The sequence below is a fragment of the Quyinboa ferrireducens genome, from assembly GCF_042436675.1.
Taxonomy (GTDB): domain Bacteria; phylum Bacteroidota; class Bacteroidia; order Bacteroidales; family UBA5342; genus JBHJHP01.
In genome coordinates this window covers 1-115,343 of sequence record NZ_JBHMVA010000001.1, presented here as the reverse complement: position 1 = coordinate 115,343, position 115,343 = coordinate 1, and the positions used below count along the sequence as shown (strand labels likewise).

Below are 115,343 nucleotides of genomic sequence, written 5' to 3'. Positions count from 1 at the left end.
ATAAATAATCCCGAAACAAGCGTAAAACCGATATTATTTTCTTCTTTTCGTTGAACATCGTTTAAGAATATTCCAATGACTTTCTGCGGATGTTTGACAAACCGTTCAAGCAATAGTTTGTCGATAAACATTTTACCCATCCTATCTTTTGAAGTCGTTTTGATGGAAACAACGACTTCCTTTTCATCCAGAGATTGCGATGTTGACTTAACTTCATTATACGGGGAAATAACAAGATCGTTTTCACATTTATATGTTTTAGTTCCTTCATCTGTCTCGTAAGGTATTTGCAAAACGATTTTACTATTTGATATTCCAATTTCAGTAAAAATTACACGTATTAATTCTTCAAATCTGTTTCCGACATGCTTCCTGGCACTATTTGGATTTACCAGTAAATCAAGTCCTGCTCCAATAGATTGTTGAATGGTATAAACTACTTTATCAATAGTAAGTTTTTCTTCATCAGTTACGTCTTCTTTGTTCTTTATTTTCAGAAGTACATTATTTAATAGTTCAACAGAATTGCTAAATGTTTCAGGTTCAGTAATAAAAAGTCTGCGGTTAATTGGTCTGACATATTTTAGGTTTCCTGCCTGATTTGAACATAGAATCAGATAATCTCCTTTCTCTTCACTATTGCTGATTACATTAGGAAAATAGTTCAGCACACGCAATGAAATTTCTTTAAATTCTTTGATGCTGTTTTTAGGTTTTTGTAAATCTTTATCTAATGGAAGCATTAATTTCAAGGTTTTGATGATGTATAAAAGTACAAAAAAATGTGAGATTTCAAATTGTACAAAAGCTGTCTCGTTGACATAGATAATTGCATGAATTTTTTTATATCTATAGATATAAGGTATAGGTTCTGTGATAAAACTTTGAATTGCATTTGGTTTATAAGAACTGAAATCCTTTAATTTGCAAAAATTTTAAAAGGTTGAATCTGATTATGGTTGAAAATTTAGTGATCGTTGAGTCCCCTGCTAAAGCAAAAACGATAGAAAAGTTTTTGGGTAAAGATTTCGTTGTGAAGTCCAGTTTCGGTCACATCCGTGATCTGAAGAAGAGGGATTTGAGTATCGATCTGGAAAATAATTATCAACCTCATTATACTATTCCAACGGACAAGAAAAAAATTGTTACGGAATTAAAGAAGATGGCAGCCGATGCAAAAACGGTTTGGCTTGCATCGGATGAGGACCGTGAGGGAGAAGCAATTGCCTGGCATTTGGCCGAGGCCTTAAACCTCGATAAAGAAAAAACAAAACGCATTGTTTTTCATGAGATAACTAAGGATGCCATTCTTAATGCCATACAGACGCCTCGTAAAATAGACCAGCATCTGGTAAATGCGCAGCAGGCACGCCGTGTACTTGACCGCATTGTGGGATTTGAAATTTCGCCAATCCTGTGGAGAAAGGTAAAGCCATCTTTATCTGCCGGAAGGGTACAGTCTGTAGCTGTTAAATTAATTGTGGAACGTGAACGTGAAGTAGAAGCGTTTGAACCTCAATCGTCATTCCGGGTCATTTCTGAATTTCTGGTTCCCAATGGAAATGGAGATAACACCTTATTAAAAGCAGAATTATCCAAAAGGTTTAAAACAGCCGAAGAGACTGCAACATTTTTACAGGGCTGTGCCGGGGCAAGCTTTGTAATTGAAGATATTTCTAAGAGGCCGACCAAAAAATCACCTGCTCCGCCATTTACAACTTCTACTTTGCAGCAGGAGGCCAGCAGGAAGCTGGGATATTCTGTTTCGCAAACTATGACCATTGCCCAGCGTTTATACGAATCGGGTCACATTACATATATGCGTACCGACTCTGTTAATTTATCAAGTCTGGCGATCAATACGTCGAAAAGTGAGATTATTGAACAGTTTGGTTCCGAATATTCCAGGGTAAGAAAATTTTCAACGCAATCAAAAGGAGCTCAGGAAGCGCACGAAGCTATTCGTCCTACCTATGTGAACCAACACGAAATAAGCGGTTCGGCGCAGGAGCAGCGTCTGTATGAACTAATATGGAAGCGCACCGTGGCCTCACAGATGAGTGATGCACAGTTGGAAAAAACAACCATAAAAATAGGTGTAAGCAGCCACGAAGAATATTTTACGGCTACTGGTGAAATCATTAAGTTCGATGGTTTTCTTAAGCTGTATATTGAGTCGTTTGATGATGAAGAAAACGGATCGGAAGAAAACGGATTATTACCGGCAGTGCAAGTTGATCAGAAGCTTGACCTGAGTCAGATTGTTGCAACAGAAAGGTTCACTCAGAAACCGCCGCGGTATACCGAGGCAAGTCTGGTTCGTAAATTGGAGGAATTGGGCATTGGGCGTCCTTCTACCTATGCGCCAACTATTTCTACCATTCAGAACCGGGAATATGTGGTGAAAGAGAGCCGCGAAGGAGATACAAGGGAATACGCAGAGCTGGTTCTGAAAAATGGCGCTGTAAAAGAAACAACCAAAAAGGAAAATTACGGATACGAAAAGTCAAAGCTTTTCCCGACAGATATAGGTATGGTGGTGAACGATTTTCTGGATGAGAATTTCACCGACATCATGAATTACAACTTTACCGCTGAGGTTGAGAAGGAATTTGATGTGATTGCGGAGGGGAAACTGGACTGGACAAAAGCCATTGATGAATTTTACAAGGATTTTCATCCAACCGTGGAAAAAAGCAAGGAACGTTCTGAAACCAAAGTTGGTGAACGTATTCTGGGTACCGATCCGAAAACGGGACGGCAGGTTTCTGTAAAGATAGGCCGTTTTGGCCCTATGGTTCAGGTTGGAACAGCCGAGGAAGAGGAAAAGCCGCAGTTTGCAAGTCTGTTGAAAGGTCAGAGTATCAATTCTATTTCTTTAGAGGAGGCGCTGGAACTCTTTAAACTGCCGCGCGAAGTTGGTGAGTTCGAAGGTGGAAAAGTGGTGATTGGTGTTGGTCGGTTTGGCCCTTATGTACGCCATGCAAGCAAATTCGTATCGCTTGGGAAAGAGGATGATCCGCTTTCCATTACGTTGGAACGTTCCATAGAGCTTATTGAGGCCAAACGTGAACAGGAAAAAAACAGTTTGATTAAAACTTTCGATGAGGAACCTGATCTTCAGATTCTGAAAGGCCGTTTTGGTCCGTATATTAAATACAAAAAGAAAAACTTCAAAATACCCAGAGGAACCGATCCTGAGGCATTAACATTGGAAAAATGCATGGAACTGACCAAGGATTCCGGTTCAAAAGGGAAAAAGACAGCTGGCAAAACCACCAAAAAAACAGCCGCAAAGAAGTCAACAAAGTCATCTAAAAAGTAAATCTGATGATCCGGTTTTCGAAAAAGATTCTGAGCAACGGACTTAAAGTTGTTCACCACTTTGATGCGTGTTCGCCGATGGTGGCTGTTAATCTTTTATACAATGTTGGGGCAAAGGATGAGTCTCCTGAACGTACCGGATTTGCACATTTGTTTGAACACCTTATGTTTGGCGGAACACCTGAGGTTCCGGTTTACGATGAACCGGTCCAGCAAGCAGGAGGAGAGAACAATGCATGGACCAGCAACGATTTTACGAATTATTACCTGACATTGCCAAAGCAAAATGCAGAGGTCGGATTCTGGTTGGAATCAGACAGGATGAGGGGGCTGGCATTTTCGTCCAGGAGTCTCGACATACAGCGCCAGGTCGTAATAGAGGAGTTTAAACAGCGTTACCTTAATCAACCGTATGGCGATGTAACCTTGTATTCAAGGCCGCTGGCTTACAAAGTGCACCCTTATCAGTGGCCAACTATCGGTAAAACTATTGAACATATTCGTGATGCCAGTATTGATGAAGTAAAAGCATTTTTTTATTCGCATTATGCGCCAAACAATGCCGTGCTGTCAATAGCCGGAGATATTAAGGCTGAGCGTGCGTTTAGGATGGCCGAAACATGGTTCGGGGATATTGAACGTCGCGATGTAATGCCGCGCATGTTACCGGTTGAACCACGGCAAACGGAACGTCGTGAGCTGACATTGAAACGGGATGTGCCTTTGAATGCTTTGTTCATGGCATTTCATATGTGTAGCAGAACCGACAGGGATTATCATGCTACCGACTTGATTTCAGATATCTTATCCAATGGAAATTCATCGCGTCTTTACGAGCGTCTGGTAAAAAACGATCCGGTTTTTGTGGATCTGAATGCATATATCGGTGGCGATATAGAACCCGGATTGTTTTATGTAACCGGGAAAGTAAATCCTAAATATACCATAAAGGAAGCCGAGAAGAGGGTTCGCTGGGAACTGGATACGATTGTGAATGAGCCTGTTCATGAAACAGAATTGCAAAAAGTAAAAAACAAAGTTGAATCTTCGCATGTGTTCGAGGAATCGCACTATTTGAATAAAGCCATGAACCTGGCGTTGTTTGAGACGCTTGGCGATGCCGGAATGATTAATAACGAATCCGATAAATACCGGAATGTAACCATCAACGATATTCAAAGAGTAAGCCGTGAGTTGTTCCGTGAAGAGAATACATCCGTACTTTATTATCTTTCAGAATCGTTAGACGCATGAACATCAGCAAAAAAATACCGTTGATTTTACCGGCAGAACCTTTCCGGCCTGATGCCCCTCATATTTATGAAATGAGCAACGGAATAAAGCTGTACGCATTTTCACGGGGAGATCAGGAAATTGTAAAGATCGATGTGGTGTTCGAAGCAGGCACCGTTCATCAGCCATTGCCTTTGGTTTCTTTGCTGACCGGAACGTTGCTTAAAGAAGGTTCGCGTTCATTTAACAGCGGCCATATTGCTTATCAGCTGGATTTTCACGGTGCTTTTCTGGAGTTTACCAACGGATTTCATCATAGTACACTTTCTCTGTATGCATTAACCAAACATTTGCCGAAGCTGATGCCTTTGCTGGCTTCAATTGTGCATGAACCTTCATTTCCGGAAAAGGAATTTGAGGTGACGCTTGAAAACAGAAAGCAGGAATTTCTTGTAAACCAGGGAAAAGTGAAGCTTTTGGCTGCCAAAGCATTCAGTAAAAGACTTTGGGGCGAGAATCATCCCTATGCACAGCAAGCCGAAGAAGAAGATTTTGATAAGGTTAATACCGCCCATCTTCAGAATTTTTATAATTCTCACTATTCTTCCAACAAATGCACTCTGTTTGTTTCAGGAAAAGTGGATGATAATGTGATCAGCATTATTGACAAGTATTTATGTGTGGGTTGGAACGGATCAACACCTTTAAACGGATCAACTGAATATGTAGCAGAACCGGAAAAGCCGGGCGTAAGGTATGTACCTAAAGATGGCGTTCAGTCAGCTATAAAGGCTGGTCGTCACATTATGGATAAGGGCGACAGGGATTTTCCCGCATTTCAGTTGTTGTGTGGTGTATTGGGAGGATATTTCGGAAGCCGGCTGATGCGGAATATCCGTGAGGATAAAGGTTACACCTACGGCATTGGTTCGTATGTAGTGAATCAGCCTTTAGGGTCCTACATGGGAATTTCTACAGAAACGGCCAACGAATACCGCGATAAGGTACTGGAAGAGATCAGGAAGGAGATGATATTGCTACGGAATGAACCGGTTCCGGTCGATGAACTTCAGATGGTTAAAAATTATCTGAGCGGTGAAATCATGCGCAGCTTTGACGGACCGTTTGCCATTACCGATGTTTACCGGTCGTTGTGGGAAAATGGATTAAATTTTGACTTTATTGAAACCTATCTTGAAACCATGGATGCAACAAATTCTGATTCCCTTCAGGCGCTGGCTCAAACATGGCTGAACCCTGATGATCTGATTATTGCGGTAGCCGGCAGTCAAAAGTAGTTTTCCAATTTTTTCATGTGTAATAAATTTCTGTAAGATTGAGCTTTACTTCCATTATTTATATTGCAGAAGTTTGCTAAATCATCTATTTTTGCAACAGGTTTAAAATTAACCTGGATAAAATCATTCAATCAATTAAAACCGCATTTATGAATCCACAAGCCAAAGAATTAAACGACATTATTCAGGCAAAGAGCCCTGTCGTTTTCGACTTGTTATCGGAAAAAGGGAAAAATATTTTCTTCCCTAAGAAAGGAATCCTGGGGCAGACTGCTGAAGCCAAGGGAACTAAGATTAATGCAACAATTGGTGCTGCCATCGAGGACGATAACAGTCCGATGCGTCTTCCATCCATCGAAAAGAACATTAATCTTGATCCTTCATTGGTTTTTCCCTATGCTCCAAGTTTTGGTCGTCCTGATATCCGAAAGAAATGGAAGGAGATGATTTATGACAAAAATCCGGGTCTAAAGGGAAAAAATATCAGCCTTCCGGTTGTAACCAATGCACTGACTCATGGGATAAGCATGATGGGTTACATGTTTGTAAATGACGGTGATGAGATAATTGTTCCGGATTTATTCTGGGGTAATTATAATCTGATCCTGACCAATGCATACGGTGCAAAGCTGGTTAAATTTAATACTTTTAAAGATAACGGATTTGATGTTGAAGCTTTGAAAGAGCAGCTGCTGTCAGGTGGAGACAAGAAGATCGTTATTCTGAACTTTCCGAATAACCCGACCGGTTATACACCAACATTTGCCGAAATGAAGGCCATTGTTGCTGCCGTAAGCGAAGCTGCAGAAGCCGGTAAGAAAATCGTGGCTGTTATGGATGATGCTTATTTCGGACTGGTTTATGAGGATGGTGTGGCAACAGAATCAATATTTTCTGAGCTTGCTGATATGCACGAAAATGTGCTGGCAGTTAAAGTAGATGGCCCGACAAAGGAAGATTATGTATGGGGATTTCGTGTAGGATTTATCTCTTATGGGTTCAAAGGAGCTGATGATGCCATTTATAATGCTTTGGAATCAAAAACTGCCGGAGCTGTGAGGGGTAACATTTCCAATGCCGCAAATATTTCACAGTCGTTATTGCTGCATGCGTTTGAATCTCCGGATTATCAGACCGAGAAAGATCGCAAATATGACATCATGAAAGCGCGTTACGATGCAGTAAAAGAAGCGTTAAATGAAGAAAAGTATAAGACATATTTTAGTGCCCTGCCTTTCAATTCCGGTTATTTTATGTGCGTAAAGTTGCGCGAAGGAATGGAAGCTGATAAAGTAAGGCAGATTCTGATTGAAAAATACAGCATTGGTCTGATTGCTCTGGGCGATATTTTACGTATCGCATTTTCTGCTGTTGCGGCAAGCGATATCAAAACCATGTTCGAGGGAATTTACAACGCCTGTCTTGATGCAGATGCTTAAACAGATAAGATATAGCCAATTAGAACCCGCAGCGTGTGTTGTGGGTTTTTTTGTGCGTAACTTTTAAATGTAATACCACATAAAAGCAACTTTAATTATTGGCTGAATAGTACAGGATTGTTATATTTGAGAGGAATTCTAAAGTGCAGATTATGCTTTGGACCAATTATCATTGTCATACGCAGTATTGTGATGGAAGAGCGGATGCAAAGGAGTTTGTGAAAGCTGCCGTAAGGTCAGATTTCACAAAACTTGGATTTTCATCACATTCTCCTGTGCCTTATCATTCGGATTGGAATATGAGAGCGTCCGATATACCTCTTTATATCAATGAGGTTTTGACACTCAGAGAAAAATACTGTCATAAGATAGAGATCTTACTGGGAATGGAGGTGGATTATATTCCCGGAATGTTTGGTCCGCAAAGTAAGCTTATAAAGGCTTTACCAACTGATTACCTGATAGCTTCTGTTCATTATCTCGATTATCTTCCTGACGGAACACCATGGTCTGTTGATGGTCCGGTAGAATGGTTCGATCTTGGTATCAAAACGATTTTTAACGGAGATATCCGGAAATTCGCCAGGCGGTACACGGAAGTTTCCTGTGAGATGATGGAGCATAATGGTTTCGATATCGTTGGTCATATAGACAAAATGTATCAGCATGGATCAAGATATCACGATGTGAATGAGTCTTGGTATAAAGATTTGGTAGGACAGCTATTGGATGTTGCCAGTCAAAAGGATGTGATTGTTGAAATTAATACTAAATCTTACCGGAAACTGGGATTCTTCTATCCGCACCAGTCATTCTTTAAATTATTGGCAGATAAGAATATACGGGTCACAATAAACAGTGATACGCATGAACCGGAAAACATGAGCCTTGCATTTAATGAAGCCGCTGAGGCCCTGACTGAGGCCGGAGTAACCAGTGTGGTAGAATTTATTAACGGACAGTGGCAGGATTGTAAATTGACAAAAAAGGGAGTGTTGGTATGATGCTGATAGGAATAATTGTGTTAACCGCTCTTGTATCTGCCCAGGGATTCAGGGATAATGTGTTGTTGAATAAACTGTCTTTTAATCCGCATAAAATTAATTATCACAGGGAATATTACAGGGTGTTCAGCCATGGTTTAGTTCATGCAGACTGGATGCATTTGGGTGTAAATATGTTTGTGTTGTACATGTTTGCAAATTCACTGGAACATCAGTTAAGTATCAATTCACATCTGTTGAACGGTACATTTTTATTTACTCTGTTATACGTTACAGCGCTTCCGGTTTCTTCAGCGGTTTCCTATAAAAAACATAAGGACAATCCATATTATACGGCTATTGGGGCATCAGGGGCTGTATCGGCAGTTGTGTTTGCCAATATTTTTTATGATCCGTGGAACCTGTTGTATTTTTTTGGAATCATTCCGATTCCTGGAATTATTTTCGGTGCGGGCTACCTTTACTATTCATATTACATGAGCAGAAAAAACATTGATAATGTGGGGCATGATGCGCATTTTTGGGGTGCGGTGTATGGATTTATATTTCCGGTATTAATACATCCGGTGAGCATTTTTGATTTTATTTCGAAATTGAACCCCTTTTAAAAAGGACAATGAGGAAGGCGATATTTATTGACAGGGACGGAACAATAAACAGCGATGCAGGCCATTACTATATCTACAAACCAGAGGATTTTAAACTGAATCCTGGTGTTGGAGAAGGCCTGAAATTGCTTCAGGATGTCGGATTTTTAATTATAGTGATCACAAATCAGGGTGGTGTGGCTAAAGGTGAATATACCATTTCTGATGTGGAAAAGGTACATCTTGAAATGCGTAACCAGCTTAAGAAGTTTGGTATTTCACTAACCGAAATTTATTATTGTCCGCATCACAGCGATATACAACGTTGCCTGTGTCGTAAACCAGGGAACCTGAATATTGAAAAGGCTATTTCGCGTTTTCGGATCGACAGGGCACAATCGTACATGATAGGTGACAGTGAGCGTGACATGCAGGCGGGACAGAAATCGAAATTACGCTGCATAAAAATATCCACAAATGCTGATCTGCTTCCGGTGTGCCAGGAAATTTTAGATGAACACAGGGCATGATAAGACACATATGTTTTAACGGTGATTTATATCCAGCCAAAGAATTTACGGTTGGTATAAAAAACCGTGCATTCCGTTATGGTGATGGATTGTTTGAAACCATGCGCAGCCGTGGCACGACCATCCCGTTTTTTGATTACCATTACGAACGCTTGTTTCGCGGAATGGATGTTATGCGGATGGTTCCGGGGATAGTTAGTAGTTCATTATTGAGAGAGTCGGCAGAAAGGCTGATAAAAGCAGATAAGCTTTTTAACGGGAACAGCATTCGTATTTCCGTATTCAGAAAAGAAGGTGGTAAATATGCTCCACTTACGAACGAAGTTGATTTTCTGATTGAAGTTGATTCGGTAGCAGATAACAAATTTACACTGAACGATAAAGGTTTATTTGTGGATACTTACGAGGAGCATTTCAAATCTTCGTCAGAACTTGGAAATTTTAAAAACAGCAGTGCGGTCTTGCTTGTTCTTGCCGGCATTAATATGCAGCGGCGAAAGTTAGATGACATATTGATTCTAAATGAAAACAATGTGCTGGTGGAGGCTTTGTCTTCGAATGTATTTATTTACAAGGCGAATAAATTGATTACGCCTTCGTTAAAAACAGGTTGCGTGGATGGCGTAATGCGCCGTGTAATCCTGGAAATAGCATCGGAACAAAATATCGAGTTGAAGGAAAGCAACAGCCTTGTGCCTGAAGATTTGCTAACCTCGGACGAAGTATTTATCTCCAATGCCATGCGCGGCATAAACTGGGTGGTTGCTTATAAAACCAAACGATATCTGTATAAGATGAGCCGGTTTCTGATGGCAGAGATCAATAAAAAGGCAGGGTTATAAAAAATTAGGATCCCAAAATGAAACCCTGATTTTGATTCAAATTTTATCGCATTATTTTAAAGGTACATAAACAATGGTTTCCCATTTGTCCTGATCCGGTTCCATCATCGGATCAGTGGTGTAGATTTCGAATGCCTGTTTTGAGTTATCTGCCTTCATTTTGTTATAACGGATGTAACTAAAGGCCGCAGACCAGGCGTTGCCTGTATTTTCATATTTCCCAAGGTGCTGCACTTTCAGTGCTTTTCCTGCAGGAAGCATCCCCGAAACAATGCCATCCATTTCAGTTATCTCGCCCTGAACAGGAATCGCTGCAATAATATTTACCAGGCCACCATCCATCCCAAAGTCGTTGTAAATGCTGAGAGGATGTCCTGCAACTTCCAGCTTTGGATGCTGATTAATCACATCGGCCAACCGGATATAGGCATTATTCATAAATGTATCCAGGGCTTCAAATTCAAGTTCTCCTTCAATGCCTATATAATTCTGCTGATCCACATTTTCTACCCCCAGAACGTTCACTTCAGAACTTACTTTCCCTGTTTCCAGTTTTTCCTTCAGCATGCTCAGGCCTCTTTCATAATCCATCCCTATCATTGGCTCCATCTGCTTAGCCATAAATTTAAAAAGGAATGGCATCTTCCCTTTCATGCCCCAGGTGATCTCAGCTTCTGTTGAATCACCCTTGAATGTCCAGTATACATCTGAATTTGACGGGAACGGTTCTTTAAAATACAATCCTTCTTCTATAAGTTCGTTAGGTATCAGTTTCGTTGTGGTCATTTCGCCTGATCCTGTGAGTTTCCCTTTCCATGAATAACCATGATTCAGTGTTCCCGGCTCGCCGGTATAGTTCATTTCTGCATCTTTCTCCATGATCAGCCATGGCGACCAGTCTTTCCAGTTTTTATAATCTGCAATAAATGTATAGGCTTTTGATACAGGAACATCAACTTTAACGGTCCGTTTCACATGGTACGAACCATCTATAACCGCCAGCCAAATAACCACTCCGGCTATGATTATGGCGAGAATAAGCAAAATTTTTTTAATCATAATTACTAAGGTTATATCTTTGTTACTACAATAAAAACAAAAAAACGGTTAAGTTGTTGGGATACAAAGGGAAATAAAATTTACTAAATTCCGTTTTTGGTTAAACAGACTCTATGAACTACAGAAATCTACATCCTTCTGAGATAGAAATACTTGAAGGCCATGATTGCCAGTGTGAAGATTGGGATCTTGTCATGGTAAAAGATGGTTTTGATCCGAACCGGATTAAAAAAACACAATTTTCGGGTAAAATAAAAATAGGTGTACTGGAAAAAGATCATCTGTTCTCCAGTGGTATCAGGAGACCTTCGTCCGTTTCAGGTGCATTTTTACATAATTGTATCATAGGTGATAATGTTTATATCCATAAGATCAGGAATCATATTGCCAATTACAACATCGGCGATGAAACGGTGATTGAAAATGTAGATATCATAGAGGTTACGGAGAAGTCCTCATTTGGAAACGGTGTTCAGGCTAAAGTGTTGAATGAAACTGGTGGACGCGAGGTTCCTGTGTTTGACTACCTCTCTGCTCATTTGGCCTATATAATTGCACTTTACCGTTATCGCCCGAAACTCATTGAGCGGTTGTATCAGATGATAGATGAGTACGCAGAATCGGTAACTTCGGACATGGGCACCATTGGAAAATCGGCCAGTATCAGAAACTGTCAGTTTTTAAGGAACGTGCGGATTGGAGACAGTGCTGTGATTGAGGGCGTAAGTTTTATAAAAAATGCCAGTATTAACAGTAACGAACACGATCCTGTGTTTCTCGGTTGTGGAATAAAGATTGAGGACAGCATTGTGTCGTCAGGATCAAAAATTGCCGAGTCGGTGATCCTGGAAAGTTGCTTTGTAGGGCAGGGATGTAAAATGGGGAAACATTATTCGGCAGAGAATTCACTGTTTTTCTCCAATTTTGAAGGCTATCATGGTGAAGCCTGCTCCATCTTCGCTGCACCATTTACGGTGACACACCATAAATCAACCTTATTAATTGCAGGATACTTCTCGTTTTGTAATGCAGGTAGTGGCTCAAACCAGAGTAACCATATGTACAAGCTGGGGCCTATTCATCAGGGCATTATGGAGCGGGGTGCAAAAACAACCAGTGATTCATATCTGCTTTGGCCAGCTAAAGTAGGGCCGTTTACACTGGTTATGGGAAGGCATTATAAAAATTCCGATACCAGTGATCTTCCTTTTTCTTACATGATAGAAAATAAGGATGAGAGCGTTCTGGTTCCGGCTATTAACCTGAAAAGTGTTGGTACTATTCGGGATGCACAAAAATGGCCCCGGAGGGACCGACGTCAGGATCCGGTTAAGCTTGATTATATCAATTTCAACCTGTTGAGTCCGTTTACCATTCGTAAGATGATTGCAGGCCGTGTGATTCTGAAACATTTATTTGAAATTTCAGGCGAGCGGGCAGAACAATATACTTTTCACAATGTGGTTATAGAAAAAAAATCATTGTTGCGTGGAATTGAATTGTACCAGATAGGGATCAATAAATTTCTGGGAAACTCTATTATCAAAAGGCTTGAGAATCTGCAATTCGATTCCGATGAAGAAATCTGTAAGCGTTTAAAACCGGATGAAGAACTTGGTAAAGGCGAATGGATTGATCTGGCCGGACTAATAGCACCACAGGAAGCCATAAATGATCTTTTGGACCGGATTGAAAACGGTGCAATTAAGAGTTTGAAAGAGGTCAATAAAACCTTTAAATTCCTGCATAAGAAATATTACGATATCGAATGGACCTGGGCAATGGATATTCTGGAACAGGAGGAGAAAAAGAGTTACGATAAATTTACAGCGAAGGATGTGGTACGAATTGTGGAACGCTGGAAAGATAGTGTGATAGGTTTGGATAAAATGTTGTACGAGGATGCCCGGAAAGAATTTACCCTATCCAAGCAAACCGGGTTTGGTGCCGACGGGGATGACTTTAACAGAAAGATAGATTTTGAACAGGTTCGGGGCGATTTTGAACAACACGAAGCAGTTGCCGCCATTAAAGAACATATGGTAAAAAAGGAAGCACTGGGCAACGAGTTGATAGGTCGCTTAAAACATCTGGTTAACTGATTACAAAAGGCCGAGTTCAACCATCCTGACTATCTGCTCCGTTTGAAGATCTTCACCCTTTGCGTCGTATTCGGCTTTAAGGTTCGCGCCAAAAATACGTGCAATACCCTGCCAGAAGAATGCAGAGAACCCACCTCTGTATAATTTTACAAGTTCGAAAGAATTTTGCTGACATTCACGGTCAACAAGCTTAATCAACAGTCTGCCTTGTGAAAAGGTGAGTTTTCTTAAGGGTTGCTCAAACTCTGAAAACAGATCTTTCTCCACACTTTTAAGATACTCTTTCCTGGCCTTTTCACCTTTAATGTTCTGCAGGGAATCGTTAACATTGTCCAGGATATTTGCTGCCTGTTTAGCGTAAGGTAAAGTAATCCTGACATCCCTGATCAAACGGTTATATAATCTGCGCTGCCTGTTGTTTTTGAAAACCGGACGCGGGTAAACATCAATCTGTGGTAGAATTTTCATGTAAATGGTGTCTTTCTGTGGAACAGTAGCAGGCGGAATATCGGCCATTGCAGTAGCTTTGCTCTCGGAAAATGCCGGGAACAGACCAGATACAATGAAAAGAAATATGACTATGTATTTGCTCATATCATAACAAAGTTAAGCAAAGACCATGCAATTTATTACTTAAACGAATAAATCTCACTGGTGGTTATAAATTTAAACAGTTTAACACATATAAAAAAATATATATGATTAGGGAGATGTAATGATTATTTTGTAATTATGCACTGGATTTAAAATAAAGGGATGAAGAAATTTAGTGCAAGAGTATTGGTTTTTATTCTGTTCGTTCTTATTGTTACGCTGGCGCTTGTGGGTTTACAGGAGATCCTTTCTCTAAATTATTCATCTGTAATGCTGCCTCAGCTTGCCCCTGTACTGGCATTTTTACTTTTATCCTTAATATTTCGCGACATCCGTTTTACGTTGAATTTCAAGGCAGATCCATGGAACATCTATAAAATGGTGCTCGCTTTTATTTTACCTTTTTTGATCCTGTTTAAGGTATACCTGATCGGCAATATGATGCATTTCCCAATGATTATTACCCAACACCGGTTTAGTGCACTTTGGCCGGTACTTCCGGGAATGATTCTTGGAGCTGTTGGTGAAGAGATAGGATGGAGGGGATTTCTGCAACCTTATTTTGAAAAGAAATTTTCGGTATTATTATCGGGAATATTTACCGGTATATTCTGGGGACTGTGGCACGCTCATCTCTATGCAAAAGGAGTGGCTTTTATGTTGTCGTTCCTGTTGTTTACGGTCTCATCATCAGTGGTTGTGACATGGATGTTGCGGGGAACATCCTACAATATCTTAGTGGCTTCATTATTCCATTTGTCGCTGAACCTTGGCTTCTTTTTCTTCTTCGAAGGATCGTTAAACCATACCGGGATTATGCTGACTAATGGCATCGTCTGGACTATTCCGGCCCTGATAATCGGATTTTCAGCCAATAAACAAACGTTCTACAACGATGTTATTAAAGCAGAATCCTGATAATTTGTTATGACACTTACCCCTGTTACAGAAACTTCGAGGCTTATTCTCAGGGAGTTCCAGCTAAAGGACGCGGAAGCGTTTTACCTTTTAAATTCTGATCCGGAAGTTTTACGATACACCGGTGATTCGCCTTTTGGAAATGTGACCGAAGCCGAAGAATTTATCCGGAATTATGATGATTATAGAAAAAACGGATTTGGCCGATGGGCGGTGATCCTCAAATCGACACATGAATTTCTGGGTTGGTGCGGGCTTAAACTGAATGAGGAGAATATGATTGATGTCGGATTCCGGTTTTTTAAGAATGAATGGGGAAAGGGGTATGCCACAGAGGCGGCAAAGAGCACCCTGGAATATGGTTTTAATCAACTAAAAATGGCAGAAATTATTGGTCGTGCTGCGCTCGCTAATAAAGCTTCAATCCGCGTACTGGAAAAGCTTGGCATGACGTACTGGAAAATGGCTTCGTGTCATGGTATTGAGGATGCATGTTATTACCGGGTCACAAGTGAAACATTTAAAATATGACAGCCGGTTTGTATGGCAGGGTTTTATGGTTTATTTTTGATCCATGAGCATTCACAATGTTTTTAAGGTATTCGTCTGTATTTTTCTTTTACCCGTCGTTTCTCAGAGTTGCAAAACGGTAGTTGCTGATCCTTCAGTAACTACCCGGAATTATGATTTTTCGCCAGTTGATACACTGATCAATGCATGGATGAATCAGGGGAATATAAACTCCGGTGCACTATATGTGACCGGGAATGATATGGTACTGCTGAAAAAAGTATTCGGATCAGATACTGCTCTTACAAAACAGTTTGATGCTTATGTGAAAGCGTTTACTCCATTAAATAACAACACCTTTTCTGCTCAAACCAGTGTGCTGTTGAATAGCGATCCGATTGAACGGTATAGCCTATTTCAACGTATTGCAACGCTTTATAATAACGGAATGGTGAGCATTAAGAATCTTCGTGACAGGGATTCTGATGCTTTAAATCAACATGCAAAGGTGTGTTGCTGGACAGATACTATAAATCATGTAGTTGGTTTGTTTATGTTCCGGCTAAATGCTGTTAGTCAGCAACACGACAAGGATGCCGAATTAGCGGTTCCGGTGCTGCCGTTCTGGATCCGCAATATTATTCAGACTGCACAGTTGCCGGATTCTGTAAAGAAGGGATATGCCGGCGTGAACGGAACCCGGTTGTATTACCAGGAAGCCGGATCGGGAGAGCCACTGATATTTATTCACGGGCATTCGTTTGATCATACGGAATGGAATCCTCAGTTCGGAGTTTTTGCAAAACATTTTCGTACCATAGTATACGATGTGCGGGGTTACGGTCGTTCAGCTATGCAGGTTGAAGGACAACAGTTTTTACATGTGGAGGATCTTGTGGCCTTGATGGATTATCTGAAAATCGATAAAGCACATGTTGTGGGCTTATCCATGGGAGGATTCATTGCTACCGATATGATCGCAAAGTATCAGAACCGACTTTTATCTGTAACTCTTACCAGCGGTGATTTGCGAAGTTCTCCGGGACCGGATGAACCCTGGACTAAAGAAACTATTGCAAAAGAAAAGAGAAAAATAAGAGAATATATTGAGGGAGGACTAATAGAACATAAATTTAACTGGCTGGATGGTCTGGTCAATTCCGGTGGGCCAAATGCTAAATCCATCGAGCCGAAGTTATGGGATATGATCTATTGCTGGAGCCAGTGGCAGCCAACGCATGTGGAAGCGCGTGTTTTGTACGGAAAGGAGGATGAAGAGATGATCAGAAACCAGAATATCACGGTTCCGGTTCTTGTTTTAACTGGAAGTGTAGATGCACACAAGCATCGTAAAATTGTAGATTTAATACCGTTGGCCAAACAGGAGATTGTTCCCGGTGCCGGGCATGTAAGTAACCTGGAAAATCCGGAAGGGTTCAATGATAAAGTGATGCAGTTTTTAGGTGTAATGAAATGAAAATTGAATATATTTACCCTTTACGAAGGCTTAAAGAAAACCGGCAATTAAATGAACAAAGAGCTTAAAAAGAATTTGAAATTCATTGGAATAACCGTTCTGATATTATTGTACCCATCGTATTATCTTTTTAAATATGCTTACAGTGACTATCTGAATGACAGAGCCCTGAACATAGTGTATGGTGCGCATAAGGGCGTAAATGAAACTGAAGCAAAGGAAAAAGCAATTGAACTTCTGGAAAAGGCGAAATCCTACCGCAAAAAACATTATATCTTTTATTATAACCAGGCTAAGCTTTATCTCGAACTTCAGAACTTTCCCAAAGCTGAAACAACGTTGGGTGAGCTGATCCAAATCAGACCGGATGATGACAAGGGATATCTGTATTATGGAGTTGCTTTGGAATTAAACCATAAACCCGATTCTGCAAGGCAGTTATACATGGAATACAGAAATAGGGTGGACCGGGAATACCGGGACACAAAGCCGGAGAACCAAAATCCGGACCGATACAGGGCATACAGATTGGTTCTTGATTTTTTGTTAAACGATGATGTTGCTTTTCGTAAAGATTTAAACTTACTTCAAACGGAATATCCGGATTTTGATACCGGAGAAATCCTTGAGAAACTGGAAAAGGAAAGCCGAAAGGAATTTTTGCTGGAACGTTTGGGAATTACGGATTCAACAATGATGAAAGAATCAATGTCCCATTAGAATATTATGAGTAGGATAAAGTTGTAATGAAACGATTTTTTAACGGTTTTCAGTTAGTTGAATTTTCACTGAAAACAGTGATTTTTATTACAGAGGAACACCGTATCTTTACAACATCATAGAAAATTACCTTACGTTTGAATGAAAAGTATAGCCCCGCCGTTCCCAGGCGGGGTTTTCTTTTTAAATAATTATTCCGGATTATACGTCCAACCCTTATCGTTATGGTAAATCATAAGTTTGGTCATGCCACCATCTATCGTTATGTTTTGACCTGTGATAAAACTGCTTTTGGGATCGCATAAAAACAGTACCGCATTCACAATATCTGCCGGATTACCCACACGGCCTACAGGATGCTGTTCTGCATTAGACCCGTTGTATTCGGTATTAGTGGTATCAATCCATCCCGGAGAAATCGCATTCACCCGTGCTTTCCCGGCAAGTGTGACAGCCATCGCATGGGTCAATGCAGTAATTGCTCCCTTCGCAGCGGTATAGCTTTCGGTGTCGGTCTGGCTCATCAGATGTCTGGTTGAAGAGATATTCACGATGCTTGCATCCTGGTTTAGATGATCCATAAACAACTGCGTTAAAAGAAAAGGTGCTGAAACCCCAATCCGCAGCACATAATTAAAATCGTTATAGCTGCAACTGTTTAAACCGCCTCTGGTCAGGCAGGCATTGTTGATGAGATAGTCAATCTTCCCATAATCAGAGATTACTTTGGCTGAAAATGCCCTGAGTACAGTTTCATCTGCAATGTCCCCGACAAAGTAGTCGTTTCCCTGTATATCTATAGTGCAAACCGTAATGCCCTGTGCTTTGAAAGCCTCACAGATGGCTTTCCCTATGCCTTGTGCACCACCTGTAACAACCGCAACCTTTGATTTTTTCATAAAAGAGTTTTTGGAAGGATAAATTTAAAAAATTAATCCCGGAATCTTTTAAGAGGGTTGGAAAAGAATACAGACTTATAATTGTACAAAAAATGGGCTGTTATTTAATTATGATGTATCCGGAATTGAGACAAAAAAAGCTGTCTCAAAATTAATTTTGGAACAGCCTTTTCATGTGTATTATTTCTTCGTCTTTGTAAGCAAGAATACTTTTTCTATTTCACAATCACTTTTTTCACTTGTTGTATTTTATCGGATCTCACGGCAACAAAATATATGCCTTCGGGCATCTTATGAGTAAAGGTAGTAGCAAGTTCATGCGTACGCAACCTCACTGCGCCGGAAATATCATAGATGATTACATCAGAACCCGGAATGATATTTTCGATATGTAGATTCCTGTTTTCAGAATATACCCACATATCTGATTTATGGTCTGCCTTTAAATCCGTTACAGGAGTGGTCTGATCAAGCTGTTCAACTTCACCTGAAGACAGAAGTAACCAGCGTTGTGTCGTCGATGTGTTAGCAATATTGAACCCACTTGTAGAAGTTACTTCGGTGGCAACGGCGGTCAGACAGGCAGGAGAACTTTTAGCTTCGGGATGAATAATCCAGTAACCTTTTTTTGTAAGGTCACCAACTTTTGTTTCCACGCGTGCTTCCATCAGTTGAAAATAATCGGCGCTATAGGGTTGTGATCTTGAAACGGTTGATATACCGTTTGAACCTGTAGACCGGTACGTAAAATACCTGCCGGTAGCCACATTCTTAATGGTATAGTAGCAGTTAACAGGATTAAAGGTGAAAGTCCATGCTGCACTGTCGTTTACTAAAGCCTGACCGGCTGTCATGACACGATTTACCAGATTTCCGGATCCTTCCAGTACCACAAATGCATCGTCCCTTCCGGTCTGAGCATTTTCGCTCTTAAGATAATACTTAATGGTGTCCTCTGTGTCCAGTGTATAAGCAGGTAAACTGAAGCCACTGGTCGGGATCAGACCGTCTTCACAAAGAGCCTGTATTAACAACGAGTTTGCAGTGTATAACAATTCAGAACCGTCATCTTCCTGTGCACCGTTAATCCCGTAATTCAGCGGTGAAGCAAAACCAGTAGACCACATATGGACTGCATCGCCCGTAACAGTGCCTGCATTACTGTTTTCCAGGAAACGGACTACATTATTGGCCCGGTCGCCAAGCCATAAACCTCTTGATCCATTTGATCTCAATACAGAATTAGGTCCATACCACATCCAATGTGTGCCCACACCCATGGCATGTTCCATTTCGTGTAAAACCGTACCGGTACGCTGATAAGCTGAATTGGGACCAATTCTCATTGATCCACCGTAACTGCAGTCTGCCGTTGGAGTGCCTGAACCATAAGAACAGGTAATATGTAAACCCTTGATGCTTGTCAGATTATTCCGGTAGTCGGTGGCTTCTTCAAGCGCAGCAGCAATACGGGCATCTGCATCATCCGGACCGCCGTAATTGTACCAGTATGTTGCGGTACCTTTAGGGATGGTTATCACTTTAAGCACATCTCCGTAGCCCACTGCATAGTCTTTGGTCATGGCGTAAGCACGAACATAATACACGGTAGATGGTGTGAGATTTTCCATTTTGTAGATATAACCGTTGTGTGAAAAGTAGCTGTTAGTACGGTTGTCCAGTACTGTAGGGTTTGGACTGGTACTCCAGCAGAAACCGTGTTCCAGCAAGCCAGAAACAGCAAAACCTGCAATGGTGCTTCGGCCAAAAGCTTTTGTTGCACCGCGGAGACACATCGGATTAGTTACTACAACAGGAGCAGGCCCTGTAGCATTGGCCAAACGATACACAAGGGTTGCTCTGTCCATATCCTTAGCTGCAGTTTCTATCTGTGTCAGTGAAGCATTGAGATCGTTAACAATAGCTGTCGCAGCATTAATGGCTGTTTGCAATGCAGTTGCTTCATTTCCACTTCCATCGCCATAAAGCGTTGTAGCCAGATCAATCACATTTTGCAAATTGTTATAAGCTGTGATTGATGTTTTTGCCCCGGCTGAACTACTTTGTATGTTTAAAATAATATTCGACAAGGAATCCTTTGTTATATTCTGATCCGCGATGGCCTGTTCCGACAGGTTCACTGATGCAACAAGTTCGGCTCGCACGTTGTCCTGCATCTTTGAACCTAATAATACATTTGCTGTATCAACCAGTATTTGTAAATAGGATTTAATCGCATCAACATCGTATCCCTTGTATAACAAACGGAAATTATCGCAGGTTACCCAGTTTCCTGTGGCGTTTACCGTTTTATAACCGATTGTAACCTGATTATCAAATACGAAGAAACTTACAGAACGAAGTTTTATCGTATCTGCTGCCATAGCATAATCTCCGGCGAAAAGTGACGCACCTGTTTGAGCATTGCCGACGTTCGTTGAACTTCCGGATCCGGTTTGTTGAATATTCCCACAGATGGCAGTCATCGTGTAATGACCATTTGGAATATCGTTTAATTGTTGCTGAACAGACACATCAGGTACCCTAGTGCCCCTATTTACCCATTTTTCGGCGTATAAAGAACCATCTTTCCCGGGAAAGACAGTGTTGGATTGTGTGGCGAAACCGTCATTTGTCCATCCGGTAAACCCGGACTCGAAGCTCGGGTTGGTGATGATACTTGTCATGTCCAATGGTTCTGATGAACCTGCATTTGCCAGTTTAAAGTTAAACATGGCATCTTTCAGATTTGAAATGGCAAGCCGTACTTCAATAGCGGAAGTACTGGTCAGCAAACCCTCAGCAGATGTAATGGCATCCTGCAGGTCCTGTGCTCCCGCTGATGATGCATCGTATAAATCCTGTGCCTGTTGAATGGTGGATTGCAGCCCTGCACTATCCGGTATTTCATATGCCTCGTGAAGCGCAAAATTATCAAACCCAAATCTGTTGTTCAACCAGCGAAAACGCGCCACGATGTTGTTGTATGGGAATGTGTTGGTAAACCCTACCGCATTTTTTGTCCATACCCCACCGCCATTCACTGTTGTGGTGTCAATAAGAATTGAAGGTTCCGCATTGCTGGTTGGATCATTTGTCAGTGATACTTTCAGCCACACTTCGGGGACTGCAGCAGTTGAGGCATTCAGGTATTTTACATTATAGGAAAAATAATAGGTCTTATCCGGTTCAATGCTCCATCCTGTACCGATGGAACCGGCAGATGCAGAACTGGAATTTGTTGTTCCGACAAGAAATTTAGAGTTGTCGATGCCACCGGGTTCTGTCAGTGAAAAATAAGCCGAAGAGAGCTGTGCTGTGGAAGGAGTAGCGTCTGTCCATCCGGTAAATCCATCCTCAAAACCCGGATTGGAAATCAGGTTCTGGCTCAATAGTACAAATTTTGTGTTGCCAACTGAAACTGTGTCGCCTTGATGCTGTGCCTGTATATGCAATATGAATGATGCAAATACAAGAAATATCATTATAATTCGGTTCATATAAAATATTTTCGCGTTAGATTTCTTGCTAATTACCAAATTAGATAACGTAGTACGTTAAGTATACAAACAAACAATTTTTCATTGCAATAAAGTGTAACATATAGCACTTATTCTGTCATTTTTTTTCAAAAAAGTTGATAATAAGAGCATACAAAAATGTCAGCTACAATACTTTCAAACCGTATACCAGATATCTTTTATCCGGTATTTTCCTCCGAAAGATTTTTGTATAACCGTACGAATGCAAGGTGTTTTCATTTACATTGAAACAGCACACCTGTTTTTTCATTTACTTTTCCATTTCATAGAACATGTCAATAATGGAACTTTTCTCAAAAGGGAATGCTTATCTTTATCATTTTGCCCGGGACTGTTTCTGTGTCAGGGTATAAAAGTATTTTGAAGTTAAAAAATATCATATGAATTACACAGGCTTTATATTAAAGACATTTATACTCATGTTGACTGTCATTATTCCTGATCAGGGGATATTTGCTCAGGGTAGATTCACCATGACTGTTTCTGCTAATGAGTTGCCTGAATTAGAGGAGATGCCGGATCCACTGACCATGAATGACGGAACAAAGGTTACAACTGCAGAACAATGGCAGATCCGTCGTCAGGAGATGATACGTATTCTTGAAGACTATGAATACGGACATATGCCTCCGGCTCCGGGGAATGTAAAAGCTACAACTATTTCGAGTGAATCCGGTATTCCTGTAAATAAAGACAGCATGCTTACTGCAAATTATAGAAAGCAACACCTGACATTCGGACCCAATGTTGTATGTGGTTTTGATCTGGGCATATTCACTCCTGTTGGTGAAGTACCTGAAACGGGATATCCGGTATTTGTTACGCTTGGTTTTAATGCAGAGCGTTCAGGTGTCTATTTCGCAGGGGAGCCTCTGAAACGAGGCTATGCAGTGGTTACAATACCTTATAATCAGCTTGGTGCTGACGCTCCGAATTGGAATGAGACCGCATTTTTCCCACATTATCCGGAATATGACTGGAGAGATTTCTCGGCATGGGCATGGGGCATATCGCGTGTAGTGGATTACCTGGAGAAAGACTCTTTGATTGATGAGGATAAAATAATCGTTTCCGGTGTATCACGACTAGGACAGGCTGCATTGCTTGCAGGTGCAATGGATGAACGAATTGCAGTGACAGCACCTGTTGCAGGTGGTATGGCATGGCGTTTTTCAGGCAAAGAAATGGGAAATGGCCTGGGGCAGGGCATTACTGAGGTTGTTGATCAGAATACCTACTGGTTTGGTCCGAATTTTGAGAAATTCAGAAATCTGACGACACACCTTCCCTGTGATCAGCACTGGCTTCCTGCATTAACGGCTCCGCGGCTTTTTATACTGTGTAATGCGTTTAACGATGAGTACGGAAGGGCCTATGCTGCATTTCAGACTGTACAGAGTGCTCAACCAGTATATGAATTTCTTGGGGTTAAGGATAATCTTGGGATGCATTTTCGCGAGGGTGGCCATGGCATGACCATGGAAGACTGGAATGCAATTCTGGATTTTGCAGATCAGAACCTACTCCATAAACCGGGAAAACGTGTATTTAACCGGATACCATCAGCAGAGAAATTACCTTAATTTGGAACAGAGATTTTAAATAGGCTAAGTTCTGGAATTCTGTATTATAAAAGGTATACTTAAGGTTTCCTGGTTTCGTAATTTTGTAAATTTATCGATCGGGTTTTAAGTATTTTGCATTGTTGAAAACGGCAGGTATCGTGTGGTAATATGTGTGCAATCACATTTATGTTTTAAACAAAAAAGCCTAACTATTAAATAGTTAAGCTTTTTGTCTGTTGTCCCACAAGGACTCGAACCTTGACTGACGGTACCAAAAACCGGAGTGCTACCATTACACCATGGGACAATCCTGAGCTCATTTCGTTTGAGCGCTGCAAATATAGAACACTTTTCAAAAATGCCAAAGCAGAAAATATAATATTTCATATTATAGTTACAGGTGACGCGTGACATGTTGCGAAGAAAGAATTTTATTGTTCGTTTCTCACTTTAAATTGTTCATTACATTGGTCACCTGTAACCCAGTCGCCCGTCACCTTGAGACCTGTCACTTTTTTAGAATAATTACATATTAGTATGTTTTTGGCTAAAAAATGAAACCCTGTTGAAATATCTGTTTCAAACCTGTTTCAAAATAATATATTTGCATAAGGAAATTTTGTAAACAAACACAATGAATTATTCCATTTACGATGTCCTGACGCTCATCGGGTCGCTTGGCCTTTTCCTGTTTGGAATGAAGATGATGAGTGAAGGTTTACAGAAAGTTGCAGGTGAGAAAATGCGGGCCATTTTAAGTGCCATGACTACCAACCGTTTTACCGGAATTCTCACCGGCGTTTTAATTACTGCGCTTATCCAGTCTTCGTCGGCCACCACGGTGATGGTGGTTAGTTTTGTCAATGCAGGTTTGCTGTCGTTGATCCAATCTATCGGAGTAATTATGGGTGCCAATATCGGAACCACGGTTACCGCATGGATCATTTCCATCCTGGGCTTTAAGGTCAAAATGAGTGCCCTTTCACTGCCTTTAATTGGATTAGGTTTACCGTTTATCTTTTCAAAAATTGGAAAACGCAGGTTCTGGGGCGAATTTATCATTGGTTTTGCCCTGTTGTTTATGGGACTTGAATTCCTTAAGGATTCTGTACCCGATATCAAACAAAATCCTGAAATACTGAGTTTTCTTTCCAACTATACACATCTTGGCTTTGGTTCGGTTTTAATCTTCCTGTTCATCGGAACGCTGCTGACCATTGTTATTCAGTCCTCCAGTGCCACCATGGCGCTTACGCTGGTGATGTGTAACAATGGGTGGATTTCATTCGATCTGGCAGCGGCTATGGTTCTGGGAGAGAACATTGGAACAACAATCACCGCCAATCTGGCTGCGGCTGTAGCCAATTCCACGGCAAAGAAAGCCGCCCGGGCGCATCTCATTTTCAATATATTCGGTGTCGTCTGGATGTTGATCATGTTCCGGTTGTTTCTGCATGGCATCGATTACCTGGTATCGGATGTTATCGGACTAGACTCACCTTACCAGGTGGCAACGGCTATTCCTATAGCCTTGTCGTTGTTCCATACATCATTTAATGTAATCAATGTGCTGGTGATGTTCTGGTTGGTTCCCGTTATTGTAAAAACAGTCAACTGGATGGTCAAACAGAAGGATTCAGACGAGGAATTCAGGCTGAAGTATATTGCAACGGGACTGCTGTCAACATCCGAACTGTCTTTGGTTCAGGCTAAAAGCGAGATAACACTCTATGCCGAACGTGTACATAAAATGTTTAAGATTGTGCGCAAGCTGTACGATATAAAAGATGAACGCGATTTCAGCAAGCAATACAGCCGCATTGAGAAGTATGAAACGATTTGTGATAACCTTGAAGTTGAAATTGCCACTTATCTGACTCAGGTTTCCGAAGGAAAAATGACCCAGGCCAGCACCATTAAGTTGCGCTCCATGATGCGCATTATCAGCGATATTGAAAGTATTGCCGATTCAAACTTTAATCTGGCTAAAACTGTTTTGAGGAAAAAGGAGGGTAAGGTTAAATTTGATGAAGACATTGAAAAGGAAATCTTCATGATGTTTGATCTGGTTGAGAAGGCGTTGAAAAAGATGGAGGAAAATCTTGCCGTTACTGATTCAAAGGATATCAATATAAATGACGCGCTTAACATTGAACACGAAATCAATAACTACAGGGACCAGTTAAAGATTCAGCATCTTGAATACATCAAGACCAAACGCTATAAGTACAAAGCGGGTGTAATCTTTATGGATCTGGTTACGGGAAGCGAGAAAATGGGTGATTCCATCATCAATGTGTCTGAAGCACTGGTAGATAAAAAATAGTTCTACCAGGGTTCTTCAGGAATCACAAAGATGCAAATGATGTAGGCAATAAGTCCTCCGCCCCACAGAGAGAGGACAACCCACAGAATTCGCATAATTACCGGGTCTACATTAAAGTATTCACCCAATCCGCCGCAAATGCCGGCTATCATCCTGTCGTTACGACTTCGGTATAATTTTTTAGTATTCATCTTTGCTGTTTTACAACAAATATACTGTCGGTCCGGCTCGATGTCCAGAAAGAATAGATGAAATGAGGAATTTTGTCGGTTAAGTTATGGAATCAGGCTTTGCGAAGTTCGAGCAGCGTAATTTCAGGAGGCATACCGATGCGCATCGGTATCCCGATAAAGCCGAGCCCCCGGTTCACATATAAATGGCGGTCGCCTTTGGTATAAAGTCCATCCCAGTACCGGTATTTCCATTTGGCCGGACTCCATTTAAGATTTTTATAGCTGATTCCCATTTGCATGCCATGGGTATGACCTGCGAGGGTTAGTTCTACATTTGAATCCGGTAATATCTCGGCTTCCCAATGATCCGGGTCATGCGACATTAATATTGTAAAATTATCTTTCGATATGCCTTTCAGTGTCTTTGTCAGGTCGCCATATTGTGGAAACGGAGGTAAACCCCAGTTTTCGTTACCGGCCAGCTTAATGGTCTGATTGTTTAATACCAGGTCTACATTCTGATTCCTCAGTAGTGTGAACCCAAACCGTTTATGAGCCTGGACGATTTCATCGAAGTTGCGTTTTTTTGCTTCTTTGGATTTCCAGCGGCTGTAATTCCCGTAGTCATGATTCCCCAGTATAGAGTATTTGCCGTATTTAGCTTTGAGCTTATTAAATACAGGAGCCCAGCCAATGGTTTCATCACTGAAGTTATTGACGAGATCACCGGTAAAGAGAATCAAATCAGGATTCTCGTCATTGATCATATTAATAATTGGATACAACCGATGATACTCCTTGTTATAATTGCCCAGATGAATATCCGATATCTGAATAATTTTGTAACCATCGAAGGCATCCGGCAGGTTTTTAAATTTAATGGGAGCATGCTTTACATAATAGTTGAAACGGCCTTTAGCCATTCCATACAGCATGGAAGCAAAGGGTATTGCAGCCATCAGCAGACCTGCTTTGCCTAAAAATTCCGAACGTGTAATCTTGTCTCCTTTACGGGGACGGCGCTCACTTTTAAGGTTTACAACAAACTGCCGGATCAAATTATAGATTGTATTCAGAAAGATGAAAAAAAGGTAGATCAGTTTTGGTACATATATCAGTAGGAACATCCCTATAATCCACATAAAATGGTAATAATAGTTCCCCGTGTCAGCCTGTTTTAACAATGAAAAATAATAGACAAAGATTACAGAGAAAACTACAGGAATAATCCAGTAGACGGTAAAAAAAGATAGTTTAATGAGTTTTTGCTTCCGGGTCATCCAGCGGTTGATGTACTTATAGATTAGTCCGTCAACAATGAATAATAAAGCAATAATTACAAATAAAAACCAAAAATCAGCCCTCATTCCCTTTTCTGAATTTGGAGGGCAAAAGTAATATAATTCTTTTACTAAGGTGTTTCAAATTAAATAATTAACAAAAATTTCCTGTTGTTAAGATTTTGAATGTTGTGGTAGTGCAACCCGAAATCGTACTGCCATGATAACATTCTTAAATATCCTTTTTAAAACACCGCTTCCTTTTATGTTGAATATGATCGAATGATTTCCACATCTGTATGGCTACAAAATTATTCTCGAGCATAGCTGTTGTCTCAACATATTTAATTCCTGCTTTATTGGCTGTCTTCCATAAATCATTCATCATTAGTGCTGCCACGCCCCGTTTTTGAAACTCCGGTACTACTCCGGTCAGCATCAGGTCCATTTCATCCGGATGTTTGAATGCCTGCATGATATGATACCACCCAAACGGGAACAGCTTTCCTCCGGCTTTTTGCATCGCTTTTGATAATGACGGCAATGCAATCAGGAACCCGATCATTTTATCATTCTCATCTACCACAAGTTTTACATATTGCGGTAAAAGAATGGGATAATATTTGTCGATGTAAAAATTGATGACCTTTTCGGGTAACTCATATGTTCCGAACAATTCTGTAAATGCCTTATTAAACAACTGAAAAATCTGTTCCTTATAAGGATCAAGTTCTTTTTTCGATTCAAATTCAAGGCTTCTTAGCTTGAACCGGTCACGTAACAAATCGGCCACGCGAAATGATTTTTCAGGCAGGGCTTCAGGGAAGGTGATCCTGAATTCCAGCCAGTCTATTTCCTTTTCAAAGCCTAATCTGTCGTAATGCTTTTTGTAATAAGCAAAGTGGTAATCCGATGCTACAGCAGGCAGCCATTCGTGGCCTTCAATGAGTAGGCCCTGGTGATCCAAATTTGAAAATCCTAGCGGACCCATCAGGGTTTGCATGCCTTGCGATTTTGCCCATTCTGTAAAGGTTTCAAATAATTTATCTGCCACTTCTTCGTCGTCAATAAATTCAGGCCGTGTGAACCGTGCTATTTTTTCACCGGTCTTTTCATTGCGGGCCGGAATAATTATTCCTCCAATGCGGCCAACCGCTTTGTTGTCGCGATAGGCAACCCAGAATTTTGAAACAGCGAATTCCATGGCAGGATTTGTTTCGGGCGAAAGTGCTTTATCCTCGTCTTTTTTCATGGGTGGAACCCAGTACGGATCGTTCTTGTATAATTTGTACTGAAAATTTACAAAATCCTTAATCAGTTTGGTTGAGTTTACCTCTTTAATTATGACTGCCATGATGAATTGTATTTTAAGCTGTGAAAATAATAATTTTTAACGCTTCCAGGAAAATTCATTTCATATATCATATCATTCAGGCTATAATTCCGGTCTTTTTAAAAAAAACCGTATATTCGGGAGTTTTAAATCTAATCACGAAATCGTAAGTTTAATAATATGGAAAAGGTAGTTTTAGGAATAGATATTGGTGGAACCAATACTGAAATAGGTTTTGTTACGGAAAAAGGAGAAGTGGTTGCCACAGCTCATACACCCACGTTAACCAATACGGATTTCAAACATTATTTTAATGCGCTGGTTAAGGCTATTCGAAGGGCAGAGCAGTCTCTTAAGGGAAATTACAAAATTGCTGGTGCCGGAATTGGTGCTCCGAACGGAAACTACCTGAATGGTTGTATTGAGAATGCCGTAAATCTGGGCTGGGGAGATAAAGTTCCCATCATCGATATGTTAAAGGAAGAATTTGGTTATGACGTATGTGTGCTTTCTAACGATGCCAATGCAGCTGCTGTTGGTGAAATGATTTTTGGTGGAGCCAGGGATTTTAAAAACTTCATTATGTTAACCCTCGGAACCGGACTTGGAAGCGGAATTATTATAAACGGACAGTTGGTGGTTGGAACCGATGGCAATGCAGGTGAACTGGGCCATTTAACGGTTGTGCCGGGTGGCCGTGAATGTGGTTGCGGTCATCTTGGGTGTCTGGAAAATTATTGCTCAGCTACGGGCATGGTAAGAACAGCGCTTGAGTTTATGGCGTATAACAAAGTGCCTAGTGTTTTGCGAGATTTCAAAGCGTCGGAGCTGACATCCAAAGATATTTTTGATGCTGCACAGGCAGGGGATTCTATCGCGTTGGATACATTTCAGTATACCGGTGAAATTTTGGGTGCAGCCATTAACGATATGATTACTTTCTCAAGTCCTGAAGCCATTGTCCTTTTTGGCGGACCAACAAAAGCAGGTGATTTTATCCTTAACCCAACTATAGAATCCATGAAGGCCAACAAGCGCAAGTTTATGAAAAACGACGTAAAAGTTTTGATTTCCGAACTTGACGGAGCACAGGCTGCCGTGTTGGGCGCTGCAGCCATGGCCTGGAACGATATTCAGTAAGGCAAGTCATGAGTGCCCGGTCTCTGATTCTCACAATCCTGTTGTTGGTGCCCTTGATTGTACCGGCTCAGGATGATGTGTTCATAACCGAGGAGGACGATCTGCCATACTACGGATTCTTTGTTCCGATCAATGTTGTTGCCAACCGTAATGAATCCCCGTTGAAGGGAGGGGCTGGTTTTGGATTTATGTATGCATCGAATCCCTTACCCAATAAAGCAGTTTATATGGGAGGAGAGTTTTCGTACGTATTTATGGGAAGTGATAAAATCACGTATAACGAAGATGAATATCTCTCCAGTTCTGCGTCATTCTGGAACCTGAATTTATTGTTGCAATACAGAATTTTCAGGCATAATAAATTCGGGGTTTACCCGGAAATTTCTGCAGGTTTGCTCATGCCGGGTTTTTCATCTACGTATAATGTTTACGATTATCAACAGGATGACTATGTGGGTTCATTAGAGAAAATAAGGCTGTTTCTTACCCCAAATTCCGGTATTGGTCTTGGCGTCAGGCTGTTTGAATATGTTGATGTTAAATTCAGGTACAGCGTAAGTATGCCTGTTAAGCATTTTCACCCGTCCGATGTGTATGAGGTTGGCTCAAAAATTTTCTATCCTTATGTTAAGAAGCCCATCAACAGATTTGAAATAAATCTGGCGGTTATGGTTAATTAAGCTTATTATGACTGAATTTTACTAAATTTACAGGAGTCAAAACTGAATTGAATGGCTGCAAAAATTAAAAAGAAACATTTTGGATACTTGTACCGGGCTTTATTATTTATGGGTGCGGTGGCATATATTTTATATCTGTTCCCAAGGGAAGGTAAGTTTCGTTATGAATATCAGAAGGGCAGAACATGGCAACACAGTACGCTTTATGCCCCGTTTGATTTTCCGGTTATGAAGTCGCAGCGGGAACTGACGGCAGAAAAAGATACACTTTTAAAGAATCACCATCCCTACTATAAGGTTTCATTAAAGGAAACTGAAGATATTGAAAAGCAGATTGATAAGCGCTTCGATCTGGAATGGCAGCAGTATGACCTTCCGGAGAATAAGGAACAGTCGTATCTTGATGTAGTGAATAAACTTGTTGATGATACCTATTCGCAGGGTGTAATTTCATATTCCGATTTTAACCAGTTACAGATTGACGGACAGGAAGCCGTTGTGGTGATAGGAGAAGATTTTGCCAAAACAATATCAATTTTCGATCTGCAAACATCGAAAATGGCGTATGAAAAGATCATGAACGCTGTTGCAAAAATTGATTCTCTGCCACGATTTTCGGAGTTTGTTACCAGTCTGGATATGAACCAGTATCTGGCGTCGAATCTGGACTTCGATAAGGAACTGACCACAAAGTCAAGAGAAGAGCTGTTGGATAAAGTGTCTCTTAGCAGCGGATTGGTGAGGGCCGGTGATCCGATTGTGGATCGTGGTCAGCGCATTGATGACGAGGTTTTTAAGGTGTTGGAGTCTTTCAGAACGGCTTATGAAAGCAGACTTGGATCATCAGAAAAGCGGGATATTATTATTTTGGGTCAGGGAATTATTATTACGGTATTGCTGACAACCTTCTATACTTTTCTGTTTTTCTATCGTATTGATATATTCAATAATAATCGTGATATCACCTTTATTGTTTTCAATATCCTGATATTTATTACTATTACGGCATTGCTAAGGCGGTTTACATCTCTGTCGTTATATCTGATTCCGTTCGCTATTTTACCCGTTGTATTGCGTACGTTTTTTGACTCACGAACCGCGATCTTTGCAAATGTGATTACCATCCTGCTGGCCTCCTTCTTTGCCGGAAACAGCTTTGAATTTATATTGCTGGAGATAACAGTTGGTATGGCTGCGGCTTTCAGCCTGAAGGAGTTGTATAACCGTGGACAGTTGTTCCGTGCAAGCGTTATTGTATTTCTTTCCTACTGTTTGATCTATCTTGGACTTGCACTTGTGCAGGAAGGGAGTTTCAGCCAGTTGGTGCTGGAATATAAACACTTTTTGTATTTTGTGCTTAACGGACTACTAATGTTGTTTGCCTATCCGCTGATTTACATTTATGAAAAGGTGTTTGGCTATTTATCGGATGTGACGCTTATGGAACTATCCGATACCAATCATCCGCTGTTGAGGCGTCTTTCTGAAAAAGCACCTGGTACATTTCAGCATTCCATTATGGTGTCGAACCTGGCACAGGAAGCAGCCATAAGAATAGAAGCAAATCCGCTACTGGCACGCGTCGGAGCACTGTATCATGATATCGGTAAATCGGTTCAATCCGTATATTTTACCGAGAACCAAACAGGGCATATAAGTCCGCATAGCTCGCTGGAACCGGAAGAGAGTGCGAAGATTGTCATAGACCATGTAAAAGAAGGAGTGAAGCTGGCCAATAAATACGGATTGCCTAAAATGATCACAGATTTTATTTTAACACATCATGGCTTAGGTAAAACAAAGTTTTTCATGATCCAGGAAGCCAAGGCTCATCCTGATAAAGAAATTGACGAACACAAATACATGTATCCCGGACCGAATCCGTTCACAAAAGAAACGGCCATATTAATGATGGCTGATTCTGTAGAGGCGGCCAGCCGGTCTCTGGAAGAATATACTGATGAATCCATTAATAACCTGGTGGAAAAGATCGTTCAGAACCAGTTGGATGAAGGCTTTTTTAAATTTGCGCCTATTACCTTTCTGGAAATAGAAAAGGTAAAAGAGAGCTTTAAAGAAAAGCTAAAGAATATTTATCACACCCGTATTGCATATCCAAAGGAAGCACTGGAATCAAAAAAGGATAAACAGAATAAGACCAACAGTGCTGATGAGAAGTAAGGTTCTGTGGCTCGCGGTTCTGTCTTCTGTTTTGCTGACTGGTTTTGTGTTTGCTCAGTCAACTACCGTTGTTGCAGGCAGGGAAAGTTCACTTGCCGGAAGAAAACTAAAGCTCCAAAGCTTTAATCAGCAGATTTTTATTCATCCGGTCACGCTTGATACAACCACAGCAGACAGTACCGGTGCATTTCTTTTCAGGTTTAATATTTCAGGAGTGAGATCTGCTGAACTGAATCTGGGCTCCTTTACTTTACAATTTTTCGTTGATCCGGGCGATAGCTTATTTCTGCATTTACCTGAATATTCCCCATTAACACGGTCGCAGTTGTACGATCCTTATTTTAAACCCGATGTTTATCTGTATGTGCCTGACGGGGAAAAATCCGGTCCGTTGAATGAAAAAATTCTGACGTTTGAAACCTGGTATGATTCGGTTTATCAGGCTTCCATGAAATCGGTTGTGGTTTATCATAACGATTCGGTAGTGGCAGACACCTGGCTGAAAAATTTTGGATCAATGCCCAAACACAGTTTTATGGATCGTTACAAATGGTTTTCTTCTGCCTCGCTATACCGGATGGCTTATCCGTACGCAAAAGATAGTCTGATAAAATTGTATTTCAGAGGATCGGGACCTGATTTGTATAATCCGGCGTTCTGGAGTGCATTCAATGCCACGTTTAAATCTGCCATTATTGAAGAAGGGAACAATACCATATTTAAAAATATGGTGGATCCTGTATGGAAAGGCGATTACATTGGGCTGCGTCGGGCGATAAATTTATTTTACAGGTTAGAGGATGATGCAATGAGCGATTTGGTCACGCTGAAAGGTGTGTATGAGGTATGGTTCCTTTTCCCTGATCTGCATCCCATGCTGGAAAAACTGTTGAATAATGGATTAGGATATATTCAGGATTCCAAAATTAGAACGATGGCAACAGTTATGCTGCAGGAGTTGACTGCCTTGTTACCCGGAAAACCCGTGCCGGAATTCACTTTGCAAGATGTATACGGTGGTTCAGTTAACCTTTCCCGTCCCGGGAATTATGTTTTGTTGGGATTTGTAAGTCCCGAACTTTTACAGTGCCGTAAAGATTTTATGGTTCAGGATGAAAAGGCTGAACTTTTCGGTGACCATTTAACAATGGTTAATGTGGTTTTGTATCAACCGAAAAAGGACTTTCAGGAATTTATGAAATCTTACCAGGGCAAAATACGGTTTGTATATCCGGATCAAACCGAAAAACTGGTGACCGGTTTTAACGTAAAAGGCTTGCCGGTGTATTATCTTATAAGCCCTACAGGTACTATTATTGCTGTGCCACAGCACGGAGGATTAGTACAAATGTTCGAAAAACTTGAAACTTTGTATAAATAAGGGCACTCCTGATTTTTTTCATACTTTTTCCATCGACTGACCCATATATTTGTTACCGCACACAAGTCAGAAAAACGGGTGTTTTACAACTATGCCCGAATTTTTAAAATTTACAGATTAACATGGGAAAAGGATTTTATCACGTACCGGTTGCAAAAAATGAGCCTGTGATGAGTTATGCTCCGGGTTCGAAAGAGAGAGCAGCGATAAAAAAGAAATTGGCTGAAATGAAAGCAGTGATAGTGGATATACCAATGGTTATTGGGGGTAAAGCTGTTTACACTGAGGTAAAAAAAGACATTCGTCCGCCGCACGATCATAGCCGTCTTTTGGGACAATTTAATTACGGCGATCAGTCGCATGTAAAATTGGCTATTGAAGCTGCATTGGCAGCAAAAGAAAAGTGGGCTGCTCTGGAATGGCAGCACCGTGCCGCCATATTTTTGAAATGTGCAGATTTAATTGCAGGTCCTTACCGCGATAAAATCAATGCAGCTACCATGCTGGGACAGTCAAAAAATATTTTCCAGGCCGAGATAGATGCAGCCTGCGAAATGGCTGACTTTTTCAGATTTGGAGTCAAGGAAATGGTTAAAATGTATGATATGCAACCAGAGTCTTCTGCCGGTATCTGGAATTATAATGATTTTCGTCCGCTGGAAGGTTTTGTGTTTGCGCTCACACCATTTAACTTCACCTCAATAGCCGGGAACCTGCCTGCTGCGCCTGCCATGCTTGGCAATACAGTGGTTTGGAAACCATCGCGCACAGCGATTTACTCGGCTCATGTATTGATGGAAGTATTCATTGAAGCAGGTGTACCTGCCGGTGTCATAAATATGATTTTTACATCGGGACCTGAAACTGCTGAGGTGGTTTTTGAACATCCCGATTTTGCAGGAATCCACTTTACCGGATCAACGGGAGTTTTTCAGGGCATTTGGAATACCATTGGTAAGAACATTCATAAGTATAAAACATATCCACGTATCGTGGGTGAAACAGGTGGTAAGGACTTCATCTTTGCCGATCCTACAGCAAACCCACAGGCTGTGGTTACAGCGATGACCCGTGGTGCATTTGAATACCAGGGGCAGAAATGTTCTGCTGCATCCAGGGCTTACATTCCAAAATCGATGTGGAGTGAGGTTAAGGAAGGTGTAGGAAAAGATCTGGCTACCATTAAAATGGGTGACCCGGAAGATTTCTCAAACTTCGTGAATGCTGTCATTGATAAGGCATCTTTTAACAAACTTTCCGGCTATATCGGAGAAGCTAAAAAATCGGCTGATGCTGAGGTGGTGTTTGGTGGTGTATGCGATGATTCCAAAGGATATTTCATTCAGCCCACTATCATTGAGGCAAAGGTTCCGGATTACATCACGATGCAGGAGGAATTGTTCGGTCCTGTGCTAACCGTTTATGTTTACGATGATGAAAAAATGGAAGAAACACTGGACATCCTTAACAGTACTTCGATGTATGCACTGACAGGAGCTATTTTCTCTCAGGATCGTTATAACATCACACACATGGTGAAAAAGCTGGAGAATGCTGCAGGAAACTTCTATATCAACGATAAACCAACCGGTGCCGTAGTTGGACAACAACCATTTGGTGGTTCAAGAGGATCGGGTACAAATGATAAGGCAGGCTCTATTTTCAATATGCTGCGCTGGGTAAGCGTTCGCACTATCAAAGAAAATTTTGTGTCGCCCAAAGACTTCCGGTATCCTTTTATGGATGCGGAATAACCATACCAATATTTTTTTTACCATAAACAGGCGGCATTTTGTCGCCTGTTTTTTTATATGTTGAAAAAATCGTAAATTCGTTATGATTTTTTAAGATTAAAAATTATTCTTATTCTAAACTGCATTAAACCTTGAAAAACTTTTATTTATGCAAATTTTTGATAGAACAATCAAAGAAATTTTAAATAAAAATCTGGAAAAATTAGAAGATTTTTTTGAGTCTGATGTTATTTTTTATTTTGGAGAAATACATCCGTCTTATGAGAAATTATTCCGGGATTTTATTGAGATATTAAAGGAAGAAAAACCGGGGAAACAAAGATTAGCGATATTGTTAAATACTCCAGGGGGAAGTGCTGAGACTGTTGAGAAGATGGTTGAGATTATCAGACATCATTATAAAGAAGTATATTTTGTAGTACCAGATTATGCAATGTCGGCAGGAACAATTTTTTGTATGTCAGGAGACAAGATTTATATGGATTATTCTTCCTCTTTGGGACCAATAGATCCTCAGGTTTTTAATGGGACAACTTATGTTCCTGCGCTTGGCTATTTAGATAAAGTAAATGAATTATTGGAAAAAGCAAAGGCAGGAACATTAACGCAAGCTGAATTTTTAATTTTACAAAACCAAGATTTAGCAATGCTAAGAAGTTATGAGCAAGCTAGAGAATTAACAATAACATTATTAAAGAATTGGCTTGTTGAATATAAATTTAAAGATTGGTTAAAACATAGGACTGATCCTGAAAAAGTTGGTAATGATGTAACTATTGATGAGAAAAAACAAAGAGCTGAGGAGATAGCAGATAGGTTGGGAGATAATAAAATTTGGCATTCTCACGGTAGGATGATCAACATTAATACACTTAAAAGTGTTTTAAAATTAGAGGTCGAGGATTATTCAGAGAATAATGAACTAAGAAATTTGATTAGAAATTATAATGATTTATTGACTGAGTTTATTGCAAGAAATGGTTTTAAAGTCTTTTTGCATAGTAGAAAGTATTTTTAATATATTTGTGCCATGGGTGAGATAAGTGATAAGATTAAGGAAGTATCTGAAGAACAGAAACTGAAGTTTGAAGACGATTCAAAATATAAGGAATTTAAACAATTCTTCGATGAAATGAAAGATAAGGGGTTGCTTAATCCAAAACAATATTCGATTCCTCCATTAGATACAGTAGGGAAGAGATTATATAATTCTGATCATTAGTGATTTAAATTTGTAAATTATCCTTGTTAGAAAATAATAATTCTTAATTCAGTTTTAACTATAGTTGTCGAAATTGAAAACAATTATTTGATTTTTTACCGAAAGAAGTATTTTATTTTTGATTATATATTCTTCGATGTTTGGTATAATAATAGACTCTTTAATTATGTTTAAAGGTGTATAGAATTCTATGGCCCTTTAATTTCCTTGCCTTCTTACTTTTTTAGGTTAAATTTGGGTCTTTAAAACGTAAACATGTATTTCAAAGATATTGCCGGACAGACTGTCGTGAAACAACAATTACTGGATGCCTTTAAAAAACAGCGCATTCCCCATGCCATGTTGTTCAGTGGACCCGAAGGAAACGGGAAGCTTGGTCTGGCAATTGCTTTTGCCCGGTACATCGCCTGTAAGAACCGCACAGAAAACGATGCGTGCGGTACATGCCCGTCGTGTGTAAAATTCAATAAACTGGAACATCCGGACATGCACTTTGTGTTCCCGGTGGTTAAAAAGAAGGGTAAACAAGGTATATCTGACGAGTTTGTAGAAGAATGGAGGTCTTATATTATTGGATCACATTATGTGTCTATTAATGGCTGGATGCTGCAGATTGATGCCGAAAACAAGCAGCCCATTATTTACACTGAGGAAAGCGAGTCGATTGTTAAAAAGGCTAATACAAAATCCTACGAAGGTGGTTACAAGTTCATGATCATCTATTATCCTGAACGTATGCACCTGAGTTGTGCCAATAAGTTGCTGAAGCTGATAGAGGAGCCGCCGGACAAAACATTGTTTATTCTTGTAAGCGAAAATTCCGATCAGTTGCTGACGACAATTCTGTCGCGATGCCAGATTATCAATATCCCACGCATTGCAGATGAAGAACTGAAAACGGCTTTACTCGAATCCGAAGATATTGAGGATTCCGGGGCTGATGAGGTGGTTCGTCTGGCAGGAGGAAATTTTGTAAAAGCCAGGGAATTGATTTCTCAGTCGGAAGAAAACCGGGCTAATCTGGAATATTTTATCAGATTGATGCGTCAGGCTTATGGCCGTGATATTGTGTCGCTGAAACAGTGGACGGAAGAAATGGCATCTTCGGGAAGAGAGAATCAGAAAAACTTTCTGAACTTTACACAACGGCTCATCAGAGAGAATTTTATATTAAACCTGAGGCAGGAAGATTTGAATTACATGAGTGCAGAAGAACGTAATTTCTCGGTGAAGTTTTCGCCGTTTGTGAATGAACGTAATGTGATAAAAATTTATGAAGAGCTTGATCTGGCGCAACGGCATATTGAACAAAACGTACACGGGAAGATGGTTTTTTTTGACCTGTGTCTCAAAATGATCATGTTGCTTAAGTCCTAATTAAAAGCTACTTTTGCATATTTAATACTAAAATATTAGTGATGGAGGAACGAACTAACGGAGGGTTGGAAAACAATAACATAAATCCCAATATCAACATAAAATCCGATCAGCTACAAAGTTTCAGGCTTGATGCCCAGAAGCTGAGTGTACACGATTGGTTAAGTGATTTGCCTGAGGCTGTTCAGGCCAGTGATCTTGTAGAAGTTCAGTTTAAAAATACTCGAAAAGGCTATTTTCGCAATTCTGCCAAACTAAAGTTGACAATTGGCGATATTGTGGCAGTAGAATCGTCTCCCGGGCATGATATCGGAGTGATAACACTGATGGGCGAACTGGTGTTGCGCCAGATCCGTAAAAACAATATAGATACAAACCGGTATGAAATAAAACGCGTCTATCGGGTCGCCAAACCCAACGATCTTGAAAAGTGGGAAAAAGCCAGAGCAAGGGAACATAACACCATGATTCGCTCACGCCAGATTGCCAAAGATCTTGGATTGGATATGAAAATCGGTGACGTTGAATTTCAGGGCGATGGCAATAAAGCCATTTTCTACTACATTGCGGATGGGCGTGTGGATTTTCGCCAGTTGATAAAAGTGCTGGCGGAGGAGTTTAGGGTCAGAATAGAGATGAAGCAGATTGGCGCAAGACAGGAAGCAGGACGTATCGGAGGTATTGGTCCTTGTGGCAGAGAATTGTGCTGTTCATCATGGATGTCAAAATTTACATCGGTAAGTACAGCTGCTGCGCGTAATCAGGAGCTATCGTTGAATCCACAAAAACTTGCAGGTCAGTGTGGTAAACTGAAATGTTGCATGAATTATGAACTGGATAACTACCTGGAAGCCAGGAGTGAATTGCCGGATACCAACATCGCGCTTGAAACGAAAGATGGAAGGTATTTCCATCAGAAGACAGATGTTCACAAAGCATTGCTAACCTATCTGTCCAGCGGTTCTAAAGGACCTAATATGGTGACGATTTCTGCTGATCGCGTGAATGAGGTGATCCGAATGAATAAGAAAGGTAAAATGCCTGATAAACTGGAAGCCAAGGCAACGGTTGAGGCAGTACCTGAAGTTGGTTACGATAACGTGGTAGGGCAGGATGACCTGCACCGGTTTGATAATAAAGCCCGTAAAAAAAGGCGCAAACCAGGCAGAAATAAAAGGAATAACAGACAGAATGGTCAGAATAATAACCGGAACAACAATACTCAGAATTAGGAAACTGATTACGTTTGGTACGTTATCGTTATTACTGTATGCCTGCGATCCACACATGGTGTACGATACCTGGAACACCATTCCTGATAATTCATGGAATAAGGATAGTGTGACTGTTTTCAACCCCATCATACTAGATACGATAAATCCGGTAAATATTGTTATAGGTGTACGCAATACAAACGACTATCCATATAGTAATCTTTGGTTGTTTGTCACTACCAAAACGCCATCCGGAATGTCACTAAAGGATACCTTTGAAGTCGTTCTTGCTTCATCTTACGGGAAATGGTATGGCTCAGGATGGGGAAATACGTATACATCACTGCATTATTATCAGCGTAACGTTATTTTGAACGAAAGTGGGGAATATACTATTTCATTGCAGCACGGCATGCGCAAAGATAATCTGGAGGGCATTAATGCTGTCGGGCTCAGGATTGAAGAGGTACAATCTGAATAAAGTTTGTTGAAGCGTGGGAAAAGGAAAACTACAGAAGTTTGCTGATATGGAAACGTTCCCTCACGTTTTTCAGTACCCGTTTGGAGTGCTGAAGGAAAAGGGGTTTTCGTTAAAAGGGAAATGGAATAAGGGATTTTTCAAAAATACAAATCCTGTTGTATTAGAGCTGGGTTGCGGTAAAGGTGAATATACTGTAGGCCTTGGACGGTTGTTTCCTGAGAAAAACTTTATTGGAATTGATATTAAGGGAGCCCGTATGTGGAGCGGTGCACGGCAAAGTTTTCAGGAAGGCATGAGCAATGTAGCTTTTATAAGGACCAGTATTGAATTGCTTGATCATTTTTTTGAACCGGGCGAAGTAAGTGAGATTTGGCTCACGTTTCCGGATCCGCAAATGAAAAAGGTCAGAAAGCGTTTGACCGCCACAAATTTTATGGAACTTTACCGTAAGGTGATGAAGCCGGACGGATTGATCCATCTAAAAACCGACAGCAACTTTCAGTACCGGTACACCTGCGAGATGGTAAAAGAAAACGGATTTGAGGTATTGGAATCAACCGATGACCTGTATCACGAGGATTATACAGGTGAGGTTTTGTCCATTCGCACGCATTATGAACAGCAATGGCTGGAAAGAGGCCTGACCATAAAATATATCCGGTTCAGGATGCATGATAAATCACTGAGGGAGCCGGAGGTGGAAATTGAACACGATGCATACCGCAGTTACAATCGCAGCAAAAGAGGTATGAAAGAGGCAGGTGCATGAGCGATTTATATGATCAGATATACGATATTGTGCGTCAGATACCGCCAGGCAGGGTAACTTCATACGGTGCCATTGCCCGTTGTCTGGGAACCAAAAGTGGCGCGAGGATGGTTGGTTGGGCCATGAATGCAAGTCATAGTACTGAGAATTGGGTTCCTGCGCATCGTGTGGTGAACCGGAATGGAATGTTGAGCGGGAAGCATCATTTTGGCGGATCAACCGTTATGGAAGACCTTCTGAAAAGTGAAGGTATTGATGTGGTGAATGATCAGATTGTGGATTTCAGGAAACATTTCTGGGATCCTTTTGTTGAACTGGAAATAAAATAAACAGTTATGGATCAAATATATCCCAAATTAGTGACCGAGGCGTTAAGCCATGTAAAATATCCCGGAAACGGAAAAGACATTGTTTCTCTGGGAATGGTAGAGGACGACATCAGAATTGACGGACGAAAAGTTAGTTTTTCACTGATCTTTGAAAAGCCAAACGATCCGTTCCGTAAATCCCTTGTAAAGGCAGCTGAGACCGCCATTAAAACCTACATTGGATCAGATGTGGAGATTGAAGGGAATGTACATATTAAGGTGAAGGAACAGCCTAAAAAGAAAGAACGAAAAATATTACCGGAGGTAAAAAATATTATTGCCGTTGCTTCAGGGAAAGGTGGCGTGGGGAAATCTACCGTAGCTTCAAACCTGGCTGTAGCTCTGGCAAAGGCCGGATACAAGGTGGGCTTGTTTGACGCAGACTTATTCGGACCTTCGGCACCGAAAATGTTTGATGTGGAAAACGAAAAACCTGTGGCTATTGAGGTTGAAGGTAAAGAAGGAATTGCTCCCATTGAAAAGTATGGTGTCAGTATGTTATCTATCGGTTTTTTTGTTGATCCGAACAATGCCCTTGTTTGGCGTGGTGCCATGGCAACCGGTGCCATTAAACAGCTGATTGAAGAAGGTCACTGGGGCGAACTGGATTATTTTGTCGTTGACCTTCCTCCTGGAACAAGCGATATCCATTTGACGCTGGTTCAAACGGTGCCGATAACCGGAGCCGTAATTGTAAGTACTCCTCAGGAGGTTGCTTTGGCTGATGCCAGAAAGGGAATAAATATGTTTGAGAATAACAATATCAAAGTGCCTGTACTAGGACTGGTGGAAAATATGGCCTGGTTTACGCCGGAAGAATTGCCGGATAATAAGTATTATCTGTTTGGGAAAGAGGGGTGTAAAAAACTGGCTGAACAGATGAACGTTCCGTTACTGGCACAAATTCCTATTGTGCAAAGCATACGTGAAGGTGGCGACGAAGGGAGGCCTGTGGCACTGGATGAAACATCTATCATGGGTAAGGTTTTTGCTGATCTCGCAAAACGTGTGGTTGAAGAAACTGACCGGAGAAACCGCGAACTGGAACCCACAAAAAAAGTAGAACTTAACGATTAACATGATACGAACTACCCTGCTCTCACTCTTAGCAATACTTATGTTCAGTTGCTCCGAGACTCTTGAACAAAAAGCTAACCGGATTCATAGTACAATTGTTACACTTGATTCGCATACCGATACCCCATTGAATCTGATGGACAGCACATTTGACATGCAGCAAAGGCATGATCCTCTCGTCACACATTCAAAGTACGACTATCCACGTATGAAAGAAGGCGGACTTGATGCTGCTTTTTTTGCGGTTTTTGTGGGACAGGCAGCACGCACTGAAGAGGGAAATCAAAAGGTGATTGCTAAAGCACATCAGATTATGGATGCCATTTCCCGTGAGGTAAAAAAGAACAGCGATGTGGTTGGTCTTGCCGTTGATCCGGATGATGCAGCCCGATTGAAATCAGATGGTAAACGGGCCATTTACATGGGAATTGAAAATGGGTATGCCATTGGAAATAATATCAGTCTTTTAGATGAATACTATAATCTGGGTGTGCGTTACATGACCCTTTGCCATACCCGTAATAATGATATTTGTGATTCTTCGACCGATTCGATGGAATTTTCCGGACTCTCAGAGTTTGGTTATAAAGTGTTGGACCGTATGAACGATCTGGGAATGCTGGTAGATGTATCGCATATCAGCGACAGTTCGTTTTACGATGTGATCCGGGCAACTAAAGCGCCGGTTATTGCGAGTCATTCCTGTGCAAGAGCCATTTGCGATAATCCGCGTAATTTAACGGACGATGAATTAAAAGCACTGGCTAAAAATGGTGGCGTGATCCAGATGTGTATCCTGAGTGATTACGTTAAAACTCCCGCACCTAATCCACAACGCGATTCTGCTATGGCAGCACTAAAGCAGCGTTATAACAACTTTAAAAATCTCACAGACGAGCAGAATAAGAAGGTATGGCAGGAGTGGAGTGATGTTGATGATGAATACCCGAACGAACTGGCTACCGTGAGCGACGTGGTTGATCATATAGATCATATTGTTGAAGTTGCCGGAATTGACTTTGTTGGCATCGGAACCGATTTTGACGGCGGAGGTGGCGTAAAGGACTGTTTTGATGTAAGCCAGATGAAGAATATTACCATTGAACTGTTACGTCGTGGATATTCTGAAGAAGACATTGCCAAAATCTGGAGTGGTAATTTCATGCGTGTCTTCAGGGAAGTTCAGAGTTTACGGAAGGTTTGAAATATTCATATATTGCCCTTTCAGGGCGGTTTATTCTCATCATTTGTTATATTCCAGGTATTGCTCGGAATTGTTGCAGTAAAGCCGTTGTCGTATGTAAATCACCGTTTTTTGAATAAAGTCCGAAGGACTTAAAGCATTAACAAAGGGCAACGCCCTTTTGTTTAGTCGTTAGACTAAGAATCGCCCTGAATGGGCAGAAGCATAAAATAAAGAGATTATTCCACCAAATGTTCAATCCAGAGAATGAATTGGGTGTTTTTTGTGGTTTTAAACCGGTCGTCAATTCTGTAGCCAATAACCCAGATTATATTATCTCCTGAAAGCAGTACATTAACGCTTTCTTTTTCGGCCAGGTTAATTTTATTATCAATCAGAAAATCGCTGACTTTTTTAAAACCTTTCATGCCCAGCGGTCTGAATTTATCGCCTTGTCGCCATGGTCTGATCCGTAAAGGCAGTGTAAGTTGATCCATGTCCAGACAGGCAATATGTGCTTCTTTGGGAATAGATTCCAGTTCATTAATGGAAAGTTCCTCAAAATGCAGGTTTGAATCCAACTTATTTTCCGGATAAACCACTCTTGCTCCAACCTCTTGCTCTTGCTGTTTTAAGGGTTCGATAAGCAGGTAGTCCCGGTCCGCCAATATATAGTATGCGCCTCCAAAAAAACGTGAGCCGCTTTGATAAGGCCAGGCATTATAAATGTCCTGAATAGCAGAGGCCCCGAAACCAAATTCAGACAGGATGCCGTATAAAATGGTCAGGCTTGCAGGACTTTGAAACAGCTTCTCAATGGGAATCCGATCCTGATCAACCATGTTTTTCTCTTTCCATTTTCTGATGTATTCTTCAACAATGATCCCGGATTCTGCAAAGCGCTGCGATAAATCATCCACAGATTCTGTAAATGACGGATTCAGCGTTTCAATACGTGGCAGAATTTCGTGTCGTATAAGGTTGCGCCGGATTGTGGTATCCGCGTTTGTGGCATCTGTCCTGAATTGAAGTTTATGTATGCTGACATAGTCTTCCACTTCTTTTCGGGTCATGCATAACAACGGACGGATGATCTTCCCGTTTTTGGGCAACATGCCTCTCATACCCGTAATCCCGGTTCCGCGGATCAGGTTCATCAGGATGGTTTCGGCCTGGTCATTTTTATGGTGTGCCACAGCAATGGCATTAAGTTGATAGGTTTCAAGCAGCTTATTAAACCAGTTATACCGGATCTCTCGGGCAGCCATTTCAACCGAAAGTTTATGCTTTTTGGCATAGGCTTTAGTGTCTTCCTCCAGGTAGTAGAAAGGAATATGAAGCTGTTCACAGAAATTACGGCAAAACCGGGCATCTTCGTCAGAATCTTTACCACGCAACCTGAAGTTGACATGCGCGGCTTCGCAGGTATAACCCAGCTCAGAAAGCAGATGCAGTAGTACAACAGAATCGGCACCACCGCTAAAGCCAACAAGGACTTTTTCTGATGACGCTATAAGTTCATGCCTGTCAATAAAATCTGCTACCTTTTTCATCCTGGCAACAAAGGTATAAAAGTTTGGCCTGAAAAGATATTCGTGTAAATGGAATCAGAGTAGTTGCACTGAAAAGATGCCAATTGGTTTTAGCGCATTATTCCTGCACCCATAACCATCGTTGAAAAAGCTGTAACTGCTATTCCTGCTCCGATAATGATAATAAAAATACCGATCCATTTAATGATATTCCGGACTTTTTCGTAGTGGTACTGCTCTATCAGTCCCTCAGGAACTGGTTTGCGAATAATTAAGGAAAGAATGGTTTCAAAATGATCTTTGATCAGTAAGCCGATACTGATCCACAAACCGGCTTTAGCCAGCGAAAGTAAGAATGGGATAAAAAAGAACATGCGCATAAAGTATATGTTAAAGGTTAATCATAATATTCTGTTTTTGACAGGAGCGTTCAGTCTAAATATAATTTCTAAAAGTAATTAATTATTTACAATCATCGAATATGTATGATTGCATCTTTTGTTAAAGTGTTTATAAGGAAAAACGGAATAATGCTGTAAGTTTACGTTGTCAGCCATTTCAGCGCTTCTTCTTCTGTTGAAAAAACACGAACAATAAATCCTACTTCATCCAGTACTCTGTTTTCAAAAAAGAGGGATAATGCTGTGCTGACTGGATCATCGACAAGTAAAGCCTGTTTTTTCCCTTTCAGAATTTCTTTGAGGTTGGATAATATGTCAATTATATCATCAATTTCACTGATAGTACCGGTTATTTTCGAGTCGGAGTAGTCCGATAGTAGGTTGTATCTCTGGCTTGTGAATTCGGTAATTTTCAGTAATTCATCCCATGCTAAACCGATATCTTCTTTTCTGATAACTCCGGAATGCTTATATCGTATCAGCTTGTTGGTATGATCTGTTTTTAATGAAAAGTTCATGTTTATCAAAATTAGGGTTATATGTTTTGCAAAACATGAGTAACTCAAAAGCCTGTTAAGAGGGACATTTCATAAATACGGTAATATTTTGGTTTTATCTTGACAACCATAAAGTTAAGATATTTATTCGACATCAGGAAGTAACTGAACCAATAGAAAACAGACCCGGAATAACTATTGTTTTCCCAGGTATCCATGCATAAATGAAGTTTTTTTACTTATACTAAATATCTGTCTGATATCTGATCAACTGACCATTCAGAATCTTAACCTGTCTTTTATAATCTGTAACCTGTTTAGTTTTTATTACTTTTGAGGAAAATCATTTAATATGGCATTTAAACCACTGGAATCTGTTTTGATCAAACCTGCCGGTCCGGATTGCAATCTGGGATGTACGTATTGTTTCTATCTCGAAAAGGAGCAGTTATTTACACAAACCCAAACGCACCGAATGAGCGACGAGGTATTGGAAATGCTGATCAAACAGGTTATGCAGCAGTCAGGTCAGTCTATATCCATAAACTGGCAGGGTGGCGAACCGACTTTGATGGGACTGGAATTTTACCGCAAAGCCATGGAATATGAGAAGAAATACGGTTTTGGGAAAAATGTGGGGAATGGACTACAGACCAATGGATTATTGCTGGATGAACGATGGGCTGATTTTCTGAATGAATATAACTGGCTGGTCGGATTAAGTCTGGATGGACCTGAATATATTCATAACAGGTACCGGCTGACCCCAAACAGCAAACCGTCGCATGCCATTGTAGAAGAAAAGGCCAGAATGTTGCTTCGCAAAGGCGTGGAGGTAAATGCCATGTGCTGCATTACCAGTTACAGCTCGGGATATGCCGAAGCACTCTATAACTATTATAAAGATCTTGGAATCAGTTGGATGCAGTTTATCCCCATTGTGGAGACGGACAAGGATAATCCGCGTAAATCTGCCCCATTCTCACTTACAGCAGAGCAATACGGTGATTTTATGGTGGAGCTCTTTGATCTCTGGAAGGCAGATTTTGTGGATGGACAACCAACAACGCACATCCGCGATTTTGATTCGGTATTTTATCCTTATGTTGGATATGAGGCCCCTGAGTGCACCTTGCGGCCGGAATGTGGTGTGTATACTGCCGTGGAACACAATGGCGATGTATATTCCTGCGATTTTTTTGTGGAACCCAAATGGAAACTGGGCAATATTATGGAAGGGGACCGACTGATTGATATGCTCAACTCTAAAAAGCAAACTCAGTTCGGCCTGATGAAAACCAAACTTCCCCGGAAATGCCAGGTCTGTCATTGGAAAAAATATTGCTATGGAGGATGTACAAAGGATAGGATAAAGGATCCCAGAGACAATGGAATGCCACGGTTTTGTCGGTCATACATCACCTTTTTTGAACATGCCGATCCGTTTTTAAGAGAACTGGCCGGGAAATGGAAGGTGGATCAGGCAAAAATGGATGCCCAACAGCAACAACAACAGTCCAACAGCAATACCTATAATGCATTCGGAGATTTCTCCTGATTTAAACTTTTTGCCCGGATAAGAATTATACAGATATGGTTACTCAAAAAGAATTTACACTCGGAAATAAATCAAGGGGATTTCATTTGGTCACAACTGAAGTGTTACGTCATTTAGACGCATTACCGGAGACCGGATTACTACATTTGTTTATAAAACATACATCTGCTGCTTTGTCATTAAATGAAAACGCTGATTCTTCAGTGCGTTACGACTTTGAGCAGATTATGAACCATATTGTACCTGAGGATGAGCCGTATTATACCCATACACTGGAAGGGAGTGATGACATGCCTGCGCATGTAAAATCATCTCTAATAGGGCCATCTGTAACGGTTCCTATTAAAAATCACCGGTTGAACCTTGGAACGTGGCAGGGAATCTATCTCTGTGAATTTCGTAACTATGGCGGCGCCAGAAGATTAGTGGCAACGATTTATTCATAGCTTTCTCCCGCAGATTTCGCAGATGATCGCAGAAATAAATTTTGTGGTATCAGGGGACAACGCTTGAAATCATATAGCTACTGTTAGAGAAGTTACTTAAGGTATCTGTTTTGGATAAAAATGATTAATATGTTTGGTGGACCCTGTAGGGAATTAAAGGGTAAGCGCAGCAATAAAAACATGCGTCATTTCATACGTTACATAATACTAGAATTTAAAATCTAATCTGCATTATCTGCGGGAAACTCAAATTCTCCTTCTGAACTCCGAGCACACAATGGCTGTTGCTGTCGCCACATTCAGTGATTCAGAAGTTTGTGAATTCCCGGGATATGGAGGAATATAAAGTTTATGTGTAACCAGGTCTGATACAGCATCCGAAATTCCGTTACCTTCGTTTCCCATTACAATAATTCCGTTCGAAGTAAGATCAGAAGAGTATACATCCTCTCCCTCCAGAAATGTGCCGTAAACAGGTGCTCCCGAAATCCGTAGAAAGTCTGTCAGGTCAGTATAATGAATATTTATCCTTCCCAATGCGCCCATGCTGGACTGAACCACTTTAGGGTTATAAACATCCACTGTTCCTTTGGAACAGACAATATTTATAATTCCGAACCAGTCGCAGACTCGAATAATGGTTCCGAGGTTTCCCGGATCCTGAATATCATCCAATGCCAGGATTAATTCTTTGCCGGGATCGCAAAGTGATAAGTCAGTACGTTTGTATTTAAATACGGCAAAAACACCCTGTGGATTTTTTTGGAGAGAGATCTTCTGAATATCGGATTCTTCAACAACTTCTGCCTTAAACCCTTTAAAATCTTCTTCGAATTTGTGTTCAATAAAGATACTTTCTGGCTTAAAATATGGCAGCAGATCAAGCACCAGTTTAGGTCCTTCTGCTATAAAAACCTGTTCATTGTCCCTGTTCTTTTTCAGCCCCAGAGAGCGGTAATACTTTATTTGTGATTTAGAAAGCATGTACAAATATAAGTTTATTTAGTCACCGGGTGATTATAACCAAGATGTAATGTATTCACCCGGTGACTAACAGGTAATAAACTCTTCAATTCTTTTCCTATTTATAAGTTGCCAGTTTCTTATTCCGGTAAAATCCAAATAGGATGTAAATTCCCAATCCTCAGGTGCATTTACAAGCCCTGCCTTAATAGGATTTTTATAAATGTATTCAAAACAAACCTGAACATAATTTAATTCAGGCATATCAATATTTAGCACTGTGCCAAATTCAGAATTGAAATAAGAAGGAGTTAGCTCTGTATTTCTCGTCAGACAAAGTGCCTTAGTCCTTTCTCTGAAAAGTGATCCGGTTCTGTTTTCCTGTAAATTTATTGCGCGGGTATAGGAGCGTAGCATTATTGCTAACGACTGGTTCAATGTTCTGGTTCGATTAATATTTTGGTTAATGAAGTCTAATTTTGCCTTATTTACATATATCATCAGATGAAAATGGTTTGGCATTAAACACCAGGCAAGGATGTCAGAAAAAGGGAGAATATAATCTTTTATCTTTTGAAGAAAAAACATGTAATTATCTCTTGTGAAGAAAATTTGTTGTCTGTTATTGCCTTGGTTGTAAATGTGGTAAATGTTTTCGTTTTCGAATTGCATGATATTAGATTTAAGGTATGTTCAATATAAGAATGTTTAATTGAAGGGGCAAATTTTTCTCCTCTTAGTCACCGGGTGATTATAACCAAGACTTAAAGTATTCACCCGGTGACTACACCTTAAAGCGAAGCCCTCACTAACCATAGAAACCATGATAAAAACTATTTTTCTAATTCTGAGGATTCAGTTATCTTTGTTCGACATTTTTAAACCGTATTTCAATGTACAGAACACACACTTGTGGAGAACTCAGATTAGACCATGTAAACCAGAATGTTACCCTTGCAGGATGGGTGCAGCGTACCCGTGATCTGGGTGGCATGACTTTCGTGGATTTGCGCGACCGTTATGGCATTACCCAGTTGGTTTTTGATATGGATACCAATAAGACGTTATGCGAATCGGCCCGGAAACTTGGACGCGAATTTGTGATCCGGATTGAAGGGACTGTTCAGGAACGAAGCAATAAAAACAATAAAATACCAACCGGTGACATTGAGATCATCGTTAATAAGCTATCTGTTCTGAATCAGTCAGATGTTCCACCATTTACCATTCAACGTGATACTGATGGTGGTGACGAACTGCGCATGAAATACCGTTACCTGGATTTACGCCGGGAACCTTTAAAGGAGAATCTTATGCTGCGTCATAAAATGGCTTTTGAAACACGCCGTTATATGGATGAACAGCAGTTTATAGAAGTGGAGACACCGGTACTGATTAAATCCACACCGGAAGGTGCACGTGACTTTATCGTGCCATCCCGTGTGAATGAGGGACAGTTTTATGCCTTGCCTCAAAGTCCACAGACCTTTAAGCAGTTGTTGATGGTGGCCGGTTACGACCGTTATTTCCAGATTGTAAAATGTTTCAGGGATGAAGATCTGAGGGCTGACCGCCAGCCTGAATTTACACAGATTGACTGCGAGATGTCTTTCGTGGAACAGCAGGATATTCTGGATACGTTTGAGGGATTGACTAAGCATCTTTTCAAAGCTATTAAAGGCATTGATATGTCGTATAGTTTCCCTAGAATGTCTTACGATGAAGCCATGACCAGTTATGGTTCCGATAAACCGGATACACGTTTTGAAATGAAGTTTAAGGAGTTGACCAGTCTGGTTCAGGGAAAAGGATTTGTGGTGTTCGACAATGTGGAATATGTGGGTGGAATTTGTGCTGAAGGATGTGCCGAATATACCAGGAAGCAACTGGATCAGCTGACCGATTTTGTAAAAAAACCGCAGATAGGTGCCAAAGGTCTGGTTTACGTGAAGTTTAACCCGGATGGCACTATTAAGTCATCTGTTGACAAGTTTTACAGTGAAGAGGATCTGAAAACATGGGGTGAACAATTCGGGGCTAAACCTGGCGATTTGGTTTTAATTCTGGCCGGTGACCGCAAAAGAACATTGACGGCATTGAATGAGCTTCGCCTCGAAATGGGAAGCCGTTTGGGATTGCGTGATAAAAATACGTTTTCGCCACTTTGGGTGGTTGATTTTCCGCTGTTTGAATGGGATGAGGAAACACAACGCTTTTATGCCATGCACCATCCGTTCACATCGCCTAAAAAGGAAGATGCGGAATATATTAACAGCGATCCGGGAAGGGTTCGGGCTAACGCATACGACCTTGTGATCAATGGTGTTGAAATTGGTGGGGGGTCTATCAGGATTCATAACGAAGACCTGCAGCAAAAAATGTTCGATGCCCTTGGGTTCACTAAGGAAGAGGCCAAAGCTCAGTTTGGATTCCTGATGAATGCATTTAAATACGGAGCACCACCCCACGGTGGTATCGCATTTGGTTTCGATCGTTTGGTTTCGATGTTTGCCGGACTCGATTCTATCCGTGATGTGATTGCCTTCCCGAAAAATAATGCTGCCCGCGATGTGATGATAGATTCACCTTCGAAAGTGGCACAGACTCAGCTCGATGAACTCAGCATAGCACTGAATCTAAAACCAAAAGCGTGATTAAAGTCAGAGAGATAACAGATGTACTGGAGGCTTTTGCTCCGTTGGCACTGCAGGAGAGTTACGATAATGCCGGCTTGCTTGTAGGAGATCCGGATATGAATGTCAGGGGTGTTCTGGTGACACTGGATGTAACATCCGAAGTGCTGGAGGAAGCCATGCAACACAATTTGAATATGATTGTGGCCCATCATCCGTTCATCTTCTCAGGTCTTAAAAAAATAGCCGGCAAAAACGATATTGAAAAGTGCCTGATTACAGCCATTAAAAACGATATTGCCATTTATGCCAGCCATACCAACACTGATGCAGCAGTTAACGGTCTGAACCAAAAATTTTGTGATCTGCTTAAGTTGAAGAACTGCCGGACACTTTCTCCAATGAACGATGCATTGGTAAAACTGGTCACATTTGTTCCTTCCGATCATGCGGAAAAAGTACGACAGGCCATTTTTGATGCCGGAGCCGGACACATTGGCAACTACGATTGTTGTAGTTATAATCTGACAGGAGAAGGAACATTCCGGGCTTTGGAAGGAACTAATCCGTTTGTAGGCGAAAAAGATCAGTTGCACGTTGAAAAGGAGGTTCGGATCGAAACGGTTTTGCCGGGCTTTATGCAACACAAAGTGGTGGCAGCTATGATCAGGTCACATCCGTACGAAGAAGTGGCTTATGATGTGTTTCCTCTGAAAAACACCTGGAATGGTGCCGGAATCGGTATGATTGGGGAATTGAATGAACCTTTGCCGGCTTCCGATTTCTTTAACATGCTGAAAAAAACGTTAAATGTGTCTGTGGTAAGACATACAACGTTTTTGGATGGACCGGTTCAGAAAATAGCGGTTTGCGGAGGTGCCGGATCGTTCCTTATTAGCGATGCCATAAGGGCGAAAGCAGATGTTTTCATTACCGGGGAAATTAAATATCACGATTTTTTTAAGGCAGAAAACAGAATAATTCTGGCTGATATAGGACACTTTGAAAGTGAACAATTTGTAAAAGAAGTTTTTGGAGAACTACTTCAGAAAAATTTTTCTAAATTTGCAGTCCGATTATCGGAAGTAAATACAAATCCAATTAAATATCTGTAACAACATGGCAGAGAAAGTAATGACCGTTGAAGAGAGGTTAAAAGCGTTATTTGACCTTCAACTCGTAATGTCCGACATAGATAAGATTCGTACGCTTCGTGGTGAGTTGCCACTGGAAGTTCAGGATCTTGAGGATGATATCGCGGGTCTGGAAACACGTATTTCCAAATACAAAGAGGATATTGAAGAGCTTGAGACAGCAATTTCGACCAAGAAAAATGAGATAGAAGAAGCAAAAATGCTGATCGAAAAATACACAGAGCAGCAGAATAATGTACGTAACAACCGTGAGTACGATTCTTTGTCGAAAGAGATTGAGTTTCAGGGTTTGGAGATAGAGCTTTTTGAAAAACGCATTAAGGAATTTACTGCTGAAATAGGGCAGAAAAAGGAGAGTGTTGAAGGTGCTGAAACAGAACTGAAAGAGCGGAACGAAGATCTGGAAGCTAAAAAAGGCGAGTTGAACGAGATTGTCAATGAAACAAAAGTTGATGAAGAAAGTCTTCGCGATAAAGCTCAGCAAATTGAAACAAATATTGAATCTCGTTTACTGACAGCATTCAAACGTATTCGTAGAAACGCACGTAACGGTTTGGCCGTTGTTACTGTTGAACGTGATGCTTGTGGCGGTTGTTTCAACAAAATTCCACCTCAAAGGCAGTTGGATATCAAACAGCACAAAAAAGTTATTGTATGCGAATATTGTGGACGTATTCTGGTTGATAACGAATTGAAAGAAAGTTAAAAGACTTAAAACTATATTGACAGAAGGGTAATCGGGAACGGTTACCTTTTTTTATGCAGTGATTTTGATTAAATTTAGGTTGAAAACAGCAAAATGATTTACAGCACATGAATCTTAGGGAGCTTTTACTCAGAACCAGGAGTTACAGACGGTTTGATGAATCATACAGGATTCCGGAAGCAGAGCTGGAAGCACTGGTGGAACTGACACGGTTGGCACCTTCGGCAAGAAATCAACAGGTGTTACGCTATATTATTGTTTCGGATAAAGAGACCTGTGATGCCATATTCCCAAATACAGCCTGGGCGGGATATCTGAAAGACTGGAATGGTCCTGTATCTGGTGAACGTCCTTCAGCCTATATCCTGGTGCTTAAGGATCGCGATCTGACTTCCAATCTTTATTGTGATGATGGTCTGGCCATACAGACTATTATGCTTGGTGCTTCAGAGAAAGGCCTCGGCGGTTGTATCATCGGCTCGTTCAGTAAACAGGCTTTGCTTGAGATGTTTAATCCCGGAGAAAATTATGAAGCACTGTATCTTATCGCTTTGGGAAAACCAATTGAAACTGTTGTAATTGATGAGATTCAAAATGGAGATATTAAATACTGGCGCGATGACAAGCATGTGCATCACGTGCCCAAACGTCCGTTGAAAGAATTAATTTTAACCAAAAATGATACGCCATGAAGAAACGGTTATATTTCCTTGCAGCTTTAATGCTTTGTCTGACTGGTGCTCTTAAAGCGCAAAATGGAACTGATTCACTCACCTTTACCGGTACAGTGTTCGACCGTATTACATTAGAAACGCTTGATGATGCGGTCTATTTTAAAGGGCATCATACATATGGACTACAACCTGGCGGAAAGTTCAGAGTTAAAGCCGCTGTCGGAGATACCATCATTTTTAGTTATCTGGGTTATAAAGATCTGATTGTTACGCTGGATGATTCCCTCGCCAATAACGATTACCTGATGGGTGTATATCTTTCTCCTGTTGCAACAATGCTTTCCGAAGTAGTGATTGTTCCGCGGTATTACAGCCTTGACGTTCTGGTCGCCATTGATCCGGTAAAACAGGCAAAGGAACAGGCATATGCAGAACGTAACCTTAAAATGTCAGCCTACCAGGGACTTTTACCGGCGACAAAGATGGATAATGAGATGAATCAGAAAATGACCATCGAAAAACACCGCATGGATGTGGAATACAAACAAATGCTGAGCCCTGGTCAGATGGTTGGTGTAAACTTTTTTACAGTGGTGCCAGAAACGAAGGAATACCTGGCCGGATTAAGGGAAAAAGGATTAGCCCTGGATTTGGGAAAAATAACAACCCAGGAGGAAGAAAACTATCTTCGGTCTATAATTAAAGCTATGCAGTTAGAAAATAAGGCAAAAAAGAATGTAATTGAGATTGAGGATACGTTACTTGATGAGGAGATCAAAATTCCAAAAAACTATTAACCGGATTCCAAAATTCTATCACTGGATTATTTAAATAAGGGGTTTTAAATGGATTTTTTTTGCGTTCTGTGAAATACTTAATGTGCGACTTATTGTACTGATTTATAATTCTAAAACTTATTGGTTGTTAGTATTTATAAGGATTCTGTGAATAAACACTAATTTAGATTGAATAAAAAAATACTTGGTTTAAAAAATTATTGCTCTATATTTGCCGATGAAAAAGTGACAAATATCATATTTCAGCATTATAATGATTAAAAATTCTTCTGACATAAAAGTAACCATGATGGCATATATAATGTGTATGTGTTGTAACGGTTATGTTATGCGGAAGGATAAAAATATATAGTAAGCGAATAATTTTAATTATAGGCCCTTCTGCTACCGCGGGAGGGCCTTTTTTATTGTTTTCAGATTTTCAGGTGACCGCAGGGTTACTTTGTAAAGAACAAAAGAAAAATTTTAAACAAAACGTTTATGCCAAAAAAACTTGAGAGTGTCAGGATCGTAGAGAAGAGAAGCAGAAGTATTGTGAAAACAATATCGTGGCGCACGCTGGGAACAATTGATACCATTATCATTTCGTATTTTATTATAGGCGATGTGCATTTTGCCATGGCCATTGGAGGCTTGGAGGTTTTTACCAAAATGGCCTTGTACTTTTTCCATGAGCGAGCCTGGAGCAGGATCAATTTTGGAAGAGCAAAGGAAACACCCATTGACTATGAAATATAAAAACGATTAACATGGAGCATAATTTCTTACCCATAGCTATAGATATTGCAAACCAAAGAATCCTTATCATAGGAGGAGATCAGAGTGCATATAAAAAGCTTAAGATACTTCATCGCTATGGTGCCGAAGTCGAAGTTCTGGCCAGATTTATCTGTGATGAGATTAAACAGACCGGCGTGAAGTATTTTGAAACGAATTATGACAAATCGTATTTACAGGGTTATCTGATGCTGTATTCCTGTACCAATAACGATGTACTGGATCAACAGATCGTAATAGATGGTAACGAGGCAGGTGTTTTAGTCAACATTCATGATAAACCTGACCTATGCCAGTTTATTTCACCGGCCATCCACAGAACTGGAAATATCTCAGTCGCAGTAAGTTCAAACGGCAAAGATGTATATGAATCCATCCGGATACGAAACAAGATCCGGGACGAACTAACTATTGAATAAAAATAATAATGAGCATAAAATCAAATCCATTAAATGAAAACCAGCTAAAAGCCTTTAATCAGCTGGTGGAGGAGCTGAGCCCGAACCAGTTGTTCTGGATCAGCGGATATCTGGAAGGCCGGCTGGCAGCAACAGGTATTAAATCTGATAACACAGTTGATGCGGCGACCGTAGTAACACATCAAAAAGCAAGGCTTACGGTTTTGTATGGCACAGAAACGGGAAAGTCTCAAAAAGTAGCTGAAGAGCTGGCAAAGAAAGCCGGAGAAAACGGAGCAGTGGTGAACCTTGTTAGTTTGTATGACTATAAGCCAAAATCTCTGAAGGACGAAGAGCATGTAGCCGTTATCGTGAGCACACATGGCGAAGGCGAACCACCCGATATGGCTGAAGATTTTTATTCGTTTATAACCGGTAGAAGGGCTCCGGAACTGAAGCATGTAAAATTCGGGGTGCTGGCGCTTGGCGATAAGTCTTACCGTTTTTTCTGTAAAACAGGAGAGGACATATACAATGCCTTCGAAAAGTTGGGTGCTCAAAACCTGACACCACTTGTAAAATGCGATGTGGATTATGAAGACGATGCAACAACATGGGTTGATACACTGGTTCAGAAACTGAAACCATCTGCTCCGGGCGTATTTGAAACTAATCAAGGAAAGACACAGGCAACATCTGAATATTCAAAAAAGCATCCTTTCTTGGCTCCGGTGCTTGAAAAAGTGAAGATCACAGGTCGGGATTCGGATAAGGAAGTATATCATTTCGAATTGTCTCTGGAAGGTTCCGGGTTATCCTATGAACCGGGTGATTCGGTGGGAATCTTTACCAGGAATCCAAATCTTCTTGTGGAGAGGATTCTGAATCATTCCAGCCTTGATCCCGGACAAAAAGTAAACCTGAAGCTTGGTGAGGTAACTCTGATTGATGCCCTGACCTATCACCTTGAGATCACGGTCCTGTCAATGGATATTCTTCAGAAATATTATAATAAAACGCAAAATGAAGCACTGAAGGAAGTGTTGGATAATAGTAAAATTCTGGAAGAGTTCTTATACGGAACGGATCTTCTTGATCTGTTGGAAGACTTTCCTTACAATTGGGAAGCTCAGGAATTGGTGGATCTGTTGCGGCCTCTGCCGCCAAGGTTATATTCTATTTCATCCAGTCAGGAAAGTGTTGGAGAAGAGGTTCATGCCACCATTGCCATTGTGCGCTATACACGAAAAGACAGGGACCGGCTGGGAGCATGTTCCACTCATCTGGCTGATCATGTGGTGTTGGATGAGAAAATCCCGCTCTACATTGAAAAGAACCCGGCATTTAAACTGCCTGCAAATGGCGCTAAAATCATTATGGTAGGCGCCGGAACAGGCGTTGCCCCGTATAGGGCATTCCTGCAGCATCGTGAAAGTCAGGGTAAAAAAGGAAATACATGGCTCTTCTTTGGCGAACGCAGATTTCAATCCGATTTTCTTTACCAGGTTGAGTGGCAGAAACTACTGAAATCAAATCATCTTGAACGTATGGATGTGGCTTTTTCAAGGGATCAGAAGGAGAAGCATTATGTACAACACCGGCTGAAGGAGCAACAGAAGGAAGTTTATGAATGGCTGGAAAACGGTGCCCATCTTTACCTCTGTGGCGATATGAAACATATGGCAAAGGATGTCAACAGAACACTGCTGGATATTATTCAGGATCAGGGAGGTAAAAACATAGAAGAGGCACAGGCCTATGTGAAGCAGCTGAAAAAAGAAAAACGGTTCCAAACCGATGTGTATTAATTGAAAAAACCTTTGATAATGAGCGATAACATAAAATGGGAAGAACTTTCCGAAGTTGAAAAAATAAAATATGACAGTAATTACCTGAGGGGTACACTGAAAGAGAGTCTGGCTGATCCGATTACGGGAGCCATTGCAGCTGATGATACGCAGGTGTCAAAGTTTCACGGCATTTATCAGCAGGCGGACCGGGATATTGAAAAGGAACGTAAACAGCAGAAGCTGGAACCGGCTTATTCGTTTTTAATCCGTCTCCGTCTGCCGGGCGGCAAGGTTACACCGGAGCAGTGGCTGAAGATGGATGCAATTTCTGACCGGTATGCCAACGGAACACTAAAGTTAACCACCCGTCAGACATTTCAGTTACATGGCGTTTTAAAACGTAACCTGAAACCGACCATTCAGAAGATGAATGAGAGCCTGATGGATACCATCGCAGCATGTGGCGATGTGAACCGTAACGTGATGAGCCATGCCAATCCTGCGGAATCAATTCTGCATCCCGAGGTGATCGATTTGGCCAAACGGTTAAGCCTGCATCTCATGCCTAAAACGGGCGCTTACCACGAAATCTGGCTCGATAAAAAACTGGTGGCTGACAGCAAGGATGAAGTGGAACCATTATATGGCAAGCGATATCTGCCCCGTAAATTCAAAATTGGTGTTGTTATTCCGCCCCAGAACGATTGTGATGTTTTCTCACAGGATTTAGGGTTGATTGCCATTGCTGATACAGATAAGATTGCCGGATATAACGTAGTTGTCGGGGGTGGTCTGGGGTCAACATTTGGTATGGAAGGCACCTATCCACGAACCGGAGATGTCATCGGGTTTGTTAAACCGGATCAGGTACTGGATGTGGCTGAAAAAATTTTAACCGTTCAAAGGGATTACGGGGACCGTAAAAACCGCAAACAGGCGCGACTGAAATATACGATTGACCGCCTTGGTCTGGATTGGTTTGTTTCGGAAGTGGAAAACCGGTTGGGATATAAACTGGAAGAGGCAAGGCCATATAAACTAACCCGTAACGGAGATAATTTCGGCTGGAGAAAAGGAACAGATGGCAGGTGGCACCTGACCTATTTTGTGGAAGGAGGACGCGTGAAAAACACCGGCGATAAACGTCTTAAGGATGCCTTGCGCGAAGTTGCGGAAACCATTGATGGTGAGTTTATTCTGACCGGTAATCAGAACCTCATTATAACGGGCGTTTCGGATAAGTCAAAGGAAACCGTGAATGCGATTCTGAAAAAATACAAGGTATCACCGGAAAATATATCGGGTCTGCGCAAGAATTCTATTGCCTGCGTGGCATTGCCAACCTGTCCGCTTGCTTTTGCGGAAGCGGAGCGTTACCTGCCTGACCTTGTCACAAAAATTGAGCATATCCTTGAGAAATACGGACTGTTTAAAAAGGAGATCGTAATTCGCATGACCGGTTGTCCCAATGGATGCGGCAGACCATATCTTGCCGAAATTGGCCTCATCGGCAAATCTCCCGGCTATTATAATCTTTACCTGGGAGGTAATTTTGTGGGATCCCGGCTTAACAGTCTTTACCGTGAAACCATATCCGAGGAAACCATTTTGTCGGAATTGGATCTTATCATTAAGGATTTCTCTGAGGCACGACGTACCGGAGAGCAGTTTGGTGATTTTGTGATCCGAAAAAATTATGTTAAAGAGATTAAGGAAGGAAAAGAATTTAAGCATTAATGCCCTGATCTTTGTTTAATATGAAAGGCAGGAAAAGAATATGAAAGAAAAAGTTTCCATATTGGGTTGTGGCTGGCTGGGAACAGCAGTTGCTAAAAGACTGAGTGTTGCCGGTTACACCGTCAGGGTTTCAGCAGCTACACCTTCACATGTAGAAGAGCTTGAGGATGCCGGCTTTGATGCGTACCGCGTGTTGGTTCATCCGGAATATCTTGAAGCGGATGATCCGGCATTTTTTGATGCCGATGTGCTCATGATCTCCATTCCGCCTAAACGCATCGATACTATTGAAACCGTTTTTCCGTCTCAGGTTTCTCAAATAATTGACAAAGTGAAAGAATACGCCATACAAAAAGTGGTGTTCATTTCCTCTACATCCGTATATGAATCCAAAGGGACCATTGTTAAGGAAGGAGAGGAAGGAGAACCTGAAAAAGCAAGTGGAAGAGCATTGCTGAAATCCGAACTGATGTTGTTGGCTCACACGGAATTTCAATCAACTATACTTCGCTTTGGCGGCTTAATCGGCGGAACCAGAAATCCTGCCCGTTTCCTTTCGCGGAGATCGGAAGTTCCGGCTCATACACCGGTCAACCTGATTCACCAGGACGACTGTGTGAATATAATTCAGCAAATCATCGAAAAGAATGTTTGGAATGAAATCTTCAATGCAAGCAGTCCGGTTCATCCAACACGAAAAGAGTTTTATACCCGTGCTGCTGAGGTAAGTGGTTTATCTGCACCTGGTTTTACAGATAAAGAAGAGCCTTATAAAATTGTGAGTAGCGATAAGCTGATCAAAAGGCTGGGCTACCGGTTTGTTTACGAAAGTCCGGTGGATTACCTTAACGATATTGAACCATGACCGACGGACATCTGATATCCATTGTTGGCGCCGGTCCGGGTGATCCGGAATTACTGACTGTAAAAGCGCATAGGAGACTGAAAGAAGCGGATGTGATATTGTACGACGCCTCTATGGGAAGTGAAATGTTGCAGCTGGCAAAGCCTGACGCCATTAAAAAATTTGTAGGAAAGTCGGCTGCTGACGGCCAGGACCAGAATGTGAGACAGGAGGCCATCCATCGGGAATTTCTGATATGGGCTGCACAGGATAAACGTATTATTCGGTTAAAAGCAGGTGATCCGATGGTTTATGGCCGTGGTGCCGAGGAGATCAGGTTTTGTAAGGAATGCGGACTGAATTACGAGGTCATTCCGGGATTAACGGCAGGAGTGGCTGCTTCGTCCCTTTTTTCGCTCCCTTTAACAGAACGTGGGAAAAATAATCTGATCCTGTTTTATACCGGACAGGATAAAGGTGAAGGATTTCCTGATATTGAAACCACAACAAATGTACTGAAGAACGGATCACCGGTGATAGTGTATATGGGATTAAAAACGCTTCCGTTGCTGTCTCAGCAGCTGGTCGAAAAAGGCGTGGATTCATCCCTGCTGGTTCAGATCCTGAGCCGGATTTCCCAGAAAGATCAGTCTCATCTGTCAACGACACTTGCAGATGTCAGTACGCTGTTAAGCCAGGAAGACCCGCCTACACCTACCCTGGTCATTATCGGAAGAAATACAGGGATGATTTGATTCTTTTCTAATGCCCCTTCAGGGCGAAGGATTTTCAGCTTCGGTATTCACAGGGCGGTGCCCTGTGTTTATGCTTAAGCACCTTCGGTGCAGTTACAACATACATTTTCGTATTTGAATAAAGTCTGAAGGACTTATAGCAATAGCACCGGGCATCGCCCGGTATTGGATATCATCAAAGTTTCATTGCCCTGAAGGGGCAAAAGAATTAATCCCATAAGTATCTCTCATCATATTCAATATTGTATTTCTCAAGAGATGCTCTTAATTCATCCTGAAATGTTTGAGTCTTATGATGTTCTTTTTGATTTAGAATATATTCTGTAACAACCTTTACTCCTGATGGATTGACAGAGAAGATGCCATAGCCATTTTGCCAGTAAAATGATGCATATCTTGGATTAATGATCTTGATCCAAATTGACGATTCTTTTTTTAGCTTTTCAAGTAATATGGCTTGTGTAATCTTTCTTGAGAGAATGCAAAGGATGTGTATATGATCATTATATCCTCCAATTTGAACAGGATTACATTCAAGTCCTTTACAAATTCCACCCAGGTAATCGAAGAGTCTTTTCTGAATTTCTTCATCTATCAATGCTTTTCTGTTTTTGGTACTAAATGTAATATGCACATAGACCTTGGATAATGATTGAGGCATGGTATTTCGTTTAGAGTTAGGAATATAAAGTTATGAATTAAATAAATGCGAAATGATAAATTCTTCTAATGCCCCTTCAGGGCGAAGGATTTTCAGCTTCGGAAACACAGGGCTTCGCCCTGCGTTTATGCTTAAGCACCTTCGGTGCAATTACACCATAACATTTACGTGTTGGAATAAAGTCCGAAGGACTTATAGCATTAGCACCGTGCATTGCCCGGCACCGATATTCAACACGGTTCCATTGCCCTGAAAGTGCACAAAAATGACAAGTATATTTCTATCAGAATGGGATGATAAGAACATGCATAGATACACATTGTGGTGCCCTGCGTTTGTGCTTAAGCACCTTTGGTGCAATTACACCATAACATTTTCGAGCTTGAATAAAGTCCGAAGGACTTATAGCATTAGAACCGGGCATGGCCCGGTATAGAATATCATCAAAGTTCCATTGCCCTGAAAGGGCAAAAGAATGACAAGTATATTTCCATCAGAATGGGATGAAAAGGACGTGCGTTTACGGTTCATTGCCGGAAGCCGTTTTCAAAACCTAAATATTTAGTACCTTTATTCGGATTTTTGAAAACCTCAGTCTTAAGTATTATGGTTCAGTTCCACTCTATCTTTCGAAAACCGAATTTTTGTCTGGTTTTAATCCTTTCATTTATTAGTGTGATGGCCTGCAAGTCAGGTGAAAAGGATGTTGTCAATTCAGAACCAATTGATCGTTACGATCTGGTGACCCGTCATAATGTGGTGATCCATGAAACTGATCCGATGGCAGTTATGTCGGTAGGTAACGGAGATTTTGCGTTCAACGCTGATGTAACCGGTTTTCAGACGTTTGAAGATTATTATTATACTAATGGCATACCGCTGGAAACACGTACGACATGGGCCTGGCACTCCTTCCCTAATACGCAGCATCTGACACTGGAAGATGCCATGACAGCTATCGATTTTCATGGAAGGGAAATTAAATATGCCAGTCTGCAGAAAACGCCTGCCGGTGATTATTTTCGTAAAAATCCTCATCCGGTTGCTATGGGGCAGATAAGCCTGGTGGATCAGGATAACAAAGCATTAGGACCTGACGCTATTGATAAGATTAATCAGAAGCTCGATCTCTGGACCGGTTTGGTGACCAGTCAGTATACCGTTAATGGAGAACCGGTTCAGGTTGAAACCGTCAGCGATCCTGAAAGGAGCCTTGTAGCTTTTAAACTTGCAACAACGCTTCTGAACTCCGGAAAACTGCAACCTGCTTTCCGTTTTCCGTATGCCTACGACCTGACTAAAAAGAACAAACCTGCCCTGGATTGGAGTAAGCCTGATCAGCATGAAACAACCGTTATTTCTGAAACACCGAATGAGGTTATTTTGCAGCGAACCGTTGATACAAGCCGGTATATTGTAAAGATTCACTGGAAAGGGAAGGCAAAATGGATAAGAGATGCTGCTCACCGGTTTCATCTGGACTGTACCGGAATTGACAGTATTGAGCTGGTATGTGAATTTTTACCTGTGAATACGGCCGATGAAATACAATCATTTGATGAGACCAAAAATGCATCGGCTTCCTCATGGAATGATTACTGGATGAATGGAGGAGCCGTTGATTTTTCAGGTAGTACAGATCCAAGGGCAAAAGAGCTGGAGCGGCGTATTATTTTGTCGTTATACCTGATGAAGGTTAATTATTCCGGATCATTTCCACCGCAGGAAACCGGTCTGGCCAACATCAGCTGGTACGGGAAGCATAATTCAGAGGTCTACTGGATTCATGCGGCGCAGTTTTACCAGTGGAACCATACTGATCTTTTAGAGAAAGGACTGCAGTGGTACAGGAAGATACTTCCTGTGGCGATGGCTGATGCCAAAAGCAAAGGCTTTGAAGGAGCACGTTGGCCGAAGATGTCAGGCATAAACGGAAGAGTAAGTCCCGGAGGCATAAATCCGTTTATCATCTGGAATTTTCCAAATCCGGTTTATTTATCGGAGCTCGTTTATCGTGCGCATCCTGATTCCACAATATTGAATAAATACGGTGATATTGTTTTTGAATCCGCAAAATTCCTGGCATCATATGCCTGGTACGATGAGGCTACGGATCGTTACATTTTGGGTCCGCCCATAAAAAGTGTAAATGAAAGCACAATAGAGAATACAACAATGAACCCGACATTTGAGCTGGCCGAATTTTATTACGGACTGAAAGTTGCGCAGGACTGGAGGGAACGGCTTCATTTGAAACGTGTACCGCAGTGGGATGATATTCTGAACAAGCTTGCACGGCCTACGGTTCAGGACGGAAAATATGTGGAACTGGAATCTGATCCTAATATGTATAACAGTCAAAGGCATTATTCGTCTGCCATGCTGATGGCTTTGGGATATTTACCGAAGACAGCGATGATAGATGAAGACACGATGCGGAATACCTTTGAAACCATTTATGAACGAAATGGCCTGAATAGCTTTGTAAGCTGGAGTATGGGAAAAGGTGCGCTCACTGCTGCCCGTCTGGGGGATGCTGAGAAAGCCGTTAATATTGTGTGTAATGATGCTCCTCAGGCCAGGTTTTATAAAACCGGGTATGTGCCGCGTCCCAAAGAAGGCAGGAAAAACCCGGCTTATCTTCCGGTTAATGCATCATTTCTGGAGGCTGTTGGGCTTATGGCAGCCGGATGGGGTGAAGATGATCAGGACATAGCACCCGGATTTCCGAAAGATGGATCGTGGACTGTACGTGTGGAAAACCTGAATAAGTTACCGTAGTGCTGAATAAAAGGTTTTTCGGCATAAAACTGGTTCGCCAGCCATACTTTTTTTAATTTGGCGGAATAAAATGAAAACCCAAAATAATTGTATGATGAAAAAACATTTTATCACAACAGCTTCAGTATTTTTAATGGTATTGTTGTTCACCCATTGTGGAACGAAACAGCCGGAAAAGGAGATTAGTTTAACCAATACATCGGATGTTAATCTGATTGATAAGGCTATCTCTGTAAAGCGATCTGATATTCCGGGCTATTCCAAAGAAAGTGCTTATCCGCTTATTTTATCTGAAAAAGGAGATACGATACCGTCGCAGTTAAATGACCTGGATGGCGATAAAAACTGGGACGAATTATTTTTTGTGGCTGATCTTCCTGCAAAAGGTTCCGGAACATTCACGTTTAAGTGGGTTCAGTCACAACCGCATTATGTCATCAGGACCAGTGCACGGTTTGGAAAACGGACCTCTGCAACGACTCCGGTTCAAGCGGAAACCAGTGATACCCTGTATGCGAAAGATTTACCCAAAAGTCTGGGATATCAGCCTTATCAGACTGACGGGCCATCGTGGGAAAATGATAAAGTCGGTTTTCGCCACTATTTTGACGGAAGAAACGCCAACGACCTGTTTGGAAAGAAAGCTCCTTTTATGTCACCCGAAGATGTCGGAATCAATGCCAAAGGTGAGGTGGAAGACAATTATCATGTCATGGCAGACTGGGGCAGAGATATTCTCTCTGTCGGAAATTCTGTTGGTCTGGGAGGTTTTGCCCTTATGACTGGTGATCAGCTGTTGCGTTTGGGTGTAACCGTAAATGATTCAGTGAATAATGTGGCTATGACCTCATTTGAAATTACGGCTGAAGGTCCGGTAAAATCGGTGATGAATTACCATTACATGAACTGGAACCCTGAAGGTGAAGACAGGGATTACGACGTTAAAGAGACCACCAGCATCTGGCCTGGTATGTATGCCTATCAGAATAAAGTGGAGTTTGATGGTCTTAAGGGTGATGAAACCCTGGTGGTTGGACTGGTAAATATCAACAATCAGAATCCATTGGAGGAGATTCCGGTGAATGATCAGTGGATGGTACTGTTGACGCACGATATGCAGACTTACGACCGTCAGTGGTGGCTTGGACTGGCGCTCATTGTTCCGCGTGATATCTACGAAGGCTACACCGAAGCTCCTGAATCTGGTCAGTTGTCCAATACCTTCCTTGCAAAACTTAAAGTATCTAACCATGAGCCTGTAACATATTATGCAGCAGCCGGATGGGAGATTGCTGATGAACAGTTTAAAGATCATGATTTCTGGGTAAATTATGTGGTGGATCTGACCAGACAACTGTCAGCAAAGGTGGACGTAAGCGTAAAACCTAAAGCAGAATAGCAGATGCTGAGCTTAAAAACAAAATATTTTTTTTTAGTCCTATTACTTACCGTTATTGTTTTTGTAAGCTGTGGGTCAAAAAAAGAGAACAGCGGTGGTCCGGATCAGTTTAAAAAAGGTAAGTTACTGTATGCTGATGATTTCTCGGATGGTTTGAAACAGTGGGTTCCTGAGGTTGAAGATAAACCGGGTTCTTATGTAAAAGTGGAAGAAGGGAAAATGATTGCTGATGTTCAGGGTGGAGCCACCATCTGGTTCAGGGATGAGTTGCAGGGAAATATTTTGATCGAATTTACCAGGACTGTCATCATAAATGGCGGCCCAAACGATCGCTTATCGGATATGAACATGTTCTGGATGGCTACTGATCCAAATAATGATACCCTGTTTACGCGAAATGGTGTGTTTACAAAGTACCATCCCTTGCTGTTATATTATGCCGGTATTGGCGGGAACACAAATTCTACCACGCGGTTCAGAAAATATGATGGTACAGGCAACAGGATTCTTTACACGGATTATTCGGATGAGGCACATTTGCTGAGACCCAACAAAACATATAAGATTCAGATTGTAGTGTATAACGGAACCACCAAACTGTTTCAGGATGGTGAGATGTATTTTTCATTTATGGATGACGATCCCCTGACCAAAGGATATTTTGGTTTCAGGCTGGTAAAGTCGCATCAGACAATGGATGATTTTAAGGTGTACAGGCTTAAAGAATGAATAATTAATAATGAAGAATGAATAGTTGGTTTTTATTGAAAGTGGTTTAGCAGGGGACAGAAGGGTGAGCGAAGGGAGGTATATGTATGTAGTCTCATTTGTCTGAACGACATGAATTTTTAACTATTCATTGTTCACTTTTCATTAAGTAACACGTAACGTGTCACCCGTAACTATAATTAGGATGAAGAAACAAATTTATATAGTATTGGGTATGCTGATTGGTATATCTGCAGTTGTGAGAGCCACATCGTATTATGTGGCTACAGATGGGAGTGATACAAATCCGGGAACGATAGATCTGCCTTTGGCTTCTTTACAGAAGGGACAGGAAAAGGCATCGCCGGGCGATACGGTATTTGTAAGAGGCGGAACATACCAGGTTTCTGCCAATGCGGTGTCCAATGTGGTATCCGGATTGTTTGCCTGTGTAACGTATCTGGACAAGAGTGGCCAATCAGGAAAGCTGATGCATTACTTTAATTATCCGGGAGAACGGCCTGTGTTTGATTTTTCATCTGTGAAACCTGCAGATCAAAGGGTTGTGGCAATTTATGTGCGAGGTGATTATATCCATATCCGTGGTTTTGAAATGACCGGCGTTCAGGTGACTATAACTGATCATACAGAGTCATACTGTATTTATAGTCGGGGAAATTATAATATTTATGAGAATCTGATTATGCACGATAACAAGGGAACCGGAATACGGCATTATGGTGGTGGTCATAATCTGTTTCTAAACTGTGATGCCTACCGGAATCATGATGATGTCTCAGAAAATGGCAAAGGAGGTAATACCGATGGTTTTGGCTGTCATCCCGGTGATGGTGGTACCGGAAATGTATTCCGTGGCTGTCGTGCCTGGTTCAACAGTGATGATGGTTTTGATTGCATTCGCGCCAGAGAGGCCATTACATATGAAAATTGCCAGGCTTTTTATAACGGCTATTCCCCAACATTCCAGAGTCTGGGTGATGGAAATGGGTTTAAGGCAGGTGGCTTTGCTTACGACGTGGCTGTTGATATTCCCAATCCGGTGCCTTCGCATACCGTGCGGTTTTGCCTGGCTGTCAATAATAAAGCTAACGGTTTCTACTCTAATCACCATTTGAACGGTAATACATGGTATAATAATACAGCCTATCGCAATGGCGTAAATTATAATATGGTGAACCGGGAAAGTCCGGAATCTGACAACATCAATGTGAATGGGTATGATCACGTTCTGGTCAATAATTTGGGATATAAAGCCAGGAGCAGTGAAACAGCATATATCGATCTGAGCCAGAATACACTGGTAACGAATTCGTTTAATAACAGTTCAGTCACAGTTTTGGATGCTGATTTTCTGGAACTGAATGAATATTATATTACCCTTCCCAGAAATTTAGACGGGACTATACCGGATAACGACTTTATGCATCTGGCCCCCGGAAGCGATCTGATCGATGCAGGCACGGTAACAGGTAAACCATATTACGGCAAGGCGCCTGATATTGGTGCCTTCGAATATGAACCAGGTGAAGCATATCAGCCTTCAGCAACCGTAGGGTTTACAATCTCTCCAAATCCTGTAAAATCATATATTAATTTAGATACAGATGAGTATAAGGATATTAAAATAATAGATGCCACAGGCAAGGTTTCAGAATCCCAAAGCGGCTTGAATAAGCTGGATGTTTCGGATTTGAATACAGGCATCTATATTTTAAAATTGATCACAAAGAATGGCAATATTCTGACAAGTAAATTTGTTAAGCTGTAACCTCATTTTTAATGAATAAGAAAAAAAAATCACTTCCCGTTCTCCTTTTAATAAGTCTTTTTTTTGTTTTTGGCTTAATTACAAAAGGCGCTGTTTATGAAAAATGTCAACCAACAGAACTATCCGTCAATTTCCTAACCCGGGCCGGGCAGGTATTTTTGAACGGCTATCCGGTCAATACAACTTTACATGATGCTGTTCACCGGAATGAAAATTTCCAGTTTACAGAAATTGCCCAAAAGAAACCGTTTTTTGGCTGGGTTGTAAATTCGGATCAGGAAAATACGTTGCAGACCGCTTATCGTATTCTGCTTGCATCCAATCTGCAAAATCTACAAAATGATAATGGCGATCTGTGGGATTCAGGGAAAACAGAAAGTGACCAGTCTCTGAATATAAGCTATGAAGGGAAGGCTTTGCAAGCTAACGCTGTTTATTTCTGGAAAGTAAAAATCTGGGACAATCATGGAAATGAATCGCCCTTTTCTGCGGTGTCACAGTTTAAAACAGCATCAAACCTGGTGGATTATGAAACCTCCCGTTATCCCTTACAAAAACAGGATGAATTCCCTATTGCAGTAAAGGATCAAACGAACAATGTGACCTTTATTGATTTTGGGAAGGATGCATTTGGAAGGCTCCGGCTCAATCTGGAAAGTCAAACAGGCGAAGATACAATTACGATACGCCTGGGTGAAGTGGCGAAGGATGGCAGTATTGATCGTGATCCGGGAGGAACGCGCCGTTTTTCAACGTATCAACTGGCGTTGAATGCAGGCCGGAATACCTACATCATTGCCATTCGTCCGGATAGGCGAAATACCGGGTCGAGGGCCATTCATATGCCGGCTTATACAGGTGAGGTCACGCCATTCCGTTATTGTGAGATTGAAGGTTATACCGGAAAGATAGAACCGTGTGACGTTATCAGGGAGGCTGTATTTTATCCGTTTAATGAAACAGACTCTTATTTTACCAGTTCTGATACAGTGCTGAACCAGGTGTGGGAGCTGTGCAAATATTCCATGAAAGCAACTTCGTTTACCGGTGTATTTGTAGATGGTGACCGGGAACGGATACCATATGAAGCCGATGCGTTGATCAATCAACTGGGATATTACAGTGTGGTACGGGACTACAGTATCGGACGTTATACCGAAGAGTATCTGATTCATCATGCCACCTGGCCAACGGAATGGATTCTGCAGTCTGTTGTAATGGCGTGGTACGATTATCTGTATACCGGAAACAAGGAATCCCTTGAGCAATTTTATAAGGACCTGCAGGCTAAAACACTTTTACCACTAGCTGACGAGTCGGGATTTATCAGTACCAGAACCGGGAAAGTAACCCCGGAATTGTTAAAGTCAATACATCTCAATGATAATATCCGTGATATTGTGGATTGGCCGCATACGGGTATTCTGGGCCTGGGTAAAAATGAGAAGGGAGAAACCGATGGTTTTGTGTTTACGGATGTAAATACGGTAGTAAATGCCTACCACTATTTTGCATTGAACGCAATGGCAACCATTGCAGGAGAATTGGGTAAAAAAGAAGACCAGGAGTTTTATGCATCACAGGCCGGGAAACTGATGGACGTTTTTAATAAAAAGTTACTGGATAAAACAAGGGGAATTTATGTAGACGGCATCGGAACAGATCATTCTTCGCTCCATTCCAACATGTTCCCTGTAGCTTTTGGTCTGGCACCAAAGAAGAATGTGGATCAGATTTCTGATTTTATCCGCTCAAGGGGAATGGCCTGTAGCGTGTATGGATCACAGTTCTTGATGGAAGCCGTTTACGACAATCATGACAGCTGGTATGGTCTGGACCTGCTAACCTCAACGTCGGAACGCAGCTGGTACAATATGATCCGTGATGGTTCCACCATTTCCATGGAAGCCTGGGGAAACAAATACAAGCCAAATCAGGACTGGAACCATGCATGGGGAGCTGCACCGGCCAATATCATTCCGCGTAAACTCATGGGCATTGAACCACTTGAGCCCGGATTTAAAAGAATACAGATCAAACCACAACCTGCTGATCTTGAGTACGCCAAAATAAAATGCCCAACCATCAGAGGCGCAGTGTATGTGTCGTTTACAAATAAGCCCGGAGAAGCTTTTAAGCTGGATATTTCTGTTCCTGCCAATACGACTTCTGATGTTTACGTTCCGGTTCGGCCCAGTGCCAAACACTTATTCCTGAACGGACAAAAGATCAGGTACAAAAAAGTAAATGGATTTCTTAAGGTAGAAAATGTTGGTTCAGGTGAAAAAGTATTTGAATTGAAATAGGGGCCAACTTTTTGCAAATAAATATGTTATGCTATTATGCATTTGTCACTTTTATAGATCTTTATTTAAAGTACAATGTGATATGAACATAACAAATGAAAAAGACGATACTATTAACCTTCCTGGTTCTGACACAGACCATTGTTGGACAAATCTTAAAACCTGGATTTGATAAGGAAGAATACATTGAAACGCTGAAAATCAATCACAGAACACATTTTGATCTGGAGAAATGGGACAGCATTGCCATTATTACTGAACCTGAAAAATATAGCTTTGAATACCGTTCTCCCCGGGTTGCATTTGATAACCTATGGGATTTGTGGATCAATAAGGAAAAACCTGTGGCTTTGATTTCAATTCGTGGAAGCATACTTACAGAGGCAAGTTTCCTTGCAAATCTCTATGCCGCTATGGTTCCGGCTCAGGGAGAAATACAGCTTGATACCAATTTTTTATTTAGATATAAGCTGGCTGATAATCCCAAAGCTGCGGTGCAGGTTGGATGGTTTATCGCTATGGCATATTTGTCGCGAACCATTGAACCTAAAATTGATTCGTTGTATCAGGCAGGCTATAAAGATTTTATTATCACAGGGCATAGTCAGGGTGGCGGCATAGGTTTTATGCTGACAGCCTATCTGCAACATTTGAAAAAGGACCATAAACTGCCTCAGGATATTTGGTTTAAAACCTATTGCAGTGCTGGACCTAAACCGGGAAACCTGTTTTTTGCCTACGATTATGAAAATATAACAAGGGGCGGATGGGCGTTCAATGTGGTTAATGCAGCGGACTGGGTTCCTGATGTGCCGTTTTCGGTGCAGACAGTCAATGATTTCACAAATGTAAATCCGTTTTCACATGCACGAAAGATGATTAAGAAACAGAAATTTCCCAATAATCTGGTGCTCAAACATGTGTATAATCAATTGAGTAAACCCGGAATCAGAGCTCAGAAAAATTATCAGAAATATCTGGGTAAGATGGTTTCTCGAGCTGTTGAAAAACAAATGTCCAATTACAAAGCTCCAGAGTATTATAAGAGCAATTATTTTGTCAGAACAGGGAATACCATCGTTTTGTATCCGGACGAGGAATATTATAGGCAGTTTGATAACTCACCTGATAATACTAACATCTGGATGCACCACTTTACGGATGCGTATATGTTTTTGATTGAAAGGTATAAATAACGGCGTTATATTAATGCTCAGGATAAGTTCATCTGTTTTTGCGATATTGACTGTGGTGTATAATGGGAGGTTCTGTAACAGTACAATTTCATTATGAATAACTTTGATTTTGTTAACAAACTTGTTAACTTTGTTCGATGATCAGGGAAATACGATTTTATGAGAAATATTTTATAGAATTCTATTTGTCGCTGGATTCAGCAGTGCAGGAAAAAATTGAATATGTTTTTAAAGTGATCAGAACTGTTGACAGGATTCCTCAAAAATTTTTAAAGCATATTGAGAATACGGATGGATTATATGAAATACGGATTAAAGTCGGAAGTGATATTTACAGAGTTTTTAGCTGCTTTGATGAAGGAAAGATTGTGATATTGTTCAATGGATTTCAGAAAAAGAGCCAAAAGATACCCGGGAAGGAGATTAATAAAGCGTTGAAGTTGAAACAAGAATATTTTGATAAAAAGCAAGGGAAATAGTCATGAAACAGATAAGCGAAGCAAAAACATTTGATGAACTTCTTGATATTAAATATGGTAAACCTGGAACAGAGAAGAGAGATGAATTTGAAGTAAAAGCAAAAGCTTTTATTATTGGTGAAATGATTAAGGAAGCAAGAAAAGAGGCTCATATGACTCAGGAGGATTTGGCCTCAAAAACAGGAACAAAGAAGAGCTATATATCCAGACTTGAAAATGGTAAGATCGATGTTCAGATTTCTACATTATTCAAGATTTTTGAAGAAGGATTAGGAAAACATCTTGGATTTACTTTGCTTTAAGACATTTTATGTAGTTTTTATAGTTGAAACAATGCATCTATTTTTTACTTTTTCTAACCTATTTAAGTTTTGATTTTTAAGAATATGAGCAAGCAAATTATAGGAATCATTTTTGTGTTAACCACTTTAGTGAGTTGTCAGACACCTCAGAGTACTGTTATAACAGAGCAAACACCCTGGGGTGAACAGGTGTTTGAAGTCCCTTCATTCAAAAATAAAGTGTACAACATTCAGGATTTTGGCGCGAAAACCGAAACAAAATTTAATAATCAAAAGGCCATTCAGGAAGCAATTGATAAGTGTGCTGAAGCCGGTGGAGGGAAGGTTGTAATTCCTGAAGGAACCTGGAGCACGGCCTATCTTGAATTAAAATCAAATGTGAATCTCCATCTGGATAAAGGTGCTGTGTTGTCCTTTCTGGACAGCATCCCGTTGTACGCTGTTCCTACCTTTACACGCTGGGAAGGCCTGGAATGTATGAATTACCACCCATTGCTTTACACACGCAATCAGGAGAATGTAGCCATTACCGGTGAAGGTATTCTTGAGGGTAACGGCAAGGCATGGTGGGACCTGGCCAAAGGCACTCAGATAAAATCACTGACTAAGTTATACGATCTGGTTGAGGCAGGTGTAGAACCTGAAGAACGTAACTGTCTGGCTTTTGAACCAACATCCTATCTGCGTCCGGCCATGGTTCAGTTTATAGGCTGTAAAAATGTTTTGGTGGAAGGCATCGAGTTGCATTCAGGACCCATGTGGACCACCCATTTTGTGTACTGCGAGAATGTTGTAGCAAAAGATCTGAGGGTCATAACCACAGGAACCAATAATGATGGAATTGTACCGGATGCCACTAATGGCATGCTCATCGATAATTGCTATTTCTCAACAGGAGACGACTGCATTGTAATTAAATCCGGCTTGAATGAAGATGGCTGGCGGGTTGGAAAAGCCAGTGAGAATATTGTCATCAAGAACTGTACAACCAAGCATGGTCATGGTGGTGTGGTAATTGGGAGTGAGATGTCGGGTGGTGTACGTAATGTTTATGCTCACGATTGCGACTTTAGTCAAACACAGCGTGGATTGCGCATCAAGTCTATGAAAGGCCGGGGTGGTGTGATTGAAGACCTGTGGTTTGAAAATATTCGTATGGATAATATTGAGCGGGAAGCCATTAAGATTAACATGCATTACGGCAGCAGTTCTATTAAACCACGTACGGATAGTCTGCCAACATTCCGAAATCTTCATTATAAGGATATCACATCTAAAAATTCACAGTTTGCCATCAGAATACAGGGAATAGATAGCCTTTTTGTGGATGAAGTATATTTTGAAAACCTGACTCTTGAAAGTAAATATGGCATTGTAATAGAAAATGCGGAGAATACAGAATTTAAAAATCTGAAATCCACGACTAAGGATTACTACCCTTTGAGTCTGTCAAATGTGCAAAATCTTACTTTCGATTCAGTTGAATTTGTATCTGCAAGCGAGACCATGATTAATGCAGAAAAACTGATTGAAAATGTAAGGTTTAAAGGAGTAAATGATAAGGACTTTAAAGAACTGTATAAGTCGGATTCAAATCCCGATATCGTTGTAGAGTAAATAAACGTAAAATGAGGAGGATTTTCTCTGTTCCCGGTCTGGTTGTTATTATTTGCTTTCTGTTGCCAGTTCGTCTTGAAGCTCAGGGCATTGTATTTGAGGTAAATGTAAGTAAACAGATTACACTTCCACACATTCCGTCGGCATCTGCTTTAGTGAAATATCGTGGCAGCTACTTTATTGCGGGTGATGATTCCCCATATCTGTTTCAGTTGAACACCAAATATGAGGTAGTGGATTCTATCAAAATATTCAGCACGAAACACCTTGAAAACGGCAGGCTTGCAAAGCATGAAAAGGCCGATTTTGAATGCATGACAGTGGTTCCCTGGGGAAAAGATTCTGACCTGTTGGTTTTTGGTTCAGGTAGTACCGGTGATAAAAGTGAGGTGATGAGCCGAGTCGATTTTGACGGTCAGGATCATAAGGTTACGACTTATGATTTGGCTAAGCTCTACAAACATATTGCACAAAAATCTGATGCGCAGGCCGGCATAAATTTTGAAGGAGCCGGACTTTGGAAGAAGAAGCTGATCCTCCTGAATCGTGCCGACAATACACTGATTATGATGGATCTTGATGATTTCAGAGACTATGTTAAAGACGATAAAAAGGATAAACCGGACATTAAATCCATAAAATTCAACCTTCCTGCCGTTAACGGCGTATCTGCCAGATTTTCTGGTATGTGTCTGTTGCCGGAAGAAGATATTCTTGTTTTTTCTGCATCGGTGGAGAATGATCCGAACTGGATCGACAACCAAAATATTGTAGGCAGTTATATTGGACTGATAGATTTGAATCAGCTTGAAAATAGGACTCCGGTTTGTGAAAGAATAATGCATAACGGCAAACCATTGCAGGATAAAGTGGAATCTGTTTATGTGGTCAGCAGCACCAATTCAGATATAAAACTGCTGGGTGTAACTGACAATGATGATGGCAGTTCTAAACTATTGGAGATAGATTTTCGTAAAAGAACACACTAATCCTGATATAATAAATACCTGGATCTTAATTGAACAACAGGTTCTGATGTTTAAAATATACACACTTTAGATTAGTGCATACAATCTCTTGTTGATCTGATTACATTAACTTTGATAATGGTTTAGTTTATCATATGAGAATGTTGATGTTTAATTACTGCAACAATTAATTTCACCATGAAGAAATCCTTGCTAATCACGTTTGTTGCACTGATCGTTTTTTCGTGCACATCAAATAAAAAAGAAAAAATGCAGACCGGCATTTTTGAACCAACCTGGGAATCATTGAAACAATACGAGGTTCCGGAATGGTTCAGGGATGCTAAATTTGGTATATGGGCACATTGGGGACCTCAATGTCAGCCGGAAGCCGGCGACTGGTACGGGCGTCATATGTATGTTCAGGGGCACTGGCAATACAATTATCACCTGGAACATTACGGTCATCCTTCGGAATTTGGATTTAAGGATGTAATTCATGAATGGAAGGCGGATAAATGGGATCCTGAGAAACTGGTTGCATTGTATAAGCGGGCCGGTGCAAAGTATTTCTTTGCCATGGGGAATCATCACGATAACCTCGATTTATGGGGCAGCAAATACCAGGAATGGAATTCTGTAAATGTTGGTCCGCATAAGGATATTCTTGCCGGATGGGCGAAAGCAGCCAAAGCTAACAATTTGCCATTTGGTGTCAGTATTCATTCAGCACATGCATGGCGTTGGTACGAAACAGCTCAGCAATCAGATAAAACAGGAGATCTGGCAGGCGTGCCTTATGACGGAACACTGACGAAAGAAGATGGAAAAGGTACCTGGTGGGAAGGTCTGGATCCTCAGAATTTATATGCCCAAAATCACCCCTTAAGCAAAAACAGCAAAGATCCCGGATCAATTGGTAGTCAGTGGGCCTGGGAGAATGGAGCTACTCCTCCTTCCGAAGAATACTGTCTTAATTTTTACAACCGGACGGTAGACATGATCAATACCTTTGAGCCCGATCTTATTTATTTTGATGACACCGGCTTGCCCCTATGGCCTGTCAGTAATGTTGGGCTGGAATTAGCGGCTCATTATTACAATAAAAACATGGCTGATCACGATGGAAAACTGGAGGCCGTTCTCTTTGGAAAAATATTGACAGATGACCAGAACGAATGCCTGGTCTGGGATGTGGAACGTGGTGCACCGGATGCCATTCAGGATAAAGCATGGCAAACCTGTACCTGTATTGGTGGATGGCATTATGATCGCAGTTTGTATGAAAGAAGCGGATATAAATCAGCAAAAACTGTCATCCAGATGTTGGTAGATATTGTCAGTAAAAACGGGAATCTTTTGTTGAATATTCCTGTTCGGGGTGATGGTTCAATTGATGAAAAGGAACTTGCAGTTGTTGAGGGTATTACAGAGTGGATGGATACAAACAGTGAATGCATTTACGGAACACGGCCATGGGCCATTTACGGAGAAGGACCCAAAGCTGATAGTGCCAATCCGATCAAAGATCAGGGATTTAATGAAGGTAGAGGAGCCACGTATTCAACTGAAGATATCCGGTTCACAAAAAAAGGAGATGTGTTATATGCTGTTGTTATGAATCAACCGGAAAGCAATCAGATACTTATTAAGTCATTAGCTGTTAATGGCCCGCATTTCAATGATAAAATGAAGCATGTGGAACTGGTAGGCGGTTCGGTTAACTCTTTTCATTTCGATGAGAATGGCCTGAATGTTCAACTGTCCCAAAATGATCGGACAGACATGCCGTGTGTGCTAAAAATATATTGAAGACAGCGTTTCAAAAAATTAAATTCATGAAGAATCCGGACCGCACCCTGCCACATACTAAATTTTTACTGTTTATCCTCCTGTTGACTGCTTACGGTATTCCGCTTCTGGCTGAGGGTGACGGATATGGTGAAAATCCCGGAGGCGCAGGTGGAGATACTATCATCGTAGATAATGCAAACGATTTGAAATCTCTGGCCGGCTCATCCACGCCTTATGTGCTTCTGATTAAGGACACAATTGATGTTGGTTCGGAGGTTAGAGTGAGAAGTTATAAAACAATTTCAGGTCTGGATTCAACCTCAACAATTATTGGTGATATTAATATCAGTAGTGGAACTCACGATGTGGTTATAAAAAACCTTAACATAACCAATCCGGCAAATGATGGCATCACAATACGGGAAGCACGATATGTATATGTAACCAATTGTACGGTTTACGATTGTGCGGATGGGTGCATTGATGTTACGGTTGAGTCTGATTTTGTGACGATTTCATATTGCCGGTTCTATTATGACAAGGTTACCTTTCATAAATTTGTAAATTTAATTGGTGCCGATGACAGCAATATTACCGACCGGGGGAAATTACATGTTACAATGCATCACAACTGGTGGGATACGGGATGTACTTCGCGTATGCCACGGGTGCGTTTTGGGCGGGTACATGTTTACAATAATTATTTAAGTTGTGTCGGAAATAATTATGCTAATCGTTCCGCCCTCGAAGCCCAGATACTATCGGAGTATAATTATTTTGAGGGTGTAAGAGACCCGTTAACGGTTGAAGGTGGTGAGGCGCGAAGCGAAGGCAATATATATGATAGCTGTGAAGGTACTGTTTATGAAGGCGCGGATGATGTTTTTACACCGAGCTATAATTATACCACTGTAAGTGCCGAAGATGCAAAAAGTGAGGTTATTGAAAAAGCCGGAAATGAAAACAGGGATTCTGTTCAGCCCAGTCAAAAGAAAGAAACAATAATAAACTGGAATGACCTTGATCCCATTATCTTCGGTACACCTTTGGATGAAACCCGGCTTAATGCAAGTGCCAATGGAAATACAGGTTCACCCGTATACAGTCATCCCATTGGATCGCAATTGCCGGAAGGATTTAATACCATTACAGTAACTTTCCCTGAAGATGATAACTATAAGGCTGCCAGTAAAACAGTGAATATCAAGGTAAATTATGAATATTTTGCACTACGCATTAACATCACTGATGGTGTTGATCCCGGATTAATAACCATTTTCCCTGAGGGAAATCTTGTAGAAGGAGAACGTTTATATCCCAAAGGGACAGTGGTGACTTTAACGGCATCTTCCAATCCTGTTTCATATTTTGACCACTGGAACGACAATCATAGTGATACGACTATTACAGTTACGATGGATCAGGATATCATCGTTAATGCCTGGTTTAATCAGGCTAACTATATTGTGGGATGGGATTTTTACAAGGATGGAGAATATGTGCGTAATGCGGACTTTTATGAGTCAGAGGAAAATCAGAATGCATCATTTGTTCTTTTACAGAATGATGGGTCAATATTTAGTTGGAAGTTATTTACAGAAGACTATCTATGGTTAGGTCGGAATGCAGCGATGATCCGTAAAGGCAAATCATCTGCAGGGCAGTATTATTTCAGAATAAAGTTTGATGCCAGTCATTACAAAAATATAAGGATTGCAGCTGGAATGTCAGGATACTCGGCTTATTATTTTACTCAGAATGTGGAGTATTCAACAGACGGTATAACCTATTATAAAATCGGTGAATTTAATCTTGAAGAAGATTCAGTGTGGTATGACAAGGAATTCTATCTGCCGGATGATGCCAATCGCAGGGATTCGGTATTTGTCCGGTTCATTGCGGATAAAGGTTCAGAACTGATCACAAACGGATCAATACTGGGCGCATCCATCAGTAGCATTTATGTATATGCGGATAATGTGACGAATGATCAGCTTCAGACATTTGTGCCGAGCCGGAAGATTGATAAGGTTATTTATTATTCAATTGACGGAAAAGCAAACCCGGATCCTGTACAGGGAATAAATATTGTAGCTACCTTTTATAAAGATGGAAGTATTGCTACCCGTAAGATTTTTATTAAAGATCCGCTTGCTTTCCCCGAGAATAATCTTTTACTATCTCGTTAACACCCTTTAAAACGTAGTGTGGGCGATAGGCAAATTCCTTGATGGTTTCTGTCGTTGATATCCCGGAAAGTACAAGACATGTATCGATTTCTGCTTCAATCCCGGCTACAATATCAGTGTCCATCCGGTCGCCTATAATAATGGTGTCTTCACGTTGGATGCCAAGTTTTTTCAGGGCGATGCGCATCATTAGCGGATTAGGCTTACCTACAAAATAGGCTTGTTTGCCTGTAGCCAGTTCAATGGGAGAAATCAGTGCTTTTGTGGCAGGAGCGATGCCGTTTTCAATCGGACCGGTCAGATCGGGATTGGTTCCAACCAGTTTGGCCCCTTTGTTAACCAGGTTGACTGCTTTTTCGATGACCTCGTAACTGTAGGACCGTGCTTCCCCCATCACCACGTAATCCGGATCGATGTTGTTGCTGGAATAGCCGGCGTTGTAAAGTGCATTGATCAATCCGGCTTCGCCAATGATATAGGCGCTGCCATTTGGCTTTTGATTCTGCAGAAAAGTAGCTGTGGCCAGGGCGCTGGTGTAAAAATGTTCGGGCCCCACATCGAGTCCCATTCGCGACAGCTTCCCCTGTAATTCTTTAATGGTACGTTCGCTAGAATTTGTGAGGAATACAAATTTCTTATTCTCCTCCTTAAGCCAGCCAACAAATTCTTTTACCCCGTCCAGAATTTTGTTACCATGATATATCACACCATCCATGTCACAGATAAATCCGGATTTGTTGCGGATATTTTCAACCATTGCTTTTTTTGTCATCAATACACTGTTTTTTATGCTTTCGAAGCACTTTTTTTCAGGCGTTAAATTACAACCTTTCTTTATGTTATCACTTATTTCTGTCCGTTTTTTAATTCTGTATTATCAGAATTAGATTAAATGAAATGTTTTTTACGCAGGATTGGTTTATTTTGTAATAGTAGAAGCTGGAATTTGCATCTATCCGGAGGCTGGTCAATGCATTTAAAAAAATATTAGTTTAATTTGTAATATTGCAATTTCCCGGAGAATAAACACATTAAGCATGAAAACCTTAAAAAGTATAATAGTTATTATTTGCCTGATCCCGGCATTTTTGACAGCACAGGTCAAAGAACAACTGGAACTTTTCCCGTTAAACTCAGTGCGTCTGCTTGAAAGTCCTTTTAAGCATGCAGAAATGAAGGATTTGGAATATATTCTGGCGCTTGATCCTGATCGCCTGCTTGCGCCTTATCTTAAGGAAGCCGGTCTGGAACCTAAGGCAGAAAACTACCCAAACTGGGAGAATACAGGATTGGATGGACATATTGGAGGCCATTATCTTTCCGCACTTGCAATGATGTATGCTGCCACTGGCGATCAACGTATGAAAGAACGAATGGATTATATGCTCAGTGAACTGAAACGCTGTCAGGATAACCATGACGATGGCTACTTGGGTGGTGTTCCGGGAGGACGCGCCATGTGGAAGGAAATTGCTAAAGGACATATTGATGCAGGAGCTTTCAGCCTGAATAAAAAGTGGGTGCCCTTGTATAATATTCATAAAATTTATGCGGGATTACGCGATGCATATCTCTTTGGCGGGAGTGATGAAGCTAAGGAGATGTTGATAAAACTGACAGACTGGGCCATCAAACTGGTATCAAACTTGTCTGAAGATCAGATACAGGATATGCTGCGAAGTGAGCATGGCGGACTGAATGAAGTATTCGCAGATGTGGCTTTTATTACGGGAAATGATAAATATCTGACTCTTGCCAAACAGTTTTCCCATCATTATGTGCTTAATCCCTTGCTTCAGCACGAAGACAAACTGACCGGAATGCATGCCAATACGCAGATCCCAAAAGTGATAGGGTTTAAACGCATTGCGGAATACGATGGCGATACAACATGGGCCGATGCTGCCCGTTTTTTCTGGGAAACCGTCGTGGATAACCGGACTGTCACTATCGGTGGAAACAGCGTTCGGGAACATTTTAATCCGGTGGATGATTTTTCAGGCATGATCAACAGCGAACAGGGGCCTGAAACCTGTAATACTTATAACATGCTCAAGTTGACCAAAATGTTGTTTCTATCCGATCCGGACGTTAAATACATGGATTATTATGAACGGGCACTGTATAACCATATCCTGTCAACGGAGGAACCGGATAGAGGTGGTTTCGTATATTTTACACCCATGCGCCCAGGGCACTACAGGGTATATTCTCAGCCCGAAACCAGCTTCTGGTGTTGTGTTGGTTCAGGCCTCGAAAACCATACCAAATACGGGGAGTTGATCTATGCTCATGACGATAATGACCTGTATGTAAACCTGTTTATCCCATCAACACTTGACTGGAAGAAGAAAGACATTAAAGTTGCCCAGAACACAGCGTTTCCTGATAAGGAAAAGACAGAATTAACGCTTGATCTAAAAAAGAAATCTAAATTTGGAATTCATATCCGGTATCCCGAATGGATTACAAAAGGGGGAATGACCGTTTCCGTGAATGGGGAACCGGTTGAAATTCCGGATCAACCGGGAGAATATGTAACCGTATACAGGAAATGGAAGGATGGTGATAAGATAAGTGTATCCCTTCCGATGCATACCACTGTGGAACAGATTCCTGATGGCGAACATTATTTTGCCATTCTTCACGGGCCGGTAGTGTTAGCGGCTAAAACAACAACAGAGAATATGCCGGGACTCTATGCCGATGCCAGCCGCGGAGGACATATTGCATCAGGAGAAAAAATTCCGTTGCAGGAAATGCCGATTATTGTAAGCGAACCGGATCAGATTGCCGCAAAAGTCAAACCGGTGAAGGGCGAAGCACTAACATTTACCCTCGACGATCTCTATTCAGGAGATTACAACAACCTGACGTTAATGCCGTTTTACAGGCTGCACGATTCACGCTATATTATCTACTGGCAAAGTGAAACGGAAGATGCTGTAAAGGAAATTAAAGCTGAGATCGCCGCTAAAGAAGCAGCCGAACAGGAACTGGAACGCAGCACTGTTGATCTGATCTATCCAGGAGAACAGCAGCCGGAATCGGATCATTTTATAAAATTTGAGCGATCCAATGCCGGAGTCAATGCCGGCAAACACTGGCGTGATGCACAGGGATGGTTCAGTTATGAATTAAGAAATCCTGATAAGGTACCTGTAAAACTACGCGTGATGTATTTCAGTGGCGACAGGGGCCGGAATTTCAATATCCTGGCCAACGGCAAGGTGATTGCAGAAGTTAATTTAAGGGGCAGGAGAGGAAATGACTTTTATACTGTAGACTATGATATTCCTGAAGATATAGCGATAAACACTTCGGGTACTTTTATTGTTAAGTTTGAAGCAAACCAAGGTTCGGTGGCCGGAGGAGTTTACGAAGTCCGATTGCTGAAAAAATAGATAACTTTTTTGATCCTGATTTGTTTTTGTATACGGGCAATTAAATTCAACGATTAAACCGGTCTGTAGCTCAGCTGGCAGAGCAGCTGACTCTTAATCAGCGGGTCCAGGGTTCGATTCCCTGCAGACCGACAAAAAAAGCCATCCGTCAGTTGACGGATGGCTTTTATATTGTGATTACATTTCTTTCTAATAGAACTTAACCCTTCTGTCGTCAATCTCGGCTTTATCCTTAAGCGCATTGAATGTCTGGTAATTTGCACGGTAAACATACCCCTGGGCAAGCTGTTGTTTTTCCTGATCCAATGTAGGAACACTTTTATTTTCTTCTTCACTGACCACACGGAAAACATAAACTGCATTATCACCTTTAACGGGTTCGGAAATTTCGTTTACAGGCGCTTTCACAACAGCTCCTATCAGTGCAGGAACGTATCCGTTAGCTCCCTGAATATAGTAAGAACCAAAGGTAATATTTGATGCTGATTTAATTTCAGCTCCTTCTTTTTGAGCCAGCGATGAAAGGGTCTGACTTTCGGCTTTAGCAGCATTGATTTCCTTAATAAGGTATTCTGCCTGCTTATCTTTTAACAGTTCCGCGCGAATAGAACCTTCTACTTCTTCAACCGGCTGAATGCCTTTGTCACGAATTTCAGTCACAACAGCAATCACAAACCTGTCGCCCAGTTCCTGTACGTCAGACAGTTTTCCGAGCTCTGCATCATTGAAAGCCCAGCGAATCAGCTCACGACTGTTATCCATGTTATTCACTTTTTTATCGCTTGACTTTACTGTAGCTGCAGTATGGTGGATCTTCGCAATTGAAGGATCCTCTTTTACAGCTTTTTCAAATTTCTCGTACGTATTGTTTTCGCCGAGAAATTTACTTGCTTCACTGTAAACATCACGGTAAGTATCTGTTGATGGTTCAACATTTCTCGAAAGTGTGGCTAATAATACTTTATCTACATTTTTGCTCTTGTCCTGAACCAAAATGATGTGAGTTCCATAAGTTGATTTAGCTTCAACTATTTCACCAACTTTTGCATTCACACACGCTTCATTAAAGCCCGGAACCATCATTCCATCCTGGAACCATCCAAGTTCACCACCTTTTTTTGCACTTCCCTGATCCTTGGAAAATTGTTCTGCCAGCTCAGTAAATTTACTTTTGTTATTCTTTAAAACTGTATAAATACTGTCTGCCAGTTCCTGTGTGCGTTCAGCGGTAGCTTCCTGTATCAAAATATGCTTGGCTTCGATTGAATCCGGACGCATTGCCTCGTCAACTAATTTTACTACAACATATGCATCAGAAGCATTGTCTTTATAAGGGCCGTAAACAGCTCCCGGTTTGCTTTCATCCACGAAATCCTTCAAACGGGCATCAACTGCATCCTTATCCTGATAACGGTCGACGAAGCGACTGTCTGAGTTAAGATTTACATATCGGGCAATTTCTTCCTGATCGTTAATAGACTTAATTTCCGTAGCAGCTTTTTCCGCCCATTCCTTTACATCTGCATCATCCTTATCAGATGCTTTAATGTTAAATTCAACATATTCGATCTTTCTTGAAGCATCCTGCTTATAGTCATCCTTGTGAGCACTATAGTACGTTTCAATTTCAGAATCAGAAACTTTTAATGTTGAATCCTTAACAGAAGAAAAAGGTTTAGAGAAGAATTCAATGTTCTTTGACTTCTTGCTGTTTTCTGTTACGAATTCAGCTTCCTTCGAGTTTGCATACAAACCTTTTGCGATAAGTGTGTTGTATTTTTCAAACAACCTCTGACTTACAATTTCTTTTTCCCAGTACAGCCAGTATGCTTTTGCAGCCGGGTCATTCTCCTTTTGTTTCAGGAAATTCAGTACGGCAGACTTATTCACCTGACCTGTTTGAGGGTTTCCAAACAATTGTCTGACTATAGGAGATAAGTGATCACCCTGAACCAGGTCGAACAATTCATCTTCCGAAACTGCCAGTCCCAACTCCTTGTACTCATCGCCCATGATATACTCTCTCTGAATGTTGTTCCAAACCTGATCATGTATCATGTCAACGGTTTGCTGATCAAGCGACTGAGTCTGCTGACTTTGCTTGTAGATTTCAGTAAGTTCCTGAATTTTATTCTGTAATTCATCGATCATCACAGCGTGACCGTTAATGTCGGCAACCTCGCGTTGTGATTGACCAAAGAAAGTTGATCTTGACTTAAAGAGATCGCCCAAAATAAATGCGGCCATGGCAACGCCAATCACCACAATCAACAACACTGCTCTATTTCTGATCTTTTCTAAAGTAGCCATTTAATGTTCTTATTTTTATTATACAAATGGGTTTTTTAAAACAAGGGTACGAAGATACAAATTTTAGTGAATTAACATATTATCAACCTTTTTTTTATTACGCTTTCTGCTGTAAGGCATTTTTTAGTATTTGGCAAGGTTCAAAATTCTCCTGAACGCCTTTTAAATACATCAATTGAACCATGAAACCAATGGACGAAAATATGCATTTGCTAATCTATAAAAATATAAGTTGTGTGACGATATAAACCGGCAGCAATACAATCAACGAAAATTTCAGAATATACCCAAAGAAACTAGGCATTTCAATTTTATTTTCTTCAGCAATTGCTTTAACCATAAAGTTTGGTCCATTACCGATGTATGTCATAGCGCCAAAAAATACAGCACCCAAACTAATTGCTTTCAACATTACTTCTGATATATGTGCGACAAGGCCGGGCGCATTCGGATCACCAACTAAACCTAATGCAAGGTTGTGGAACGAAACGGCAGTTGGAGCATTATCAAGAAATGAGCTTAATATCCCTGTCGCATAATAAAACTGATACGACTTCGTCAGTCCAAAGGATTGAGCATTTTGTTCCAGATACATTAATGCAGGTACCATTGTTATAAAGATACCGAGAAACAGAAATGCGACCTCAAGAATCGGGGCCCAGGTGAATTTATTGGATTCGTAACGCATTTTTTTGTCTGTAAATATCAACGACAAAACTGCCATTAACAAAATAACTCCTTCCCGGATAAATCCATGATAATGATTTTCGTGTATTTTATGAATGTAATGTTCGTTTAATAAGGCGACAGAAAGAATAACGCCCAATAAGAACAGAAAATTTATATTTCCTTTCAGTTTAATCGGCTCAATATGTTCGTGATCCTGTTTTATTGCCTTTGGAGTTTCTTTTTTGTGATAATATTTATCCGTAAAATAGTAAATAGCCAGCAAAACAGCTACAACAAAAGCCCATTGAGGTGCTAGGCTAAAGAACCACTGGAACGGTGCTCCCCGTAAATAAAGCAAAAACAAAGGCGGGTCCCCAAGCGGTGTTAGCATACCACCGGCATTAGCGACAATCGCAATAAAAAATAATATTGTATGAACTTTATATTTTCTTTCAATATTGGTCTTGATGATTGGCCTGATAAGCAACATTGCAGCCCCGGTTGTTCCCATAAAGGATGCAAGAATGCCTCCGATTGCAAGGAATAATGTATTTATAGAGGGTTTTGCCTCTATATCACCTTCAAGATGAATTCCTCCGGTTATAACAAACAACGCTCCCAGCAAAACAATAAAAGGAACGTAATCAAAAAGAATCTGGTGTTCAACATTGAGCAATAAACCTCTTGACGCCATAATTAAGACAACCGGAATTCCCAGTGCCAGCGAAACGATCAGTTTGTTTTTATTCTGCTCCCACCAGTGTTCGAACAGCAAGGGACCAATTGCGATAAAAAGAAGCATGACCACAAAAGGAATTGACAACCACAGCGGCATACTTTCGATAACTCCATGTTCCATAGATAGATTTTTTAGATTACTAGATGCTTTATAATTGAGCCTAAAATATAAAATTATTAAATACCGTACAGCAAAAATTGCCGGGAGATATATATAATTTTCAGAAACAATACTGACTAACTATATGAACTTAGTCAAGTTTTAAAACAGCAAGGAAAGCTTTCTGCGGCACTTCTACGTTTCCGATCTGCTTCATCTTTTTCTTTCCCTTTTTCTGTTTTTCAAGCAACTTGCGTTTACGGGTTATATCACCTCCGTAACATTTAGCCGTCACATCCTTCCTTACAGCTTTTACTGTTTCGCGGGCTATGATTTTTGACCCGATAGCAGCCTGAATCGCAATATCAAACTGTTGTCTTGGAATCAGTTCCTTTAACTTCTCACACATTCTCCGTCCCATGTTATAGGCATTATCCACATGAAGCAGTGCAGATAAGGCATCCACCGATTCACCATTCAGCAGGATATCAAGCTTGATGAGTTTCGAAGGTTTATATCCAATAGTGTAATAATCGAATGAGGCATATCCTTTGGATACACTTTTCAGTTTGTCGTAGAAATCAAATACGATCTCTCCCAACGGCATATCAAACTGGAGTTCCACGCGGTGTGCTGTATGAAAGTCCTGTTTTTTCAGTTCGGCCCGTTTATTCAGGCAAAGCGTCATAATCTGGCCAAAATAATCGGGATGTGTTAATATGGTTGCCCTGATAAATGGTTCTTCAATCCGTTCAATATGTGTTGGATCCGGCAGTTCACTTGGTGTGTAAACATCCTTTGCTTCGCCCTGCTTGGTATAAACCTTATACAATACGTTCGGTACCGTAGTAATCACGTTCATATCGTATTCCCGGTCCAGACGCTCCTGTATGATCTCCATGTGAAGCAGTCCCAGAAATCCGCAACGGAAGCCAAAACCAAGCGCTGCAGAAGATTCCGGTTCAAACGTAAGAGATGCATCATTCAGCTGCAGCTTTTCCACTGCTGCCCGCAGATCCTCGTAGTCATCAGAATCAATAGGGTAAACACCCGCAAATACCATGGGTTTTACTTCTTCGAAACCGGAAATGGCCTTATCACATTTTCTTTTTACATGGGTGATGGTATCGCCCACTTTTACCTCGCGTGACGTTTTAATTCCGGAAATGATATAGCCCACATCACCTGTTCTAAGTACATCGCGGGGTTGCATGGAAAGCCGTAACACACCTATCTCATCGGCATAATATTCCTTGCCGGTATTCACAAACTTCACCAGATCACCTGTCTTAATCTCTCCGTTCACAATTTTAAAATAGGCAATGATGCCTCTGAAAGAGTTAAATACAGAGTCAAAAATCAAGGCCTGTAACGGTGCTTCGGGATCACCCACGGGAGGTTTAATACGATGCACAATAGCTTCCAGTATCTCATCCACACCCTGCCCAGTTTTACCACTTGCCCGGATTATATCCTCAGGATCCACGCCAAGCAGTTCAACGATTTCTTCTTCTACCTCCTCGGGCATGGCATTGGGCAGATCCATTTTATTCATCACCGGAATAATTTCCAGGTCGTGTTCCAGGGCCAGGTATAAGTTTGATATGGTCTGCGCCTGAATACCCTGTGTGGCATCGATGATCAGCAACGCACCTTCGCAGGCAGCGATCGACCGCGATACTTCATATGAAAAATCCACATGTCCCGGAGTGTCGATAAGGTTCAGTTTATACTTTTTACCTTCCAGCTCATAGTCCATCTGGATGGCATGACTTTTAATGGTAATTCCCCTTTCTCTCTCCAAATCCATACTGTCAAGAACCTGTTCCTGCAAAGCTTTACCCGTTACAGTATGAGTCCGTTCAAGTAACCTGTCGGCCAGTGTACTTTTCCCATGGTCGATGTGTGCAATGATGCAAAAGTTACGTATATGATCCATTAAAATTATTTTCCTGTTTTGGAATGCAAATATATATATAAATCGCAATTTATGAATGCAGTAGCGTTAAGGATTTGGGCTCACTCCTGTTTATCATCTCAACCGTGCATTCGTTAAAATTTTAAACGCTGTTTCTACGCGTCTGCATATAAAATAAGATGTAATGTTTTTGTAAGCTTTTCCAAAGTTCAAAACTTTGGAAAAGTTTAGCCTCCTAAAACCAGAACAATACGGATTAAAAGTTAAAATTTTCCGGATCGGGCCCAACACGCTGGTTACGGTCAAGCGCATTAATAGCCCTCATTTCTTCTTCGCTGAGTTCAAAATCAAAAATATCCGCATTTTGTCTGATCCTTTCGGGGTGCACAGATTTTGGAATCGTTACTGTGCCACGTTGAAGGTTCCAGCGCAGGGTTACCTGAACAGGAGACTTATCGTATTTTTTACCAATCTCGTTTAACAGCATCACATCCAGAACACCTCCCTGCATCAGCGGACTCCAGGCTTCGTGCTGTATACCTTTTGATTTGCAGAAATCCACCAACGATTGCTGAACAAGATACGGATGAAATTCCACCTGGTTCACTGCCGGAATGACTTCGGCCATTTTTAATAATTCTGTTAAATGCACTTCATGAAAATTGCTGACCCCGATGGCACGAATTAAACCTTCTTTATATAGCTTTTCAAATGCTCTCCATGTATCTGTAAATTTTCCTTTTACAGGCCAGTGAACCAAATACAAATCCAGGTAATCCAGTTGCAGTTTTTTCAGACTAACTTCAAACGCTTTCAACGTTTTTTCATAACCCTGATCCGAATTCCAGACTTTTGTGGTGACAAAAATATCTTTGCGGTCAACATCAGACTTAGCTATTGCATTTCCTACGCCGGTTTCATTATGGTAAAACGAAGCGGTATCAATATGCCTGTAACCTGCTTCAAGAGCTGAAAATACAGCCGTTTCAACTTCCTCTCCGTCTTTGGTAAGGTAAACGCCAAGTCCCAGATAGGGCATTTCTACTCCGTTATTCAATGTTACTGTTCCTGCTAAATCTGTAATGTTCATATTTTTAAGACTTAAGATAAAAGATATATGATATAAGACAACCTGATTTTATAATGAGTCAGATCCCACTTTGTTCAAAGGTTAACAAAGCTACGAAAAAAGCCGCTCCAAACGGAACGGCTTTTACATATATCTTTTAAATGTTTCAGATTTCTGCGCTGGCAGTTTCCATTTCGCGGTCAACTTTTTTAACCAGTCCCTGCAATACTTTACCCGGACCAACCTCTGTAAAGGAAGTGGCACCGTCGGCAATCATATTCTGAACGGTCTGTGTCCATTTTACAGCACCTGTCAACTGTGCAATCAGGTTTTCCTTGATCACTGACGGATCAGTCTGCGGTTTGGCATCCACATTCTGGTAAATCGGACAAACCGGGACATTTATTGTTGTTGTTTTAATGGCCTCTGCCAGTTCTTCACGGGCAGGCTCCATTAGTGGTGAATGGAAAGCACCTCCAACCGGTAAGACCAATGCGCGTTTGGCACCTTTTTCTTTCAGGGTTTCGCAGGCAGCATTAACGGCTTCTACAGAACCGGAAATCACCAGCTGACCAGGACAGTTGTAGTTGGCAGCGACCACAATACCTTCGGTTGTTTCGCAAACAGCTTCCACGGTTTCATCATCCATTCCAACAATGGCTGCCATGGTTGACGGTTCAACTTCGCAGGCTTTCTGCATGGCCATGGCACGTTTCGAAACCAGGGTCAATCCGTCTTCAAATGTCAGGGCTCCGGCAGCCACCAGGGCAGAAAATTCGCCCAAAGAGTGACCGGCAACCATTTCAGGTATGAATTTTTCTCCCATTACTTTCGCCAGAATCGTTGAGTGTAAAAAGATAGCCGGCTGGGTAACCTTTGTTTGTTTCAGGTCATCCATGGTTCCTTCAAACATCAGATCGGTGATTCGGAATCCCAGAATATCGTTGGCTTTTTCGAATAACTCTTTTGCAATTTCGTAATTGTCGTACAGGTCTTTCCCCATTCCTACAAACTGGGCACCCTGTCCCGGAAATACAAATGCTTTCATTGTCTATAATTTTAATTTGCGCCGCAAAGATATAAAAACTTTATGGTAGAAATAAATACATGACATTTACCTTTTTATCGTCATTTACTATCTTTATACCTTCAACCAATTTATTAATGTTGCATGTTTAAGCCACTACTATTCTTATCGGTCATTTTTCTGATCGGATGTGCCGGAAAACAAGAAAAATCACTCCCATATATCGATCTTTCAAAGTTTGAAGATGGCATTCATCACTGGAATCTTTACAGCGAAATCAGAACACAGGAACGCTATGACTCCGCTGATGTTATTGGTATTGCGGATAATTTATTGCGTTATCAGAATAAAGATGGAGGTTGGCCCAAGAATATCGACTGGCTGGCAAAGCTGGACAGAGATTCCGTGATCAATGCCTTATCGGATCATTATCGTGAAAGCACGTATGACAACCGGAATACCTTCCCGCAAATTGAGTACCTGGCAAGTGTTTATCACTATTCAGACAATGATAAATACAAAACAGGAGCAGAAAAAGGGTTGCATTATATTCTGAACACACAATATCCCAAAGGTGGCTGGCGGGGCTGGGATGCCGATGCCATAACCTTTAACGATGATGTGATGACCGGCATCATGAACCTCTTGCTGGATGTAAAAGAGGAACGCGATATTTATTCATGGATTGGCAATGAACTGCGTGATTCTTTGCTCGAAGCGTATGATAAAGGACTTAAGGTGATCCTGAATTGCCAGATAAAACTGGATGGCACAAAAACGGCCTGGTGTCAGCAGCATGATCCGGTAATGTATGAACCGGTTCAGGGCAGAAGTTACGAACTGCCATCTATCACGGCCCGTGAAAGCAGTGATATTGTCCTGTTTCTAATGCGGATTAAAGATCCGGATCAGGCCACCAAAGATGCGATTGAATCTGCCGTAAAGTGGTTCAAAAAGGCAAGAATTACAGGGTACCGCTATGCCACCATAGAAATTCCGGAACGGTCTTATCATGAAACAACGGTGGATTTTGATCGTGAGTTTGTCCCGGATAAGAACGCCAAACCTGTTTGGGCCAGGTATTACGATCTAACAAACGGAAAACCATTTCTCTGCTTTCGCGACGGCACTGTAGTTTACAATTTAAGTGAGATTTCATTCGACCGCCGTATCGGTTACGACTGGTACGGCTTTTGGCCTGAAAAAGTCCTTGAGGCATACAAGGCATGGACGGAATAAAATAGTTTTTTCTTTCAATAATCTTCTTTTTTGTCAAACTAATGAAAGTTGATTCGTCCGACTTTCCAAATCCATACGTTCGATTTCCTTAAACCTGTCGATTCATAGCTTCCTGCCGACGTAGTTTTGTGAAGAATTTAAATGGTCAGTTTAAAATTGCTGATATAAAAGATGTGGCTATGAATCATTTTACAATCATATTTTTTGCGTTAACAGGAGGGATATTTCTATCCGTTCAGGGAGGATTAAATGCACAACTAGGATCCTTGCTAAAAAGTCCGTTGCTGGCGTCTCTGGTAGCATACCTTTTCAGTACGCTGTTTGCTTTTTTGCTTGTACTTTTTAGTATAAAACAAGTTCCGTCTATGCAGCAGGTCAAAGCCATACCCTTTTACCTGTGGTTTACCGGTGCACTTTTTAGTGTGTTAGGGATCAGTCTGTATTATTATACGATTCCCAAACTTGGAATTTCTACTATGATCTCCACCGGTCTGGTCGGACAAATTCTCTTTTCTTCTCTGGCCGGACATTTTGCCTGGTTCGGGCTCCCTGAAGAACCTCTTGATATTAAGAGGATTGTCGGGTTATGTGCAATGGTTATTGGAATAGTATTACTAAACAATAAATAAAATGGATTTAATAAGAGAAAATATTGAAAACCTGACAAGTCTTTGGCAGATTGTCGGAGAGAGGGCTAATGCTTTTTATCAGAAAAAAGGATTTAGCTATTGCGGAATAAACTATTCTGAATGGCCAAACAGATTATGGTTTCATGGTGAGGTGAATGATACAAATCTTCAGGAAGCAAAAGCTTTGATATCAGGTTCCCGCGTGAATCTAAAAATTGCATACTGGGACATCTTTGAAAATAGCGCTTTAAAATTATTCGAAAAACATGGTTTCGTCAGAACCTCAGAACAAATTGGCATGTCCCTGAAAGTCGATAGGCCTTTCGAAACAACAAAACCCATAAAACTGGAAAAAGTAGCGAATAAGAGTCAGGCTGTATTATGGTCTGATTTGTTCAAAAAGGCATTTAACTATGACATAAGCTACATTCTACTTTTGCTGAGCTCAAACGATATTGATTATTTCCTGGCTTACAACAATAATCAACCCGTTGGAACATGCATGGTTTTCAGCCATACGAAGGAGGTAACAGGGATACATTCTTTGGGCATCATTCCTGAAATGAGAAGAAAAGGCTATGCCGAAGAAATTATGAACCATATCCTTGACCAGTCTTACGAACAAGGCTTTAAATATGTCACCCTTCAGGCCTCAGAGATGGCCCGTGCAATGTATGAGAAACTGGGATTTTTAACCCAATTTAAAATGTACAATTATAACATATAAAAACATTTTTATGGAATTACTAAAAAACATGGAATGGCGATATGCCACCAAAAAGTTTGATCCTGACAAAAAAGTGGGATCATCAGAAATTGCAAAACTTAAAAAAGCAATTCAGCTGTCTGTTTCCTCGTATGGATTACAATTATATAAAGTACTCATTATTGAAGATAAAGCGTTAAGGCAAAAACTGAAACCGGTGTCGTGGAATCAGAACCAGATTACAGATGCATCTCATTTGTTTGTCTTTTGCAACTATTCAAAAGTTGAACCATCAGATATTGAAACACATATCCATCTGACATCGGAAATAAGGAATATTGATATTGAAAAGATAAGAGGCTATGGAGATTTTATCGTATCCAAACTCAATGAAAAAACCGATATTGAAAAGACAAACTGGCTTGAGCGTCAACCATATATTGCATTGGCAAACCTGTTAATGGCATGTGCCGAACTGAGGATCGATGCCTGTCCGATGGAAGGTTTTGAACCTGAGAAGTATAACACAATTCTTGGTTTGGATCAGCAAGGGTTAAATGCCTGCGTCATTGCTACGGTTGGATACAGACATAATGATGACAGATCCCAAAAACAGGCAAAAGTGCGGAAGCCTTTGGAAGCACTTTTCATGGAGATTTAACATTTTACTTAGGATCTCTGTTATAAAGATGTTGGGAGACATAGCGATTAAAAGTAAAAAATGATCAATTTTTGTTCGGAATTATAATTCCGAACATTTGTTTATCAGACCATGTTTAGTTTTACGGCATTATTTTTTCCTGAATAAATGAATTATATATGTAGGAAAGACTTTTTTCAGAATATTACTGATGTCGGGCAAAGTTTAAATCACACAGAACGAAAATATTCAGGTTTATATTGAGGGTTGCCTCAGAAAATAGCTAACACACACATAACAGAAGATGAAAGAAATATATATAGCACCATCGCAGGAAGCGGGGCGTGACTTTGTTTTAAGAGGAATAAAAGGTCCGGTTGTAATGCTTAACCTGCTTCGTTTTCGTGAGACGGCTGACTATTCAGCCTCTCCTGAGTTAGAACCGGAGAAACCAATCAGCGGTAAAGAAGCTTATCAGTTGTACATTGACCATACCTTACCTTTTTTAAAAGTATCAGGTGGCGAAATTATGTTTCTGGGAGAAGGAGGAAAATATCTCATTGGCCCCAGCGATGAACGATGGGACCTTGTGATGTTGATTAAACAAAAAAACGTGGAAAGTTTTCTGAATTTCGAATCACACAAAGATTATCAAAAGGGAATAGGTCACCGGACAGCGGCATTGGAAGATTCACGATTGCTCCCTGTTGAGGAATCGAAAGAATCCGGAAAATTAATTTTTCAACAATAAATTTTCCAAAGCGTTTAATCTTCAGAAGGTTATCGAAAAGAAAATGAAACAACTCAAAAGAACACTCGAAGAACAACGAAAGGAATTTTCAAAACGAAAATTTTTAGCAACACCGCTGGCCGGATTAATAGCTTGGTTGACCTCAGGGCTTGCCGCAATCTTCTTTCCTCCATCCATAGCTGTTTGGGTATTATTTATTGCTACCGGAAGCATTGTTTACCTTGCTCTGTTTATTTCAAAGTTTACCGGCGAAAATTTTCTGGACAAGCAGAAACCCAAAAATGAATTTGACAGACTCTTTATGTACAGTGTCTTTCAATCGGTTCTTGTGTATTCCATTGCCATTCCCTTTTTTCTTGTCGATTACACTTCATTACCTATGACCATTGGAATTTTGACCGGGCTAATGTGGCTTCCCTTTTCGTGGATCATTCAACATTGGATCGGAATTTTTCATGTTGTTGTCAGAACAGTCATTATTCTTGTTTTGTGGTACTTGCTACCCGGATATCGGTTTATTGCTATTCCTTTCTCAATTGTTCTGATTTATCTGGTTACAATTTTTATCCTGTTGAACCGGAAGAAAAGTTATGAAATGGCAGATGAATAGTGGCGCATATTATTTTGCGGTCAAAACGTATGAATTCTAGCACAAATATTTTTCAATTAATAATTAGGGTACAATGTTTTATATTAAACATTTCCTCACATACTATGTTAGTTTTTATAAGTCCGGATTAACCTTTATAACAAATGAAAATATTGGTGCTATTAAACTTTGCGGCTGCCTTACAGGGCATATTCTTAACTTATTTAATCGCACACAATAAGCCCAAAGACACCAAACCCATAGTTCTTGGATTATTAACATTAGTGCTTTCCATCAGCCTTTTAGGTGGGATCTATGGTATGACAGGTTATTACAAAACCTTTCCCCATCTTATTAATGTTATGGATCCTTTATTTTTGCTTTACGGTCCTTTATTGTACGTATACATCTTTGTGCTTACAAAAAATAAGCTACCACGGTTTTATCTGTTTCACGCCATCCCGTTCTTCATCTATATCATTTCGTTTATACCTCTGTATGTGAAGAGCGGGGAAGAAAAAATTCAGTTTGCTGAATACATTTTTTTGAATAACGAAGTTCCATTAGAAGCTTTGATTATGCAACTGGGTCGGGTCTTTTACATTACTATTTATGTTGTTATAAGTCTGGTTTTGGTAAAAGATCATCAGAAAAAAATTAAAAACAACTTTTCTGATATTGAAAAGATCTCTCTGTCACAGGCAAAAAAGATCCTTTATTTCTTCCTGTTTGTGTTGCTGGTAGCATTGATTTCATTTATGCTCGGTTATAAATTTTCCTACAGTTTTTCGGTTTCAAACAACATTATCGGATTCTTTGTGGGAATTATCATTTATGCGCTTGCATATTCCACCTGGCGGACTAAAAACATTCAGCTGTTAGATACAATGGATAGCAAAGGCTATCCTGATGATAACACATCCGTTTCAAAAGGGAAGGGGAGAAGCGTATTTATTTTAAACGATGATCAGATAAAGAAATATTCAAAACTACTGACAACGGTTATAGAAAAGGATAAAGCCTACATTGAAAATGATATCTCCTTAGCTGAACTAAGTTCAAAAATCAACATTCAACCTTATCAGTTGTCAGAATTAATCAGCCGGGTTTATGGTGAATCATTTTTCGATTTTATTAACCGGCACCGGATCGAAGAAATTAAATCACGTTTGGATGATCCAAAATCCGACTCATACTCTTTACTGGGAATTGCAATGGATTGTGGCTTTAATTCAAAATCATCTTTCAATACGGCATTTAAAAAGTTTACAGGTCTGACCCCAAGCGAATACCGCAAGCAAAAAATGGTTAGCCCGACTATCTAGATATTTACTGTCTTTTACCTGTTTTTCTCTTCAATACACCGGAGCAGGAAATTTTGAAGACATGTCACGCAAAACGTCCTGTTTATCAGTTTTTTGCCAAAAAAATCAAAATGATATTTTACGTTCTTTTCAAAATTGTGTGTGTCTTAAAAATCATCACTGTATGTATAATCCCCCACAATAAAATTGGGGTTTGGGATAATTTTTTTCTGAAAAACCAGCTTATTGTGATGTGGTAAGGTATAAGCGGCATTTTTGTCAGGAATTTTCATTGCTTCAAAATTTAACTATTTCATTAAATAGCCTGTCAGATAAAGAATAGGTTGGCTTTCATTAACTTATTCAACCCTGAAAATCGCATGAAAAATCATGCGCCCTTATCATTTTTATAGATAAGCATATACATACATTTTGGCCCGCTATTATAATTCCGAACACCTGCATTGCTATTCCGAACTTTTGCCAAACTCACCTCCTCTACTTTTGTCAGCGTCCTTCAATTGAAGATGTACAAATAAGTGAAACACTAGTGATAATTGATATGAAATGCTTAGCAGAAAAAAAAATCTCACAGGAACACAGGCATGGCAAGTCGCGGCCGGACTTTATTTCTAAAGAGAAATGGATGATGTCCGACTTCATAAATCCGAACGTCCGACTTACTTAAAAACGTCGAACACAGGTGGCAGGGTCTGTAGATTTGCACCATAACAAATTATAAGTCAATAGAATGAAACTTTTACTACAAATTGAAGAAACAAGCATGCTGGCGCTCTCATTTTATCTGAGTCTCCTTCTTGGTTATAAATGGTGGATATTTATTCTGTTCCTGTTTGTGCCAGATCTGAGCATGCTAGCATACTTTTTCGGAAACAGAACCGGAGCATTTATATATAATCTGTTTCACTATAAATTTCTAGCAGTAATCCTTGGCATTTCAGGTTATCTGATCTCACTGCCATCTCTCGCATTTGCAGGTACTATTCTCTTTGGACACAGTTCTTTTGACAGAATCTTTGGATACGGATTAAAGTTCAAAGACGATTTTAAACATACACATCTTAGTAATAACAATAAATTTTATTCAAAATGAAGAAATATAATCTTATAAAATTGCTGTTTCTGTTAATCCCTGTTTTTCAGGGGTTTTCGCAGGAGAAAGTTACTATAAGCGGATTTTTAAAAGACGCGGACACAGGCGAAGGATTAATTGGATCAACAATCTATGTAGAGGAACTTAGATCCGGGACAACAACAAACCTTTACGGCTTTTACTCCGTCACCTTGCCTAAAGGAGATTACAATCTCAGATATTCCTATGTTGGCTACAAGAGCATTACCATTCCGGTAGAACTTTCCGAAGATGTTAACAACGATGTTGAGATGCATATGAAATCAACTCAAATAGATGAAGTTGTAATTCTGAGTGAAGGGGCAGATAAGAACATAAGAAAAGCTGAAATGGGAGTCATGAAACTATCTCCCAAAGAGGCTAAAATGATCCCTGTGCTTCTTGGAGAACAAGACATTTTAAAAACCATTCAGCTATTGCCTGGTGTAAGTTCGGGCACCGAAGGAACCACAGGTTTTTATGTAAGGGGTGGAGGCGTCGATCAGAACCTTATCATTCTTGATGAAGCGACGGTTTACAGTGCATCACACTTAATGGGATTTTTCTCAGTCTTCAATTCCGATGCCATTAAGGATGTAGAGCTCTATAAAGGTAATGCTCCTGCCAATTATGGTGGTCGTCTCTCGTCCATCCTGGATATTCAGATGAATGACGGGAATTATAAAAAGTTTACAGCCTCAGGCGGACTAGGACTTTTATCTTCAAGGTTAACCCTTCAGGCTCCAATTGTAAAAGATAAAAGCTCTTTTATTATATCAGGCCGCAGAAGTTATGCCGACATATTTACGGTATTTTCACGAAGCCGGACTCAAAAAAATACAGACCTCTATTTCTACGATTTAAATGCGAAAGCAAACTACAGGATCGACAATAATAACCGCATTTTTCTGTCAGGATATTTCGGAAGGGATGTTTTTAATATACACGACCTTTTTGCCTTGAAATGGGGCAACCAGACCGGAACGCTACGCTGGAACCATGTTTTCAACAATAAACTATTCAGCAATAGTTCACTTATATACAGCAACTATAATTACGGTTTCGGATATAATTTTTCCGATAATATGATTTACATTAATTCCGGGATCAGGGACATGAATGTAAAAGAAGATTTTCAGTGTTACATCAATACAGATAATACCCTGAAATTTGGATTTAATGCGATTCATCATACGTATCGTCCCGGAGAAATAGATGCAGGAAACAATGATCTCTTTAATTCAGTATTCATGGGCAGAAAGCAAGCCTACGAAGGGGCAGCATATGTCTCACACGAATTAAGCATTTCCGATCATATAAATATTACTTACGGGTTAAGGTATTCCGGTCTTGCATCAGTTGGGCCCGATACTGTATATACATACAACGAAAGAGATGAAATAACCAGCGCGGAAGCTTATTCCAAAGGAGACATCATTCAGTTTTACAGCAATCTGGAGCCGCGTGCAACATTCAACTTTAGATTGAATAACAGGAATTCTGTCAAACTCTCATACTCACGAAACGCACAGTATGTCCATTTGCTGTCCAACTCCTCTGCATCACTTCCAACTGATGTCTGGATTCCAAGCAGTAAAAATGTAAAACCGCAGATCGCAGATCAGTTCGCTCTCGGGTTTTTCAGAAATTTTAAAGATAACATGTTTGAAACGTCTGTCGAAGTTTATTACAAGAACCTCAAGAATCAGATCGATTATCAAAACGGAGCAGAACTCCTGCTTAACAAGAATGTGGAATCACAGCTTATTTTCGGTAAGGGTAGAGCCTATGGCCTTGAGCTTTTCGTGAAAAAGAGGACAGGCAAATTAACCGGATGGATAGGATATACGCTTTCAAGGACTGAAAAATCTATGGATGCCATTGACAATGGGGAGTGGTATCCTGCCAAATACGACAGAACGCATGACATTTCAATTGTTGGGATGTACCAGCTTAATAAAAAATGGAACATGTCTGCCACCTGGGTCTTTAATACAGGAAATGCGGTAACATTTCCAAGTGGAAAATACCAGGTAGATGAATTTACGGTTCCTGTTTACACTAAAAGAAATGCTTACCGGATGCCGGATTATCACCGGATGGATATTGGTGCAACTTACACACCCAAAAAGAAAAAGCGGTTTGAATCAAGCTGGAACTTTTCCGTATATAACGTTTATGGCAGAAAAAACGCATTTTCCATCACTTTCAGGGAGAACGAAAGCAATCCGAATCAAACAGAAGCGGTCCGACTGTCCCTTTTTCAAATGATACCATCAGTAACTTACAATTTTAAATTTTAAATCATGAAATCAGTTAAAACATACACTTTAATATTTGGCCTGGCAATAATATTATTCGGCTGCCAGGATGTAATTGAGATAAATCTTGACTCCATTGAACCCCGGCTGGTTATAGACGGATCTATAACAGATATCGATACAACGCTTGTTGTTAAACTAACCAAATCAGGCGATTATTTTGACCCTGAAACTTATCCTAACGTGTCCGGTTCAACAGTTACTATTACCGACGATCTTGGTTATGTAAGTCAGCTTTTGGAAACAGCTCCCGGAATATATTCCGTGAACAGGACTGGTGAAGAAGGCCGTTCATACACCATGAAAGTAGAGTCGGAAGGAGAAATCTATAATGCCACTGTTGAGGTGCCATATAAAGTCGCAATAGACTCGGTATCTTTTGAGCCAACACCGGCGTATATGGAGTTTTCGGGAGGATACATAATAAACTGCCATCTGCATGATCCGGCGAATATTGAAAATTACTACCGATTGAAAGTGTATAATATTGATGATCCGGCAGGTGCAAGCCAATCCCTGAAATTATTCGATGATGCATTTACTGACGGGCATGACGTTGTATTGCAATGGGATGTTGAACAGTTTATTCCGCTCAACAGAGTTGTGGTTGAACTACAAACACTAGATAAATCAACATACGATTACTACTTTGCGTTATCTTCTCTTTTCGAAGGCGGAATGATCGGTAATGCGAACCCTTCGAACCCAATAACCAATATTTCCAACGGAGCATTAGGATATTTTGGAGCATATACTGTAAGCCGGGATACTGTTCTGATTTTCCCTTAAGTATAAAACATTAAAGCACTAAAAATAATGAATACAATACAAACGGTTCTATCCGTAAAAAGGAATGCGCGTATAGCCGGCATACTTTATCTGATCATTATCATTGCAGGTTTGTTCAGCGAGATGTTTGTCCGGTCATCTATTGTTGTTCCAGGTGATGCCCTTATAACGGCACATAATATACTTAATCACAGCGTGTTGTACAGGGTTGGATTTGTTAGCGATTTAATCATGATTATGAGTGATGTTGCCGTGGCCCTGTTATTTTACCTGCTGCTAAAACCAGTAAGCAAAGAATTGTCTTTGCTGGCTGCATATTTCAGACTGGCCCAGGCTACAGTACTGGGTCTTAATCTATTGAATTATTATATGCCTCTGCTCATTTTCGGCGACAATACTTATCTGAGTAGTTTTTCCGGAGATCAGCTTAGTTCACTGGTTTTGCTGTTTATAAATGCGCATTCATACGGGTACCTTATCAGTGGTGTGTTTTTCGGTATTAGTTGTATAATAGTAGGATCTTTAATGTATAATGCCGAATATTTTCCTAAATGGTTGGGTATTCTGATAATTGCTGCCGGAATAAGTTATCTGGTTGACTGCTTCGTCAACTTCCTGGGACCTGAGTTTTCAAACGTAAGTGAGATACTGGTCGTGACCATCGCAGTTGCCGCAGAATTGACACTTTGTTTATATCTGCTGGTCAAAGGAATTAAAGCAGATTCAGGAAATCAAATTACTATGGCCTGAAAAAGAATTCATTTCAACCACTGCATCAGATACAACTGGTGCGGTGGTTTATCATCTGTGCTAATAGTAAAGAACGTACTTAAGAATTAATCAAATAAAGGCTTCAGTCTCTCCCAATTGCTGAACAAAAGGATTACGTTCAGCAGCGCCACAAAAATAGCCGGCCACATCTCTTTCAGATCACTGTTCAGAATACTGAACATCATAAATGCAACGGAAAGTGGAAACAACGCAATAAGTATTGCCAGTGTCCACTTGTTTAAAATAAGCAGTGCCCCAACGAGTATTTCAAACATATAAAGATACGGAAGATACATGACGACTGCATCCAGAAATGCCTGCGTGTTCTGAGGCATGTCTCCATAACTGTTGGGAATAAAGTGAAAGAATTTGTTTAATGCATAAGCGACCATAAATACACCCAGTACTACTCTTAAAGTAGCCATAATTTTCCCATTACTTTTCATAACCTAAAATTTAAATATGATAGTGGGCGTAAATTATCATCTTTAAATACCATAGGAGTAAACAATATGTGATATAGAAAGTTTATTCCGGGATCTTTAATTTCAATCCAAAACAGCAATGGATAACAGTGGTTGAGAATACGTTTTCATCACCGGCGCTGCACTGTAAAGTATAAGCGTAATAATGCTTCGTTAAAGTTTAAAAAAGCATAAAAGGCAGTTCCCTTTGTAGAGAACCGCCTTTTACATGATAAGCTAACAGCTTTTATTCTATAACTTTAATTTCTGATTCAATCGGAATAGCCATTCTGTATAAAGCCTGTACACCGCAATACTTTTCAGCAGAGAGGTTAACCGCTTTTTCAAGTTTATCCATTGGAAGATCTTTTCCTTTGAATTCGTAAGTTACTTTCATGGACTTGTAGTATTTGGGATGTTCTTCGGTGAGTTCTCCTTCAACTTTTATATTCAGTCCATCATACTGCACCCTCATTTTATTTAAAATTGATACGACGTCCATTCCGGTACATCCGGCCAGCGATACCAGCATCAGTTTTTTGGGTCTTGCTCCTTTATCTTGCCCACCTACTTCAGGACTTGCATCTAATGTGAGTTTATGACCATCTAAATCAGTTGAGAAGGCCATGCCTTCGTCCCAGGATAAATTAATTTCGTTCTTCATATTTAGAATTTTATATATTTAACGGAGAGATTATAAAAAAGTTCAGAATTAATACAGGTTCTTTTCTTTGAGTGCCTGGATGGCCTTTTTTGCTGCATCCTGATGGCTCTCTTTCTTCGATGTGCCGGTGCCATCGGCATAACGTTCATCGTTAATCAGAACCTGTGTGTAAAACGTAGGCACATTGTGTTTGTTGATGACCTCCTTTACCAAAGAAAAAGTGATTTCCTTTCTGTTTTTCTGGCTCCATTCCAGCAGCAGCGATTTATAATTGCTGTCTTTTCGTACCATGTTCTTCATTTCGTCAAGCTTTTTATAAAGCCTGGTCTCAACAAAGTTTTTACAATTATTATATCCCTGATCCAGATAGATGGCGCCAATCAATGCTTCAAGGGTGTTCCCCGGGATATTGGTGTTTGGATTGTTGCTTGTGGTTTTAACCAGTTTTTCCAGTCCAAGATCTTCGGCCAGGCTATTCAGAGTGTTTCTGCTGACTAACTTGGCCCGTGCACTGGTTAAAAATCCTTCATTTCTGTTGGGGTAGTTTACGTAAATGATATCTGCTACAATGGCATCCAGTATAGCATCACCCAGAAATTCCAGGCGTTCATTATTGGCATGTCTGCCATTCTTCTGTTTTATGGAAGTGGATTTGTGAATGAAAGCGAGATCATAAATATCCGGATCATTCGGTTTAAAGCCCGTAAGTTCTTGAATGACAAACGAAAAAGACTTTTCCTTTTTGGGCAGGAAAAGTCTTTTAATTCGTTCAATATTTTTAATCACTATTTATTCAGTGAATTTTTTTATGATGACAGAAGCATTATGCCCGCCAAATCCAAAGGTGTTGGACAAAGCAGCATTAACCACACGTTTTTGTGCTTTATGGAATGTGAGGTTAAGCTTTGAATCAATGTCAGGATCAAGTTCCTGAAGATTAATTGTTGGAGGAATAATATCTTCTCTTACTGCAAGGATGCATGCCATAGCTTCTGCAGCTCCTGCAGCTCCTAAAAGGTGACCGGTCATTGATTTGGTTGAACTGATATTCAGATTATACGCATGATCACCAAATACTTTTTTAATGGCCTGAGTTTCGGCGATGTCGCCCAGTGGAGTAGCTGTACCGTGTACGTTTACGTAATCGATGTCTTCCGGTGTCATCCCGGCATCTTCCAAAGCACGTTGCATTACCAGAGCAGCACCAAGCCCTTCAGGATGTGGCGCAGTAATATGGTAAGCATCAGCCGACATTCCGCCGCCAACAATTTCGGCATAAATTTTAGCACCACGCTTTACGGCATGGTCATAATCTTCCAACATTAAACAGGCACCGCCTTCACCCATAACAAAACCATCGCGTGTTTTACAGAACGGACGGGATGCTGTTTCAGGATTATCATTATTAGTGGAAAGTGCCTGTGCAGAATTGAATCCACCTACACCGGATTCGGTGATGGCAGCTTCAGATCCTCCGGTGACGATCATGTTAGCTTTGCCGAGACGGATATAATTCAGTGCATCTATGATTGCATTGGTTGATGAAGCACACGCAGAAACAACACCAAAGTTTGGTCCACGTAAGCCATATTTCATAGAGATATGTCCAGGTGCAATATCAGCAATCATTTTGGGAATAAAGAAAGGGCTGAAACGAGGTGTTCCATCGCCCTTTCCAAATGCTGTTAATTCCTGCTGGAAAGTTATGAGCCCACCAATTCCGGCTCCCCATATAACGCCGACTCTGTTTTTGTCAACGGAGTCATCTTCCATTATACCGGAGTCTTCAATTGCCTGGGTGGCACTAACAATAGCGTACTGAGCAAATAGGTCCAGCTTACGTACTTCTTTGCGGTCAAAATATTCTTCAGCGTTATAGTTTTTAACCTCGCACGCAAACTTCGTTTTGAATAAAGAAGGGTCGAAATGGGTTATAATACCCGATCCACTTACTCCTTTAGACAAGTTGCCCCAAAACTCCTGTACTGAATTTCCTAGTGGAGTAATAGCCCCAAGGCCAGTGATTACAACTCGTTTAAATTCCATGCAAAAATTTTAAAATGCGATTAGTTAACCAGCGTTTTCTTCTATGTACTTGATAGCATCTCCAACAGTAGAGATGTTTTCAGCCTGATCATCAGGAATAGAAATATTGAATTCTTTTTCAAATTCCATGATCAGCTCAACAGTGTCAAGCGAGTCAGCTCCTAAATCATTAGTGAAGCTAGCTTCAGGAGTCACTTCAGTTTCATCTACTCCCATTTTGTCAACGATGATCGCTTTAACTCTTGATGCAATGTCAGACATAACTTTTTAATTTTAGTTAATAATTAGTTTCGAAAATATCGCTGCAAAGAAATATATTTTTTCTGTAATAATTAAAATTTTGTGACACAAAAATCATATTTTTGAGCAGTTTAACATGCAAGTTAAGAATTTTTATTGAAAAATAATATATTGTAAATGAAGAAATTAGCGCTCTTGGCAAGTGGTTCGGGTTCCAACGTGGAGAACTTCTATAATTATTTTAAAGATAACAATAATATAAGCATTTCTCTTGTGCTGTGTAATAACCCAAGTGCCTTTGTTATAGATCGTTGCAAACGATTGAATATCCCATGCAAGGTGTTTAACCGGGATCAGTTTTACAAAACGGAAGAGATTATCGATATGTTAAATTCGTATTCCATTGATTTTATTGTACTTGCAGGCTTTTTGTGGTTGATCCCGAAGTACCTGATCAGGGCTTTTGATAAAAAAATGGTTAACATACATCCGGCATTACTGCCTAAATATGGAGGAAAAGGAATGTATGGCGATAATGTTCATAAAGCTGTTGTGGAGAACAGGGAAATAAAGTCAGGTATCACGATACATTATGTAAATGAACACTTCGACGAAGGCGAGATAATATTTCAGGCTGAATGTCCGGTTCAACCCACTGATACCTATGCCGAAGTAGCCTCAAAAGTACATGAACTGGAATATGCCTGGTTTCCTAAGGTGGTAGAAGAGCTGTTAAATGATTCACCAGAATCTTAGAAGGTAAACTATGAAGGTCAGATTGGCAATTCTAACTATAATTGTTTATATATCGTCGGTTTGTTCTGCGCAGGATATGGTCACAGACCGCCCGGATCAGACTGAATCGGCAAGTATCGTTCCTAAACTTCATTTTCAGTTGGAGTCTGGATTCGATTTTACGGATGCCAATTCATTGTCCGACATTAAAGATGTGAAAAGTATACAGTCGTTACTTCGGTTTGGGCTGACTTCTGCTTTGGAACTCAGGTTGGGTTTTTCAAACGAAACGGCCACATTAGTTAGTGATCCGGAAGGTAGTGTATCCAATATTCTGAATCCTGGATTTAAGTACAGAATATTTAAAGGTGCCGGAATTATTCCTGATGTGGCGGTAATGGGGTCATTTCTGTTGCCTGTTAAAACAGATGATGCGGATCATTTCTGGTCGCCTGAAGTACGCCTTGCTGCACAGCATGATCTGCTGGATGTTTTGAGTCTGGGGTATAACCTTGCACTTTTCTGGGACAATAAAAATTATGATACCCAAAAATTTTATTCGGTTACGGCTGGTCTGAATGTTATTCCTAAGACCTGTTTGTTTTTAGAGTTTTTTGGCGAAAATTATAAAACGCTCGGTAATGCCGGATACATTGATTTTGGCTTTACCTACAGTATTATTAATAATCTACATTTGGACGGATATCTTGGTTATGGTCTGAACGATAATTCCAACAATATGTTTTGGGGAGTTGGTTTTACTGTAAGGCTGCCTAAGTAGGCTCTGTTATTGCCTAAAATAACTATCCAGCGTTTCACTTATTATTTTCGCAATTACCATCTGTCCTTCAGGTTTCAGATGAATTCCGTCAATGGTAACGTAATCAAAAACACCCTCAAGGTGCGGATAAGTGTTGATGAAAACACAACCTTCTTCCTTTGCCACTTTTTTAAATTCCTTGACAAGGTACTGAATCCTGTTGTTCCCTTTCAGGTATTTTTCGTGCAGTTCCGGGTGTGGGTTCATCGGTGGAGGTGAAACAATAAACAGCTTCGGGTGCGACGCCTGATACACGGGATGCGCTTTTATCTTTGCGATAAGGGTACGCATGCTGTCCGGTACATTTTTAATGTTATCTGTAAAAACAGCTTTGCAGTCATTGGTTCCCAACATAATAACGATGGCATCCTGTTTCCCGCTGTATGCATAAGCTTCGTCCAGGTAGCGGTCAATGTTCCTGAGTGTATTTAATGCAGGTCTGTTCAGATTATCATAGCCGATTGTATTGCCTGATATGCATGAATTATAGATAAAGTCATCAAATCTGACTTTTTTAAGCTGGGTGACCCAACCGAAATAAAACTCTCCATTGGAATCTCCAACGGCCAGAATGTTTTTGCTTTCAGCAGGATTCAGTGCCACGTCGGTTAACATTTCGTGTGTGCCTTCAAAAATAGTCAGTTCTACGAGATCTTTATAGTTTTTACGGTACTGGATTATCCTGTCTCCTAATTTTCCCTTTGTCAGAGTCGGATAATTCTGTGATGTAACAAGGGTAATCATGTCGCTTTCCGGAACAATGGATTCTGTTGCGGTCGGATCAAAATCATTAACTACTTTATTGTAGAATTTAATGGATTGTGTTACCGGAACCGAACCGGTATAACCATCATGAATACCGGTGTAAATAAAAAGTTTGGAATTTTGTCGTTTTGCAACCGGCGTTTGCATAAAAAGAGGTGAGCGCTTTATGGCCTCTCTTTTATTAATGTAATATCCTTTTGGCCCAAATTTCTTGCCGGTGGTGGCTATGGCAATATCCCTTGCATATTTATTGCCACGTCCTTCCGATTCATTAAACCATGCTTCAAGGTCAGAAATCGGAACCCAGGCAGAGAATGTTTTTACCGGGTATTTTGTTTTCATGTAAGCCAGCAATGTGGCATATCCACCACCACTAACGCCAATAATATGGATTTCGGATGTATCAACATTGGCATGTTTAATGGCGTAAGCTATGGCGTCATCAATATCCTGAATAACAAGAGGACTCCCGCAGGCATCAGGTTTGTTGTTGGCTCCACGGAAATCAGGATGTATGTATGTATAACCTTTTTGTATGCATTTCCACGATAATGTATCTTTTTGCGTGTAATCGCCGCTCCAGGTGTGCAGGCTTATAATTAACGGAGCCGGTTTGTCTGACCCGGACATAAAGAACCTGGCTTTCTGTTCTGTTCCGTCAGCTGTTGAAATAATTGAAACTTCTTTGCATCCTGCCGGCCAGTCTTTGCGAGTTGTGTTGTCCCATTTCGGATCATCCTGCGCAGTAGTGTTTAAACTGAGAATCAGTAAAGAGAACAGGATGCTTTTAAATATTTGTTTGAAGTTCATTTTAAGCAAAATTTAAAAATGCACGTAAAAATACAAAACCAACCAAAGGAATAAAAATCCTGCTAAGAATGATTGGTTTTTTATTGTAAATTTGAGGTTCAGGAGAAAGCCTGGGATGAACCTCTAAAATTGATGTACCATGCGAAGACTAATGTTTGCCCTCATTTTAATGCCTATAATAACTGTCGTTCAAAGTCAGGCGCAACAACCGGATTATGGTAAAAAAGTCGACAGTTTGTTGTCGCTTATGACCCTGGATGAGAAAGTCGGACAGATGAACCAGTATAATGGATTCTGGGACGTAACTGGTCCGGTTCCCACGGAGAAAAGTACAAAAGAGAAATATGATAATATTTTATCGGGGAAGGTTGGCTCGGTGCTTAATGTGCTTGGCACAGATGAAGTGCGTAAAATGCAGGAATTGGCTGTAACCAAAAGCAGGCTTGGTATACCTTTAATTTTTGGGTTTGATGTTATTCATGGCTATCGTACCTTAACACCAATTCCTTTAGGAGAGGCGGCAAGCTGGGATCTTGTTGCTATAGAAAAATCTGCAAGAATAGCGGTGCTGGAAGCTTCAGCTGCCGGACAGAACTGGACTTTTGCCCCAATGGTGGATATTTCACGCGATGCCCGCTGGGGACGAGTGATGGAAGGTGCCGGTGAAGATCCTTACCTGGGAAGTCTGATTGCCAAAGCCAGGGTTAAAGGTTTTCAGGGCGATGATCTTTCAGCGAATAATACCATTATAGCCTGTGCGAAACACTATGCCGGTTATGGTTTTGCAGAATCAGGTAAAGACTATAACACAGTTGATGTTGGGACATCTACGATATATAATGTGATCATGCCTCCGTTCAGGGCAGCGGAGGAAGCTGGTGTAAAAACGTTTATGAATTCGTTTAATGAACTTAACGGTATACCTGCAACGGGGAATGAATTTTTACTGCGTACTATATTGAAGGGTGAGTGGGGATTCGAAGGGTTTGTGGTTTCTGATTGGGGATCAATCGCCGAAATGAGGGCCCACGGTTTTGCCAAAGATAACAGAGATGCAGCAAAAAAGGCAGTGAAGGCCGGATGTGATATGGATATGGAATCGTATGCCTATATTAATTACCTCAGGGAATTGGTGGAATCCGGAGAGGTTGATATAAATCTGATCGATGATGCGGTCAGGCGCATCCTTCTCGCCAAATATGAACTGGGATTATTCGATGATCCTTATAGATACTGCAACCCGGACAGGGAGAAAAAGATAATAGGACAGGAGAGCAACAGAAAGGCAGCTTTGGATATGGCAAAAAAATCCATGGTGTTACTAAAAAACGACCAAATGCTATTGCCTTTGAATAAAGAAGGAATGAAGATTGCACTCATCGGTCCTCTGGCTGATGATAAAGATAGTCCACTTGGTAACTGGAGTGGGAATGTGATTCGGAATTCGGCAGTTTCTGTTCTGGAAGGAATGGAAAAGTTTGAAGGTAACCAGTTGCGCTTTACAAAAGGTGTTCAACTGGTGAATAATAAACCTGCATTGGCAGCGGGAGTTTCAATCAATAATACGGATACTGCGATGCTTGCAGAAGCTGTCAGCCTGGCCCAAAATGCAGATGTTGTAGTTATGGTGCTGGGGGAACACGGCTTACAGAGTGGGGAAGGCAGAAGCAGGGCTTTTATTAATCTACCGGGTTTACAGCAACAATTACTGGAAACGGTATATGCTGTAAATCCAAATATTGTTCTTGTGCTTATGAATGGAAGACCTTTGGCTATTCCCTGGGCTGCAGAACATATTCCGGCAATTCTTGAAGCCTGGCAGCCGGGAAGCATGGGAGGACAGGCTATTGCTGAGGTGTTATACGGGGATTATAATCCCTCAGGGAAACTTCCAATGTCGTTTCCAAAAAGTGTGGGGCAACTGCCATTGTACTATAATCATAAAAGTACCGGCAGACCAGGACCTAAAAAGGATGTGTATTGGTCACACTATATCGATCAGAGTAATGATCCGTTATTCCCATTCGGTTTTGGATTAAGTTATACGGATTTTAAATATTCTGATTTGCAGGTTAAAGCAACATCTACACCGGAGGTATTTGTCTCTGTCATGGTTCAGAATACAGGAGAAATGTCTGGCGAGGAAGTAGTACAGCTTTACATCAGGGATAAAGTTGCAAGTGTTACCAGGCCTGTTAAAGAGTTGAAAGGTTTTAAGAAGATACAGCTCAAACCGGGTGAAAGTCGTAAGATATCATTCATTCTGACCAAAAATGAGCTTGGTTTCTATAATAATGAAGGTGATTTTGTTTTTGAACCCGGAGATTTCGATATCTGGGTAGGAGCCAGTTCGATCGATGGATTACATACTTCCCTTTATGTTGACCAACAGGATGAATAGCAGAAATAGTTTTTAATCCCGGTCTACATCTTAACAGTGGCAAAGCTGTTTTAAGCCTTATTTATCTGTTCTTTTTAGCCATTCTTCGGCCAGAACAGGCCAGGTTTCGCCTGCCAGTGAACCTTTTCGTAATCCGTAGCCATGTCCGCCTTTGGGCAACATATGCAGTTCAACAGGAACTTTGGCATCGCGTAATGCAGTAGTCATAACCAATGCGCTGTTGCTGTAAGGATCGTCTACAGTGGCAAAAATAAACATAGGAGGCGTATTCTTATCCACTTTTAATTCAGGTGTGAGGCTCCTGTTTTCTCCTTTGTCTAAATATGCAGGATAGATGAGCATGGTAAAGTCCGGTTTGCATGAAACGTTATCTATAGCATCCTGAGCCGGATAGGTCTGTTCGTTGTATAAGGTAGAGGCACGTGCGCTTAAACTTCCTCCGGCAGAAAATCCCATCACGCCAATTCTGTCTTTGTCCAGTTGCCAGTCAGATGCATGACTCCTTACAATTCGTATAGCCCTTTGCACATCCATTAAAGCGCCGGCCTGTTTTTGCGGGACCCTGTATTGCAATACAAATGCGGTATACCCAATGCTTGTTAGCCATTCTGCAATTTCATACCCTTCTTTATCGATGGCTAAAATACTGTAACCGCCACCCGGGCAAACCACAAATGCACCTTTGTTCTTTACGTCAGGTTTTGGATCGAACCGAACCAGAACAGGATTGGTGACTTCAGCAATGCGGGTGGTATTGCCGCCGTTATTTGAGCTGATCACAGCGGAATGTTTTGGTGCTGCTTCCCCGGGAACCTTATCCGGCCATATATATAATGTGTCTGTTGCCTGTCCGAATGTAGCAATTTGTACCGTCATTAAAACAATTAGAAGTGTCAGCCATTTCATGGGAATCAGTTTTTAAGATTGGATCACAAATTTAACAAACATATTTGGAGTTTCTACTTTCTTAAACCAATATTGAATTTGTTTATGTTTCATTAATGCGTTATTTTTGAGTTATTATTAACGAATTAAAACTTCACGGTTTACAAAAAAGGCTGTCCGAACGATTTCAGACAGCCTTTTCTCTCATCTATTAAACTCCAAATTCCCTAATTGGGAATGCCTTTCGTGTGCAGGGTAAACGTAAATATACTTCCCTCGCCCTTGCGACTTTCAACTTTAATGTCGCCATTATTTTTTTCTACGAATTCTTTACACAAGATTAATCCCAGGCCGGTTCCCTCTTCCTGTGCCGTTCCGTATGTTTTCACTTTTTCTGATATTTTGAACAGTTTTGAAACTTTATCGTCAGACATGCCGATGCCTGTATCGGTAATAGAAACATCTATTCGCCCACCATTTAGCTTCGATTTCTTGCACGAAATTTTAACTTCACCTCCCTGGTTTGTAAATTTCAACGAATTAGAGAAAAGATTTCGAACTACGGTATGGATCATGTTTTTGTCAGCATATACATAGGTGTCTTTAGGGACATCTGATTTTATTTTTATCATTTTGCTTTGTGCGTGATCCTGTTGCATTTCCAGAATATCTCTGCTTATTTCTTCCAGATCGAAATATTCCGGTTCATAGTTTATGTTTCCCGTTTGCACCCTGGCCCAGTCAAGGAGATTCTGAAGCAACTTATAGGCATTTTCTGATAATCGTCTGATCCTGTTCAGAAAATTCATCTTCCCTTCGTTATCCAGTTCCTCAAAATCATCTATCAGTATTTCCGAAAATCCAATTAACGTATTAAAGCTTCCCTTCAGGTCGTGACCAATAATTGAGAAGAATTTATCTTTTGTGGCATTGGCTACTTCAAGTTCTTTGGTTCGTTGAAGTACTTTCTCTTCAAGTGATGCGTTCAGTGCTGCTAATTCCTTGTTTTTGCTTCTTATCTGGTTTTCCTGAACATAACTTCGGATTGCTTCTTTAATAGTTAGTGCAAGGTCTTCTTTGTCCCATGGTTTGGGAATGTAACGGTATAACTTGGCCCAGTTGATGGCGTTGGCAACACCTTCAACACTTGCCTGTCCCGTAAGCAATATTTTATGTGTCTCCGGAGAGATTTCATGAATTTTCTTTAGTAATTCATCTCCCTTCATATAAGGCATAATATAATCTGAGATAACAACCGGGATTTTATATCCTTCTTCTCTCAGTTCATTAAATATTTCAATGGCCTCTTCAGGATTGTCTACTGTTTCAATGATAAATTTGCTGCCCCACGTATCTTCAAGCTGGTCTTTTAGTGCATCCAGAATCATCTCTTCGTCATCAATACAAAGAATGACTTCCTTTTCATTAACGGTACTTTTTATCTCGAATTTCTGCATGGCAGATCTGATGGTATCTATCAGGTTTTCTTCGTGCCACGGTTTGCTGATACATGAAAAGAGGTTTGCATTTTCAATGGCGTTTTGAATTGCCTCTTTCGATGCATGGCCGGTAAGCATGATAGGTACAATTTCAGGATATAACTGATGAGCCTGAACCAGAAACTCATCTCCTTTCATGCCTGGCATGAGCCAGTCTGACACAATAACAAGTATGTCTATGTTTTCTTCGCTCAGCTCCCGAAGCACTTCGTTCGCTTCATCGGCATTTTCAGCGGTTTCATAAATAAGATTGTCGCCGAAATTCTTTTCGATCTGTTCTTTCAGGCTTTCCAGAATAATCGGTTCATCGTCAATGCATAAAATTGCTCTTTTCTTTGACATGGCATTAAATTTTTGGAAGTTCAATAGAAAACGTTGTGCCTTTATCTACTTCAGTGTCAATGGTAATTATGCCATTATGCTTCTCAACAATGCGTTTAACAATATCGAGCCCTATTCCAGTTCCTTCTCCTGAGGCTTTTGTTGTGAAGAAAGGCATAAAGATCATATCCCGTATCTCGTCGGGAATACCACATCCGGTATCCCTGAATTCTGCTATTACAGTATCTTTTTTATCTTTAATACTTATATAAATTTTCCCCTTGTTGTTCATGGCGTGGATGGCATTCGTGATCAGGTTGTTCCAGACCTGACTGATTTCATCCGGATAGACATATATAAATGGCACCTTATCATAATTTCGTATAATCTCCACACCATGTTTCAGTTTGTTGTGGTTCAGTGTAATAATAGTTTCTATGTTATCAATAATGTCTGTTTGTGATTTTTTCCCATCCGGTGTTCTGTGGATATATTTCTTAAGCGCTGCAACAACCTGTGATGCCTTCTCTGTTGCAATAGATATATTTTCACTGTTTTTAAGAACCGAAATCATACTTTTTGCCGATTTCAAAACCTTAAGAATATCAGTCCTGCCGGTGTAACTCAAAATGGTGTCAAGCTGATCCTGTTGATTCAGGTAGACAATGATATCGGCGATCGCATTTCCATTTCCGTTACCTGATCCGTTTATCTGTTTTTCAATCTCTTTCTTCAGCTGTCTTTTCTCGCGTGATCCTAAGGTGTGATTGGTAAAACCGTTGTAATTCTGAAGCAACAGTTTTAGCAGGTTCATTTCATCAATTGAAAATTGCGCAAGGTTATTTTCTATATTGTCAATCAGTTGAGTAAAAGAGGTTTTGATATTGGAATTTGAAGCATTTATTGCGCCCAAAGGAGTGTTTACTTCATGGGCGATTCCTGCAATTAACTGCCCAAGCGCTGCCAGTTTCTCAGTATTAATTAACTGTGACTGGGTTGCTTTAAGATCCGTCAGCATTTCTTCAAGTTCACTGTTTTTCCATTCCAGCTCAAAGTGTGCTTTTTCGATGGCCTTTTCAGCGTCTTTTAAGTCAGTTACATCTTTCGAAATTCCAAATGTGCCAATCAGCATGCCTGTATTGTCATATAAAGGTTTTTTTGTAGTATGAACCCAGGTGATTTTTCCGTTAGGCCATACTTCTTTCTCAACCTGAATGATTTCTTTTCCGGTTCTCAGAATCTCCTGTTCATCGTCAAATGCCTGCTGTGCGTGTTCTTTGGCAAAGAAATCAAAGTCTGTTTTGCCAGTTAATTCGTTTTGGTGTTTTACGCCAAATACCTTGAGCATGGATCGACTGGCCATAAGGAATCTGCTTTCCAGATCTTTAAAGTAGATGTATGCAGGCATTTCATCCATTATTTTTTCAAGGTAAAACTCTTTGTTGTGATTTTGGGATACAGTATTATATTGTCTGCCTGTTACCTCAAACTGTTGAAGTATTCTGTCCGGTTCGTCCGATTCATCAGATATAATGGCAATCGCATTAACTTTTATATGCAGTGGTTTGCCAGATTTATGTAAGCGTTCACTATTATAGGTTACATTGGGCAGTGCATTATTTATAAGTTTTGCCAGTTCTTTTTTTTCAGGTTTTATGTTTCCCGGAGGTGTTAGATCTATTGTAGTCAACTCCAGCATTTCATCCGGAGTGTATCCAAGTAATTCTGCAAATGCTGCATTTATTTTATAAATGGTTCCCTGAATGTCCGTTATTATACTGGGAGTTACCGAGTATTCAAAGACCAAATCCAATGTGCTTACTTTATTTAATGTATTGCTCACAATTAAGTATGTTAATCAGGAAACAAATATAAAATAAAAATTAAATTAACACAAAATTAATAATGAATAATTTTAAGTTAATTGTGAGTTAACACAGGTGCGAATCCCATTAATTCGCTCAGATTTAGCAACTTTATTTATTGAAAAATATAAAACATGTTATACAGCACAATTTCAGGGGTTTAAGGAATGGTAATAAAAAAGGGGTAAAAAAAGATTGGAAAAAGTTTGGATAAATGGGATAATAATGATTTTCTTTGCAGCCGCTTTTGGAAGGGGTAGAGGCCCTGGAGAGTTAGTCTTGAGTTTTG

General features: G+C 40.7%; 99 protein-coding genes and 2 tRNA genes (1 of these 101 running past the window's edge). 70 read left to right on the top strand and 31 right to left on the bottom strand.

The window, feature by feature from the left end; genetic code table 11:
- On the bottom strand, positions 1-743 hold the 5' portion of the coding sequence (locus ACE01N_RS00505) for a hypothetical protein (RefSeq protein WP_380583734.1). Its footprint begins 145 nt before the window's first position; the window shows 743 of its 888 coding nt (coding positions 1-743); the start codon lies at positions 741-743; its stop codon lies off the left edge, out of view.
- Positions 744-955: 212 nt separating this feature from the next.
- Here ACE01N_RS00505 and topA point away from each other — a divergent pair, with 212 nt between their 5' ends.
- The 8 genes from topA to ACE01N_RS00465 all read left to right on the top strand — a co-directional run bounded on the left by topA (position 956) and on the right by ACE01N_RS00465 (position 10,257).
- Positions 956-3,325 carry a type I DNA topoisomerase gene (topA, locus tag ACE01N_RS00500; RefSeq protein ID WP_380583732.1) on the top strand — a complete coding sequence of 790 codons (2,370 nt, stop codon included), beginning with the start codon at positions 956-958 and terminating at the stop codon, positions 3,323-3,325.
- A 5-nt stretch (positions 3,326-3,330) separates the two neighbouring features.
- Complete coding sequence (locus ACE01N_RS00495) at positions 3,331-4,578, top strand: M16 family metallopeptidase (RefSeq protein ID WP_380583730.1); 1,248 nt, start codon at positions 3,331-3,333, stop codon at positions 4,576-4,578.
- Positions 4,575-5,855, top strand: coding sequence for a M16 family metallopeptidase (locus tag ACE01N_RS00490; RefSeq protein ID WP_380583728.1), 1,281 nt, complete (start codon positions 4,575-4,577; stop codon positions 5,853-5,855). The genes ACE01N_RS00495 and ACE01N_RS00490 overlap by 4 nt, the downstream gene beginning before the upstream one ends.
- Positions 5,856-6,004: 149 nt before the next feature.
- Entirely contained in the window at positions 6,005-7,294 is a 1,290-nt protein-coding gene (locus ACE01N_RS00485) for an aminotransferase class I/II-fold pyridoxal phosphate-dependent enzyme (protein ID WP_380583726.1), read from the top strand.
- A gap of 152 nt (positions 7,295-7,446) precedes the next feature.
- Positions 7,447-8,298: a histidinol-phosphatase gene (locus ACE01N_RS00480; protein ID WP_380583724.1), complete on the top strand. Its 852-nt coding sequence runs from the start codon at positions 7,447-7,449 to the stop codon at positions 8,296-8,298.
- Positions 8,295-8,906, top strand: coding sequence for a rhomboid family intramembrane serine protease (locus ACE01N_RS00475; protein WP_380583722.1), 612 nt, complete (start codon positions 8,295-8,297; stop codon positions 8,904-8,906). Before ACE01N_RS00480 ends, ACE01N_RS00475 begins: the two co-directional genes overlap by 4 nt.
- An 8-nt stretch (positions 8,907-8,914) precedes the next feature.
- Positions 8,915-9,415 carry a D-glycero-alpha-D-manno-heptose-1,7-bisphosphate 7-phosphatase gene (locus tag ACE01N_RS00470; protein ID WP_380583720.1) on the top strand — a complete coding sequence of 167 codons (501 nt, stop codon included), beginning with the start codon at positions 8,915-8,917 and terminating at the stop codon, positions 9,413-9,415.
- Positions 9,412-10,257, top strand: a complete 846-nt coding sequence (locus ACE01N_RS00465; protein ID WP_380583718.1) for an aminotransferase class IV — start codon at positions 9,412-9,414, stop codon at positions 10,255-10,257. The genes ACE01N_RS00470 and ACE01N_RS00465 overlap by 4 nt, the downstream gene beginning before the upstream one ends.
- 51 nt (positions 10,258-10,308) lie before the next feature.
- Here ACE01N_RS00465 and ACE01N_RS00460 read toward each other — a convergent pair whose 3' ends face one another.
- Positions 10,309-11,316 carry an SRPBCC family protein gene (locus tag ACE01N_RS00460; protein ID WP_380583716.1) on the bottom strand — a complete coding sequence of 336 codons (1,008 nt, stop codon included), beginning with the start codon at positions 11,314-11,316 and terminating at the stop codon, positions 10,309-10,311.
- 113 nt (positions 11,317-11,429) lie between these two features.
- Between ACE01N_RS00460 and ACE01N_RS00455 the strand changes: the two genes are divergently transcribed.
- Complete coding sequence (locus ACE01N_RS00455) at positions 11,430-13,418, top strand: DUF4954 family protein (RefSeq protein ID WP_380583711.1); 1,989 nt, start codon at positions 11,430-11,432, stop codon at positions 13,416-13,418.
- On the opposite strand, the gene ACE01N_RS00450 is transcribed toward ACE01N_RS00455, so the two are convergent.
- A complete protein-coding gene (locus tag ACE01N_RS00450; protein ID WP_380583706.1) occupies positions 13,419-14,012 on the bottom strand; it encodes a DUF4294 domain-containing protein in 594 nt (197 codons plus the stop codon). It lies immediately after the preceding gene.
- A gap of 162 nt (positions 14,013-14,174) precedes the next feature.
- On the opposite strand from ACE01N_RS00450, the gene ACE01N_RS00445 reads away from it, so the two are divergent.
- The 4 genes from ACE01N_RS00445 to ACE01N_RS00430 are packed head-to-tail and all read left to right on the top strand — an operon-like array spanning position 14,175 to position 17,637.
- Entirely contained in the window at positions 14,175-14,930 is a 756-nt protein-coding gene (locus tag ACE01N_RS00445; protein ID WP_380583704.1) for a CPBP family intramembrane glutamic endopeptidase, read from the top strand.
- Between the two features lie 9 nt (positions 14,931-14,939).
- Entirely contained in the window at positions 14,940-15,461 is a 522-nt protein-coding gene (locus ACE01N_RS00440; protein ID WP_380583702.1) for a GNAT family N-acetyltransferase, read from the top strand.
- 43 nt (positions 15,462-15,504) lie between these two features.
- A complete protein-coding gene (locus ACE01N_RS00435; protein ID WP_380583700.1) occupies positions 15,505-16,917 on the top strand; it encodes an alpha/beta fold hydrolase in 1,413 nt (470 codons plus the stop codon).
- A 51-nt stretch (positions 16,918-16,968) separates the two neighbouring features.
- The gene (locus ACE01N_RS00430; RefSeq protein WP_380583698.1) at positions 16,969-17,637 is read left to right on the top strand and encodes a hypothetical protein; all 669 of its coding nucleotides are present in this window, start codon (positions 16,969-16,971) and stop codon (positions 17,635-17,637) included.
- Between the two features lie 191 nt (positions 17,638-17,828).
- Here the strand turns inward: ACE01N_RS00430 and ACE01N_RS00425 are convergent, their stop codons facing one another.
- Both ACE01N_RS00425 and ACE01N_RS00420 read right to left on the bottom strand, forming a co-directional pair.
- Positions 17,829-18,536 (bottom strand): SDR family oxidoreductase, encoded by a 708-nt coding sequence (locus ACE01N_RS00425; RefSeq protein WP_380583696.1) that lies wholly within the window; start codon positions 18,534-18,536, stop codon positions 17,829-17,831.
- 215 nt (positions 18,537-18,751) lie between these two features.
- Positions 18,752-22,036 carry a T9SS type A sorting domain-containing protein gene (locus ACE01N_RS00420; RefSeq protein WP_380583694.1) on the bottom strand — a complete coding sequence of 1,095 codons (3,285 nt, stop codon included), beginning with the start codon at positions 22,034-22,036 and terminating at the stop codon, positions 18,752-18,754.
- 422 nt (positions 22,037-22,458) lie between these two features.
- Here ACE01N_RS00420 and ACE01N_RS00415 point away from each other — a divergent pair, with 422 nt between their 5' ends.
- Positions 22,459-23,661 carry an alpha/beta hydrolase family protein gene (locus ACE01N_RS00415; RefSeq protein WP_380583692.1) on the top strand — a complete coding sequence of 401 codons (1,203 nt, stop codon included), beginning with the start codon at positions 22,459-22,461 and terminating at the stop codon, positions 23,659-23,661.
- A gap of 218 nt (positions 23,662-23,879) precedes the next feature.
- On the opposite strand, the gene ACE01N_RS00410 is transcribed toward ACE01N_RS00415, so the two are convergent.
- A tRNA-Gln gene (locus tag ACE01N_RS00410) sits at positions 23,880-23,950 on the bottom strand.
- A 327-nt stretch (positions 23,951-24,277) separates the two neighbouring features.
- On the opposite strand from ACE01N_RS00410, the gene ACE01N_RS00405 reads away from it, so the two are divergent.
- Complete coding sequence (locus ACE01N_RS00405) at positions 24,278-25,969, top strand: Na/Pi cotransporter family protein (protein WP_380583690.1); 1,692 nt, start codon at positions 24,278-24,280, stop codon at positions 25,967-25,969.
- A 2-nt stretch (positions 25,970-25,971) separates the two neighbouring features.
- Here the strand turns inward: ACE01N_RS00405 and ACE01N_RS00400 are convergent, their stop codons facing one another.
- From ACE01N_RS00400 to ACE01N_RS00390, 3 genes are all read right to left on the bottom strand, one after another.
- Positions 25,972-26,160 (bottom strand): PspC domain-containing protein, encoded by a 189-nt coding sequence (locus ACE01N_RS00400; RefSeq protein WP_375729441.1) that lies wholly within the window; start codon positions 26,158-26,160, stop codon positions 25,972-25,974.
- Positions 26,161-26,252: 92 nt separating this feature from the next.
- Positions 26,253-27,509, bottom strand: a complete 1,257-nt coding sequence (locus ACE01N_RS00395; protein WP_380583688.1) for a metallophosphoesterase — start codon at positions 27,507-27,509, stop codon at positions 26,253-26,255.
- Between the two features lie 145 nt (positions 27,510-27,654).
- A complete protein-coding gene (locus ACE01N_RS00390; RefSeq protein ID WP_380583686.1) occupies positions 27,655-28,776 on the bottom strand; it encodes a GNAT family N-acetyltransferase in 1,122 nt (373 codons plus the stop codon).
- A 159-nt stretch (positions 28,777-28,935) separates the two neighbouring features.
- On the opposite strand from ACE01N_RS00390, the gene ACE01N_RS00385 reads away from it, so the two are divergent.
- The 14 genes from ACE01N_RS00385 to ACE01N_RS00320 all read left to right on the top strand — a co-directional run bounded on the left by ACE01N_RS00385 (position 28,936) and on the right by ACE01N_RS00320 (position 43,603).
- Positions 28,936-29,895, top strand: a complete 960-nt coding sequence (locus ACE01N_RS00385) for an ROK family protein (protein WP_380583684.1) — start codon at positions 28,936-28,938, stop codon at positions 29,893-29,895.
- An 8-nt stretch (positions 29,896-29,903) separates the two neighbouring features.
- Complete coding sequence (locus ACE01N_RS00380; protein WP_380583682.1) at positions 29,904-30,575, top strand: hypothetical protein; 672 nt, start codon at positions 29,904-29,906, stop codon at positions 30,573-30,575.
- A gap of 51 nt (positions 30,576-30,626) precedes the next feature.
- Positions 30,627-32,756, top strand: coding sequence for an HD family phosphohydrolase (locus ACE01N_RS00375; protein ID WP_380583680.1), 2,130 nt, complete (start codon positions 30,627-30,629; stop codon positions 32,754-32,756).
- A complete protein-coding gene (locus tag ACE01N_RS00370; RefSeq protein WP_380583678.1) occupies positions 32,746-34,137 on the top strand; it encodes a TlpA family protein disulfide reductase in 1,392 nt (463 codons plus the stop codon). The genes ACE01N_RS00375 and ACE01N_RS00370 overlap by 11 nt, the downstream gene beginning before the upstream one ends.
- Before the next feature lie 122 nt (positions 34,138-34,259).
- A complete protein-coding gene (gene pruA, locus ACE01N_RS00365) occupies positions 34,260-35,891 on the top strand; it encodes an L-glutamate gamma-semialdehyde dehydrogenase (RefSeq protein WP_380583676.1) in 1,632 nt (543 codons plus the stop codon).
- Positions 35,892-36,039: 148 nt separating this feature from the next.
- Complete coding sequence (locus ACE01N_RS00360) at positions 36,040-36,909, top strand: SDH family Clp fold serine proteinase (protein ID WP_380583674.1); 870 nt, start codon at positions 36,040-36,042, stop codon at positions 36,907-36,909.
- 12 nt (positions 36,910-36,921) lie between these two features.
- The gene (locus ACE01N_RS00355) at positions 36,922-37,113 is read left to right on the top strand and encodes a hypothetical protein (protein WP_380583672.1); all 192 of its coding nucleotides are present in this window, start codon (positions 36,922-36,924) and stop codon (positions 37,111-37,113) included.
- A gap of 255 nt (positions 37,114-37,368) precedes the next feature.
- Complete coding sequence (gene holB / locus ACE01N_RS00350) at positions 37,369-38,490, top strand: DNA polymerase III subunit delta' (RefSeq protein WP_380583670.1); 1,122 nt, start codon at positions 37,369-37,371, stop codon at positions 38,488-38,490.
- Between the two features lie 41 nt (positions 38,491-38,531).
- Complete coding sequence (locus ACE01N_RS00345) at positions 38,532-39,722, top strand: PSP1 domain-containing protein (protein ID WP_380583668.1); 1,191 nt, start codon at positions 38,532-38,534, stop codon at positions 39,720-39,722.
- Positions 39,682-40,185: a gliding motility lipoprotein GldH gene (locus tag ACE01N_RS00340; RefSeq protein WP_380583666.1), complete on the top strand. Its 504-nt coding sequence runs from the start codon at positions 39,682-39,684 to the stop codon at positions 40,183-40,185. The genes ACE01N_RS00345 and ACE01N_RS00340 overlap by 41 nt, the downstream gene beginning before the upstream one ends.
- 13 nt (positions 40,186-40,198) lie before the next feature.
- Complete coding sequence (gene trmB, locus ACE01N_RS00335) at positions 40,199-40,954, top strand: tRNA (guanosine(46)-N7)-methyltransferase TrmB (protein WP_380583664.1); 756 nt, start codon at positions 40,199-40,201, stop codon at positions 40,952-40,954.
- On the top strand, positions 40,951-41,283 hold the full coding sequence (locus ACE01N_RS00330; protein ID WP_380583662.1) for an MGMT family protein: 333 nt from the start codon (positions 40,951-40,953) through the stop codon (positions 41,281-41,283). Before trmB ends, ACE01N_RS00330 begins: the two co-directional genes overlap by 4 nt.
- A 6-nt stretch (positions 41,284-41,289) precedes the next feature.
- Positions 41,290-42,399 carry an Mrp/NBP35 family ATP-binding protein gene (locus tag ACE01N_RS00325; protein ID WP_380583660.1) on the top strand — a complete coding sequence of 370 codons (1,110 nt, stop codon included), beginning with the start codon at positions 41,290-41,292 and terminating at the stop codon, positions 42,397-42,399.
- A 1-nt stretch (position 42,400) separates the two neighbouring features.
- A complete protein-coding gene (locus ACE01N_RS00320) occupies positions 42,401-43,603 on the top strand; it encodes a dipeptidase (RefSeq protein WP_380583658.1) in 1,203 nt (400 codons plus the stop codon).
- A 218-nt stretch (positions 43,604-43,821) separates the two neighbouring features.
- Here ACE01N_RS00320 and tilS read toward each other — a convergent pair whose 3' ends face one another.
- The 3 genes from tilS to ACE01N_RS00305 all read right to left on the bottom strand — a co-directional run bounded on the left by tilS (position 43,822) and on the right by ACE01N_RS00305 (position 46,033).
- Positions 43,822-45,135 carry a tRNA lysidine(34) synthetase TilS gene (tilS, locus tag ACE01N_RS00315; RefSeq protein ID WP_380583656.1) on the bottom strand — a complete coding sequence of 438 codons (1,314 nt, stop codon included), beginning with the start codon at positions 45,133-45,135 and terminating at the stop codon, positions 43,822-43,824.
- A gap of 89 nt (positions 45,136-45,224) precedes the next feature.
- On the bottom strand, positions 45,225-45,494 hold the full coding sequence (locus tag ACE01N_RS00310; protein WP_375729457.1) for a hypothetical protein: 270 nt from the start codon (positions 45,492-45,494) through the stop codon (positions 45,225-45,227).
- A gap of 161 nt (positions 45,495-45,655) precedes the next feature.
- Positions 45,656-46,033 (bottom strand): hypothetical protein, encoded by a 378-nt coding sequence (locus tag ACE01N_RS00305; protein WP_380583654.1) that lies wholly within the window; start codon positions 46,031-46,033, stop codon positions 45,656-45,658.
- A gap of 331 nt (positions 46,034-46,364) precedes the next feature.
- Between ACE01N_RS00305 and ACE01N_RS00300 the strand changes: the two genes are divergently transcribed.
- Both ACE01N_RS00300 and ACE01N_RS00295 read left to right on the top strand, forming a co-directional pair.
- A complete protein-coding gene (locus ACE01N_RS00300; protein ID WP_380583652.1) occupies positions 46,365-47,570 on the top strand; it encodes an anaerobic sulfatase maturase in 1,206 nt (401 codons plus the stop codon).
- A gap of 35 nt (positions 47,571-47,605) precedes the next feature.
- Positions 47,606-48,016 carry a secondary thiamine-phosphate synthase enzyme YjbQ gene (locus ACE01N_RS00295; RefSeq protein WP_380583650.1) on the top strand — a complete coding sequence of 137 codons (411 nt, stop codon included), beginning with the start codon at positions 47,606-47,608 and terminating at the stop codon, positions 48,014-48,016.
- Between the two features lie 246 nt (positions 48,017-48,262).
- Here ACE01N_RS00295 and ACE01N_RS00290 read toward each other — a convergent pair whose 3' ends face one another.
- Together ACE01N_RS00290 and ACE01N_RS00285 are read right to left on the bottom strand one after the other, a co-directional pair.
- Entirely contained in the window at positions 48,263-49,000 is a 738-nt protein-coding gene (locus ACE01N_RS00290) for a TrmH family RNA methyltransferase (protein WP_380583648.1), read from the bottom strand.
- A gap of 66 nt (positions 49,001-49,066) precedes the next feature.
- A complete protein-coding gene (locus ACE01N_RS00285; protein WP_380583646.1) occupies positions 49,067-49,651 on the bottom strand; it encodes a transposase in 585 nt (194 codons plus the stop codon).
- Positions 49,652-49,872: 221 nt separating this feature from the next.
- On the opposite strand from ACE01N_RS00285, the gene aspS reads away from it, so the two are divergent.
- From aspS to cobA, 11 genes are all read left to right on the top strand, one after another.
- A complete protein-coding gene (aspS, locus tag ACE01N_RS00280) occupies positions 49,873-51,633 on the top strand; it encodes an aspartate--tRNA ligase (protein WP_380583644.1) in 1,761 nt (586 codons plus the stop codon).
- Positions 51,630-52,727, top strand: coding sequence for a Nif3-like dinuclear metal center hexameric protein (locus tag ACE01N_RS00275; protein WP_380583642.1), 1,098 nt, complete (start codon positions 51,630-51,632; stop codon positions 52,725-52,727). Before aspS ends, ACE01N_RS00275 begins: the two co-directional genes overlap by 4 nt.
- 4 nt (positions 52,728-52,731) lie before the next feature.
- Complete coding sequence (locus ACE01N_RS00270) at positions 52,732-53,472, top strand: zinc ribbon domain-containing protein (RefSeq protein WP_375729464.1); 741 nt, start codon at positions 52,732-52,734, stop codon at positions 53,470-53,472.
- A gap of 107 nt (positions 53,473-53,579) precedes the next feature.
- Positions 53,580-54,164 (top strand): nitroreductase family protein, encoded by a 585-nt coding sequence (locus tag ACE01N_RS00265; RefSeq protein WP_380583639.1) that lies wholly within the window; start codon positions 53,580-53,582, stop codon positions 54,162-54,164.
- Entirely contained in the window at positions 54,161-54,943 is a 783-nt protein-coding gene (locus tag ACE01N_RS00260) for a hypothetical protein (protein ID WP_380583637.1), read from the top strand. Before ACE01N_RS00265 ends, ACE01N_RS00260 begins: the two co-directional genes overlap by 4 nt.
- A 480-nt stretch (positions 54,944-55,423) precedes the next feature.
- A complete protein-coding gene (locus ACE01N_RS00255) occupies positions 55,424-55,681 on the top strand; it encodes a DUF2061 domain-containing protein (protein ID WP_380583635.1) in 258 nt (85 codons plus the stop codon).
- Positions 55,682-55,692: 11 nt separating this feature from the next.
- Positions 55,693-56,139 carry a precorrin-2 dehydrogenase/sirohydrochlorin ferrochelatase family protein gene (locus ACE01N_RS00250; RefSeq protein WP_380583633.1) on the top strand — a complete coding sequence of 149 codons (447 nt, stop codon included), beginning with the start codon at positions 55,693-55,695 and terminating at the stop codon, positions 56,137-56,139.
- An 8-nt stretch (positions 56,140-56,147) separates the two neighbouring features.
- Positions 56,148-57,926 (top strand): assimilatory sulfite reductase (NADPH) flavoprotein subunit, encoded by a 1,779-nt coding sequence (locus tag ACE01N_RS00245; RefSeq protein WP_380583631.1) that lies wholly within the window; start codon positions 56,148-56,150, stop codon positions 57,924-57,926.
- Positions 57,927-57,944: 18 nt separating this feature from the next.
- On the top strand, positions 57,945-59,645 hold the full coding sequence (gene cysI, locus ACE01N_RS00240) for an assimilatory sulfite reductase (NADPH) hemoprotein subunit (RefSeq protein ID WP_380583629.1): 1,701 nt from the start codon (positions 57,945-57,947) through the stop codon (positions 59,643-59,645).
- A gap of 40 nt (positions 59,646-59,685) precedes the next feature.
- Positions 59,686-60,510, top strand: coding sequence for an SDR family oxidoreductase (locus tag ACE01N_RS00235; RefSeq protein WP_380583627.1), 825 nt, complete (start codon positions 59,686-59,688; stop codon positions 60,508-60,510).
- On the top strand, positions 60,507-61,244 hold the full coding sequence (gene cobA / locus ACE01N_RS00230) for a uroporphyrinogen-III C-methyltransferase (RefSeq protein ID WP_380583625.1): 738 nt from the start codon (positions 60,507-60,509) through the stop codon (positions 61,242-61,244). Before ACE01N_RS00235 ends, cobA begins: the two co-directional genes overlap by 4 nt.
- A gap of 208 nt (positions 61,245-61,452) precedes the next feature.
- Here cobA and ACE01N_RS00225 read toward each other — a convergent pair whose 3' ends face one another.
- Positions 61,453-61,905, bottom strand: coding sequence for a transposase (locus ACE01N_RS00225; RefSeq protein WP_380583623.1), 453 nt, complete (start codon positions 61,903-61,905; stop codon positions 61,453-61,455).
- Positions 61,906-62,487: 582 nt separating this feature from the next.
- On the opposite strand from ACE01N_RS00225, the gene ACE01N_RS00220 reads away from it, so the two are divergent.
- From ACE01N_RS00220 to ACE01N_RS00165, 12 genes are all read left to right on the top strand, one after another.
- Positions 62,488-64,686: a hypothetical protein gene (locus ACE01N_RS00220; RefSeq protein WP_380583621.1), complete on the top strand. Its 2,199-nt coding sequence runs from the start codon at positions 62,488-62,490 to the stop codon at positions 64,684-64,686.
- A 91-nt stretch (positions 64,687-64,777) separates the two neighbouring features.
- Positions 64,778-66,085: a DUF4861 domain-containing protein gene (locus ACE01N_RS00215; protein WP_380583619.1), complete on the top strand. Its 1,308-nt coding sequence runs from the start codon at positions 64,778-64,780 to the stop codon at positions 66,083-66,085.
- 3 nt (positions 66,086-66,088) lie between these two features.
- Positions 66,089-66,814: a DUF6250 domain-containing protein gene (locus ACE01N_RS00210; RefSeq protein WP_380583617.1), complete on the top strand. Its 726-nt coding sequence runs from the start codon at positions 66,089-66,091 to the stop codon at positions 66,812-66,814.
- Positions 66,815-66,998: 184 nt separating this feature from the next.
- Positions 66,999-68,582: a T9SS type A sorting domain-containing protein gene (locus ACE01N_RS00205; protein WP_380583615.1), complete on the top strand. Its 1,584-nt coding sequence runs from the start codon at positions 66,999-67,001 to the stop codon at positions 68,580-68,582.
- An 11-nt stretch (positions 68,583-68,593) separates the two neighbouring features.
- Entirely contained in the window at positions 68,594-70,888 is a 2,295-nt protein-coding gene (locus ACE01N_RS00200) for a family 78 glycoside hydrolase catalytic domain (protein ID WP_380583613.1), read from the top strand.
- Between the two features lie 95 nt (positions 70,889-70,983).
- Positions 70,984-72,084 (top strand): lipase family protein, encoded by a 1,101-nt coding sequence (locus ACE01N_RS00195; RefSeq protein WP_380583612.1) that lies wholly within the window; start codon positions 70,984-70,986, stop codon positions 72,082-72,084.
- A 137-nt stretch (positions 72,085-72,221) separates the two neighbouring features.
- Complete coding sequence (locus tag ACE01N_RS00190; RefSeq protein ID WP_380583610.1) at positions 72,222-72,563, top strand: type II toxin-antitoxin system RelE/ParE family toxin; 342 nt, start codon at positions 72,222-72,224, stop codon at positions 72,561-72,563.
- Positions 72,564-72,565: 2 nt separating this feature from the next.
- Complete coding sequence (locus ACE01N_RS00185) at positions 72,566-72,865, top strand: helix-turn-helix domain-containing protein (RefSeq protein ID WP_380583608.1); 300 nt, start codon at positions 72,566-72,568, stop codon at positions 72,863-72,865.
- A gap of 84 nt (positions 72,866-72,949) precedes the next feature.
- Positions 72,950-74,482: a glycoside hydrolase family 28 protein gene (locus ACE01N_RS00180; protein ID WP_380583606.1), complete on the top strand. Its 1,533-nt coding sequence runs from the start codon at positions 72,950-72,952 to the stop codon at positions 74,480-74,482.
- Between the two features lie 11 nt (positions 74,483-74,493).
- Entirely contained in the window at positions 74,494-75,471 is a 978-nt protein-coding gene (locus ACE01N_RS00175; protein WP_380583604.1) for a DUF6929 family protein, read from the top strand.
- 177 nt (positions 75,472-75,648) lie between these two features.
- Complete coding sequence (locus ACE01N_RS00170) at positions 75,649-77,262, top strand: alpha-L-fucosidase (RefSeq protein ID WP_380583602.1); 1,614 nt, start codon at positions 75,649-75,651, stop codon at positions 77,260-77,262.
- Positions 77,263-77,288: 26 nt separating this feature from the next.
- Complete coding sequence (locus ACE01N_RS00165) at positions 77,289-79,433, top strand: pectate lyase family protein (RefSeq protein WP_380583600.1); 2,145 nt, start codon at positions 77,289-77,291, stop codon at positions 79,431-79,433.
- On the opposite strand, the gene ACE01N_RS00160 is transcribed toward ACE01N_RS00165, so the two are convergent.
- Positions 79,384-80,205, bottom strand: coding sequence for an HAD-IIA family hydrolase (locus ACE01N_RS00160; RefSeq protein WP_380583598.1), 822 nt, complete (start codon positions 80,203-80,205; stop codon positions 79,384-79,386). The two genes, ACE01N_RS00165 and ACE01N_RS00160, sit on opposite strands and share 50 nt — an antisense overlap.
- A gap of 265 nt (positions 80,206-80,470) precedes the next feature.
- Here ACE01N_RS00160 and ACE01N_RS00155 point away from each other — a divergent pair, with 265 nt between their 5' ends.
- Together ACE01N_RS00155 and ACE01N_RS00150 are read left to right on the top strand one after the other, a co-directional pair.
- On the top strand, positions 80,471-82,837 hold the full coding sequence (locus tag ACE01N_RS00155) for a beta-L-arabinofuranosidase domain-containing protein (RefSeq protein WP_380583596.1): 2,367 nt from the start codon (positions 80,471-80,473) through the stop codon (positions 82,835-82,837).
- A gap of 59 nt (positions 82,838-82,896) precedes the next feature.
- Positions 82,897-82,969: transfer RNA gene (locus ACE01N_RS00150), tRNA-Lys, on the top strand.
- Positions 82,970-83,026: 57 nt separating this feature from the next.
- On the opposite strand, the gene ACE01N_RS00145 is transcribed toward ACE01N_RS00150, so the two are convergent.
- The 5 genes from ACE01N_RS00145 to fabD form a co-directional block, all read right to left on the bottom strand.
- Positions 83,027-85,147 carry a peptidylprolyl isomerase gene (locus tag ACE01N_RS00145; protein WP_380583594.1) on the bottom strand — a complete coding sequence of 707 codons (2,121 nt, stop codon included), beginning with the start codon at positions 85,145-85,147 and terminating at the stop codon, positions 83,027-83,029.
- A gap of 217 nt (positions 85,148-85,364) precedes the next feature.
- Positions 85,365-86,675, bottom strand: coding sequence for a sodium:proton antiporter (locus ACE01N_RS00140; RefSeq protein ID WP_380583592.1), 1,311 nt, complete (start codon positions 86,673-86,675; stop codon positions 85,365-85,367).
- 130 nt (positions 86,676-86,805) lie between these two features.
- Positions 86,806-88,593: a translation elongation factor 4 gene (gene lepA, locus ACE01N_RS00135; protein ID WP_380583590.1), complete on the bottom strand. Its 1,788-nt coding sequence runs from the start codon at positions 88,591-88,593 to the stop codon at positions 86,806-86,808.
- Positions 88,594-88,828: 235 nt separating this feature from the next.
- The gene (locus ACE01N_RS00130) at positions 88,829-89,662 is read right to left on the bottom strand and encodes an aldo/keto reductase (RefSeq protein ID WP_380583588.1); all 834 of its coding nucleotides are present in this window, start codon (positions 89,660-89,662) and stop codon (positions 88,829-88,831) included.
- A gap of 145 nt (positions 89,663-89,807) precedes the next feature.
- Positions 89,808-90,689, bottom strand: a complete 882-nt coding sequence (gene fabD / locus ACE01N_RS00125; RefSeq protein WP_380583586.1) for an ACP S-malonyltransferase — start codon at positions 90,687-90,689, stop codon at positions 89,808-89,810.
- Positions 90,690-90,812: 123 nt separating this feature from the next.
- Here fabD and pelA point away from each other — a divergent pair, with 123 nt between their 5' ends.
- The 7 genes from pelA to ACE01N_RS00090 all read left to right on the top strand — a co-directional run bounded on the left by pelA (position 90,813) and on the right by ACE01N_RS00090 (position 96,547).
- The gene (gene pelA, locus ACE01N_RS00120) at positions 90,813-91,907 is read left to right on the top strand and encodes a pectate lyase (RefSeq protein WP_380583584.1); all 1,095 of its coding nucleotides are present in this window, start codon (positions 90,813-90,815) and stop codon (positions 91,905-91,907) included.
- Positions 91,908-92,086: 179 nt separating this feature from the next.
- Positions 92,087-92,536 carry a DMT family transporter gene (locus ACE01N_RS00115; protein ID WP_380583582.1) on the top strand — a complete coding sequence of 150 codons (450 nt, stop codon included), beginning with the start codon at positions 92,087-92,089 and terminating at the stop codon, positions 92,534-92,536.
- Position 92,537: 1 nt separating this feature from the next.
- Complete coding sequence (locus ACE01N_RS00110) at positions 92,538-93,263, top strand: GNAT family N-acetyltransferase (RefSeq protein WP_380583580.1); 726 nt, start codon at positions 92,538-92,540, stop codon at positions 93,261-93,263.
- Between the two features lie 10 nt (positions 93,264-93,273).
- Positions 93,274-93,903 (top strand): NAD(P)H-dependent oxidoreductase, encoded by a 630-nt coding sequence (locus ACE01N_RS00105; protein ID WP_380583578.1) that lies wholly within the window; start codon positions 93,274-93,276, stop codon positions 93,901-93,903.
- A 283-nt stretch (positions 93,904-94,186) separates the two neighbouring features.
- A complete protein-coding gene (locus ACE01N_RS00100) occupies positions 94,187-94,633 on the top strand; it encodes a DUF1330 domain-containing protein (protein ID WP_380583576.1) in 447 nt (148 codons plus the stop codon).
- A gap of 43 nt (positions 94,634-94,676) precedes the next feature.
- Positions 94,677-95,243: a DUF7010 family protein gene (locus ACE01N_RS00095; RefSeq protein ID WP_380583574.1), complete on the top strand. Its 567-nt coding sequence runs from the start codon at positions 94,677-94,679 to the stop codon at positions 95,241-95,243.
- Positions 95,244-95,386: 143 nt separating this feature from the next.
- Positions 95,387-96,547: a helix-turn-helix domain-containing protein gene (locus tag ACE01N_RS00090; RefSeq protein ID WP_380583571.1), complete on the top strand. Its 1,161-nt coding sequence runs from the start codon at positions 95,387-95,389 to the stop codon at positions 96,545-96,547.
- Between the two features lie 146 nt (positions 96,548-96,693).
- Here the strand turns inward: ACE01N_RS00090 and ACE01N_RS00085 are convergent, their stop codons facing one another.
- The gene (locus ACE01N_RS00085; RefSeq protein ID WP_380583569.1) at positions 96,694-96,819 is read right to left on the bottom strand and encodes a hypothetical protein; all 126 of its coding nucleotides are present in this window, start codon (positions 96,817-96,819) and stop codon (positions 96,694-96,696) included.
- Positions 96,820-97,277: 458 nt separating this feature from the next.
- Between ACE01N_RS00085 and ACE01N_RS00080 the strand changes: the two genes are divergently transcribed.
- The 4 genes from ACE01N_RS00080 to ACE01N_RS00065 are packed head-to-tail and all read left to right on the top strand — an operon-like array spanning position 97,278 to position 101,518.
- Positions 97,278-97,640, top strand: coding sequence for a DUF4260 domain-containing protein (locus tag ACE01N_RS00080; RefSeq protein ID WP_380583567.1), 363 nt, complete (start codon positions 97,278-97,280; stop codon positions 97,638-97,640).
- Complete coding sequence (locus ACE01N_RS00075; RefSeq protein ID WP_380583565.1) at positions 97,637-99,961, top strand: TonB-dependent receptor; 2,325 nt, start codon at positions 97,637-97,639, stop codon at positions 99,959-99,961. Before ACE01N_RS00080 ends, ACE01N_RS00075 begins: the two co-directional genes overlap by 4 nt.
- 3 nt (positions 99,962-99,964) lie before the next feature.
- A complete protein-coding gene (locus ACE01N_RS00070) occupies positions 99,965-100,768 on the top strand; it encodes a DUF4249 domain-containing protein (RefSeq protein WP_380583563.1) in 804 nt (267 codons plus the stop codon).
- Positions 100,769-100,795: 27 nt separating this feature from the next.
- Positions 100,796-101,518, top strand: coding sequence for a DUF4386 domain-containing protein (locus tag ACE01N_RS00065; protein WP_380583561.1), 723 nt, complete (start codon positions 100,796-100,798; stop codon positions 101,516-101,518).
- An 86-nt stretch (positions 101,519-101,604) separates the two neighbouring features.
- On the opposite strand, the gene ACE01N_RS00060 is transcribed toward ACE01N_RS00065, so the two are convergent.
- The 5 genes from ACE01N_RS00060 to ACE01N_RS00040 all read right to left on the bottom strand — a co-directional run bounded on the left by ACE01N_RS00060 (position 101,605) and on the right by ACE01N_RS00040 (position 104,974).
- Positions 101,605-101,985 carry a DoxX family membrane protein gene (locus ACE01N_RS00060; RefSeq protein ID WP_380583559.1) on the bottom strand — a complete coding sequence of 127 codons (381 nt, stop codon included), beginning with the start codon at positions 101,983-101,985 and terminating at the stop codon, positions 101,605-101,607.
- A 265-nt stretch (positions 101,986-102,250) separates the two neighbouring features.
- Positions 102,251-102,667 carry an OsmC family protein gene (locus tag ACE01N_RS00055; protein WP_375729510.1) on the bottom strand — a complete coding sequence of 139 codons (417 nt, stop codon included), beginning with the start codon at positions 102,665-102,667 and terminating at the stop codon, positions 102,251-102,253.
- A 48-nt stretch (positions 102,668-102,715) separates the two neighbouring features.
- Positions 102,716-103,453, bottom strand: coding sequence for a ribonuclease III (gene rnc / locus ACE01N_RS00050; RefSeq protein WP_380583556.1), 738 nt, complete (start codon positions 103,451-103,453; stop codon positions 102,716-102,718).
- Between the two features lie 3 nt (positions 103,454-103,456).
- On the bottom strand, positions 103,457-104,713 hold the full coding sequence (gene fabF / locus ACE01N_RS00045) for a beta-ketoacyl-ACP synthase II (protein ID WP_375729512.1): 1,257 nt from the start codon (positions 104,711-104,713) through the stop codon (positions 103,457-103,459).
- A gap of 24 nt (positions 104,714-104,737) precedes the next feature.
- On the bottom strand, positions 104,738-104,974 hold the full coding sequence (locus tag ACE01N_RS00040; protein ID WP_375721626.1) for an acyl carrier protein: 237 nt from the start codon (positions 104,972-104,974) through the stop codon (positions 104,738-104,740).
- A gap of 156 nt (positions 104,975-105,130) precedes the next feature.
- Here ACE01N_RS00040 and purN point away from each other — a divergent pair, with 156 nt between their 5' ends.
- Positions 105,131-105,709 carry a phosphoribosylglycinamide formyltransferase gene (gene purN, locus ACE01N_RS00035; protein WP_380583553.1) on the top strand — a complete coding sequence of 193 codons (579 nt, stop codon included), beginning with the start codon at positions 105,131-105,133 and terminating at the stop codon, positions 105,707-105,709.
- Positions 105,710-105,719: 10 nt separating this feature from the next.
- Positions 105,720-106,469 (top strand): transporter, encoded by a 750-nt coding sequence (locus tag ACE01N_RS00030; RefSeq protein WP_380583551.1) that lies wholly within the window; start codon positions 105,720-105,722, stop codon positions 106,467-106,469.
- 6 nt (positions 106,470-106,475) lie between these two features.
- Here ACE01N_RS00030 and ACE01N_RS00025 read toward each other — a convergent pair whose 3' ends face one another.
- A complete protein-coding gene (locus tag ACE01N_RS00025; RefSeq protein ID WP_380583549.1) occupies positions 106,476-108,083 on the bottom strand; it encodes an SGNH/GDSL hydrolase family protein in 1,608 nt (535 codons plus the stop codon).
- 139 nt (positions 108,084-108,222) lie between these two features.
- Here ACE01N_RS00025 and bglX point away from each other — a divergent pair, with 139 nt between their 5' ends.
- Positions 108,223-110,484, top strand: coding sequence for a beta-glucosidase BglX (bglX, locus tag ACE01N_RS00020; RefSeq protein ID WP_380583547.1), 2,262 nt, complete (start codon positions 108,223-108,225; stop codon positions 110,482-110,484).
- Positions 110,485-110,541: 57 nt separating this feature from the next.
- Here bglX and ACE01N_RS00015 read toward each other — a convergent pair whose 3' ends face one another.
- The 3 genes from ACE01N_RS00015 to ACE01N_RS00005 all read right to left on the bottom strand — a co-directional run bounded on the left by ACE01N_RS00015 (position 110,542) and on the right by ACE01N_RS00005 (position 115,032).
- Positions 110,542-111,390: an alpha/beta hydrolase gene (locus ACE01N_RS00015; protein WP_380583545.1), complete on the bottom strand. Its 849-nt coding sequence runs from the start codon at positions 111,388-111,390 to the stop codon at positions 110,542-110,544.
- A 206-nt stretch (positions 111,391-111,596) separates the two neighbouring features.
- The gene (locus ACE01N_RS00010; RefSeq protein ID WP_380583543.1) at positions 111,597-113,210 is read right to left on the bottom strand and encodes a sensor histidine kinase; all 1,614 of its coding nucleotides are present in this window, start codon (positions 113,208-113,210) and stop codon (positions 111,597-111,599) included.
- A gap of 4 nt (positions 113,211-113,214) precedes the next feature.
- Entirely contained in the window at positions 113,215-115,032 is a 1,818-nt protein-coding gene (locus tag ACE01N_RS00005; protein ID WP_380583541.1) for a sensor histidine kinase, read from the bottom strand.
- Between the last annotated feature and the right edge of the window lie 311 nt (positions 115,033-115,343).

Coding starts and splice junctions, on each gene's coding strand:
- topA (WP_380583732.1), top strand. CDS start 956: ATGGTTGAAAATTTAGTGATCGTTGAGTCCCCTGCTAAAGCAAAAACG.
- ACE01N_RS00495 (WP_380583730.1), top strand. CDS start 3,331: ATGATCCGGTTTTCGAAAAAGATTCTGAGCAACGGACTTAAAGTTGTT.
- ACE01N_RS00490 (WP_380583728.1), top strand. CDS start 4,575: ATGAACATCAGCAAAAAAATACCGTTGATTTTACCGGCAGAACCTTTC.
- ACE01N_RS00485 (WP_380583726.1), top strand. CDS start 6,005: ATGAATCCACAAGCCAAAGAATTAAACGACATTATTCAGGCAAAGAGC.
- ACE01N_RS00480 (WP_380583724.1), top strand. CDS start 7,447: ATGCTTTGGACCAATTATCATTGTCATACGCAGTATTGTGATGGAAGA.
- ACE01N_RS00475 (WP_380583722.1), top strand. CDS start 8,295: ATGATGCTGATAGGAATAATTGTGTTAACCGCTCTTGTATCTGCCCAG.
- ACE01N_RS00470 (WP_380583720.1), top strand. CDS start 8,915: ATGAGGAAGGCGATATTTATTGACAGGGACGGAACAATAAACAGCGAT.
- ACE01N_RS00465 (WP_380583718.1), top strand. CDS start 9,412: ATGATAAGACACATATGTTTTAACGGTGATTTATATCCAGCCAAAGAA.
- ACE01N_RS00460 (WP_380583716.1), bottom strand. CDS start 11,316: ATGATTAAAAAAATTTTGCTTATTCTCGCCATAATCATAGCCGGAGTG.
- ACE01N_RS00455 (WP_380583711.1), top strand. CDS start 11,430: ATGAACTACAGAAATCTACATCCTTCTGAGATAGAAATACTTGAAGGC.
- ACE01N_RS00450 (WP_380583706.1), bottom strand. CDS start 14,012: ATGAGCAAATACATAGTCATATTTCTTTTCATTGTATCTGGTCTGTTC.
- ACE01N_RS00445 (WP_380583704.1), top strand. CDS start 14,175: ATGAAGAAATTTAGTGCAAGAGTATTGGTTTTTATTCTGTTCGTTCTT.
- ACE01N_RS00440 (WP_380583702.1), top strand. CDS start 14,940: ATGACACTTACCCCTGTTACAGAAACTTCGAGGCTTATTCTCAGGGAG.
- ACE01N_RS00435 (WP_380583700.1), top strand. CDS start 15,505: ATGAGCATTCACAATGTTTTTAAGGTATTCGTCTGTATTTTTCTTTTA.
- ACE01N_RS00430 (WP_380583698.1), top strand. CDS start 16,969: ATGAACAAAGAGCTTAAAAAGAATTTGAAATTCATTGGAATAACCGTT.
- ACE01N_RS00425 (WP_380583696.1), bottom strand. CDS start 18,536: ATGAAAAAATCAAAGGTTGCGGTTGTTACAGGTGGTGCACAAGGCATA.
- ACE01N_RS00420 (WP_380583694.1), bottom strand. CDS start 22,036: ATGAACCGAATTATAATGATATTTCTTGTATTTGCATCATTCATATTG.
- ACE01N_RS00415 (WP_380583692.1), top strand. CDS start 22,459: ATGAATTACACAGGCTTTATATTAAAGACATTTATACTCATGTTGACT.
- ACE01N_RS00405 (WP_380583690.1), top strand. CDS start 24,278: ATGAATTATTCCATTTACGATGTCCTGACGCTCATCGGGTCGCTTGGC.
- ACE01N_RS00400 (WP_375729441.1), bottom strand. CDS start 26,160: ATGAATACTAAAAAATTATACCGAAGTCGTAACGACAGGATGATAGCC.
- ACE01N_RS00395 (WP_380583688.1), bottom strand. CDS start 27,509: ATGAGGGCTGATTTTTGGTTTTTATTTGTAATTATTGCTTTATTATTC.
- ACE01N_RS00390 (WP_380583686.1), bottom strand. CDS start 28,776: ATGGCAGTCATAATTAAAGAGGTAAACTCAACCAAACTGATTAAGGAT.
- ACE01N_RS00385 (WP_380583684.1), top strand. CDS start 28,936: ATGGAAAAGGTAGTTTTAGGAATAGATATTGGTGGAACCAATACTGAA.
- ACE01N_RS00380 (WP_380583682.1), top strand. CDS start 29,904: ATGAGTGCCCGGTCTCTGATTCTCACAATCCTGTTGTTGGTGCCCTTG.
- ACE01N_RS00375 (WP_380583680.1), top strand. CDS start 30,627: ATGGCTGCAAAAATTAAAAAGAAACATTTTGGATACTTGTACCGGGCT.
- ACE01N_RS00370 (WP_380583678.1), top strand. CDS start 32,746: ATGAGAAGTAAGGTTCTGTGGCTCGCGGTTCTGTCTTCTGTTTTGCTG.
- pruA (WP_380583676.1), top strand. CDS start 34,260: ATGGGAAAAGGATTTTATCACGTACCGGTTGCAAAAAATGAGCCTGTG.
- ACE01N_RS00360 (WP_380583674.1), top strand. CDS start 36,040: ATGCAAATTTTTGATAGAACAATCAAAGAAATTTTAAATAAAAATCTG.
- ACE01N_RS00355 (WP_380583672.1), top strand. CDS start 36,922: ATGGGTGAGATAAGTGATAAGATTAAGGAAGTATCTGAAGAACAGAAA.
- holB (WP_380583670.1), top strand. CDS start 37,369: ATGTATTTCAAAGATATTGCCGGACAGACTGTCGTGAAACAACAATTA.
- ACE01N_RS00345 (WP_380583668.1), top strand. CDS start 38,532: ATGGAGGAACGAACTAACGGAGGGTTGGAAAACAATAACATAAATCCC.
- ACE01N_RS00340 (WP_380583666.1), top strand. CDS start 39,682: ATGGTCAGAATAATAACCGGAACAACAATACTCAGAATTAGGAAACTG.
- ACE01N_RS00330 (WP_380583662.1), top strand. CDS start 40,951: ATGAGCGATTTATATGATCAGATATACGATATTGTGCGTCAGATACCG.
- ACE01N_RS00325 (WP_380583660.1), top strand. CDS start 41,290: ATGGATCAAATATATCCCAAATTAGTGACCGAGGCGTTAAGCCATGTA.
- ACE01N_RS00320 (WP_380583658.1), top strand. CDS start 42,401: ATGATACGAACTACCCTGCTCTCACTCTTAGCAATACTTATGTTCAGT.
- tilS (WP_380583656.1), bottom strand. CDS start 45,135: ATGAAAAAGGTAGCAGATTTTATTGACAGGCATGAACTTATAGCGTCA.
- ACE01N_RS00310 (WP_375729457.1), bottom strand. CDS start 45,494: ATGCGCATGTTCTTTTTTATCCCATTCTTACTTTCGCTGGCTAAAGCC.
- ACE01N_RS00305 (WP_380583654.1), bottom strand. CDS start 46,033: ATGAACTTTTCATTAAAAACAGATCATACCAACAAGCTGATACGATAT.
- ACE01N_RS00300 (WP_380583652.1), top strand. CDS start 46,365: ATGGCATTTAAACCACTGGAATCTGTTTTGATCAAACCTGCCGGTCCG.
- ACE01N_RS00295 (WP_380583650.1), top strand. CDS start 47,606: ATGGTTACTCAAAAAGAATTTACACTCGGAAATAAATCAAGGGGATTT.
- ACE01N_RS00290 (WP_380583648.1), bottom strand. CDS start 49,000: ATGCTTTCTAAATCACAAATAAAGTATTACCGCTCTCTGGGGCTGAAA.
- ACE01N_RS00285 (WP_380583646.1), bottom strand. CDS start 49,651: ATGCAATTCGAAAACGAAAACATTTACCACATTTACAACCAAGGCAAT.
- aspS (WP_380583644.1), top strand. CDS start 49,873: ATGTACAGAACACACACTTGTGGAGAACTCAGATTAGACCATGTAAAC.
- ACE01N_RS00270 (WP_375729464.1), top strand. CDS start 52,732: ATGGCAGAGAAAGTAATGACCGTTGAAGAGAGGTTAAAAGCGTTATTT.
- ACE01N_RS00265 (WP_380583639.1), top strand. CDS start 53,580: ATGAATCTTAGGGAGCTTTTACTCAGAACCAGGAGTTACAGACGGTTT.
- ACE01N_RS00260 (WP_380583637.1), top strand. CDS start 54,161: ATGAAGAAACGGTTATATTTCCTTGCAGCTTTAATGCTTTGTCTGACT.
- ACE01N_RS00255 (WP_380583635.1), top strand. CDS start 55,424: ATGCCAAAAAAACTTGAGAGTGTCAGGATCGTAGAGAAGAGAAGCAGA.
- ACE01N_RS00250 (WP_380583633.1), top strand. CDS start 55,693: ATGGAGCATAATTTCTTACCCATAGCTATAGATATTGCAAACCAAAGA.
- ACE01N_RS00245 (WP_380583631.1), top strand. CDS start 56,148: ATGAGCATAAAATCAAATCCATTAAATGAAAACCAGCTAAAAGCCTTT.
- cysI (WP_380583629.1), top strand. CDS start 57,945: ATGAGCGATAACATAAAATGGGAAGAACTTTCCGAAGTTGAAAAAATA.
- ACE01N_RS00235 (WP_380583627.1), top strand. CDS start 59,686: ATGAAAGAAAAAGTTTCCATATTGGGTTGTGGCTGGCTGGGAACAGCA.
- cobA (WP_380583625.1), top strand. CDS start 60,507: ATGACCGACGGACATCTGATATCCATTGTTGGCGCCGGTCCGGGTGAT.
- ACE01N_RS00225 (WP_380583623.1), bottom strand. CDS start 61,905: ATGCCTCAATCATTATCCAAGGTCTATGTGCATATTACATTTAGTACC.
- ACE01N_RS00215 (WP_380583619.1), top strand. CDS start 64,778: ATGATGAAAAAACATTTTATCACAACAGCTTCAGTATTTTTAATGGTA.
- ACE01N_RS00210 (WP_380583617.1), top strand. CDS start 66,089: ATGCTGAGCTTAAAAACAAAATATTTTTTTTTAGTCCTATTACTTACC.
- ACE01N_RS00205 (WP_380583615.1), top strand. CDS start 66,999: ATGAAGAAACAAATTTATATAGTATTGGGTATGCTGATTGGTATATCT.
- ACE01N_RS00200 (WP_380583613.1), top strand. CDS start 68,594: ATGAATAAGAAAAAAAAATCACTTCCCGTTCTCCTTTTAATAAGTCTT.
- ACE01N_RS00195 (WP_380583612.1), top strand. CDS start 70,984: ATGAAAAAGACGATACTATTAACCTTCCTGGTTCTGACACAGACCATT.
- ACE01N_RS00190 (WP_380583610.1), top strand. CDS start 72,222: ATGATCAGGGAAATACGATTTTATGAGAAATATTTTATAGAATTCTAT.
- ACE01N_RS00185 (WP_380583608.1), top strand. CDS start 72,566: ATGAAACAGATAAGCGAAGCAAAAACATTTGATGAACTTCTTGATATT.
- ACE01N_RS00180 (WP_380583606.1), top strand. CDS start 72,950: ATGAGCAAGCAAATTATAGGAATCATTTTTGTGTTAACCACTTTAGTG.
- ACE01N_RS00175 (WP_380583604.1), top strand. CDS start 74,494: ATGAGGAGGATTTTCTCTGTTCCCGGTCTGGTTGTTATTATTTGCTTT.
- ACE01N_RS00170 (WP_380583602.1), top strand. CDS start 75,649: ATGAAGAAATCCTTGCTAATCACGTTTGTTGCACTGATCGTTTTTTCG.
- ACE01N_RS00165 (WP_380583600.1), top strand. CDS start 77,289: ATGAAGAATCCGGACCGCACCCTGCCACATACTAAATTTTTACTGTTT.
- ACE01N_RS00160 (WP_380583598.1), bottom strand. CDS start 80,205: ATGACAAAAAAAGCAATGGTTGAAAATATCCGCAACAAATCCGGATTT.
- ACE01N_RS00155 (WP_380583596.1), top strand. CDS start 80,471: ATGAAAACCTTAAAAAGTATAATAGTTATTATTTGCCTGATCCCGGCA.
- ACE01N_RS00145 (WP_380583594.1), bottom strand. CDS start 85,147: ATGGCTACTTTAGAAAAGATCAGAAATAGAGCAGTGTTGTTGATTGTG.
- ACE01N_RS00140 (WP_380583592.1), bottom strand. CDS start 86,675: ATGGAACATGGAGTTATCGAAAGTATGCCGCTGTGGTTGTCAATTCCT.
- lepA (WP_380583590.1), bottom strand. CDS start 88,593: ATGGATCATATACGTAACTTTTGCATCATTGCACACATCGACCATGGG.
- ACE01N_RS00130 (WP_380583588.1), bottom strand. CDS start 89,662: ATGAACATTACAGATTTAGCAGGAACAGTAACATTGAATAACGGAGTA.
- fabD (WP_380583586.1), bottom strand. CDS start 90,689: ATGAAAGCATTTGTATTTCCGGGACAGGGTGCCCAGTTTGTAGGAATG.
- pelA (WP_380583584.1), top strand. CDS start 90,813: ATGTTTAAGCCACTACTATTCTTATCGGTCATTTTTCTGATCGGATGT.
- ACE01N_RS00115 (WP_380583582.1), top strand. CDS start 92,087: ATGAATCATTTTACAATCATATTTTTTGCGTTAACAGGAGGGATATTT.
- ACE01N_RS00110 (WP_380583580.1), top strand. CDS start 92,538: ATGGATTTAATAAGAGAAAATATTGAAAACCTGACAAGTCTTTGGCAG.
- ACE01N_RS00105 (WP_380583578.1), top strand. CDS start 93,274: ATGGAATTACTAAAAAACATGGAATGGCGATATGCCACCAAAAAGTTT.
- ACE01N_RS00100 (WP_380583576.1), top strand. CDS start 94,187: ATGAAAGAAATATATATAGCACCATCGCAGGAAGCGGGGCGTGACTTT.
- ACE01N_RS00095 (WP_380583574.1), top strand. CDS start 94,677: ATGAAACAACTCAAAAGAACACTCGAAGAACAACGAAAGGAATTTTCA.
- ACE01N_RS00090 (WP_380583571.1), top strand. CDS start 95,387: ATGAAAATATTGGTGCTATTAAACTTTGCGGCTGCCTTACAGGGCATA.
- ACE01N_RS00085 (WP_380583569.1), bottom strand. CDS start 96,819: ATGAAAATTCCTGACAAAAATGCCGCTTATACCTTACCACATCACAAT.
- ACE01N_RS00080 (WP_380583567.1), top strand. CDS start 97,278: ATGAAACTTTTACTACAAATTGAAGAAACAAGCATGCTGGCGCTCTCA.
- ACE01N_RS00075 (WP_380583565.1), top strand. CDS start 97,637: ATGAAGAAATATAATCTTATAAAATTGCTGTTTCTGTTAATCCCTGTT.
- ACE01N_RS00070 (WP_380583563.1), top strand. CDS start 99,965: ATGAAATCAGTTAAAACATACACTTTAATATTTGGCCTGGCAATAATA.
- ACE01N_RS00065 (WP_380583561.1), top strand. CDS start 100,796: ATGAATACAATACAAACGGTTCTATCCGTAAAAAGGAATGCGCGTATA.
- ACE01N_RS00060 (WP_380583559.1), bottom strand. CDS start 101,985: ATGAAAAGTAATGGGAAAATTATGGCTACTTTAAGAGTAGTACTGGGT.
- ACE01N_RS00055 (WP_375729510.1), bottom strand. CDS start 102,667: ATGAAGAACGAAATTAATTTATCCTGGGACGAAGGCATGGCCTTCTCA.
- fabF (WP_375729512.1), bottom strand. CDS start 104,713: ATGGAATTTAAACGAGTTGTAATCACTGGCCTTGGGGCTATTACTCCA.
- ACE01N_RS00040 (WP_375721626.1), bottom strand. CDS start 104,974: ATGTCTGACATTGCATCAAGAGTTAAAGCGATCATCGTTGACAAAATG.
- purN (WP_380583553.1), top strand. CDS start 105,131: ATGAAGAAATTAGCGCTCTTGGCAAGTGGTTCGGGTTCCAACGTGGAG.
- ACE01N_RS00030 (WP_380583551.1), top strand. CDS start 105,720: ATGAAGGTCAGATTGGCAATTCTAACTATAATTGTTTATATATCGTCG.
- ACE01N_RS00025 (WP_380583549.1), bottom strand. CDS start 108,083: ATGAACTTCAAACAAATATTTAAAAGCATCCTGTTCTCTTTACTGATT.
- bglX (WP_380583547.1), top strand. CDS start 108,223: ATGCGAAGACTAATGTTTGCCCTCATTTTAATGCCTATAATAACTGTC.
- ACE01N_RS00015 (WP_380583545.1), bottom strand. CDS start 111,390: ATGAAATGGCTGACACTTCTAATTGTTTTAATGACGGTACAAATTGCT.
- ACE01N_RS00010 (WP_380583543.1), bottom strand. CDS start 113,210: ATGTCAAAGAAAAGAGCAATTTTATGCATTGACGATGAACCGATTATT.